At 66.0% G+C, this 114,185-nt stretch carries 118 protein-coding genes (2 of these 118 cut by a window edge); 78 read left to right on the forward strand and 40 right to left on the reverse strand.

Annotated elements, in window-relative coordinates:
• The 10 genes from EV191_RS17055 to EV191_RS17100 all read right to left on the reverse strand — a co-directional run.
• Positions 1–11: the beginning of a cytochrome P450 gene (locus EV191_RS17055; RefSeq protein ID WP_132878075.1), read on the reverse strand. Its footprint begins 1,306 nt before the window's first position; 11 of the gene's 1,317 nt are visible here — the first part of the coding sequence; it begins with the start codon at positions 9–11; the stop codon falls past the left edge of the window.
• Positions 12–135: 124 nt separating this feature from the next.
• On the reverse strand, positions 136–741 hold the full coding sequence (locus EV191_RS17060; RefSeq protein ID WP_132878076.1) for a TetR/AcrR family transcriptional regulator: 606 nt from the start codon (positions 739–741) through the stop codon (positions 136–138).
• A gap of 63 nt (positions 742–804) precedes the next feature.
• Complete coding sequence (locus EV191_RS17065) at positions 805–1,323, reverse strand: DUF3558 family protein (protein ID WP_132878077.1); 519 nt, start codon at positions 1,321–1,323, stop codon at positions 805–807.
• Positions 1,320–1,808 carry a hypothetical protein gene (locus EV191_RS17070; RefSeq protein ID WP_132878078.1) on the reverse strand — a complete coding sequence of 163 codons (489 nt, stop codon included), beginning with the start codon at positions 1,806–1,808 and terminating at the stop codon, positions 1,320–1,322. The genes EV191_RS17065 and EV191_RS17070 overlap by 4 nt, the downstream gene beginning before the upstream one ends.
• 14 nt (positions 1,809–1,822) lie before the next feature.
• On the reverse strand, positions 1,823–2,314 hold the full coding sequence (locus EV191_RS17075) for a hypothetical protein (RefSeq protein WP_132878079.1): 492 nt from the start codon (positions 2,312–2,314) through the stop codon (positions 1,823–1,825).
• Positions 2,286–2,738, reverse strand: coding sequence for a hypothetical protein (locus tag EV191_RS17080; protein WP_132878080.1), 453 nt, complete (start codon positions 2,736–2,738; stop codon positions 2,286–2,288). Before EV191_RS17080 ends, EV191_RS17075 begins: the two co-directional genes overlap by 29 nt.
• Before the next feature lie 4 nt (positions 2,739–2,742).
• On the reverse strand, positions 2,743–3,108 hold the full coding sequence (locus EV191_RS17085) for a hypothetical protein (protein WP_132878081.1): 366 nt from the start codon (positions 3,106–3,108) through the stop codon (positions 2,743–2,745).
• Between the two features lie 270 nt (positions 3,109–3,378).
• Positions 3,379–6,204, reverse strand: a complete 2,826-nt coding sequence (locus EV191_RS17090; RefSeq protein ID WP_132878082.1) for an aconitate hydratase — start codon at positions 6,202–6,204, stop codon at positions 3,379–3,381.
• Between the two features lie 265 nt (positions 6,205–6,469).
• On the reverse strand, positions 6,470–7,897 hold the full coding sequence (locus EV191_RS17095; RefSeq protein ID WP_132878083.1) for a flagellar basal body protein FliL: 1,428 nt from the start codon (positions 7,895–7,897) through the stop codon (positions 6,470–6,472).
• A complete protein-coding gene (locus EV191_RS17100) occupies positions 7,894–8,376 on the reverse strand; it encodes a hypothetical protein (RefSeq protein WP_132878084.1) in 483 nt (160 codons plus the stop codon). The genes EV191_RS17095 and EV191_RS17100 overlap by 4 nt, the downstream gene beginning before the upstream one ends.
• Positions 8,377–8,688: 312 nt before the next feature.
• Here EV191_RS17100 and EV191_RS17105 point away from each other — a divergent pair, with 312 nt between their 5' ends.
• From EV191_RS17105 to EV191_RS17140, 8 genes are all read left to right on the forward strand, one after another.
• Entirely contained in the window at positions 8,689–10,059 is a 1,371-nt protein-coding gene (locus EV191_RS17105) for an NlpC/P60 family protein (protein WP_132878085.1), read from the forward strand.
• Between the two features lie 55 nt (positions 10,060–10,114).
• Positions 10,115–10,708, forward strand: coding sequence for a molybdenum cofactor guanylyltransferase (gene mobA / locus EV191_RS17110; RefSeq protein WP_132878086.1), 594 nt, complete (start codon positions 10,115–10,117; stop codon positions 10,706–10,708).
• Between the two features lie 76 nt (positions 10,709–10,784).
• Complete coding sequence (locus EV191_RS17115; RefSeq protein WP_424565479.1) at positions 10,785–11,897, forward strand: AAA family ATPase; 1,113 nt, start codon at positions 10,785–10,787, stop codon at positions 11,895–11,897.
• Positions 11,898–11,903: 6 nt separating this feature from the next.
• The gene (locus EV191_RS17120; RefSeq protein ID WP_132878087.1) at positions 11,904–12,872 is read left to right on the forward strand and encodes a DUF58 domain-containing protein; all 969 of its coding nucleotides are present in this window, start codon (positions 11,904–11,906) and stop codon (positions 12,870–12,872) included.
• On the forward strand, positions 12,872–13,864 hold the full coding sequence (locus EV191_RS17125; RefSeq protein ID WP_132878088.1) for a VWA domain-containing protein: 993 nt from the start codon (positions 12,872–12,874) through the stop codon (positions 13,862–13,864). Before EV191_RS17120 ends, EV191_RS17125 begins: the two co-directional genes overlap by 1 nt.
• A gap of 97 nt (positions 13,865–13,961) precedes the next feature.
• Positions 13,962–14,666, forward strand: a complete 705-nt coding sequence (gene fabG, locus EV191_RS17130) for a 3-oxoacyl-ACP reductase FabG (RefSeq protein WP_132878089.1) — start codon at positions 13,962–13,964, stop codon at positions 14,664–14,666.
• Positions 14,667–14,720: 54 nt separating this feature from the next.
• Positions 14,721–15,488 carry an enoyl-ACP reductase FabI gene (fabI, locus tag EV191_RS17135; protein ID WP_132878090.1) on the forward strand — a complete coding sequence of 256 codons (768 nt, stop codon included), beginning with the start codon at positions 14,721–14,723 and terminating at the stop codon, positions 15,486–15,488.
• Complete coding sequence (locus tag EV191_RS17140; RefSeq protein ID WP_132878091.1) at positions 15,488–16,522, forward strand: ferrochelatase; 1,035 nt, start codon at positions 15,488–15,490, stop codon at positions 16,520–16,522. Before fabI ends, EV191_RS17140 begins: the two co-directional genes overlap by 1 nt.
• Before the next feature lie 25 nt (positions 16,523–16,547).
• On the opposite strand, the gene EV191_RS17145 is transcribed toward EV191_RS17140, so the two are convergent.
• On the reverse strand, positions 16,548–17,342 hold the full coding sequence (locus EV191_RS17145) for a hypothetical protein (protein ID WP_132878092.1): 795 nt from the start codon (positions 17,340–17,342) through the stop codon (positions 16,548–16,550).
• A 103-nt stretch (positions 17,343–17,445) separates the two neighbouring features.
• Here EV191_RS17145 and EV191_RS17150 point away from each other — a divergent pair, with 103 nt between their 5' ends.
• The 3 genes from EV191_RS17150 to mshC are packed head-to-tail and all read left to right on the forward strand — an operon-like array spanning position 17,446 to position 22,098.
• On the forward strand, positions 17,446–18,843 hold the full coding sequence (locus EV191_RS17150) for a sigma 54-interacting transcriptional regulator (RefSeq protein WP_243659019.1): 1,398 nt from the start codon (positions 17,446–17,448) through the stop codon (positions 18,841–18,843).
• A 17-nt stretch (positions 18,844–18,860) separates the two neighbouring features.
• The gene (locus EV191_RS17155) at positions 18,861–20,810 is read left to right on the forward strand and encodes a vWA domain-containing protein (RefSeq protein WP_132878094.1); all 1,950 of its coding nucleotides are present in this window, start codon (positions 18,861–18,863) and stop codon (positions 20,808–20,810) included.
• A 43-nt stretch (positions 20,811–20,853) separates the two neighbouring features.
• Positions 20,854–22,098 carry a cysteine--1-D-myo-inosityl 2-amino-2-deoxy-alpha-D-glucopyranoside ligase gene (mshC, locus tag EV191_RS17160; protein WP_132878095.1) on the forward strand — a complete coding sequence of 415 codons (1,245 nt, stop codon included), beginning with the start codon at positions 20,854–20,856 and terminating at the stop codon, positions 22,096–22,098.
• On the opposite strand, the gene EV191_RS17165 is transcribed toward mshC, so the two are convergent.
• Positions 22,084–23,226 (reverse strand): MFS transporter, encoded by a 1,143-nt coding sequence (locus EV191_RS17165; RefSeq protein ID WP_132878096.1) that lies wholly within the window; start codon positions 23,224–23,226, stop codon positions 22,084–22,086. The genes mshC and EV191_RS17165 overlap by 15 nt on opposite strands.
• Before the next feature lie 21 nt (positions 23,227–23,247).
• Entirely contained in the window at positions 23,248–24,135 is an 888-nt protein-coding gene (locus tag EV191_RS17170) for a PAC2 family protein (RefSeq protein WP_243659020.1), read from the reverse strand.
• 897 nt (positions 24,136–25,032) lie between these two features.
• On the opposite strand from EV191_RS17170, the gene EV191_RS17175 reads away from it, so the two are divergent.
• The 5 genes from EV191_RS17175 (at position 25,033) to hisG (ending at position 27,608) form a co-directional block, all read left to right on the forward strand.
• Complete coding sequence (locus EV191_RS17175) at positions 25,033–25,233, forward strand: cold-shock protein (RefSeq protein WP_132878098.1); 201 nt, start codon at positions 25,033–25,035, stop codon at positions 25,231–25,233.
• 23 nt (positions 25,234–25,256) lie between these two features.
• The gene (locus tag EV191_RS17180) at positions 25,257–25,481 is read left to right on the forward strand and encodes a cold-shock protein (protein ID WP_132878099.1); all 225 of its coding nucleotides are present in this window, start codon (positions 25,257–25,259) and stop codon (positions 25,479–25,481) included.
• Positions 25,482–25,720: 239 nt separating this feature from the next.
• Positions 25,721–26,425 (forward strand): HAD family hydrolase, encoded by a 705-nt coding sequence (locus tag EV191_RS17185; RefSeq protein WP_132878100.1) that lies wholly within the window; start codon positions 25,721–25,723, stop codon positions 26,423–26,425.
• 51 nt (positions 26,426–26,476) lie between these two features.
• Positions 26,477–26,740, forward strand: a complete 264-nt coding sequence (locus EV191_RS17190) for a phosphoribosyl-ATP diphosphatase (protein WP_132878101.1) — start codon at positions 26,477–26,479, stop codon at positions 26,738–26,740.
• Between the two features lie 22 nt (positions 26,741–26,762).
• Positions 26,763–27,608: an ATP phosphoribosyltransferase gene (hisG, locus tag EV191_RS17195; protein ID WP_132878102.1), complete on the forward strand. Its 846-nt coding sequence runs from the start codon at positions 26,763–26,765 to the stop codon at positions 27,606–27,608.
• A gap of 14 nt (positions 27,609–27,622) precedes the next feature.
• On the opposite strand, the gene EV191_RS17200 is transcribed toward hisG, so the two are convergent.
• Positions 27,623–28,423 carry a thioesterase family protein gene (locus EV191_RS17200; RefSeq protein WP_132878103.1) on the reverse strand — a complete coding sequence of 267 codons (801 nt, stop codon included), beginning with the start codon at positions 28,421–28,423 and terminating at the stop codon, positions 27,623–27,625.
• Between the two features lie 24 nt (positions 28,424–28,447).
• Positions 28,448–29,350 (reverse strand): RecB family exonuclease, encoded by a 903-nt coding sequence (locus EV191_RS17205; protein ID WP_132878104.1) that lies wholly within the window; start codon positions 29,348–29,350, stop codon positions 28,448–28,450.
• Between the two features lie 122 nt (positions 29,351–29,472).
• On the opposite strand from EV191_RS17205, the gene EV191_RS17210 reads away from it, so the two are divergent.
• Both EV191_RS17210 and EV191_RS17215 read left to right on the forward strand, forming a co-directional pair.
• Positions 29,473–30,609, forward strand: a complete 1,137-nt coding sequence (locus EV191_RS17210; protein ID WP_424565475.1) for a site-2 protease family protein — start codon at positions 29,473–29,475, stop codon at positions 30,607–30,609.
• 59 nt (positions 30,610–30,668) lie between these two features.
• Entirely contained in the window at positions 30,669–31,538 is an 870-nt protein-coding gene (locus EV191_RS17215; protein ID WP_132878106.1) for a tRNA (adenine-N1)-methyltransferase, read from the forward strand.
• A gap of 122 nt (positions 31,539–31,660) precedes the next feature.
• Here EV191_RS17215 and EV191_RS17220 read toward each other — a convergent pair whose 3' ends face one another.
• Positions 31,661–32,026: a hypothetical protein gene (locus EV191_RS17220; RefSeq protein ID WP_132878107.1), complete on the reverse strand. Its 366-nt coding sequence runs from the start codon at positions 32,024–32,026 to the stop codon at positions 31,661–31,663.
• 589 nt (positions 32,027–32,615) lie between these two features.
• On the opposite strand from EV191_RS17220, the gene arc reads away from it, so the two are divergent.
• From arc to EV191_RS17240, 3 genes are all read left to right on the forward strand, one after another.
• Entirely contained in the window at positions 32,616–34,535 is a 1,920-nt protein-coding gene (gene arc, locus EV191_RS17230; RefSeq protein WP_424565476.1) for a proteasome ATPase, read from the forward strand.
• Between the two features lie 149 nt (positions 34,536–34,684).
• Entirely contained in the window at positions 34,685–34,990 is a 306-nt protein-coding gene (locus EV191_RS17235) for a hypothetical protein (RefSeq protein WP_243659036.1), read from the forward strand.
• A gap of 222 nt (positions 34,991–35,212) precedes the next feature.
• Complete coding sequence (locus tag EV191_RS17240; protein ID WP_132878111.1) at positions 35,213–35,875, forward strand: hypothetical protein; 663 nt, start codon at positions 35,213–35,215, stop codon at positions 35,873–35,875.
• A gap of 21 nt (positions 35,876–35,896) precedes the next feature.
• Here the strand turns inward: EV191_RS17240 and EV191_RS17245 are convergent, their stop codons facing one another.
• A complete protein-coding gene (locus EV191_RS17245) occupies positions 35,897–36,409 on the reverse strand; it encodes an NUDIX hydrolase (protein ID WP_132878112.1) in 513 nt (170 codons plus the stop codon).
• 57 nt (positions 36,410–36,466) lie between these two features.
• Here EV191_RS17245 and dop point away from each other — a divergent pair, with 57 nt between their 5' ends.
• The 10 genes from dop (at position 36,467) to EV191_RS17295 (ending at position 47,522) form a co-directional block, all read left to right on the forward strand.
• Complete coding sequence (gene dop, locus EV191_RS17250; RefSeq protein ID WP_132878113.1) at positions 36,467–37,969, forward strand: depupylase/deamidase Dop; 1,503 nt, start codon at positions 36,467–36,469, stop codon at positions 37,967–37,969.
• Between the two features lie 129 nt (positions 37,970–38,098).
• Positions 38,099–38,293, forward strand: coding sequence for a ubiquitin-like protein Pup (locus EV191_RS17255; protein ID WP_132878114.1), 195 nt, complete (start codon positions 38,099–38,101; stop codon positions 38,291–38,293).
• 82 nt (positions 38,294–38,375) lie between these two features.
• Entirely contained in the window at positions 38,376–39,239 is an 864-nt protein-coding gene (gene prcB, locus EV191_RS17260; protein ID WP_132878115.1) for a proteasome subunit beta, read from the forward strand.
• Positions 39,240–39,315: 76 nt separating this feature from the next.
• A complete protein-coding gene (gene prcA / locus EV191_RS17265; protein WP_132878116.1) occupies positions 39,316–40,086 on the forward strand; it encodes a proteasome subunit alpha in 771 nt (256 codons plus the stop codon).
• A 119-nt stretch (positions 40,087–40,205) separates the two neighbouring features.
• Complete coding sequence (gene pafA / locus EV191_RS17270; RefSeq protein ID WP_132878117.1) at positions 40,206–41,564, forward strand: Pup--protein ligase; 1,359 nt, start codon at positions 40,206–40,208, stop codon at positions 41,562–41,564.
• A 326-nt stretch (positions 41,565–41,890) separates the two neighbouring features.
• Positions 41,891–42,544, forward strand: a complete 654-nt coding sequence (locus tag EV191_RS17275) for a VanZ family protein (RefSeq protein ID WP_165912987.1) — start codon at positions 41,891–41,893, stop codon at positions 42,542–42,544.
• Positions 42,545–42,648: 104 nt separating this feature from the next.
• The gene (locus EV191_RS17280) at positions 42,649–43,506 is read left to right on the forward strand and encodes an esterase/lipase family protein (protein WP_132878119.1); all 858 of its coding nucleotides are present in this window, start codon (positions 42,649–42,651) and stop codon (positions 43,504–43,506) included.
• Positions 43,507–43,542: 36 nt separating this feature from the next.
• Positions 43,543–44,904, forward strand: a complete 1,362-nt coding sequence (locus EV191_RS17285; protein ID WP_132878120.1) for an MFS transporter — start codon at positions 43,543–43,545, stop codon at positions 44,902–44,904.
• A gap of 50 nt (positions 44,905–44,954) precedes the next feature.
• Positions 44,955–46,091 carry a CaiB/BaiF CoA transferase family protein gene (locus tag EV191_RS17290; RefSeq protein WP_132878121.1) on the forward strand — a complete coding sequence of 379 codons (1,137 nt, stop codon included), beginning with the start codon at positions 44,955–44,957 and terminating at the stop codon, positions 46,089–46,091.
• 150 nt (positions 46,092–46,241) lie between these two features.
• Complete coding sequence (locus EV191_RS17295) at positions 46,242–47,522, forward strand: S8 family peptidase (protein WP_132878122.1); 1,281 nt, start codon at positions 46,242–46,244, stop codon at positions 47,520–47,522.
• A 15-nt stretch (positions 47,523–47,537) separates the two neighbouring features.
• Here EV191_RS17295 and EV191_RS17300 read toward each other — a convergent pair whose 3' ends face one another.
• On the reverse strand, positions 47,538–48,311 hold the full coding sequence (locus EV191_RS17300; protein WP_132878123.1) for a FadR/GntR family transcriptional regulator: 774 nt from the start codon (positions 48,309–48,311) through the stop codon (positions 47,538–47,540).
• 82 nt (positions 48,312–48,393) lie between these two features.
• On the opposite strand from EV191_RS17300, the gene EV191_RS17305 reads away from it, so the two are divergent.
• Genes EV191_RS17305 through EV191_RS17335 form a run of 7 tightly spaced genes read left to right on the forward strand, consistent with a single transcriptional unit; the run spans position 48,394 to position 55,605 of the window.
• Positions 48,394–49,893: an ABC transporter substrate-binding protein gene (locus EV191_RS17305; RefSeq protein ID WP_132878124.1), complete on the forward strand. Its 1,500-nt coding sequence runs from the start codon at positions 48,394–48,396 to the stop codon at positions 49,891–49,893.
• Positions 49,894–49,939: 46 nt separating this feature from the next.
• Positions 49,940–50,884, forward strand: coding sequence for an ABC transporter permease (locus EV191_RS17310; protein ID WP_132878125.1), 945 nt, complete (start codon positions 49,940–49,942; stop codon positions 50,882–50,884).
• Positions 50,885–51,718 carry an ABC transporter permease gene (locus tag EV191_RS17315; protein ID WP_132878126.1) on the forward strand — a complete coding sequence of 278 codons (834 nt, stop codon included), beginning with the start codon at positions 50,885–50,887 and terminating at the stop codon, positions 51,716–51,718.
• Positions 51,719–51,728: 10 nt separating this feature from the next.
• Positions 51,729–52,535 carry an ATP-binding cassette domain-containing protein gene (locus EV191_RS17320; RefSeq protein ID WP_132878127.1) on the forward strand — a complete coding sequence of 269 codons (807 nt, stop codon included), beginning with the start codon at positions 51,729–51,731 and terminating at the stop codon, positions 52,533–52,535.
• Positions 52,532–53,401 (forward strand): ABC transporter ATP-binding protein, encoded by an 870-nt coding sequence (locus EV191_RS17325; RefSeq protein ID WP_132878128.1) that lies wholly within the window; start codon positions 52,532–52,534, stop codon positions 53,399–53,401. The genes EV191_RS17320 and EV191_RS17325 overlap by 4 nt, the downstream gene beginning before the upstream one ends.
• Positions 53,402–53,408: 7 nt before the next feature.
• Positions 53,409–54,209 (forward strand): SDR family NAD(P)-dependent oxidoreductase, encoded by an 801-nt coding sequence (locus tag EV191_RS17330; protein WP_132878223.1) that lies wholly within the window; start codon positions 53,409–53,411, stop codon positions 54,207–54,209.
• A 10-nt stretch (positions 54,210–54,219) separates the two neighbouring features.
• Positions 54,220–55,605 (forward strand): amidase, encoded by a 1,386-nt coding sequence (locus EV191_RS17335; protein WP_132878129.1) that lies wholly within the window; start codon positions 54,220–54,222, stop codon positions 55,603–55,605.
• Positions 55,606–55,646: 41 nt separating this feature from the next.
• On the opposite strand, the gene EV191_RS17340 is transcribed toward EV191_RS17335, so the two are convergent.
• Entirely contained in the window at positions 55,647–56,039 is a 393-nt protein-coding gene (locus EV191_RS17340; RefSeq protein ID WP_132878130.1) for a DnaJ family domain-containing protein, read from the reverse strand.
• A gap of 220 nt (positions 56,040–56,259) precedes the next feature.
• On the opposite strand from EV191_RS17340, the gene EV191_RS17345 reads away from it, so the two are divergent.
• The 9 genes from EV191_RS17345 to EV191_RS17385 all read left to right on the forward strand — a co-directional run bounded on the left by EV191_RS17345 (position 56,260) and on the right by EV191_RS17385 (position 65,643).
• A complete protein-coding gene (locus EV191_RS17345) occupies positions 56,260–57,084 on the forward strand; it encodes a helix-turn-helix domain-containing protein (RefSeq protein WP_165912988.1) in 825 nt (274 codons plus the stop codon).
• 94 nt (positions 57,085–57,178) lie between these two features.
• On the forward strand, positions 57,179–58,168 hold the full coding sequence (locus EV191_RS17350; protein ID WP_132878132.1) for a helix-turn-helix transcriptional regulator: 990 nt from the start codon (positions 57,179–57,181) through the stop codon (positions 58,166–58,168).
• Positions 58,165–59,145, forward strand: coding sequence for a helix-turn-helix transcriptional regulator (locus EV191_RS17355; protein WP_132878133.1), 981 nt, complete (start codon positions 58,165–58,167; stop codon positions 59,143–59,145). Before EV191_RS17350 ends, EV191_RS17355 begins: the two co-directional genes overlap by 4 nt.
• A gap of 9 nt (positions 59,146–59,154) precedes the next feature.
• The gene (locus tag EV191_RS17360; protein ID WP_132878134.1) at positions 59,155–59,376 is read left to right on the forward strand and encodes a hypothetical protein; all 222 of its coding nucleotides are present in this window, start codon (positions 59,155–59,157) and stop codon (positions 59,374–59,376) included.
• 47 nt (positions 59,377–59,423) lie between these two features.
• Positions 59,424–59,729, forward strand: a complete 306-nt coding sequence (gene tatA, locus EV191_RS17365; protein WP_132878135.1) for a Sec-independent protein translocase subunit TatA — start codon at positions 59,424–59,426, stop codon at positions 59,727–59,729.
• Positions 59,730–59,797: 68 nt separating this feature from the next.
• On the forward strand, positions 59,798–60,715 hold the full coding sequence (locus tag EV191_RS17370) for a diacylglycerol/lipid kinase family protein (RefSeq protein ID WP_132878136.1): 918 nt from the start codon (positions 59,798–59,800) through the stop codon (positions 60,713–60,715).
• 4 nt (positions 60,716–60,719) lie between these two features.
• Positions 60,720–63,497: a DEAD/DEAH box helicase gene (locus EV191_RS17375; protein WP_132878137.1), complete on the forward strand. Its 2,778-nt coding sequence runs from the start codon at positions 60,720–60,722 to the stop codon at positions 63,495–63,497.
• Between the two features lie 170 nt (positions 63,498–63,667).
• A complete protein-coding gene (locus tag EV191_RS17380; protein ID WP_132878138.1) occupies positions 63,668–64,339 on the forward strand; it encodes a DUF4333 domain-containing protein in 672 nt (223 codons plus the stop codon).
• Positions 64,340–64,419: 80 nt separating this feature from the next.
• Positions 64,420–65,643 (forward strand): GNAT family N-acetyltransferase, encoded by a 1,224-nt coding sequence (locus EV191_RS17385; protein WP_165912989.1) that lies wholly within the window; start codon positions 64,420–64,422, stop codon positions 65,641–65,643.
• Positions 65,644–65,651: 8 nt separating this feature from the next.
• On the opposite strand, the gene EV191_RS17390 is transcribed toward EV191_RS17385, so the two are convergent.
• On the reverse strand, positions 65,652–66,527 hold the full coding sequence (locus EV191_RS17390; protein WP_132878140.1) for a metallophosphoesterase family protein: 876 nt from the start codon (positions 66,525–66,527) through the stop codon (positions 65,652–65,654).
• A 66-nt stretch (positions 66,528–66,593) separates the two neighbouring features.
• Between EV191_RS17390 and EV191_RS17395 the strand changes: the two genes are divergently transcribed.
• The 6 genes from EV191_RS17395 (at position 66,594) to EV191_RS17420 (ending at position 71,475) form a co-directional block, all read left to right on the forward strand.
• Positions 66,594–67,553 carry an MBL fold metallo-hydrolase gene (locus EV191_RS17395; RefSeq protein WP_132878141.1) on the forward strand — a complete coding sequence of 320 codons (960 nt, stop codon included), beginning with the start codon at positions 66,594–66,596 and terminating at the stop codon, positions 67,551–67,553.
• 10 nt (positions 67,554–67,563) lie between these two features.
• Entirely contained in the window at positions 67,564–68,316 is a 753-nt protein-coding gene (locus EV191_RS17400) for an aminoglycoside phosphotransferase family protein (RefSeq protein ID WP_132878142.1), read from the forward strand.
• A 104-nt stretch (positions 68,317–68,420) separates the two neighbouring features.
• Positions 68,421–69,233 carry a DUF3097 domain-containing protein gene (locus tag EV191_RS17405; protein WP_132878143.1) on the forward strand — a complete coding sequence of 271 codons (813 nt, stop codon included), beginning with the start codon at positions 68,421–68,423 and terminating at the stop codon, positions 69,231–69,233.
• A 79-nt stretch (positions 69,234–69,312) separates the two neighbouring features.
• Positions 69,313–69,741 (forward strand): NfeD family protein, encoded by a 429-nt coding sequence (locus tag EV191_RS17410; RefSeq protein WP_132878144.1) that lies wholly within the window; start codon positions 69,313–69,315, stop codon positions 69,739–69,741.
• Positions 69,742–70,266 (forward strand): SPFH domain-containing protein, encoded by a 525-nt coding sequence (locus tag EV191_RS17415; RefSeq protein ID WP_132878145.1) that lies wholly within the window; start codon positions 69,742–69,744, stop codon positions 70,264–70,266. It begins immediately after the preceding gene.
• 12 nt (positions 70,267–70,278) lie between these two features.
• The gene (locus tag EV191_RS17420; RefSeq protein ID WP_132878146.1) at positions 70,279–71,475 is read left to right on the forward strand and encodes an SPFH domain-containing protein; all 1,197 of its coding nucleotides are present in this window, start codon (positions 70,279–70,281) and stop codon (positions 71,473–71,475) included.
• 97 nt (positions 71,476–71,572) lie between these two features.
• Here EV191_RS17420 and EV191_RS17425 read toward each other — a convergent pair whose 3' ends face one another.
• A complete protein-coding gene (locus tag EV191_RS17425) occupies positions 71,573–72,082 on the reverse strand; it encodes a CGNR zinc finger domain-containing protein (RefSeq protein ID WP_132878147.1) in 510 nt (169 codons plus the stop codon).
• Between the two features lie 25 nt (positions 72,083–72,107).
• On the opposite strand from EV191_RS17425, the gene EV191_RS17430 reads away from it, so the two are divergent.
• From EV191_RS17430 to EV191_RS17445, 4 genes are all read left to right on the forward strand, one after another.
• Positions 72,108–72,293 carry a hypothetical protein gene (locus tag EV191_RS17430; protein WP_132878148.1) on the forward strand — a complete coding sequence of 62 codons (186 nt, stop codon included), beginning with the start codon at positions 72,108–72,110 and terminating at the stop codon, positions 72,291–72,293.
• A gap of 89 nt (positions 72,294–72,382) precedes the next feature.
• Positions 72,383–73,267 (forward strand): helix-turn-helix domain-containing protein, encoded by an 885-nt coding sequence (locus tag EV191_RS17435; protein ID WP_132878149.1) that lies wholly within the window; start codon positions 72,383–72,385, stop codon positions 73,265–73,267.
• Positions 73,264–73,695 carry a VOC family protein gene (locus EV191_RS17440; protein WP_132878150.1) on the forward strand — a complete coding sequence of 144 codons (432 nt, stop codon included), beginning with the start codon at positions 73,264–73,266 and terminating at the stop codon, positions 73,693–73,695. The genes EV191_RS17435 and EV191_RS17440 overlap by 4 nt, the downstream gene beginning before the upstream one ends.
• A 123-nt stretch (positions 73,696–73,818) precedes the next feature.
• The gene (locus EV191_RS17445) at positions 73,819–74,424 is read left to right on the forward strand and encodes a dihydrofolate reductase family protein (RefSeq protein ID WP_132878151.1); all 606 of its coding nucleotides are present in this window, start codon (positions 73,819–73,821) and stop codon (positions 74,422–74,424) included.
• A 138-nt stretch (positions 74,425–74,562) separates the two neighbouring features.
• Here the strand turns inward: EV191_RS17445 and EV191_RS17450 are convergent, their stop codons facing one another.
• Complete coding sequence (locus tag EV191_RS17450) at positions 74,563–75,735, reverse strand: coiled-coil domain-containing protein (protein ID WP_132878152.1); 1,173 nt, start codon at positions 75,733–75,735, stop codon at positions 74,563–74,565.
• A 167-nt stretch (positions 75,736–75,902) separates the two neighbouring features.
• On the opposite strand from EV191_RS17450, the gene EV191_RS17455 reads away from it, so the two are divergent.
• Positions 75,903–76,349, forward strand: coding sequence for a hypothetical protein (locus EV191_RS17455; RefSeq protein ID WP_132878153.1), 447 nt, complete (start codon positions 75,903–75,905; stop codon positions 76,347–76,349).
• Between the two features lie 38 nt (positions 76,350–76,387).
• Here the strand turns inward: EV191_RS17455 and EV191_RS17460 are convergent, their stop codons facing one another.
• Both EV191_RS17460 and EV191_RS17465 read right to left on the reverse strand, forming a co-directional pair.
• A complete protein-coding gene (locus EV191_RS17460) occupies positions 76,388–76,969 on the reverse strand; it encodes a dihydrofolate reductase family protein (protein WP_132878154.1) in 582 nt (193 codons plus the stop codon).
• A gap of 64 nt (positions 76,970–77,033) precedes the next feature.
• Positions 77,034–77,852, reverse strand: coding sequence for an AraC family transcriptional regulator (locus EV191_RS17465; protein WP_132878224.1), 819 nt, complete (start codon positions 77,850–77,852; stop codon positions 77,034–77,036).
• 120 nt (positions 77,853–77,972) lie between these two features.
• Here EV191_RS17465 and EV191_RS30830 point away from each other — a divergent pair, with 120 nt between their 5' ends.
• The 7 genes from EV191_RS30830 (at position 77,973) to EV191_RS17500 (ending at position 84,137) form a co-directional block, all read left to right on the forward strand.
• Positions 77,973–78,269 (forward strand): NAD(P)-binding domain-containing protein, encoded by a 297-nt coding sequence (locus tag EV191_RS30830; protein WP_132878155.1) that lies wholly within the window; start codon positions 77,973–77,975, stop codon positions 78,267–78,269.
• A complete protein-coding gene (locus EV191_RS17475; protein ID WP_132878156.1) occupies positions 78,266–79,513 on the forward strand; it encodes an NAD(P)-binding domain-containing protein in 1,248 nt (415 codons plus the stop codon). Before EV191_RS30830 ends, EV191_RS17475 begins: the two co-directional genes overlap by 4 nt.
• Position 79,514: 1 nt before the next feature.
• Entirely contained in the window at positions 79,515–80,891 is a 1,377-nt protein-coding gene (locus EV191_RS17480; RefSeq protein ID WP_132878157.1) for a tryptophanase, read from the forward strand.
• 59 nt (positions 80,892–80,950) lie between these two features.
• The gene (locus EV191_RS17485; RefSeq protein ID WP_132878158.1) at positions 80,951–81,490 is read left to right on the forward strand and encodes a DinB family protein; all 540 of its coding nucleotides are present in this window, start codon (positions 80,951–80,953) and stop codon (positions 81,488–81,490) included.
• Between the two features lie 8 nt (positions 81,491–81,498).
• Entirely contained in the window at positions 81,499–82,536 is a 1,038-nt protein-coding gene (locus tag EV191_RS17490; protein WP_243659021.1) for a site-specific integrase, read from the forward strand.
• A gap of 87 nt (positions 82,537–82,623) precedes the next feature.
• The gene (locus EV191_RS17495) at positions 82,624–83,238 is read left to right on the forward strand and encodes a TetR/AcrR family transcriptional regulator (RefSeq protein WP_132878159.1); all 615 of its coding nucleotides are present in this window, start codon (positions 82,624–82,626) and stop codon (positions 83,236–83,238) included.
• Entirely contained in the window at positions 83,235–84,137 is a 903-nt protein-coding gene (locus EV191_RS17500) for an SDR family oxidoreductase (RefSeq protein WP_132878160.1), read from the forward strand. Before EV191_RS17495 ends, EV191_RS17500 begins: the two co-directional genes overlap by 4 nt.
• 52 nt (positions 84,138–84,189) lie before the next feature.
• Here the strand turns inward: EV191_RS17500 and EV191_RS17505 are convergent, their stop codons facing one another.
• Positions 84,190–85,008, reverse strand: a complete 819-nt coding sequence (locus EV191_RS17505) for a TIGR03620 family F420-dependent LLM class oxidoreductase (protein WP_243659022.1) — start codon at positions 85,006–85,008, stop codon at positions 84,190–84,192.
• A gap of 143 nt (positions 85,009–85,151) precedes the next feature.
• On the opposite strand from EV191_RS17505, the gene EV191_RS17510 reads away from it, so the two are divergent.
• A complete protein-coding gene (locus tag EV191_RS17510) occupies positions 85,152–86,297 on the forward strand; it encodes a methyltransferase (protein WP_132878162.1) in 1,146 nt (381 codons plus the stop codon).
• Here the strand turns inward: EV191_RS17510 and EV191_RS17515 are convergent.
• Positions 86,294–89,443, reverse strand: a complete 3,150-nt coding sequence (locus tag EV191_RS17515) for a UvrD-helicase domain-containing protein (RefSeq protein WP_132878163.1) — start codon at positions 89,441–89,443, stop codon at positions 86,294–86,296. The two genes, EV191_RS17510 and EV191_RS17515, sit on opposite strands and share 4 nt — an antisense overlap.
• Before the next feature lie 148 nt (positions 89,444–89,591).
• On the opposite strand from EV191_RS17515, the gene EV191_RS17520 reads away from it, so the two are divergent.
• On the forward strand, positions 89,592–90,224 hold the full coding sequence (locus EV191_RS17520) for an SRPBCC domain-containing protein (protein ID WP_132878226.1): 633 nt from the start codon (positions 89,592–89,594) through the stop codon (positions 90,222–90,224).
• A 20-nt stretch (positions 90,225–90,244) separates the two neighbouring features.
• Here EV191_RS17520 and EV191_RS17525 read toward each other — a convergent pair whose 3' ends face one another.
• Positions 90,245–90,622, reverse strand: a complete 378-nt coding sequence (locus EV191_RS17525) for a VOC family protein (RefSeq protein ID WP_132878164.1) — start codon at positions 90,620–90,622, stop codon at positions 90,245–90,247.
• Between the two features lie 69 nt (positions 90,623–90,691).
• Positions 90,692–91,204: a helix-turn-helix domain-containing protein gene (locus EV191_RS30115; RefSeq protein WP_165912990.1), complete on the reverse strand. Its 513-nt coding sequence runs from the start codon at positions 91,202–91,204 to the stop codon at positions 90,692–90,694.
• Positions 91,205–91,646: 442 nt separating this feature from the next.
• Here EV191_RS30115 and EV191_RS17535 point away from each other — a divergent pair, with 442 nt between their 5' ends.
• The gene (locus tag EV191_RS17535; RefSeq protein ID WP_243659023.1) at positions 91,647–92,477 is read left to right on the forward strand and encodes a putative protein N(5)-glutamine methyltransferase; all 831 of its coding nucleotides are present in this window, start codon (positions 91,647–91,649) and stop codon (positions 92,475–92,477) included.
• On the opposite strand, the gene EV191_RS17540 is transcribed toward EV191_RS17535, so the two are convergent.
• Positions 92,474–93,361 (reverse strand): DUF2268 domain-containing putative Zn-dependent protease, encoded by an 888-nt coding sequence (locus EV191_RS17540; protein ID WP_132878167.1) that lies wholly within the window; start codon positions 93,359–93,361, stop codon positions 92,474–92,476. The genes EV191_RS17535 and EV191_RS17540 overlap by 4 nt on opposite strands.
• A gap of 34 nt (positions 93,362–93,395) precedes the next feature.
• Positions 93,396–94,325, reverse strand: coding sequence for a phosphotransferase (locus tag EV191_RS17545; protein ID WP_132878168.1), 930 nt, complete (start codon positions 94,323–94,325; stop codon positions 93,396–93,398).
• Positions 94,326–94,386: 61 nt separating this feature from the next.
• Here EV191_RS17545 and EV191_RS17550 point away from each other — a divergent pair, with 61 nt between their 5' ends.
• The 3 genes from EV191_RS17550 to EV191_RS17560 all read left to right on the forward strand — a co-directional run bounded on the left by EV191_RS17550 (position 94,387) and on the right by EV191_RS17560 (position 96,576).
• A complete protein-coding gene (locus EV191_RS17550) occupies positions 94,387–95,283 on the forward strand; it encodes an RCC1 domain-containing protein (RefSeq protein WP_132878169.1) in 897 nt (298 codons plus the stop codon).
• A complete protein-coding gene (locus EV191_RS17555) occupies positions 95,276–95,917 on the forward strand; it encodes a class I SAM-dependent methyltransferase (protein ID WP_132878170.1) in 642 nt (213 codons plus the stop codon). The genes EV191_RS17550 and EV191_RS17555 overlap by 8 nt, the downstream gene beginning before the upstream one ends.
• An 83-nt stretch (positions 95,918–96,000) precedes the next feature.
• On the forward strand, positions 96,001–96,576 hold the full coding sequence (locus tag EV191_RS17560; RefSeq protein WP_132878171.1) for a dihydrofolate reductase family protein: 576 nt from the start codon (positions 96,001–96,003) through the stop codon (positions 96,574–96,576).
• A gap of 92 nt (positions 96,577–96,668) precedes the next feature.
• Here EV191_RS17560 and EV191_RS17565 read toward each other — a convergent pair whose 3' ends face one another.
• The gene (locus EV191_RS17565; protein WP_132878172.1) at positions 96,669–97,544 is read right to left on the reverse strand and encodes an alpha/beta fold hydrolase; all 876 of its coding nucleotides are present in this window, start codon (positions 97,542–97,544) and stop codon (positions 96,669–96,671) included.
• Positions 97,545–97,670: 126 nt separating this feature from the next.
• Between EV191_RS17565 and EV191_RS17570 the strand changes: the two genes are divergently transcribed.
• Positions 97,671–98,507, forward strand: coding sequence for a helix-turn-helix domain-containing protein (locus EV191_RS17570; RefSeq protein WP_132878173.1), 837 nt, complete (start codon positions 97,671–97,673; stop codon positions 98,505–98,507).
• A gap of 31 nt (positions 98,508–98,538) precedes the next feature.
• Here the strand turns inward: EV191_RS17570 and EV191_RS17575 are convergent, their stop codons facing one another.
• A complete protein-coding gene (locus EV191_RS17575) occupies positions 98,539–98,904 on the reverse strand; it encodes a hypothetical protein (protein ID WP_132878174.1) in 366 nt (121 codons plus the stop codon).
• A gap of 66 nt (positions 98,905–98,970) precedes the next feature.
• On the opposite strand from EV191_RS17575, the gene EV191_RS17580 reads away from it, so the two are divergent.
• The gene (locus EV191_RS17580; protein WP_132878175.1) at positions 98,971–99,756 is read left to right on the forward strand and encodes a glycerophosphodiester phosphodiesterase family protein; all 786 of its coding nucleotides are present in this window, start codon (positions 98,971–98,973) and stop codon (positions 99,754–99,756) included.
• Positions 99,757–99,783: 27 nt separating this feature from the next.
• Here EV191_RS17580 and EV191_RS17585 read toward each other — a convergent pair whose 3' ends face one another.
• Entirely contained in the window at positions 99,784–100,503 is a 720-nt protein-coding gene (locus tag EV191_RS17585; RefSeq protein ID WP_132878176.1) for a transglycosylase family protein, read from the reverse strand.
• A 268-nt stretch (positions 100,504–100,771) separates the two neighbouring features.
• On the opposite strand from EV191_RS17585, the gene EV191_RS17590 reads away from it, so the two are divergent.
• The 3 genes from EV191_RS17590 (at position 100,772) to EV191_RS17600 (ending at position 103,751) form a co-directional block, all read left to right on the forward strand.
• Entirely contained in the window at positions 100,772–102,193 is a 1,422-nt protein-coding gene (locus EV191_RS17590) for an MFS transporter (RefSeq protein WP_132878227.1), read from the forward strand.
• Between the two features lie 63 nt (positions 102,194–102,256).
• Entirely contained in the window at positions 102,257–103,078 is an 822-nt protein-coding gene (locus EV191_RS17595; protein WP_424565477.1) for a thymidine kinase, read from the forward strand.
• A 328-nt stretch (positions 103,079–103,406) separates the two neighbouring features.
• Positions 103,407–103,751, forward strand: coding sequence for an RNA polymerase-binding protein RbpA (locus EV191_RS17600; protein ID WP_132878177.1), 345 nt, complete (start codon positions 103,407–103,409; stop codon positions 103,749–103,751).
• An 86-nt stretch (positions 103,752–103,837) separates the two neighbouring features.
• Here the strand turns inward: EV191_RS17600 and EV191_RS17605 are convergent, their stop codons facing one another.
• Together EV191_RS17605 and lnt are read right to left on the reverse strand one after the other, a co-directional pair.
• Positions 103,838–104,602: a polyprenol monophosphomannose synthase gene (locus EV191_RS17605; protein ID WP_132878178.1), complete on the reverse strand. Its 765-nt coding sequence runs from the start codon at positions 104,600–104,602 to the stop codon at positions 103,838–103,840.
• Positions 104,599–106,278, reverse strand: coding sequence for an apolipoprotein N-acyltransferase (lnt, locus tag EV191_RS17610; protein ID WP_132878179.1), 1,680 nt, complete (start codon positions 106,276–106,278; stop codon positions 104,599–104,601). The genes EV191_RS17605 and lnt overlap by 4 nt, the downstream gene beginning before the upstream one ends.
• 117 nt (positions 106,279–106,395) lie before the next feature.
• Here lnt and EV191_RS17615 point away from each other — a divergent pair, with 117 nt between their 5' ends.
• A complete protein-coding gene (locus tag EV191_RS17615; protein WP_243659024.1) occupies positions 106,396–107,253 on the forward strand; it encodes a putative RNA methyltransferase in 858 nt (285 codons plus the stop codon).
• Here EV191_RS17615 and kal read toward each other — a convergent pair.
• From kal to kdd, 5 genes are read right to left on the reverse strand one after another with little or no spacing between them, the layout of a single operon-like run.
• Positions 107,250–107,630 carry a 3-aminobutyryl-CoA ammonia lyase gene (gene kal / locus EV191_RS17620; RefSeq protein ID WP_243659025.1) on the reverse strand — a complete coding sequence of 127 codons (381 nt, stop codon included), beginning with the start codon at positions 107,628–107,630 and terminating at the stop codon, positions 107,250–107,252. The genes EV191_RS17615 and kal overlap by 4 nt on opposite strands.
• Before the next feature lie 19 nt (positions 107,631–107,649).
• On the reverse strand, positions 107,650–108,426 hold the full coding sequence (kamE, locus tag EV191_RS17625; protein ID WP_207894561.1) for a lysine 5,6-aminomutase subunit beta: 777 nt from the start codon (positions 108,424–108,426) through the stop codon (positions 107,650–107,652).
• Entirely contained in the window at positions 108,426–110,000 is a 1,575-nt protein-coding gene (gene kamD / locus EV191_RS17630) for a lysine 5,6-aminomutase subunit alpha (protein ID WP_132878181.1), read from the reverse strand. The genes kamE and kamD overlap by 1 nt, the downstream gene beginning before the upstream one ends.
• 42 nt (positions 110,001–110,042) lie before the next feature.
• Positions 110,043–111,656: an amidohydrolase gene (locus tag EV191_RS17635; RefSeq protein ID WP_132878182.1), complete on the reverse strand. Its 1,614-nt coding sequence runs from the start codon at positions 111,654–111,656 to the stop codon at positions 110,043–110,045.
• Positions 111,653–112,735: an L-erythro-3,5-diaminohexanoate dehydrogenase gene (gene kdd, locus EV191_RS17640; protein WP_132878183.1), complete on the reverse strand. Its 1,083-nt coding sequence runs from the start codon at positions 112,733–112,735 to the stop codon at positions 111,653–111,655. The genes EV191_RS17635 and kdd overlap by 4 nt, the downstream gene beginning before the upstream one ends.
• A 79-nt stretch (positions 112,736–112,814) precedes the next feature.
• Between kdd and EV191_RS17645 the strand changes: the two genes are divergently transcribed.
• On the forward strand, positions 112,815–114,185 hold the 5' portion of the coding sequence (locus tag EV191_RS17645; RefSeq protein ID WP_132878184.1) for a KamA family radical SAM protein. Its footprint extends 33 nt past the window's final position; only the first 1,371 of its 1,404 coding nucleotides appear in the window; it begins with the start codon at positions 112,815–112,817; its stop codon lies off the right edge, out of view.

Raw genomic sequence — 114,185 nt, forward strand, 5'->3', positions numbered from 1 at the left:
CGAGTTGACATCGCCGTGCACCCTTCCTCGCGCGTCACCCACTTCGATCGTGCAGCACATACCGACGGTATGGCAAGCGCCAGTGAACAGGGTTCACAGCTCGGCGTAACCGCAGGAGCTCGTGTCGGCGCCGGGCTAGCTGGCCTCTCTGCGGTGCCGGCGGACGCTTTCCTCGACGAGATCGAGCACGGGTTCCAGGTCGTCGGCCGGTAGTCCTTTGGCGAGGTAGGAGATCAGTCCTTCCAGGACAAGTTCCAGAAAGGACGTGAGCACGTCCACGTCGATATCGTCGCGGAGTTTGCCAGCTTCGCGTTGCCGAAGTAGCCGGTTGCGCGTGGCGATGGTGAGTTGCTGGGAACGCTCGGCCCAGCGGGCCTGGAAATCGGGATCGGTGCGCAGCCGGCGGGACACCTCGAGGCGGGTGCCCAGCCAGGCAGCGGGCGGCACCTCGCCCGCCGTGCGCTGTCCGGACGGACCAGTCAGTAGATCGCGCATCACCTGGACGAGTCCCTGCTCGGCGACCACAGCGGCCATTCGCTGCGCATCGTCCTCGGCGAGCGCGAGAAACAGCGACTCCTTGTCGCGGAAGTGGTGGAAGATCGCACCTCGGGAGAGTCCGATAGCGTCTTCCAACCGGCGTACCGTTGCTCCCTCGTAGCCGTGACGTGCGAAGCATGACCGGGCGCCGTCGAGGATCTGCTGGCGGCGCGCGTCGAGATGGTCCTGGCTGACCCGTGGCATCCGATGATCGTTGCAGCGGCGGCCGTTTGGTGCAATCAGTACGTACGTACTGCGTGTCGCGGGTTACTGGGTGAGCGCGCTCATCGCGGCGTTGCCGAACTGACGAGCTAGGTCGCAGGTGCGGGGCTCGTCGTCAGTGTTGGGTCCGGCGCTGATCTTGAGGGATTGGTCGTTGGCTGCATCGACGTACAAGGTGCACGGGTCGTGCGGCCCGCTCTCGAAGTAGGTCACCCGGATGGTGCGAAACCCGTCGACTGGATGGACGTCAGTCGACGTTGCGTTCTTTTGGGATCCGTCGGTCCAACGGTCAACTCCATGGTTCGTCACGACACTCACACTTACGACATTCGAGTTCGCTGGCGAGTAAATACAGGTGTTTCCTTCCATGTCCGCGCCTTCAACTACGTCGACCGAGCTTGGTTTTGCTGTGACCTGTAGTGTTGCCAGGTCTGCTTGGGGGATCAGGTCGCAGGCCTGCACGTCGTCGAGCGTGATGTCCTGTGGTCGGTCGGAGTCGCACGCTGCTGAGAGTGCAGCCACGCCTAGCACGGTGACGCCGGCCCATAAAGCACGTTTGATCATCCGTAGTACCGCCGCTTAATGTCGGTCACTTTGGCCCGGTAGTCCTCAATTAGTCGTGGCGCTGCTTCGGCGATGTTCGCGATGAAGCCGCGCTCGCTCAGTTCACGTACGGTACCGCGTTGAATCTCCGCCGAAAAACTTCGCATTCCTACGGTCGACAACGTGATCCGGCGATCGCTGGACTCTCCGCTGGCTTCGACGGCATCGGCTTCATCACGAAAGTTGAAGTCATGTTGATCGTTGGGATAGATATTAAGATTTGTCGTACTAATAGCCTCGCGATACTGTCTTAGCCACCCGGTATACAACAGTCGAGCCAGGCTTGCCAATGCCCGCTCGAGTGCGGCTTCATTAACGAATTCGTACACACTCTCACCGAAAGACAGTGTGATCTCGGTGCGATTACGTAGCTCGCCTTCGAGGTCGATGCCAGGCGCGGCGGCGTGGACTCGGATACCGTTCAGGCGTTCGGCCAACTGGCCCATCTCGTCACTCCCGCTTAGTTAGATCGCCCAAGGCCTTCGTCGCTGGTTAGGCTCTTGCCTGTCATGCCGGCCATCGTCGGTCGTTCAGACACGAAGGAGTCCTTGTACTTCTGGACCTCGTTTGTCGCACTTATCAACGCGTGGCTGACTTTCTGTCCAGAAGACCTTATTTCCTGGCTGAGTTCCTGGATCGCCTCCTTCATGGAATTGACGACCTGCTCGGTCGACCCGCCGGCCTTGTCTCTGCGGAGATCGTCAGCCGCTACGCCGGCACTGCCGACTGCTCCGGCCGCGCCCACGGCGGCAAGACCGGTCGATGCGCCCCCGCTAAGCGGAATGCCGCCAATGGCCACGACGGCACCGACTACGGTGAAGAGAAAAGATAGGTCGCTCTTTCCTGTGCTGGATACATTATCCAATCCAGCGAAATTTGTTTCGATTATTAGTGCGATATCTCGATGTGCTCGCGCCCAGCGTTCACGGTCTGCTTCGAGGGCGCCTTTCATGATTGCAAGAATGAGAAATTGATTGGTGGCGACGGCCGGAAATGGGTCGAGGAAGTTGCGTTTGAATGCATCGGCAGCTGCTCCGGTCCAGCCTAGAAGAGCATCCCCCGGCGGATCCGATCCGTTCCAGGTTTCGGTTGGCCCGGATCGGTTTGTCGCTCACTGGATCCTGCATATCGCCAGGTGACAGCTGCGTCATCGCGGCGGTGAGGTCCTCAATGGGCCCGTCGTACGAGCTGGGATCCGGCATGCGGCTGAACGCTTCGAAATGTGGGCCGATCGTGCCGCGGTACTGCTGTTCTACCATTTCGTACGTGTATGTTGCGCTGCGGCCGCCGGTCGCTTGCGCCATTTCCAGTTGGGCAGCTTTAATTGCTTCGTTTTCGATCTCTTGTGCCTGCTGCATCAGGTCGCCGGCGCTCATGGTTTCACTCCGGTTTCGGTTCGCCGCGGTCATCCAAGAGTCTGCGGAATTCGCTTGCGGCAGCACCATCATCTGCCGCGTAGAGCCTCACCGCTTCGGCCAGCGCTAGCGCAGTCTCGTCGAGAGCGCTTCTTGTCTCGCGCAACACGGCCAGGATGGCCTCATGCGTCGCGCCATACTTGTCGAGGACCGCGCCGTTATCGGGAACAAACTGGTCGGGAACCGCCGCGATGCCGTCCAGCGCCTGTTGTGCGCCGTTGCATTTGCCTATCGCACTGTCGTAGTCATCGGCCACGGTTGGCAGGTCTGACTTGGCAGCCTGCTCAAGGGCGTAAAGGTCGGCGCCAAGGTCCTTACCCGTGTTAGCCATGGTCGGCCCTCGACTTGATTACTGGCAGTGCCACGTACCTGTCCCTCCCTTGTCGATCAGTCGCCCGAATCGTAGGAGATATCGCAATACGAAGGGCACTGTTCGGGTCGGATTCACCCAGAGCGGGGGCGCTCGCCGAACCGCATTCTTTAGGCATCTTGCGGTGGCTGCGCGTGACCGCGTTCTTTAGGGTTAGCGTGGACAGATTGAAAAGGCCCTGCGCTCCATACCGTGTGGTACGGGCGCAGGGCCTTGATGGTTACTACTAAATCAGGCGTTGATCATCTTGCGCAGCACGTACTGCAGAATTCCGCCGTTGCGGTAGTAGTCCGCTTCGCCGGGCGTGTCAATCCGGACGGTGGCATCGAACTCCACGGTGGAGCCGTCCGCCTTTGTCGCGGTGACATGCACGGAGCGGGGGGTCGCGCCATTGTTCAATTCGGTGATCCCGGCGATATCGAAGGCCTCGGTTCCGTCCAGGCCGAGCGAGGACGCGGACTCACCATCGGGGAACTGCAGCGGGATAACCCCCATGCCGATCAGGTTCGACCGGTGGATCCGCTCGAAGGACTCCGTGATCACGGCGCGAACTCCGAGCAGCGAGGTGCCCTTGGCTGCCCAGTCCCTGGACGAGCCCGAACCGTACTCCTTGCCGCCCAGCACGACGAGCGGTGTACCTGCGGCCGCATAGTTCTGCGCGGCGTCATAGATATGCGCCTGCGGCCCACCATCCTGGGTGAAGTCGCGGGTGTAGCCACCCTGCACGCCACCATCGATGATCGCGTCCAGCAGGTGATTGCGCAGCCGGATGTTGGCGAAGGTGCCGCGGATCATCACCTCGTGGTTACCGCGCCGGGAACCGTACGAGTTGAAGTCCTTGCGCTCGATCCCGTGCTCGGTCAGGTACTTACCGGCGGGGGAGTCGGCCTTGATCGCGCCGGCGGGGGAGATGTGGTCAGTGGTGACCGAATCACCAAGCAGGGCAAGCACCCGCGCCCCGGCGATATCCGTGACCGGCGCCGGCTCCAAGCCCATGCCATCGAAGTACGGGGGCTTGCGCACGTACGTCGACTGCGCGTCCCATTCGAAGGTCTGTCCCTCCGGAGTGGGCAGCGAGCGCCACCGCTCGTCCCCAGTGAACACATCCGCGTAGTCGCTGGTGAACATCTCCTGGGTGATCGCCGAATCGATCGTGTCCTGAACTTCCCGCGGAGTCGGCCAGATATCCGCGAGGAACACATCCTTACCGTGCTCGTCCTGCCCGAGCGGATCCCGGTCGAAATCGAAGTCCATCGTGCCTGCGAGCCCGTATGCGATCACGAGCGGCGGGCTGGCCAGGTAGTTCATCTTGACGTCCGGGTTGATCCGGCCCTCGAAGTTCCGGTTCCCGGACAGGACCGAGACAACCGCGAGGTCGTTGTCGTTGACAGCCGCGGAAATCTCGTCGCTGAGCGGCCCGGAGTTACCGATGCAGGTCGTGCAGCCGTAACCAACCAGGTGATAGCCCAACTTCTCCAGATACGGCCACAGGCCAGCTCGGTCGTAGTAGTTGGTCACCACCTGCGAGCCAGGCGCCATGGACGTCTTCACCCATGGCTTCACGGACAAGCCGCGGTTCACCGCGTTGCGCGCGAGCAGCGCCGCACCGATCATCACCGAAGGGTTTGAGGTGTTGGTGCACGAGGTGATCGAGGAGATCACCACTGCCCCGTGGTCAAGGACGAACTCCCCACGATCCTCGGTCCGCACGGTCACCGGCGCGCTAGCCCTGCCGTTCGCACCCTGCGCGGCGGAGGCGACCTTCGGCTTGTCCGCGGCCGTATCGTGCCCGACCGCGATCGAGTCACTCGCCGGGAACGACTCGGACCCAGCTTCATCCAGCGCCCCGCCGTTGCCGTGGCCGTTGCCGACGTAGTCAGGCAGTGCCGAGCGGAAGGACGGTTTCGCCGCGGAGACCGCGATCCGGTCCTGCGGGCGCTTCGGGCCAGCAATAGACGGGACCACAGTGGACAAGTCCAGCTCGAGGTACTCCGAATAGTCCGGCTCGTGGCTGGGATCGTGCCAGAGACCCTGTTCCTTGGCGTAGCTTTCCACCAGCTCGAGCTGCTCGGGGGAGCGGCCGGTCAGTTTCAGGTACCGCAAGGTCTCCTCGTCGATCGGGAAGATCGCCGCGGTGGAGCCGAACTCGGGGCTCATATTGCCGATGGTCGCGCGGTTCGCCAGCGGCACCGAGGCGACGCCGGCACCGTAGAACTCCACGAACTTGCCGACGGCGCCGTGCTTGCGCAGCATCTCGGTAATGGTGAGCACCACGTCGGTGGCGGTCGCGCCGGACGGGATCTCGCCGGTCAGCTTGAACCCGACCACGCGTGGGATCAACATCGAGACCGGCTGGCCAAGCATCGCGGCCTCGGCCTCAATCCCGCCAACACCCCAGCCGAGTACGCCGAGGCCGTTCACCATCGTGGTGTGCGAGTCGGTACCGACCAGCGTGTCCGGATAGGCCTGACCGTTGCGGGCCATCACGGTGCGGGCCAGGTACTCGATGTTGACCTGGTGCACGATGCCGGTGCCGGGCGGGACGACCTTGAACTCGTCGAAGGCGGTCTGTCCCCAGCGAAGGAACTGGTAGCGCTCCTTGTTCCGGCCGTACTCGAAGTCGACATTGCGCTCGAAGGCATCCGGGCGCCCGAACACATCGATGATCACCGAGTGGTCGATGACCAGCTCGGCGGGCGCGAGCGGGTTGACCTTGGAGGTGTCGCCACCCAGATCGCGGACCGCCTCGCGCATGGTGGCCAGGTCGACCACACAGGGCACGCCGGTGAAGTCCTGCATGATCACCCGGGCTGGGGTGAACTGGATCTCGGTCGCGGGTTCGGCCTTGGCATCCCAGTTACCCAGCGCGCGGATGTGTTCCGCGGTGATGTTCTGCCCGTCTTCGGTGCGGAGCAGGTTCTCCAGCAGAATTTTGAGGCTGTACGGCAGGCGCCCAGCGCCTTCAACGGCATTGAGCCGGAAGATCTCGTACTCCTCGTTCGCTACCCGCAGTGTGTCGCGGGCGCCAAAGCTGTCCTTGCTCGCCGGTGCTGTCACGTTAACTCCATCTCGCGGCTGGTGTGCTCGCAACAAGTCAGTTCGGGGTTTCAGCTCCACGTTCACTGAGAACCCAGTGGGCGAGTCTCGCGCACCCGGCGCGGGAGCGCCGACTCAGCCCCCATCAACCTAAACAGTACGCTTGTCCTGTTTTGTGGGTCAAGCCGGCACGCGCAAAAGCGGCTCGACCCGGAAACCCAGGTCGAGCCGCTCAGTAGTGCTGCTATTCAGTTGTGCCAGCCAGTAGTGCCGGTTCGCCCAGCGGTCAGTTCACCGCGGTGATCAGCTCGCGAATGTCCGCCGGCTCGAAGGCGCGCAGCAGGGTGAGCACGCTCTCGCCCATCGAGCGCATCGGGCTCAGGTAGTGCTTGCCGTCAACCTCGGTGGTGACCACGCCCATGCCCTCGGACATGAGCTTGCCGAAAACCTGGCTCAGGGTGTCGGCGACCTGCGGCGGCAGCGTCTCGTCCTGCTGGATCTCGGCGGCGAGGTCGTCGCCACACATCTTGCCCTGCTGTCCGGGCATATTGATCTCGATGCAGTCACCCGCGTGCCGCGCTTGAATCTGCTGGCCGTTGACCGTGCCATCGAAGCTGGTCACGATGACCTTCGTGCCACCGGTGACCTCTTCGGTGCTGGTCTCCAGCGCGTTGACGTCGAGCTGCGGGCCCGCCGGGCCAGAGCCGATGGCATCGAGCAGGAGCGGGCCGACGTCGTGCAGCACCGCCATCTCGTCCGGCGGCAGTAGTTCGATGATGCGCTGTACGTCCGCGCTACCCGCCGCCTTGACCACTTCTTCAACGGCCTGCTCTGGCGAGTCCGCGCCCTTCGGCGCGATCTGGTCCTTGGGCCAGGACATGCCTTGTTCGGTGAGCGCGTAGTCCGCGACCGTGTAGAACAGACTCGGGTGCCATTCGTCATCGGTCTGCACGGTGGCGATCCGGATCGGTTCGCCACTGCTGCGCACCTGCTGCCCGATGTCGATCGTCTGGGTCTGCTGACCAGTCGGGAGCCCCTCGGGCGCGACCTGCTGCATGAACCCCTCGGCAAGCGGAATCTGGCTGAGATCGGCCGAGACGGTGAGCTTTCCATCGACCAGTTTGGTGATCGTGACCCGGTCGTTCACCTTCTCTTCGGCGCTCTCGTCGAACTTGAGGTTCTCCGACTTGAGCTCAATGCCACTGACGTTGCTCGGATCAGCCTGATCGGAGAGCACCTCGAGGCGCTTCAGCTCATCGACCGTGTCATTCATCATGTCGTTGGCCAACTCGGCTTCACCCGGCGTGAGCGAAGTGAGCATGCCGGCCACATCGCCATTGCCGACCGAGTTCACCAGATTCGTGGCGGCTTCGGTCGGGTTCGCCGCGCCGGCCGCCACATTGTTTGAGCTGTTCAGCGCCCATATGCCGGCGGTGATACCGCCCGCGGCCACCACAACGGCAACGATCACGCCGATGATCAGGCCGGTCCGCTTGCGCTTTGGTGGTTCGGGCGCGCCAGGCTGCGGGAAACCACCGGGGTCCTGCGGCGGAGGTGGGTTGGCGCCGAACTGTGCCGGCGGCTGGTACCCAGGCGGCGGCTGCTGTCCCGGTGGGGGGCCCTGCTGCCAGCCGGGCTGCTGTGGGTACTGCTGCTGCGGGTACTGGGGCGGCTGTTGCGGCTGCCACTGGCCGCCAGAACCGGGATATGTCACCTGTTCACTCCTGCTCTTGCCTTACGTGTGGCCATCGTCTGGCGTCGCAGCCGATGGCCGAGAAATATGCCGATCGCCCCCAGGAAGGCGACTATCGAACCAAGCACGGTGGTTACTGGGCCACTGTTGGCAAGGCCGATCAACGCTTCCTCGTTGGTGGGTTGGACGGTCGCGATGGCCGAGGGGGTTCCAGTCAGAATCGATAAAATCACCAGAAGCCCAGCGGCGGTTCGCCGTAGACGGAGTGCGAACAGCGCGATACACAGCGCGGCTACCGGGGCGATCGCGATCCATACGCCAAGGAACACGTCGAGCGGACCATTGTCGAATAACTCGAAATGCCGCAGTAAGCCAAGTGACTGGTAACTGTTGCGCAGCACATTGCCGGACCGTGACCAGGGCAGAAAGCAGCCGATCACCAGAGCAAGTAGGCCAATGCCGGCCATACACGCCGAGATCGGCAGGATTTTCCACCGCACGACAAACATCTTCGCAGGTAGTCCTACGCGGCGAACGCCCCCTATGTGACGAGGGCGAATTGGTCAATCTTTGTCCACGGGAATGTACTCAGATGAGGTATATGAGCTTGCCGATGCGCTAGTTTCTCCTGGTGCCACTGTTAACAGTGGGGCGTTTGTGGTGCAATGAGCGCAGCGTGGATCCGCTGTCCGGTCTAGCTGTCGGTCCTGGTTGCCGACGGTCGGCAGGTTGCGGATGGCTGGCAGGTAAGCCGGATACCGGCCGGTCGAGGGAGTGGGGCGGGTGACGAGCCCGTCACTTGGAGGTGTGGCGTGCGAGCGCGAAACGGGGAACAGGGGCCGGCTAGGTCCAGACGGACCAGCGGGTTTGGGCGGCTAGCCGTTCTCGGCGCCGCGAGTCTGGCTGTGCTGTTGGGAGCCACCGGGACCGCTTCGGCGGTGCCACCGCCGCCACCGAACCCCAGTGACTCCGAGCTGGAAGAGAGTCGGCAGGAAGCGAACACGCAGGCCAGCCGGGTCGGCCAGCTGACCAACCGGCTCGCCGAGGCCGAATCGCGACTGGTGAAGCTGCAGACCGAAGTCGCCGTCAAGCTGGAAGACGCGGAGAAGGCGCGGGTGGACCTGCAAACGGCGCGGTCCGAAGCGGAAGAGGCGAAGCGGCTCGCCGGTGTGGCCGACCGGGAAGCAAAGGCAGCCAACGCGAACATCCGGCGGGCGTACGACCAGGTCGACGAGTTCGTCGCGGGTAGTTATCAGCAGGGCAGTACGGTCGGTTCGGTCTCCGCGTATCTGTCCGCGGACAGCCCGAAGGACCTACTGGCACGCGCCGATATGCTCGAATCGGTCAGCAGCGACCAACTCAATGGCCTCGAGGCCATGGAACGGGCGCGCACCGAGAAGGCGAACAAGGATTCCACCGCGCGGGCCGCGCTGCAACGAGCAGAGCGGGCCCAAACCACGGCTGAACAAGCCAAGGTGACCGCCGATAACGCTCGGCAGACCGCGATCGAAGCGAGGGAGTCGCAGCGCGGGCGGACCAGCGAGGTCGAGGCGGAGAAGCGCGAGGTCGAGCAGCAGCTGCACCAGGCAAGGCTGCAGGCCGGGGGGCTCGAAGCGCAGCGGGCCCGGTACGAGGAATGGCAGGCGGCCAAGGCACAGGAGGAGGCCGAGGCGGCCGCGGCAGCGGCCCAACAGCAGGCCGCCGCACCGCAGGCGTCGTCGCAGCAGGCCGCGGCGCCCTCGGGTGGTTCGGGCAGTGCCCCTCCGCCGGCGGCGAGCGGCGGTATCGAGTCGGTGATCGCCAGAGGAATGTCGCAGCTCGGCGTGCCTTACTCCTGGGGCGGCGGCAACGCCAATGGGCCAACCATCGGTGTCCGGGACGGAGGCGTCGCCGACTCCTACGGCGACTACATGAAGGTCGGATTCGACTGTTCCGGACTGATGGTCTACGCCTTTGCCGCGGTGGGCGTGCCGCTGCCGAAGTACAGCGGTTATCAGTACACGGCAGGACAACAGGTGCCGGTTTCGCAGATGCAGCGTGGGGACATGATCTTCTGGCCGGGCCACGTGGCGCTGTATCTCGGCAACGGACAGATGCTCGAGGCGCCGTACTCGGGTTCGCAGGTGCGGGTCGCGCCGGTGCGCTACGGCGGGATGCGGCCCTACGCGGTCCGGATGCTCTGAGCCAGGTTGGGTCGCTCGTCCAACCGGTAGCCCCGGATATTGCTAGCTTCGCGCAATGGCGACCGAACGGGACTACGGGGCGATCGTGCTTGCCGGTGGTCGAGCCAGCCGGCTGTCCGGAGTGGATAAACCAGCCCTGCTACTGGCTGGTGAAACTTTGCTCGACAGGGTGTTAGCAGCCGTGCCCGACGCCGACCCGCTCGTGGTGGTCGGACCGGATCGGACACTGACGGCACCGGGCGGGCAACCGATCCACCAGGTGCGGGAGCAGCCGCCCGGTGGCGGCCCGGTGGCCGCGGCGGTCGCTGGTCTGGCGGCACTGACTACCGCCGGCACCTCCCCAACCATGGTTGCCCTGCTTGCTGGTGATCTGGCTGGGTTGCGACCGGACACCGTGTCGCGGCTGCGTGGTGAGTTGACCGCGGCCGAGGCCGGCGCGGTGCTCGTCGACCTGCGGGGTCGGCGGCAGTGGTTGATCGGCGTCTGGTGGTTGGCCGCGTTGCGCGCCGCCATCCCGGCTGATCCGGTGAACAAGGCCCTGCGTACGGTGCTTGGCGGGCTTTCGGTGCGGGAGGTGCCTGCCCGGGAAGGCGAGACGGACGACGTGGATACCGAAGCGGATCTGCGTCGGCTGGGAATCGAGCGCTGAGCAGCCTTCACAGCCGTGTTACCGATGATCCGGTTGCCTGTGGGTGAGCATCGCGATACAACGAGGGAGAATGGCAGTGACGGAGGCCGGGCAAGGGGAATCGGCGCAGCGGGAAGTCGCCCAGCGGGAGGTGGCGGCGAGTAGCGGCACGGCGCCTCAGGCGGGCACGCCGGCCAAGGACGCGCAGCTGCTCGAACGCACGGTTTTCGAGGTCAAACGTGTCATCGTCGGTCAGGATCGGCTAGTCGAGCGGATGCTGGTTGGCCTGCTCGCGAAGGGACACCTGCTGCTCGAAGGTGTGCCCGGTGTGGCCAAGACCCTCGCGGTGGAGACCTTCTCGCGGGTCGTTGGCGGGTCGTTCTCCCGCGTGCAGTTCACCCCGGACCTGGTGCCCGCGGATATTCTCGGTACCCGGATCTACCGGCAGGGCAGCGAATCCTTTGATGTCGAGCTCGGCCCCGTGGTCTCGAACTTCGTACTCGCCGATGAGATCAACAGGGCGCCGGCGAAGGTGCAGTCCGCGATGCTCGAGGTGATGGCCGAGCGGCATGTGTCGATCGGTGGCACGACTTTCCCCATGCCGGATCCGTTCCTGGTACTGGCCACGCAGAACCCGATCGAGAACGAGGGTGTCTATCCGCTGCCCGAGGCGCAGCGTGACCGCTTCCTCTTCAAGATCGTCGTGGAGTATCCCACCGCGGAGGAAGAGCGCGAGATCATCTACCGGATGGGTATCACGCCGCCGGAGGCGCAGCAGGTCCTCACTCCGGAAGAGCTGACCCGACTGCAGGGCGTCGCCGCGCAGGTGTTCGTGCATCACGCCCTTGTGGACTATGTCGTGCGACTGGTGCTTGCCACCCGTACCCCGAACGACCACGGTCTGTCCGATGTGGCCGGTTGGGTGTCCTATGGTGCCTCGCCGAGGGCAAGCCTGGGGATCATTTCCGCGGCGCGGGCGCTCGCGTTGGTACGTGGCAGGGACTATGTGCTGCCGCAGGACATTGTGGACGTCGTGCCGGACGTGATCCGGCATCGACTGGTGCTTTCCTATGACGCGCTCGCCGATGGCGTACCACTCGATCACATCATTTCCCGCGTACTGCAGACCGTGCCGCTGCCGCAGGTCTCCGCCAGGCCAGGGACCGGTCCCGCGCAGCAAACACCCGTCGGTGCGCCAACCGGAGCGTGAGTCGAGGTGACATCGCCGTTCGCCGGGAACGAACCCGCCGCCGACGCGGCCGCCCGGCCTTCCTGGGCTCCGCCGGTCCTACGCGGCGACAGGTTGGAGGCGGGACTGCGGACGCTGGAACTGGATGTGCGACGCCGCCTGGACGGCCTGCTTCAGGGTAACCACCTTGGACTGGTTCCGGGGCCGGGCTCGGAACCAGGGGAGGCCAGGCCGTACCAACCAGGTGACGATGTGCGCCGAATGGACTGGGCCGTCACGGCACGCACGACCGAGCCACATATCCGGGAAACGGTCGCGGACCGCGAGCTGGAGACCTGGATCGTCGCGGATCTGTCCGCCAGCCTCGATTTCGGCACCGCGTTGTGCGAGAAACGGGATCTGGTGGTGTGCGCGGTTGCCGCGATCGCACACCTCACCCGAGGCGGTGGTAACCGGATCGGTGCGCTGATCTCGACCGGCGAGCGGTTGGTGCGGGTGCCACCCCGAGGCGGTATCGCGCACACACGTGGGCTGGTCCGCAAGATCGCCGAGATGCCCAGGGCTCCCGAGGGAACCAGGGGCGATCTCGCGGCCGCGGTCGAGCAGCTCCGGCGGCCACCCCGCCGCAGAGGGCTGGCCGTGGTGCTCTCGGATTTTCTCGGAGACCCTGCCTGGCAACGCCCGCTGCGCGCGCTGTCCGCCCGGCATGAACTGATCGGCGTGGAAGTTGTTGATCCCCGGGACGTCGAGCTGCCGGACGTGGGCACCGTGGTACTCGCGGATCCGGAGAGTGGCAAGCAGCGGGAGGTGCACGCTTCCCCGTTGCTCCGCAAGGAATTCGCCGCCGCCGCGGCGGAGCACCGGTCGGTGGTCGCGGCCGGCCTGCGCCGTGCGGGTGCCGGTCATCTGGTCCTACGCACCGATGCCGACTGGATCGCGGACATCGTGCGGTTCGTCGTCCGCCGTAAGCGTCGTTGGTCTGGAGGAGTCGCCTGATGCTCGGACTCAGCCTGTCCGGCTTCACCGCGGCGTGGTGGCTTGTGCTGCTGGCCGTTGTGGTGGCACTTGCGGTCGGCTATGTGCTGGTCCAGCGACGGCGCCGGAAACGCGTCCTGCGGTTCAGCAATCTCGAACTGCTGGAGAAGGTCGCGCCAGCGCGGCCGCACTGGGTGCGGCATGTACCACCGGCCTTGCTGCTGGTCGCGTTGGTGTTTCTCACCGTGGCACTAGCTGGGCCGACCGCGGAGCAGAAGGTACCGCGGAACAGGGCCACGGTCATGCTCGCGATGGACGTTTCGCTGTCCATGGAGGCGACCGACGTCCAGCCGACGCGGCTCAGGGCAGCGCAGGCTTCCGCGAAGTCGTTCGCCGGCGGACTGACGTCTGGGGTCAACCTGGGGTTGATCTCGTTCGCTGGCACGGCGACCGTGGCGGTATCGCCGACTACCGACCGGGAGAGCGTGAAACAGGGGATTGACGGCTTGAAACTGACCGAGTCCACGGCGACCGGTGAGGCCATTTTCGCCGCCATTCAGACGATCCAGGGGTTCTCGCAGGTCGTTTCCGGCCCGGAAGGGCCACCGCCGGCACATATCGTGCTGATGACCGATGGTAAGCAAACGGTGCCGTCGTTCGACCAGAACGCGCCGCGTGGCGCGTTCACCGCAGCCAGGGCAGCCAAGGAAGAGGGCATTCCGGTGTCCACGATCTCCTTCGGCACGGTCGAGGGCGTGGTTGATATCCGCGGTAATCCGCAACCGGTTCCGGTGGATGACGCGTCCATGGAGGAGATCGCCCGGATCTCGGGCGGAGATTTCTACCGCGCGGAGACCGCGGGACAGCTTGACGCGGTCTATGACACCTTGGGTGAGCAGATCGGCTACGAGATGAAGGAAGCCGACGCGAGCAAACCGTGGTTGCTGTTCGGCACTGTGGCCGCGCTGATCGCGGCTGCCGGCGCGCTGACCGTGAACCAGCGCTTGCCGTGACGATTGCCGCGGGTGAGTTTGCGCGCCTGCGGCGAAGCGTGACCGAGTGGGGCGATAGCCTCAACGTCAAAGCGGCGTCGGCGTTGAGGAGCGGCAGGTGGCACGATCGGTATTGGTGACGGGCGGCAACAGGGGCATTGGCTTGGCGATTGCCCGCGCGTTCGCTGAAGCCGGTGACAAGGTAGCGGTGACCCATCGAGGCTCGGGTGCGCCGGCTGACCTACTCGGGGTGCGGTGCGATGTCACCGATGCCGACCAGATCGACGCGGCCTTCGCGGAAGTAGAGGCGGCGCACGGGCCAGTCGAGGTGCTGGTGTCCAACGCCGGGATGAACGATGACACGCTGCTGCTGCGGATGTCCGAGGACCAGTTCACCAAGGTCGTGGACGCCAATCTGACCGGCGCGTACCGGGTGACCAAGCGGGCGACGAAGGGGATGTTGCGGGCCCGCTGGGGGCGGGTGATCTTGATCTCCTCGGTGGTCGGGCTGACCGGCTCGGCCGGCCAGGTCAACTACGCGGCGAGCAAGGCGGGACTGGTTGGCCTGGCGCGGTCGGTGGCGCGTGAACTTGGTTCGCGGAACATCACCGCGAACGTCGTTGCCCCCGGATTCGTGGACACGGAGATGACCGCGCAGCTCTCGGCTGAGCGCAAGAAGGAGATTCTGGCGCAGGTCCCTGCCGGGCGTTACGCCAGCGCGGATGAGGTCGCCGCCGCCGTCCAGTTCCTCGCCTCGGATCAGGCTGGATACGTGACCGGCGCGGTTATCCCGGTGGATGGCGGGCTCGGGATGGGGCACTGATCAGGATTGCCACCCGCGGAAACTTCGGAAATCTCTGACAGGAAAGGATTCGGCGTGTCCGGACTGCTCGAAGGTAAACGACTGTTGATCACCGGAGTGATCACCGATTCCTCCATGGCCTTTCATGCGGCGAAGGTGGCCCAAGAGCAAGGCGCCCAGGTGGTGTTGACCGGCTTCGGTCGACTGAGCCTGGTTGAGCGCATCGCCAAGCGACTTCCCACGCCCGCGCCAGTGCTCGAACTGGACGTGCAGAACCAGGAGCACCTGGACACGCTCGCCGAGCGGGTCGGCGAACACCTCGACGGCCTCGATGGCGTGTTGCATTCGATCGCGTTCGCTCCGCAGTCCTGCCTCGGCGGCGAGTTCCTGGACGCGCCATGGGAGGACGTGGCCACCGCGTTCCAGGTCTCGACCTACTCGATGAAGTCGGTAGCGGTTGCCTGCCTGCCGCTGTTCGGTGGCGGCGGTTCCGTGGTGGGCATGGACTTCGACGCGCGGGTGGCGTGGCCGATCTACGACTGGATGGGCGTCGCCAAGGCGGGTCTGGAGTCGACCACCCGGTACCTCGCGCGGGAGCTTGGCCCGAAGGGAATTCGGGTCAACCTCGTTTCCGCGGGGCCGGTGCGCACCATGGCGGCGAAATCGATCCCCGGCTTCGAGGTGGTCGAGGACTCCTGGGGGGAGCGCGCCCCTCTTGGCTGGGACGTCAACGACCCGACTCCGGTCGCGAAGTCCGTCTGCGCACTGCTTTCCGATTGGCTGCCGGCGACAACGGGTTCCATGGTGATGGTCGACGGCGGCGTGCACGCGATGGGTATGTGATGAGCTACGACGCGCTGCTGTGGCTGTCCTTCGGCGGCCCGGAGGGGCCGGCCGACGTGCGGCCATTCCTGGAGAACGTGACCAGGGGGCGGGGCGTACCGCCGGAGCGGCTGGATGAGGTAGAGGAGCATTACCAGCACTTTGGTGGCGTCTCACCGATCAACGCGCTGAACCGCGCGGCGATCGAGGCCGTACGTGCGGAACTGACCAGGCGTGAGCTTGATCTGCCGGTGTACTTCGGGAACCGGAACTGGCATCCGCTTGCCGAAGACACCGTGGGGCAGATGGCCAGCGATGGCATCCAACGGGCACTCGTCTTTGCGACCAGCGCCTACGGCGGTTACTCCGCCTGCCGCCAGTATGACGAGGACATCGTCCGTGCCAGGGCGGCCTGCGGCCCAGCCGCGCCGGAACTGGTGAAGCTCCGCCAGTTCTTCGACCATCCGCTGTTCATCACGGCCTTCGCGGATGCCGTCCGGGCGGCCATGGCGACGTTGTCCGAACCATCGACGGCCCGGGTGGTGTTCACCGCACATTCGGTACCGGTGAGCGCCGACGCGGCCGCGGGGCCAGCGGAATCCGGTGGGCATCGCTATTCCGCGCAGGTCGCCGAGGCGGCTCGGCTGGTGGCCACCGAACTCGGCGTCGCGGACTATGACGTGGTGTGGCAGTCGCGCTCGGGTCCGGCTCACATTCCCTGGCTCGAACCGGACATCGTGGACCACCTCGACACCCTGCACGACAAGGGTGTTGCGGCGGTTGTGGTGTGCCCGATCGGGTTCGTCAGTGATCACCTCGAAGTGATCTGGGACCTGGATAGTGAAGCAAAGGACCGAGCGGGCGAACTGGGGATCGAGTTTGCCAGGGCAGCCACTCCGGGGACGGATCAGCGGTTCGCCGAGCTCGTCGTGGAACTGGTTGCCGAACACGTGTCTGATGTGCCCGCCAGAGCACTGTCGGCGTTTCCCAGCGCCGGCTGCACGGTTAACGGCGAGCCGTGTGCCACGGACTGTTGCGTCCAGCCACGGCGCTAGCGAGGGCGTTCGGACCCCGCTCGCGTCAGTAGTGATCGGCGCCCTCGGCAAGCACGCGAATCGCTTCGTGTACGGCAGCGGTCCGTGCGGCGCGGACCGCGGCGTCCAGCGGTCGTAGCGCGTCGGCACGCTGGTTCGCCGCTGCGGACGACAGCGCGGCGCCCGGTTCGTCTTCGGCGGCGAGCTGCAGAATCGTCGCTACCTCGTTCGCGCGCTGGAGTACCCGCAGGGCACGTTGTGGCATACCCGCCGGCCAATCCGGGTCCGGGCGGGTTGCCAAACGTCCGCGCAGTTCGTCCCGGACACCGGGGCGTCCCTTGGCGACATCAAGCGATTGCAGCGTCGCGGCGCTGCTGCGGAGTGCCTCGCTGAGGGCGTGTTCGGCTTCGCCGAGTCCAACGTGCTCGACTACCGCCGTGCTCGGCAGGGTATGCACCGTCCAGCTGAGCACCTGGTCGGCGGCGGGTACCGGGACAAGGCCGAATCGGGCGCCGGTAAGCACCACACCCTCCCGCGCGGTGAGCGCCGCGGTGGCGAAACTGGTCTGCCCGCCGAGGCCACGCACGTCCCCCGGTGCGGGAAGTACCAACCGGGTGCCCACCGTGCCAACCCTGCGCAGCGCGGCGAGCAGTTGGACTGGGCTCGCTGGATAACTTCCGCGCATCGGCAGGTCAAGCTCATCGGCGGCAGTGTGATCGGCCGCAACGACATCGTGGTGCTCGCGCCATACCGCGAGTGCGTCCAGGACGTCATCGGTCGCCGCGGCGCCGTGCAACCAGGCCGCGGTCCACACGGCGAAACTCGCACTTGGGCAGCTCACGCCGAAAAAGGGTACGGGGTGGCCCATGGGGAACGCGAGTTGCCTTGGCAACTGGCACGGGTGTGCGTCGCGCCGCGCGGCCGAGTTGCGTAGCGTCGGTGTGGTGACTATCGCACCCGCACAGCTACCCAGGACCGTCGGTGCGCTACGGGCCGCTGGCTATGCCCCGAAATCGGTCAAGGCGGAAATCGCGGATAATCTACTGAGCCGGTTGCGTGCTGGTGACCAGGTATGGCCAGGCATCGTCGGGTTCGATGACACCGTGCTGCCCCAGCTGGAGCGCGCGCTGCTCGCTCGCCACGACCTGGTGCTACTGGGTGAGCGTGGTCAGGGCAAGACCCGCCTGCTGCGCACTCTCGCTGGACTGCTTGACGAGTGGACCCCGGTGATCGACGGTTCCGAGCTTGGCGAGCATCCACTGGCCCCGATTGCCCCGGAATCCGTGCGCAGGGCGCGCGAGCTCGGCGACGAACTACCGGTCAACTGGAGACATCGCGAGGAGCGCTATACCGAGAAACTTGCTACGCCGGACACATCGGTCGGTGACCTGATCGGTGACGTAGATCCGGTGAAGGTGGCGGAAGGGCGCAGCCTCGGTGATCCCGAGACTATCCACTTCGGACTTGTGCCGCGTGCGCACCGTGGCATCGTGGCGATCAACGAGTTGCCGGACTTGGCCGAGCGGATCCAGGTGGCGTTGCTGAACGTCATGGAGGAAAGGGATATCCAGGTGCGCGGGTACCCCTTGCGGCTGCCGTTGGATGTGCTCCTCGTGGCGACCGCGAACCCCGAGGATTACACGAACCGGGGCCGGATCATCACCCCACTGAAGGACCGCTTCGGCGCCGAGATACAGACGCACTACCCACTCGACGTGGCCGCCGAGGCGGCACTGGTGCGCCAGGAAGCGGAGCTGGTCGCCGAAGTTGGCACACCGCTCGTCGAAGTACTCGCGCGGTTCGTTCGCGAGCTCCGCGAGGCACCGGTGATCGATCAGCGATCCGGCGTTTCCGCCAGATTCGCGGTGGCCGCCGCCGAGACGGTCGCCGCCGCGGCGTTGCGGCGATCCGCGCTGACCGGTGAAACCGAGGCCGTGGCACGGCCGATCGATCTGGAATCGGTGCCCGAGGCGCTACGCGGCAAGCTCGAGTTCGAATCCGGCGAACAGGGTCGGGAGCAGGAGCACCTGGGGTACTTCCTGCGCAGAGCGTTCGCCGAGACCGCGCGGGACAAGCTGGCCGGACTTGACCTGCGGCCGCTGATCGAAGTGGTCGCGGACGGGAACCTGGTCGCCACGGGGGAGCGGGTCGCCGCGGGCGAGTTGCTCCGAGCGTTGCCAGAACTGCCTGTTCTGCACGAGGTCGCCGCTCGGCTCGGGGTGAACTCCAGTGACCCGGACGGCCGGATCGCCGCCGCCGTGGAGTTCGCGTTGGAATCGCTGTACCTGCGTCGCAAGTTGGCCAAGGACACCGAGGGCGGTACCAGCGTCTACGGGCCGTAAAACCGCACGGAGGAACGATGAACAGTCGCCGTTACTCGTACGGGCCGTGGCATGACGGACCGGATCCGCTTGCGCCACCGTTCGACCTGCGGGCCGCGCTGGACGAGATCGGCGGTGACGTGATGGCTGGTGTTTCGCCCCGCGCCGCCCTGCGCGAGTTACTGCGCAGGGGGTTCGCCGACACCGCTGGGCTGGATGAGTTGGCAAGGAAGGTTTGGCAGCGCCGCAGGGACATCCAGCGCGGCCATCGACTGGATGGGACGCTGCAGGAGGTCCGCGAGCTGCTTGATCGTGCCGTCGCGGCCGAACGCGCCGCGTTGTTTCCCGATCCGGATGATGCCGCGCGGTTCGCCGAGGCCCGCCTGGACGCCCTGCCAAGCAGCACGGCCGCGGCGGTCGCCGAACTCGCGGATTACCCGTGGCGGTCCGAGACCGCGGCACGAGACTACGAACGGATCAAGGAACTGCTTGGCGCCGAACTGATGGACAGCCGGTTCGAAGGGATGCGGCAGGCGCTGCGGAACACCAGCTCGACGGACGCGGAGCGGATCGGCGAGATGCTACGCGCACTGAACGATCTGTTGCTCGCGCATCTACGTGGCGAGGACACTCGCGAGCGCTTCTCCGATTTCATGCGGGCGTACGGCGATTACTTCCCTGAACGGCCCCGAAACACCGATGAGCTGATCGATGTGCTCGCCAAGCGTTCGGCGGCCGCGCAGCGGGCGATGAACTCGATGACCGAGGAACAACGCGGCGAGCTCGGGGGGCTGATGAACCAAGCCTTCGGCGACCCTCGACTCGCGGAGCAGATCGCGACGCTGGACGCGAACCTGCGCGCACTGCGGCCGGGGGAGGACTGGCAATCGGCGGGACGGTTCGACGGCTCGGATCCGCTCGGCTTCGGTGCAGGTACGCAGGCGCTGGTTGATCTTGGTCAACTCGAGGAGCTCGCCGAACAGTTGGCGCAGTCCTATCCGGGCGCTCGGCTGGAGGACATTGACCTCGACGCGCTCGCCAATCAGATCGGCGACGAGTCCAGAGTGGATGCGCAGCGACTGGCGCGGCTGGAGCGGGAACTGCGCGGCCAGGGCATCTTCGAGCAAACCACGGACGGATCGCTTCGGTTGTCGCCCAAGGCCTTGCGCCGTCTCGGGGAGACCGCGCTACGCGATGTGCACGCCGGGATGGATACTCGCCTCGGGGAGCGGGAAGCGCATCGCGCGGGCGCCGCCGGCGAGCCGACCGGCGCGAGCAGGGCGTGGCGATTCGGTGATACGGAGCCATGGGACACCAGCCGAACCGTCCGCAATGCGATCCTGCGGGGTACTGCGGCTGGGCAGCGCGCGGTACGGCTCGACGTGTCCGATGTGGAGGTCATGGAGACCGAGCAACGTAGCCGAGCGGCGGTCGCGTTGTGCGTGGACACCTCGTGGTCAATGGTGGCCGAAGATCGATGGCTGCCGATGAAGCGAACGGCGCTCGCGCTGCATCAACTGATCAGCACCCGATACCGCAACGATGCGCTCCAGCTGATCACCTTTGGCCGGCACGCCTCCGTGGTCGATATCGGCGAGTTGACCGCTCTGGACGGGACCTGGGAGCAGGGTACGAATCTGCATCACGCGCTACTACTGGCCGGGCGGCATCTGCGTCGCCATTCGGACGCCCAGCCCGTGGTGCTCGTCGTGACGGATGGTGAGCCGACCGCGCACCTTGAGGCTGACGGCGAAGCGGTGTTCAGCTACCCACCGCTGCCGGAAACCGTGGCGCGCACGCTCGGTGAGGTGGATCGGCTCACCCGCTTGGACACCACGATCACCCTGTTCATGCTTGGCGAGGACGAACGGTTGGCCGCGTTCGTGGATCAGCTTGCCAGGCGAAACGGCGGCAGGGTGATTGCCCCGGACCCGGAAGGGCTGAGCGCGGCGGTGGTTGGGGATTACCTGAGTACCCGCCGGCGTTAGGGATCGGTGTCCGCTCGTTGTCGATATACATAGGGTCAGCCGCATGCAAACTTGGTCGTCGGTATCCGTTCCCAGCGTGCCTGGTACACCACCACCGCTCCGGCTCTACGACACGGCTACCGAGCAGACACGACCGGCCGCGCCCGGTGAGCAAGCACGGATGTATGTGTGCGGGATCACTCCCTATGACGCGACGCATCTCGGGCACGCCGCCACGTATCTCGCGTTCGACCTGGTCTACCGGCAATGGCTGGACGCCGGGACCGAGGTGCACTATGTGCAGAACGTCACCGATATTGACGACCCGCTGATCGAACGTGCCGAGCGGGACCAGGACGACTGGGTGGTCCTCGGGCTACGTGAGACGGCGTTGTTCCGGGAGGACATGGAGGCCTTGCGGGTACTCCCGCCGCGCGAGTTCGTCGGCGCGGTGGAAAGCATCCCGGAGATCGTCGCGGTCGTGGACAAGTTGCTGGCCAGCGGTGCGGCCTACCGGGCAGACGACCCGGAGTACCCGGATGTGTACTTCGATCACCGAGCGAGCGGCCATTTCGGTTACCAGTCGAACTATGACCTGGCGACGATGCGGCGGCTGTTCGCCGAACGCGGCGGCGATCCGGAACGGCAAGGGAAACGCCACGAGCTGGACGCCCTGCTGTGGCGATGTCAACGGCCAGGGGAGCCGTTCTGGGAATCCGATCTCGGACCGGGCCGGCCTGGCTGGCATATCGAATGCAGCGTGATTGCCCGCGAACGGCTCGGGCACGCCTTTGACATCCAGGGCGGCGGGTCTGATCTGATCTTCCCGCACCATGAGTTCAGCGCCGCGCACGCCGAAGCGCTGACCGGGCAGCACCCGTTCGCCCGGCACTACAGTCACGCGGGGATGATCGGCCTCGCCGGCGAGAAGATGTCAAAGTCCAAGGGCAACCTGGTGTTCGTCTCTCGGCTGCGTGCGGACGGCGTCGATATGGCCGCGGTCCGACTCGCGCTGCTGTCCGGGCACTACCGGCAGGACCGTTCGTGGACCGACGACCTGCTCTCCGACGCACATCAGCGACTGGCGCGGTGGCGCGCCGCGGCGGCCAAAGAGGCAGGGCCGGACGTGACGGCGACGCTGCGTCAGCTGCGCACGCATCTGGCCAATGACCTGGATACGTCGAGTGCGCTGAGCTCGGTGGACGCCTGGGTTGATGCCGCCATGCGCGGGGACGGTGCTGATCCGAGCGCGCCTGGGCTGCTGGCCGATGCGGTGGACGCGCTGCTCGGGGTGTCATTGCGCGGCTGAGGAGGAACCGGGTGGCCGGCGGGCAAGCACCGCCGGCCCGGTGATCGCGAGGAGTACAGCTGGCACCAGGAAGCCGACGATGGCACTGATCCCATAGAGCGGGAGAAAGGCCAGCGGTGAGGCGGCGGCGCCGATGAACCGGAAGGACTGCACAACCGAGACCGCGCCGCCGCGATTGGGTCCGTCCTCGACCAGCACCAGCGTGTTGAGCCCGACCATGATGAGCTGGCTGCCGACGCCCGCGAGTGTCCACAGCGCCACGGCCCCGGCCAGCCAGGGCACGGCGCCGAACAAGCCGATGGCGAGTGCGGCCGCCAGGCTGCCCACGAGCGCGCAGCTGCGCGCGCCCACGCGATCCACCGCGACACCAACCAGGCGAGAGGTCAGCAGGCCAGCGATGCCGAATCCAGTCAGCAGGACGCCACGGACGCCGGAGCTGAGCCCGAACGCGTCCGCGAAGTGGGTAGCGACCAGGAAGGACAACCCGCCAAGCGTGGCCCAGGCGACCATGGCCAGCAGCCCGGCCAGCACGACCTGGGTGCGCCATGCGGCACGTAGCCGCACCGGCTCCCGCCCAGCTGATTGGGCGGTTGTAGGCAGGGGTATCGCCGCGAGTATGGCTGCCACGCAGGCGACCGCGATGAAGGCATAACGCCAAGAGAACTCGGCGGCAAGGCCACCGAAAAGTGGCGCGAAGGACTGGCCAGCGGCTTGCATCGAGCCGTACATGCCCATCGCTCGGCCAAGCCGTTCCGGCGGGGTCGCCGTGGCGATGGCGGCCAGCAGCAGTGGAGTGGTGAACGCGTTGGCCGCCCCTTGGGTGATCCGACCGGTGAGGAACAGCGCGTAGTCATCGGCGAGGACGCAAAGCAGCGAAGCGCCGATGTAGGCGATATACGCGAACCGGATTACCCGGGCCCGTCCCCACCGCTCGCCGATGGTTCCGGAGACCAACATCAACGCCGCGAACGGGATCAGATACGCGGTGAGTGCGGCGCCAGCCGAGGACAGCGATATGTCGAAGTCGGCACTGAGTTCGGGCAACATCGGCGCGACGACGCCGCCGGCAAACGGGCCGATCAGGCCGCCGACGTAGAGAGCCGCGACGGCCAGCCGGGGGAACCGCACCGCGGTCGCCTCGCCGGTTGGTCAGCGGCCGCCGCGACCGCGGCGGCGAAGGTACCGTTCGAACTCGGCGGCGATGTCGTCACCGCTGGTCTCATGCAACGTCAGTTCGGCGTCACCGCGTTCCTCGAGGGCCCGGACGTAGCTGGCGATGTCCTCGTCCTCGTCGGCCATCTCGCTGACCGTCTGCTGCCACTCCTCCGCCTGTTCCGGCAGGGCGCCGAGGGGGACTTCGATATCCAGCACGTCTTCGACCTTGTGCAGCAGGGCGAGGGTCGCCTTCGGTGATGGTGGCTGGGAGACGTAGTGCGGTACCGCCGCCCAGAGGGAGACCGCCGGAACGCCGGCTCGTACGCAGGCGTCCTGGAATACACCGGTGATGCCGGAGGGGCCTTCGTAGCGTGAGCGGGTGAGACCGAACTTGTCCGCGGCCGAGTCGTCGTAGGCGGTGCCGGTGACTGGGATCGGACGGGTGTGCGGGGTGTCGGCGAGCAAGGCGCCCAGGGTGACGACGGTGGTGACCCCGAAGTTGTTCACGTGCTCGATTAGCTCAGCGCAGAACTGGCGCCAGCGCATATTGGGCTCGATGCCGTGCACGAGCACCACATCGCGATCGGAACCGGGTGGCCGGCACACCGAAAGGCGCGTGGTTGGCCACTCCATGCCCCTGGTCACTCCGTCGACCATCCGAACCTGCGGCCGGGTCACCTGGAAGTCGTAGTACTCATCAGGGTTGATCTCGGTAAGTGGGGTAGCGTCCCAGGTCAGGTGCAGATGTTCGATCGCGGTCGATGCCGCGTCACCCCCGTCGTTCCATCCTTCAAACGCCGCGAGCAGTACTGGTTCGGTCAGTTCTGCCTTGTCCTCGGCCGTGTCTGCGGAGTGCTCAGTTGCCTGGTCCTGGTCGGTCACCGGGACAGCGTACGACCCAGCGGGCGCTGAGGTGCACCGGCAGGTTCGCGAGTGTCGCCGACGGTTAGCACCCCGTGCTTCTGGGTGTACAACGCGGCGCAGTCCGGACAGCGTGGCGGTCGGTTCGCCCATAGCCCATCGCGGTCAAGGCCCCACCTCGTCGCCTACGTCCGGGCAGGTGCCACCTTCGATGGAGGCATACTCGTCGAACGACAAGGTTCCGAGGGCCGGGCCGAGGTGGTCTGAGGAGGGTGTGGCCATGCGGATCGAGTTCACCCTCGATTGCACTGATCTCTAGGCGCAGGAGCGTTTCTGGGCGGCCGCGCTGGGCGGCGATGTCGAGGGCGTGATCAACGGCAGATATATCGCGCCGAGCGGTCCGGGTATCAGCCTGACCCTGCAGCGTGTTCCCGAAGGCAAGACCGTCAAGGAAGGTAACGAGTTCCGCCTCGCCTCAGACTCGTCGACGAAACCTGCACACCCGGAATGAATGCGTAAATGCCGGACTTTGCGGCAACGCGACCGATCCACAGCCCCGGGCAGTTGCTCACTTCCCGTGTTCATGTGTTCACGTCTCGCGGTCGAAGCGCTAACCCACGACGAAACGTACGGGCAGGCGACAGCGCACGATGAGCGTGTTGGCATCTGGGCTGCCCGAGGAGCGAGCAGGTGACGTGCGACACCCTGCCGGGTTCAGGGGAACGAATCGGACGTCGGCTGGGTTGTACGTGGTGGTCGTAGAGTTTTGTGTTCGTGTCTCATCACGCTCGCGGAAACGTTGTTGCGGGCGCTTCTTTCTTCCCTTGCAGGACAAGCCGGAGAAGTCGCGGTCTGACACCCGGCCATGGGACCGCGGAGTGCGGTATCCATATCCAGTTTCAGGTAAGGGAAAAAGTTATGACACAGGGAACCGTGAAGTGGTTCAACTCGGAGAAGGGCTTCGGCTTCCTCTCCCGCGAAGATGGCCCTGACGTTTTCGTGCACTACTCGGAGATCGACGGCTACGGCTATCGCAGCCTGGAGGAGAACCAGCGCGTCGAGTTCGAGGTCAACCAAGGCCCCAAGGGCCCGCAGGCCACTGGCGTCCGCGCCGTCTGATTCAGACGGCAGCGGAAAACCTTATGGCACATGGCATTGTTACCTGGTTTGACCAGGGGCGAGGCTTCGGTTTCATCTCGCGCGCGGGCTTCGTTTCCCGTGACGACGGTGGCGCCGAAGTCTTCGTGCACCGCGGACAGATCAGCGGCGACGGTTCTCGTCGTCTCGGCAGAGGCGACCGGGTGAGCTTCACCCTGCGACCGCATGCTGCGGGCTTACGCGCGGCGGACGTCCGCCAGGTCGGCTGACCCAGCCCATATCGTGCTCCTATCAGCGCTCTGCTGACGGAGACACCAAGAAAACCGGTGCCCCTCAACCCACGTGGCTGAGGGGCACCGGTTTTGTTTCGAACAGCGGGCCCATGTCGTGTCCGGGCCGGCAGTTGGTTGGCGGCACCCGTAAGGTGGGTGTGAAACGTGTGGCCCGCCGGTGTGCCCACGGTCAATCCGGCATTTACAACCAACTGGACGACCTACGGATACGGAGCATGGTGGCTACACCGGACGAGGCAGTGGTGCGGGACCTTCCCTCGGCCGTCTTCTGGGATATGGACGGCACACTGCTGGACACCGAAAAGATCTGGGATGTGTCGCTGTCCGATCTGGCCGTATGGCTGGGCGGTGAGTTGACCGACGAGGTGCGTGAGTCGATGGTCGGCTCCAATCAGCGGAGCACCTTGCGGACCATCTTCGACCATCTGGACATCGAGCCGAGCGCTGAGCGGCTCGCCGAAGCCGATCGCTACCTGACCGAGCGCACCGCCGAGCTGTTCAGTGGGGCATTGCCCTGGCGGCCGGGCGCGTACGACACGCTGACCGGGTTGGCCACCGAAGGCGTGCCGATGGCGCTGGTCACCTCGACGACCAGGGAACTCACCGAACTCGCACTGCACACGATCGGGCGAAGCGTGTTCCAGGAGACGGTGTGTGGCGACGAGGTGGATGGCAAGAACAAGCCGCATCCGGAACCGTACGCGCGGGCCGCGCGGCTACTGGGAGTCGACGCGAGCAACTGCATCGCGGTTGAGGACTCGCCGACGGGCGTTCGCTCCGCGGTGGCTGCTGGCTGCACCGTTCTCGCCGTGCCATGCGAAGTGCCCGTGCCAGAAGGTGAACGCCGCGTGCTGCGCGATTCGCTTGCGGGGGTGGATCTGGCGCTGCTGCGCGGGTTGCTCCTCGACCCGGGGGCATAGCCAGCGGGGCCATCGGCGGCGGCATCTGCCGGGATGCAAGGATCGTTGCTCGTGAAGACGTTCGACGAGTTGTTCGCCGAGTTGCGGGACCGCGCTGAGCAGCGACCGGAAGGCTCCGGCACGGTTGCCGCGCTGGAATCCGGGGTGCACGCCCAGGGCAAGAAGGTGCTCGAGGAAGCCGGCGAGGTATGGATCGCCGCCGAGCACGAATCCGATGACCGGCTGGCCGAGGAGATCTCCCAGCTGCTCTATCGCGTGCAGGTGCTCATGCTCGGTCGCGGGCTGGACACCACGGACGTCTACCGATATCTGTAAGGCGAATCAGGAGAAACAGCACATGCTGCGTGTCGCGGTGCCGAACAAGGGCGCACTGGCCGGGCCCACCTCGGAAATGTTGCGGGAAGCCGGTTATCGACAGCGACATGAAACGCGCGAGTTGACCGTGCTGGATCCGACGAACGAGGTCGAGTTCTTCTTCCTACGCCCCAAGGACATCGCGATCTACGTCGGCGCGGGCGACGTAGATCTGGGGATCACCGGGCGAGATCTCGCCAGGGATTCGGGTGCCCCAGCGCGGGAACGCCTCGCCCTCGGTTTCGGCGGTTCGACCTTCCGCTACGCGGCGCCGCTTGACCGGGAATGGACCGTCCAGGATCTTGCCGGCAAGCGACTTGCCACGTCGTATCCCCGGCTCGTCAAGGACGACCTCGCCCAACACGGGGTCTCGGCCGAGGTGATCCGGTTGGACGGCGCCGTGGAGATCTCGGTACAGCTTGATGTGGCGGACGCGATCGCGGATGTGGTCGGGTCCGGGCGAACCCTTCGCCAGCACGGGCTGGCGCCGTTTGGCGAGCCGATCTGTGTTTCCGAGGCGGTGTTGCTCGACCAGGACGGCGCCGCGGAAACCGCGGCCAAGGCACAGTTGACGGCCAGGCTTCAGGGCGTCGTGTTCGCGCAGCACTACATGATGCTCGACTACGACTGCCCGAAAACGCTGTTGGCGGCCGCGACGGCGATCACCCCAGGGTTGGAATCGCCGACGGTCGCGCCGCTTGCGGATCCGGAGTGGGTGGCGGTGCGAGCGATGGTGCCGCGCAAGGACGTGAACCACACGATGGACGAACTCGCGGCGATCGGCGCCCGCGCGGTGCTCGCTTCGGATATTCGTTCCTGCCGCCTGTGAACCGTCCCGTTGGGCTAGCGGGGGCGAATCAGCAAGCTCTGCGCGCCATTGGCGACTTGCCCGTGGTGGTCGTGTAGCACCGAAACGGCGGTACCCACACCGTTCGGCCCGATGATCGTGTTCGCGTCCAGCCCGATCCACTCCCCGGTGGGTTCGCGCTGGATGTGCACGGTCAACTCGGTATTGATGAAGTACCACTCGGTGGGTTTCAGTCGGCTGGACGCGCCGTTGCCGGAGTCGGCGACGGCGAGTAGCCGCTGCAGCCCACTGGGCTGCTCGCCGGTCACCAAGGGCACCCGCTGCCGTAGCCAGATCTTGGCCGGTCCGGGAACATCCAGTGCGCCATCGATGCTGCGCCATTCCATCGCGTCGAGATACCCACCGAGCCAGCCGGCTGGCCGTGGGAGCTGCTGGCCGAACTCGGCTGAGGGCGTGAGGGGTTCGACCGCGCCAGCCAGCTGAGCGGTCGTGTCCCCGCTCAGCATCCGCCAAGCGCTGGCCGTGGCCACCACACCACGCTCGGACTCCAGGCTCGCGGTGAGCTGCTCGACCGACTTCCCCGGGCGCGCGATCTGCGCACGCACGTGCAGCGGCGCAACCGGCACCGGCCCGAGGATCTCGATCGTGATCCGGGACAGCTGCATCTCCCGATCCGCGGGACAGTGCTCCAGCGCTCTGGCGAGCAGTGCCGAGGGCGGACCGAGATGTTGGTGGCCCACTGACCATGGGCCTGCCGTATGTGGCGTGGCGGCGAACCAGTCATCGCCACGTGGCTCGAAGAAGGCAGACTGGTCAGCGGGCCCGTCGGGGGTCATGGGGGTTATCGGTTCCATCGCGGCTCAGTCTGCCCGGTCCAGCGCGGACTCGTCGCCGGGATTGGGCTCTGGCCACCCGGGGTACTCCGGGGGGACCCCGCCGAACGCGGGGCACCGCGCCTTGTGATCGCAGTAGTTGCACAGTTTGCTCGGGCTGGGCCGAAAGTCTCCGGACTTTCCCGCTCGCAGGATCGCGTCCCAGATCGCTTCCAGGGTTCGTTCGAACCGGCGCAGTTCAGCTTCATCGGGAGCGTAGGCGAGTGCCTGCTTGTCCGAGAGATACATCAGCCGTAGCTGACGCGGCACTTCGCCGCGAAGCCGCCACAACACGACGGCGTAGAACTTCATCTGGAACATTGCCTTGGCCTCGCCGATTTCCCTCGGCGCCGCACCGGATTTGTAGTCGACCACCCGGATCTCGCCGGTTGGGGCGACATCGAGCCGGTCGATATAGCCGCGTAGCAGCATCCCGGAAGCCAGTTCGGCTTCTACCCTGAGTTCGCATGCCTCGGGCTCGATCCTGGTTGGGTCTTCCAGTTCGAAATAGCCATCGATCAACGCTTCCGCACTGGCCAGCCAGCTTTCCGTAGCAGTGGGCTCGTCGTTTGCTCCGGCAAAGAGCTCCAGCCAATCCGCATGTTCGGCCGACAGACGCTGCCAGGTCGGTCCGAGCAACGCGCGCGCTCGTTCCGGACCGCGCTCGGCCGTGGGCAGCGCGAACAGCTGCTCGAGCACCGAATGCACCAGAATGCCGCGCACCTGCGCCTTAGTTGGTTGCTCCGGTAACCGGTCCACGGCGCGGAATCGGTACAGCAGTGGACACTGTTTGAAATCGCTCGCCCTGGACGGGGAGAGCGCCGGGCGGCGTACCTCGTCTGGAGCCGTGTTCGCCGTAGCGGCGTCCAGTTGACTCGTCGTGTCCTGCATGGCCGGCACCCTATGCTAGGCCACTGACAGCGCAGCGCTGCCCGGTGGGGACACCCAGTAGTGCGAGGTCCCGCCGAATATGTCACGGCATTCCCACACGACAAGCCCTACGCTGATTGGCCGTGACGACCATCAGGATTGGACGACGTCAATCCGGACTGGACGGCGGGTTGCTGCTGTTCCGGGTGAGCGGCGTGCCGGTGTTGCTCGCGCCATCCTGGTGGATCGGGTCACTCGTCGTCACCGTGCTCTACGCGCCGCTGGTCGGCCGGCTGCTGCCGGAGGCCAGTTCGACGCTGTCCTGGACCCTCTCGGCCACCTTCGCGGTGCTGCTCGGCCTGTCGGTACTCGCCCACGAACTGGGCCACTGCGTGGTCGCGCTGCGCCTCGGGCTGCCGGTGCGCCGATTGCGGTTGTTCCTGCTCGGCGGCATCGCGGAGATCGGCCGGACACCCAAGCGCCCCGGACACGAGGGTCTGGTCGCGGTCGCCGGCCCAGCGGTTTCGGCGGTGCTGGCCGCCATTGGTACCGGACTGCTGTTGATCGTGCCGCTGGAAGGCGCGCTGTGGCTGCTGGTACTCGAGTTCGCGGTCGCCAATATCGCGGTCACGGTATTCAACATGCTGCCGGGGCTGCCGCTGGACGGCGGACGGCTGTTGCGTGCCGGGGTCTGGGCGTTGACCGGTAAGCGTGCCCAGGGCACCAGGGCGGCCGTGGTTGGCGGTGCCGCGGTCGCGGTTGTGCTGCTTGGCTGGGCGCTCTGGGGGGTAGCCACGGGCAGCCCGGACCGGTGGCTACGGCTTGGGGTATGCGTGCTCACGGCGTGGTTCGTGGTGATGGGCGCGAGCGGTGAGTTGAGCGCGGAGCAGCGCAGGGGAGTGTCGGACAACCTACGAGTGGGCGACGTGGTGCGTCCCGTGTTGCAGTTGCCGGCGGAAAGTCCGGTCGCGGACGCGCTGAGTGCCTCGGCGGGTAGGGGAGTGGTGCTGGTTCGGGCAGACGGCGTGGCCGCCGGGCTGCTTGATCAGGCCAGAGCCGAGCGATTGGCCGAGGTATCCCCGCTCGCGCCGGCCGAGCAGGCCGCCGAGGCGATCCGGCCGGAAACCGTGCTGCTCGATTCGGAGTCCGGCGAGGACGTGGTCGAACGCGTGCAGGAAGTGGCTGCCTGGCAGTTCCTGGTCGTCGACGAGAACGGTCGCCCAGCCGGAGTGCTCCGCAGGGAGGACCTGCGTGCCGCCTTGCGTTCCGGGCACCGTTAACCAAGGCGGACGTGGCGCGTTGCCCACCCGTCACCGGTGCGCAGGGGTCTGCGATCATCATGCGGCGATTTCGGGTATCCGCACAGGAGGTAGTGGCGCGCGTGGGCAGGGCGAGTGGGCCGTTTCAGGTCGGTGATCGGGTACAGCTGACCGATCCAAAAGGGCGCCACTACACGATAGTGCTGAGTGAAGGCGGGGAATACCACACGCATCGTGGCGCGCTGGCGCACGACGACGTGTTGGGTAGCCCGGAGGGATCGGTCGTCACCTCGGCGGGCGGCACCGCGTACCTGGCGATGCGCCCGTTGCTTGCCGACTACGTGCTGTCCATGCCGCGCGGTGCGCAGGTCATCTACCCGAAGGACGCCGCGCAGATCCTGATGTGGGGCGATATCTTCCCCGGCGCGCGGGTACTGGAAGCCGGTGCGGGTTCGGGCGCGTTGTCATGTTCGCTGCTTCGTGCCGTGGGCTCGCAAGGCAGTGTGACCTCTTACGAAGCGCGGGAGGATCACGCCGAACACGCCGAGCGAAACGTCACGCGGTTCTTTGGTGCCGCACCGGAGAACTGGTCGTTGGTCGTGGCTGACGTCGCGGAGCATCGTGGCGAAGTGGACCGGGTCGTACTCGACATGCTCGCGCCGTGGGAGGCGCTGCCGACCGTGGCTAAGCAGCTGATTCCCGGTGGCGTGCTGGTCGTCTACGTGGCGACCACGACACAGCTGTCCAGGGTGACTGAGGCGCTGCGCGAACAGCAGTTCTGGACCGAGCCACAGTCCTGGGAGACGCTACTGCGACCGTGGCACGCGGTCGGGCTGGCGGTGCGGCCAGAACACCGCATGGTCGCGCATACGGCGTTCCTGCTGGTCGCCCGACGATTGGCGGACGGGGTGACTCCGCCCCGAGTGCAGCGCCGGCCAAGTCGTGGCTAAACTGGACAACTAAGACATAGCGTTCATCGGCTGAGGCGTCGTTCCGGCGTCCGGGCTCGGATACAACTGTGGCCCCGGCGGATCAACGCCGAGGCCACAATCAATTCGCGTCGAGCAACGCGCTACATGTTTGGTTGCTCAGGCTCGAAGTTCGAGGCGCACCAGTCGCCGCCTTCGTTCTTGAAGGTCATAGGTCCCTTGAGTTCCAGCTCTTGGCCCTGCATGCTGACTTTGACCGAAATGGTCGCGGTGGCCGTGTCGCCGTTTTCCTCGGCATCACTTTCGAGGCTTGCGTCGATTTGGGCATTCTCGAGTTCCGGTGGAACGGCCAGCATGCTGCCGTCGGAGTTATCGCCGCACTCGAGTTCGGCCGCGGCCTTTGCGTCCTTGTCGTTGATCGCGGCGACAACCTTCTCCGCGGTTGCCTGAGCGCCGCCACCGCCGAGCACGAGGATCAGCGTGACCGCGATACCGGCGGCGACCAGCACGGCCGCACCGGTGAGAATCCAGGGCAGGGGGCTCTTCTTGCGACCCTGCGGCGGTGGCGGAAACCCGCCATCCGGCGGCGGACCGCCGGGGAAGGTGCCACCGGGGCCGCCAGGTCCCCCGGGACCGCCGGGTCCACCGGGTCCGGGTGGACCACCGAAGCCGGGTGCTCCTGGTGGTGGTCCACCGGGCGCTCCCGGTGGCGGAGGACCGTAACCGGGCTGGGGCTGCGGCCCACTAGGTGGGAAGCCGCCACCTGGCTGTCCACCATATGGACCGGGCGGGGGGCCCTGTGGTCCAGGCTGCCCGAATGGACCAGGCTGCTGCGGCGGTTGGGACATTACGTTCTCCTCTTTCAGCGCCAGCCGGGTGGCGCTTGAGTTCCCCGACACGTTTGGCCGGATTTGTGGGGCTACTTACTTGACGCACGGTAGCTGGTGCTCGGTTCCACCTGACAGCGACTTGACCGAATCCGCGATCTCCGCGTCGTAAATTGGCTGTGACGACACGTCCTGCAATGCGGACAATCCCTTTGCTTGACGGTGATCGCCGGTACCGTTGGGAGCAGGACGCACGGGAGGAGGTGCCGACATGCAGCACGACCGCCCCGGAAGTCGGCCGGAAGGATCCGACCCCGATTACATCGACCCCAACCCTATGAACTATTCGGACCGGTCGGCCGAGGGCCAGCCGGAAGCCAGCGCGACACCCGATCGCTCGGATGACGGTCGTTCGGATTACCACGCCGCGGCCCAGCGGGCAGCCGACGAAGGCGATCGGCAAGCACAGGTTCGTTACCTGGAAGAGGAGATTGCCCTCCTACGGAGCAAGCTCAATGAGTCGCCTCGGCACAATCGGCTACTCGAGCAACGGCTCGCGGAGGCCTCGGAGCGGGTAAGTCAGCTCACCGAGCGGAACAACAAGTTGGTCGAAACACTCCGGGAGGCGCGCAGTCAGCTGCTCGCGCTTCGCGAGGAGGTCGACCGGTTAGCGCAGCCGCCGAGTGGTTATGGCGTGTTCGTGCGAGCGTACGAGGACGGCACGATCGACGTGTACACCTCGGGCCGGCGGATGCGCGTCGCGGTATCTCCCAACGTGGAAATCGAGTCATTGCGTCGCGGTCAATCGCTGCGGCTCAATGAAGCCCTGACCGTGGTGGAAGCCGGTGACTTCGAGCGCACTGGTGAGGTCTGCGCGCTACGCGAGGTGCTTGCGCCAGCCGGGTCGCATGAGCAGTCCAGGGCGCTGGTCGTAGGGCACGCGGATGAGGAGCGGATCGTCTGGCTTGCGGACCCGCTCGTTGACGACAGCGCCAACCCGCTCAAGTCCGGCGATTCGTTGCTCGTGGACAGCAAGGCTGGTTACGCCTACGAGCGGGTACCCAAGGCTGAGGTAGAAGACCTCGTACTCGAAGAGGTTCCGGACGTCCGCTACGAGGACATCGGCGGGTTGTTCCGGCAGATCGAGCAGATCAGGGACGCGGTTGAACTGCCATTCCTGCACGCGGATCTGTTCAACCAGTACGAGTTGCGGCCGCCGAAGGGTGTATTGCTGTACGGCCCGCCTGGCTGCGGTAAAACACTGATCGCGAAGGCGGTGGCGAACTCACTGGCCAAGCAGGTGACGGCCGCGCGGGGCGACGATGACTCGCATGCGAAGTCGTACTTCCTCAACATCAAGGGCCCTGAGCTGCTGAACAAGTTCGTTGGGGAAACCGAGCGGCATATCCGGCTGATCTTCCAGCGGGCCAGGGAAAAGGCTTCGGAAGGTACGCCGGTGATCGTCTTCTTCGACGAGATGGACTCCATCTTCCGCACTCGCGGCAGCGGTGTGTCCTCGGACGTGGAAACCACGATCGTGCCGCAGTTGCTTTCGGAGATCGACGGTGTCGAGGGCTTGGAGAACGTGATCGTGATCGGCGCCTCCAACCGGGAGGACATGATCGATCCGGCGATCCTGCGTCCTGGCCGGCTGGACGTCAAGATCAAGATCGAGCGGCCGGACGCCGAAGCGGCGAAGGACATCTTCTCCAAGTATCTGACCACGAATTTGCCAATCCACGCCGACGATCTGAGCGAGTTCGGCGGCGATGGCAAGGCATGCATCGACGCGATGATTCAGCACACCGTTGAACGCATGTACGCGGAGAGTGACGAGAACCGGTTCCTCGAGGTCACGTACGCGAATGGAGACAAGGAAGTGCTGTACTTCCGGGACTTCAACTCGGGTGCGATGATCCAGAACATCGTGGACCGGTCGAAGAAGGCCGCGATCAAGTCGGTCCTGGACACGAAGCAACCAGGCTTGCGGGTGCAGCACCTGCTGGATGCGATCGTGGACGAGTTCGCCGAGAACGAGGATCTGCCCAATACGACCAACCCGGACGATTGGGCGCGTATCTCCGGCAAGAAGGGGGAGCGGATCGTCTACATCCGCACCCTGGTGACAGGCAAGAACCAGGATTCCGGAAGGGCGATCGACACGGCAACGAACACCGGCCAGTACCTCTAGAGCGAACGACATATGGGCGCACGGCACGCCGTGCGCCCATATGTGTGCCGGTCGGTGTATAACGCCTTATCCTGCGAAGCGTGAGTGATCATGAACAGGATGGCGAGGCGTTCGCCACGCATCCCCGGGTGCCGGTAACCGCGCGGGAGATGACGGAATGGCTGGGGGAGATGGCCGAACTTGCCCGGGCTGGCGAGGTATCCGCGGATGAGCTGATCAGAGTTCTGGGTGAACTGCGTGCTGCGGCGACGGCGTGCGCGAACGCCTCCGACTGGGCTCTCATGGCCGCCCGCGAGGCAGGTGCGAGCCTGCGCCAGGTGGCCACGGTATTTGGCAAAGGCTACGTTCGGTCGCCGGCCGCGCGCCTGGAAAAACTGCACCGCGAGGCGTTGACCTCGGACGAGTTTCTCGAACTGATTCGTGCTCGCGGCCACGACGCCTCGACTGGCGTATAACGACCTATACGGCCGGGCTTTGTGTGGACCCCTCGCCTCGTCACGTCGACCACACGCGTCACCACCAGAAACATGCAACGACTCCAGAGACACGATCGGTGTCCTGGGGCGGACTTCTCCCTCGGATGTGGGAGTCGGTTACGCGCTGAAACCGATGCAGTAGGTTGCGGCGTGTGCCCGGCCGTTGCCGAGCGGTCATTCCGGACTGGGGAAGGAAACCTAGTGCGCCTCGTGTCTGTCGAGCGGGTTGCCGCGAGCCTGGCGGTAGTCGGCATGATCACCCTTACCGCATGCGCGGACCAGCCACGGGAACTGCGGTCCGCTGTGGATGGCGGCGAATCCGGCGCCGCCACGTCGACGACACGTCTGGCGCCTGAACCGGCGCCGCCGAGCAACGCCGGCGACCCCGAGCGGCAGCCGGCTGCTGAGGTCGGATCTGCCCTGTTCACGGCTGCTGACGTGGCCGACGAGGAGGTAGCTCCGGACCCTGCGGATACCGAACCGGTCGCCGCGATTCAGGACTGCGTGAGTCCGGCTCAGCCGGCGCTGGCCGAGGAGGGCACGTACTGGCGGTATCCAACGGGGTCTCGGCTACAGCAGGTCGTGACCGGGTATCCGGCTGGTGAGGCAGTTCGCCTTGCGGAACAAGCCAGGGACTGCGGTACTCGACCACTGGATCTGGCTGCCGTATTGGCGCCAGCCGCCGCGCAGGGCGGAGGCTGGTGTGTTGCCGAGCCGGAGCCAACGTGTGCCGCACTGTTGGCCGATGGTCAGCGGTTGGCGGCCATCGCGGTCTATGGCACCACTGAGGAACGGGCAGCCGAAGCCGTGCTGCGGCTCGCGCCTGTGACGGCCGAGGCGCTGCGTCGCGGCGAGCCGGGCTGACCTAGCTCGGGGACTGGGAGCTCAGCTGCTGGTTAGGTCCAGCCACCGGAGGGCGAACTGGCGCCCATCGGGCACAAACGGCCATTCGCCGGTCAACCGAGCACGTAGTTCGGTGACCGGTAGCCATTCGCCGGCGACGATCTCGGCTTCCTGGTGCACGATGGGGCCGTCCCAGCGCGCTTCGAAGCAATACGCATGTACGCGTACCGGTGGCTGGTCGTAAACGTCGGTGAACAGATGGCGTAGAACTGTGCCCGAAACGCCCAGTTCCTCGGCGAGTTCGCGATAGGCCGCCTGTTCTGGTGTCTCGCCCGCCGCGACGACGCCGCCCGCCCAGCAGTCATACATGCTCGGGAAGACATCCTTGCTTGCGCTGCGCAGATGGACGTAGACCCGCTCGCCGTCGCCGGAGCGGACGAGTATCCCACTGCTCGCGTGCCACAGCCCCTCGGCACGTACCGCGCTGCGCTGGGCCGAACCGATGACGTCGCCGTTTTCGTCGTACCGCGCTACGAGCTCGTCACCACCGGTCACTCGACGATCCTGTCACGCCGGCGGCGAAGACGGCAGCCGAGGCCGTAGGCTTCGAGTATGCGGCGGATCATGGGAACCGAGGTGGAGTACGGCATCGCGGTGCCGGGCGACCCCACCGCCAATCCGGTACTGACCTCGACACAAGTAGTACTCGCGTATGCGGCTGCCGCGGATATTCCGCGAGCCCGTCGAGCGCGCTGGGATTATGAGGTCGAATCACCATTGCGTGACGCGCGCGGCTTTGACCTGGCTGGCCCGGGCAACCAGCCTCAGGACCCGGAGGTGGAAGACCTCGGCGCGGCGAATGTGATCCTGACAAATGGTGCCCGGCTATACGTTGACCACGCGCATCCCGAGTACTCCGCGCCGGAGGTCACCAACGCGCGGGACGCGGTGCTGTGGGACAAGGCTGGCGAACGCGTCATGGAGGAGGCCGCGCTCAAGGCGGCCACGGTGCCCGGTCAGCCACGTCTGCAGCTGTACAAGAACAACGTGGATGGCAAGGGCGCGAGCTACGGCACGCACGAGAACTACCTGATGAGTAGGGCGACCCCGTTCACCGCGGCGATTGCCGGACTGACGCCGTTCTTCGTGTCCCGACAGGTGGTGTGCGGTTCGGGCCGGGTGGGTCTTGGCGCGACCGGAGATGACGCTGGCTTCCAGCTGACCCAGCGGGCCGACTACGTCGAGGTCGAGGTCGGGCTGGAGACCACGCTCAAGCGCGGGATCATCAACACCCGTGATGAGCCGCATGCGGATGCGGACAAGTACCGCCGGTTGCATGTGATCATCGGGGACGCGAACCTCGCCGAGTACTCGACCTACCTGAAGATCGGCAGTACCGCGCTGGTGATCGAGATGATCGAAGCGGGGGTGCGGTTCGATCATCTGAAGCTGGCCGAGCCGGTGCGCGCGGTGCACACGATCAGCCACGACCCCACGTTGAAGGCCACCGTCGAATTGGCCAGTGGTCGCAAGTTCACCGGTCTGGACCTGCAGTTCGCCTACCACGAGTTGGCGAGTGAGTACGCCGAGCAGCATGAGCTCGATCATGACTCGCGCGAGGTTCTGCGGCTGTGGGGCGAGGTACTCGACGCGCTAGCCAGGGACCCGGATGAATGCGCGGATCGGCTGGACTGGCCCGCGAAGTTGCGGTTGCTCGAGGGCTACCGGGCACGTGACGGCCTTGGCTGGGCTTCACCCCGGCTGCACATGATCGACCTGCAGTATTCGGATGTGCGCTTGGACAAGGGCCTGTACAACCGGTTGGTCGCGCGCGGGTCGATGCGCCGCTTGGTGAGCGAGGAACAAGTGCAGCAGGCGATGACCACGCCACCGGATGACACCAGGGCGTATTTCCGCGGTCGCTGCCTTGAGCGCTACCCGGAGGCGATCGCGGCCGCATCGTGGGATTCGGTGATCTTCGATGTCGGCAGGGAATCGTTGGTGCGGATTCCGACACTGGAACCGCTTCGGGGCACGAAGGCGCACGTTGGCGAGCTGCTGACCGCCGCGCAGACGGCTGAAGAGCTTGTCGACGCCCTGACCAAGCGAGACTGAGCAGCGGGTCGCTGGCCGCGCTGGCACGGCTGTCTGGTCGATCCCGGGCGAGTTGGCTAGCGACGATGACGGTGCTACTAGGTAATGTTGACGTGACGGGGTTAGTACGAGCCACACCGGGAGGCGATGATGGCTCAGGACAAGGTCCAGAAGCATGGTGGCGGAGACGAGGACGAGGAGTTCTCCGACGGTGGCCCCGCGGGGCAGGAACGCCGCGAGAAGCTTGATGAGGACGTGGACACGATCCTGGACGAGATCGACGACGTGCTCGAGGAAAACGCCGAGGACTTCGTGCGCGCCTATGTGCAGAAAGGCGGCCAGTAGTCGCGCGGCGGGGCGTACTACCCTTGCCCGCCGGAACAGCCAAGCCATCACTCGTTGATTGGGACAGGAACCACAGGCACGTATGGACAACACCGCAGCTGGCCAGTCATCGTCCGCGCCGTTCGGTGGCCGCCTGCCGGCCGCCTACTTCGCGCCGGGCACGTCGTCGTTCACCGAGTTTCTTCGTTCGCAGGCACCGGAACTGCTACCCGGGCGACGGGTAAGTAGTTCCGCGGAAGACCTCGCGCTGCCGCATGGCACCACGATCGTCGCGTTGACCTTCGCGGGCGGAGTACTCATCGCTGGCGACCGCCGGGCGACTGCCGGCAATCTGATCGCGCAACGGGATATCGAGAAGGTCTACGTCACCGACGATTACTCCGCGGTGGGTATCGCCGGCACCGCGGGTATCGCGATCGAGCTCGTCCGGCTGTACGGCGTGGAACTCGCGCATTACGAGAAGATCGAAGGCGTATCACTCTCGCTGGATGGGAAGACGAACAAGCTGGCGGCGATGGTGCGATCGAACCTGGACGCCGCCCTCGCCGGGCTGGCGGTATTGCCGCTGTTCGTCGGTTATGACCAGGAAGCCAGTGATCCGACCAAGGCTGGGCGAATCGTCACCTTTGATGCGACCGGCGGGCGTTACGAGGAAAACGCCGGCTATCACGCCATTGGGTCGGGTTCGCTGTTCGCGAAGTCCGCGTTGAAGAAGCTCTACGACCCCGCGGCTGACGAGGAGGCCGCGCTGCGGACCGTCGTAGAAGCGCTGTATGACGCGGCCGATGACGATACCGCGACTGGTGGCGCGGACCTGGTGCGCCGAATCTTCCCCACGGTGATCTCGATTACCGGTGAACACGGTGCGGTGCAGATCGAGGAAGAGCGGACCAGTGCGGTCGCCGAGACATTGATCGCGGAGCGTAGCGCCACTTCCACCGGCTGAGTCAGCACCGGCGCCACGACGGTTGCGCCGGTGCCAGAACCCCGAACACGACGATTTAAGAGCTGGAGTCCATACCGTGTCGATGCCGCTGTACGCCTCGCCCGAGCAGTTGATGCGCGAGCGCTCGGAGCTTGCGCGAAAAGGTATTGCCAGGGGACGCAGTGTCGTCGCGTTGAAATACGCGGGCGGGATCCTGTTCGTAGGGGAGAACCCCTCGACGACGCTGCACAAGATGTCCGAGATCTACGACCGGATCGGGTTTGCGGCCGCTGGCCGGTACCCGGAGTTCGAGAGCCTGCGCAGGGCCGGGATCAAGCACGTGGATCTGTGGGGTTATTCGTACGACCGCAGGGACGTGTCCGCGCGTCAGCTGGCGAACGTGTACGCGACCACCCTGGGCTCGATCTTTACCGAGCAGGTCAAACCGTTTGAGGTGGAGATCTGTGTGGCCGAGGTTGGTGCTACCGCAGAGCAGGATCAGCTGTACCGCCTCACTTATGACGGCTCCATCGTGGACGAGCCCCAGTACGTGGTGATGGGCGGGCAAACCGAGTCGGTGGTTTCCGTGCTCAAGGACACCTACTCGGATTCGCTCGAGCTGGCTGACGCGCTGGCGTTGGCCCACCGGGCGCTCGCCGCGCCACCGAGTGCCGGTGGCGGGAATGGAAATGGGCAGCGCGAGCTCGGCAAACTGGAGGTGGCCGTGCTCGAGCGGGGCCGGCCACGTCGTGCCTTCCGCCGGATCAGCGGGGCCGCGTTGGACGCCTTGCTGCCCAGCGAGGGTGACGGCGCCGACGGCAAGGGCGAAGCCGGTGGCGACGAGACGGAATCGTCGAAGGACAGTTGAGTGGTTGCCGGTGGGCGGCAGTCGCGCAGTGTGTCGGTAACGGCACGCAATCGATTCGATTCACAACGATAGCGCGTTTGGCGCACCGGTTTTCCGCTTCTAGGACCTAGTGTGGAGTAATGCAGCGGCGGATCTTCGGCATCGAAACCGAGTTCGGTGTGACATGCACGTTTCATGGCCAGCGCAGGCTGTCTCCGGACGAGGTCGCGCGATATCTGTTCCGGCGGGTGGTGTCCTGGGGTCGATCGTCGAACGTCTTCCTGCGCAACGGTTCCCGGTTGTACCTGGACGTGGGTTCGCATCCGGAGTACGCGACGGCCGAATGCGACGATCTGACCCAGTTGGTCACGCACGACAAAGCGGGCGAACGGATCCTGGAAGATCTGCTGGTGGACGCCGAGCGGCGACTGGCCGACGAGGGCATCGGCGGCGATATCTATCTGTTCAAGAACAACACCGATTCCGCGGGAAATTCCTACGGTTGCCATGAGAACTACCTGGTGACACGGGCGGGGGAGTTCTCCCGAATAGCCGATGTGCTGCTGCCATTCCTGGTCACCAGACAGCTGATCTGCGGGGCCGGCAAGGTGCTGCAGACGCCGAGAGGCGCCGTTTATTGCCTTTCTCAGCGGGCAGAGCACATCTGGGAGGGCGTTTCCAGCGCAACCACGCGGTCGCGGCCGATCATCAACACCCGGGATGAGCCGCATGCGGACGCGGAGCGCTATCGACGTCTGCACGTGATCGTCGGTGATTCCAACATGGCTGAGCCGACGACCCTGCTGAAGGTGGGAACCGCCAACCTGGTGCTGGAGATGGTGGAGCGGGGCGTGCAGTTCAGGGACTTCAGTCTGGACAACCCGATCAGGGCGATCCGCGAGATCAGTCACGACCTGACCGGTCGTCGGCAGGTACGGCTCGCGGGTGGCCGTGAAGCCTCGGCGTTGGAGATCCAACGGGAGTACTACGCGCAGGCCGTCGAACATGTGGAACACCACTCGCCGGACCCCGTTTCCCGGCGGGTCGTTGAGCTGTGGGGCCGTGCGCTGGACGCCGTGGAGCAGCACGATCTGTCGTTGATCGACAGGGAGATTGACTGGGCGATCAAGTATCGGCTGGTCGAGCAGTACCGGGCGAAGAACGGGCTGGAGTTGTCCAGTCCTCGGGTCGCGCAGCTGGACCTGGCTTATCACGATATTCGACGAGGCAGGGGGATCTTTGATCTGCTGCAGCGCAAGGGCGCGGTGGATCGGGTCACTGATGACGGTGAGATCGAACTTGCGAAGGACACGCCGCCGCAGACGACGCGGGCGAAGCTACGCGGGGACTTCATCGCTGCCGCGCAGGATGCTGGGCGGGACTTCACGGTGGACTGGGTGCACCTGAAGTTGAACGATCAGGCACAGCGGACCGTGTTGTGCAAGGACCCGTTCCGCGCTGTCGATGAGCGAGTGGAGCGACTGATCTCCTCGCTCTAACGCTCCTGGTCTTGGCCTGGCCAAACTTTACCTAGACCGCCCGCTCGGCGACGGTCGTTTCAGCCGGTACGTCGGGTTCGTGTGGCCACCCCATCGGGTGCAGCTGCCAGGCGACACAGGCCGTTGAGGTGATCGTCGACCTGCGGATAAGCCTGGCGGCTGCGCCGGATTGCTGAGTCCGGCTGATCGACAACCGCGATCTTGTCGTAGTGGCTGTAAGCCCGCTACCTGCACAGTTGGCCCCGGCAAGCATCACTCGGGACGCCATCACAGCATTTCGTGATGTTTACATGCAGTTTGCGTGCATTACCGAATGCGCTGAGAGAGTGCCGGGTAGTCGGGGACGAAAGGCGCTGGTCGGGGTGCAGCCACTGCTGCGAGCGGTTGATGACGTGGTACGTACATGGATAGCTGCCGGCCCACTGATCATGGCACTGAGCCTGACGTTGGCTTGGTGGCGGGCACGGCATGGGCACCGACGACGTGCGGTGCTCACGGCTGCGGTGGACATCGCTGTGGTGGTTGCCGCCCTGTCCGCGTTGTACCTGGTGATGGTGCCGATACCGGATGTGCCGCCGGGGATGATGAATCTGACTCCGGGTTCGGAAGTGGTTGCCGGGGTGTTTGGCCGTGAACCGCTGTGGCAGGTCGTGGGGAATGTGCTGTTGCTATTGCCGCTCGGTGCTTTACTGCCGCTGCGGATCGGTTGGCTACGCGGGATTGGCCGGGTGGCGATCGCGGGGTTCTGCTGCGCGGTGTTGATCGAGTCGATGCAGTATGCCCTGAATACTGGACGGATCTGCACGGCTGATGACGTGCTGCTGAACTGCGCCGGTGCCGCGCTCGGTGCGTTGGCGACGCGACGGTGGTGGACGCGGCGAATCCGGCCGGTGGCGCGGCTGGCAGGACCCTACTCGCCGGTGTGGATTACGCCGGCCTTACCCGAGCCGCTATTGGATGGGCAGCGTTCTGCGGCCTGATCGCTTGCGGGTGGAACCAGGGGATCGGCTGCGGCGTCGAAGCACAGCGGTCGAAACGCAGCGTCCGTCGGCAGGTTCCGGCGGACCGGTGAGGAGATTCGGGTATGCGTCGGTTGGCCACCTGTGGTCGCGTGCTTGCCACGGTGGTCATCGCGGTGCTCGCCTTCGGGTTGCTTGGCGGGCCGGCCGCGGCCCGTCCGTGGCCCCTACAGCTGAATGAGGCCGGCTGCACGGATGCTTCACGGGCGAACCCGGTAGTGCTGGTGCACGGCACCGCGGACACCGCGCGGGCGTGGCAACCAGCGATGGTGCCGGAGTTGGTCGCACGTGGGTTTTGCGTGTACAGCTACGACTACGGCGCGATGCTCACCACGTTCGGACAGGTGAATGGCGTCGCGCCGGTTCGCGAGTCGGTGAGCACGCTGAAGGACGTGGTTGATCGCGTATTGCGGGCTACGGGGGCTGCTGAGGTCGATCTGGTTGGCCACTCGCAAGGCGGCATGCTGGGACTGAACTATCTGAAGTTCCGAGGTGGCGCGGACAAAGTCCGGAATTTCGTCGGGCTCGCGCCCGTGACGCATGGCACGGACCTGAACGGTTGGGTCAAGTTGACCAACGCTTCAGTGGTCGGCCGGCCGCTGACAGAGTTCCTGCTCAACGGGTTCTGCGCCTCGTGTACCGAAATGCAGGCCGATTCGGATTCGGTACGTCGGCTGAACACTGGACCGATCGCACAGGCTGGTGTGCGGTACACGGTGATCGCGACCCGGTCCGATCAGACCGCTACGCCGGCGGGCAAGGCCTCGTTCATCGACGAGCCTGGCGTGCGGAACAGCTATGTGCAGGACGAGTGTTCGGGTAAGCGGCTACGGCACGAGCAGCTGCCCGCCGATCCTGCGGTGGTCCGGATGGTGTCGAATACGCTAGCGCCGGGCGCCAGCGGCCCGCTGGACTGCGGATAGCCGGCCTCCGGTGCAGTGGGCGGGCAGGTCGCGGAGATGACCAACCGCCGGTACCGGACTCTGGGAGTGTGTTCGGTCGCGCAGTTCACCACCACGCTCGAGTTTTCGGTCAGCTATCTCGCGTTGCCGGGCATCGCCGCTGATCTGCGGATGTCCGCCGCGTTCGGGCAGTGGGTGATCAGCGCCTATGCGGTGTTGTTTGCTGGGTGCCTGCTGTTCGGCGGCCGGCTGGCGGACCGGTTCGGCGCGCGCCGGATGTTCCTGCTGGCCATCCTCGGCTTTGGGGTCACCAGCGCGTTCGCCAGTATCGCGTGGTCTGCCTGGCTGCTTGTCGCTGCTCGTGCTGGTCAGGGTGTGGCTGCCGCCTTGTTGCAACCGGCGGTGTTGCGGCTACTGGCTGTCGCGTTTCCGGTTGGGCCGGCCCGTGGGCGAGCGCTCGGTGTGTGGAGCTCTGCGGGTGCGCTCGGGTTGGCCGTGGGTACGGTGCTTGGTGGGGTGCTGACCGAGCAGTCCTGGCGGCTGGTGTTCGCGATCAGTGTTCCACTCTGCGCTGGCTGTGCGCTTGGGGTCTGGCTTGGGCTCGGGCGCGGTGACCGTGGGCGCGATGGTCGGCCGATCCCGGTGGTCGCCGCGGTACTCGGCACCGTGTCGGCGGTCGCGGTGGCCCTGGTATTCACCCTGGGTGAGACGGTGGGTTTCGGCACGCCGGTCACGGCAAGCGTGGTTGGCGTCGCGGGGCTGGCACTGCTTGGGTTTGTCGGGCATGAGCGCGCCGCCGATGTGGGTCTGATCGATCGGAGTCTGCGTCGGGTCCGGTCGTTGCGGGTCGGTGCGAGCGCCGCGGCGTTGTACATGGCGAGCGCGGGCACTACGTATTACCTGCTCACGCTGTCGCTGCAAGTGGGCAAGGGCTATCAGCCGGTGGCTGCGGGGTTGGCGTTCCTGCCGATGGCCGTGTTGGTGACGGTGGGCAGTATGGTCGCCGGGCGGGCGGTCCGGTGCTACCGGGCGGAGACGGTGCTGCTGGCCGGGTTCGGCTGTACGGCGGTTGGTCTCGGTCTGGTTGCTTGGTTGTTGTCCGGCGACAGCTACGTGCTGCACCTGTTGCCGGGACTGGCGTTGACCGGCTTGGGTAACGGGCTGGTGTTCACTGCGATGTTCCTGGTCGGGATTCGGGAGGTGCCCGAGGGTGCGCAGGGTGTTGCTGGTTCGGTGTTGACCACCGCGCAGTATCTGGCGAGGGCGCTTGCGATCGCGGTACTGACCATCGTGCTCGGTGACAATCCCGGTGATTCGGCGTTTCGGAGCGCATTTCTGCTTACCGCGATAGCGGCCACGGCTGGTTGCCTCGTCGCCGTGCGGGCGCGGGTTGGTGGTGAACCGATCAACCGCGGTTAGCGCGTATCGGTTTGTCCGCTCCTGGTCGACGTAATGACAGGATTGCCGGCATGCTTCCTCTCGAAGGTGTAACCGTCGTTGCCTTGGAACAGGCCGTCGCGGTGCCGTTCGCGACCAGGCAGCTCGCGGACCTGGGCGCCCGAGTGATCAAGATCGAGCGACCTTCCGGCGATTTCGCGCGCGCATATGACGCCACGGTCAAGGGTTTGTCGAGCCATTTCGTGTGGCTGAACCGAAGCAAGGAGAGCGTCGTGCTCGACCTCAAGACGAGTGCCGACCAGCGGCGGCTGGACGCCTTGCTTGGTAAGGCCGATGTGTTCGTGCAGAACCTGGCGCCGGGTGCGGCGGAGCGGCTGGGTTTTGGATCCGAGCGGCTGATCGAGGAGTATCCCCGGCTGATCGTCGGGGATCTGTCCGGCTATGGCGGTTCCGGGCCTTACCAGCAGAAGAAGGCTTACGACCTGCTTGTTCAGTGCGAGGCGGGCGTGGTGTCGATTACCGGTACGGAAGCTGAGCAGGCCAAAGCGGGGATTCCGGTCGCGGATATCGCGGGCGGAATGTATGTGTACAGCGGGATCCTCGCGGCGTTGTACGAGCGGGAGCGAACCGGCAGGGGCAGTAGGTTCGAGGTGTCCTTGTTTGACGCGCTCGGTGAGTGGATGGGGTACCCGTACTACTACGGCAACTATGGCGGTAGCCCGCCAGCCCGGACTGGCGCGCGGCATCCGGCGATCGCGCCTTACGGTCCGTTCACGACCGGGGATGGCGCCCAGGTGTTTCTCGCGGTGCAGAACGAGCGGGAGTGGGCGACGTTGTGCGAGGGAGTCCTGGGCAGGGGTGAGCTGGTCGACGATGAGCGGTTCGCGGATAACCCTCGGCGGGTTGCGCATCAGGATCAGCTAGCGGAGGTAATCGAATCGGCCTTTGCTTCGCGAACCGCCGAGGAGGTGCTTGCGCGGCTGGATGAAGCGGGGATCGCGAACGCTCAGTTGCGCGATGTGGCTGGTTTCGCGGCGCATCCACAGTTGGCGGCGCGGGACCGTTGGCGCACCGTTGATTCCGAAGCTGGCCCGTTGCGTGCGCTGCGGCCGCCAGTGACCATGCCGGGTCGGGAACCCCGGATGGGTGCCATACCTCGACTTGGCGAACACACCGAGGCCGTGTTGGCCGAGGTGGCGGACGACTGATTCGCCGCGATCCGCGCGGTTCACCCTTCCGTTTCACCCGACCGTGGCGTAACTTACTAGCACGTAGGGAAGATGGTTAGTTACCCAGCGTGCTAGTTCGGCGAGCCTCGCCGCGGGCGTGGTGGCGCGGTTTGCGAAGGGAAGGTCAGCATGCCGCACACGGATCAACCCAGAAACCAGCCCGAACACCAATCCGGGAACCGACGTACGACTTGGCGCCGACTCGGCGCGCTTGCGGCGGGAGTGGCGGTCACGTTCGGGGTGCTGTCCGCGAGTCCGGCACAAGCAACCGAAGGCACCGTGCAACTGGCCGATTCCGAGCGGGCGGTGCCGGGAAGTTATATCGTCAAACTCGCCGACGACTCGCTCGGCGGCGCGATCCAGGGCACGCTTCGCCAGCTTTCTAGCGCGGTGTTGGCCACGGCGACCGGCCTGGTCACGGAGTACGGCGGCGAGGTCAGCCGCACGTTCGCCGCGGCACTACCGGGATTTGCGGTGCGGCTGTCGGAGGAGCAAGCGGCGCGCTTGGCTGCCGATCCTGCCGTCGAGTACGTCCAGCAGAACCAACGGTTCCAGGTGTCCGACGTCCAGGAGAACCCGCCTTCCTGGGGCCTGGACCGTACTGACCAGCGGGACCTACCGCTTGACCAGTCCTATACCTATCCAGGTAGCGCCAATGTGGACGCCTACGTGATCGATACCGGGGTACGCACGACGCACGCTGATTTCCAGGGCAGGGCGGCACACGGCTACGACGCCGTGGACAACGACAACGATGCCAGCGATGAGCACGGGCATGGCACCCACGTCGCGGGCACGATCGCGGGCAGCGCGCACGGCGTCGCGAAGGACGCCAACGTGATCGGCGTCCGGGTGCTCGATGAGCAGGGCTCCGGCACGACCGAGCAGATCGTAGCCGGAATCGACTGGGTCACCGCGAACAAGGACGGCCCCTCGGTGGCCAATATGAGCCTCGGCGGCGCCACCGACCAGGCCTTGGACGACGCGGTTAGGGCCTCGATCGAATCGGGCGTGACCTACACGGTGGCGGCGGGAAACGGGAACATCATCGGGCTGCCCGAGGATGCGGGTAATACGTCACCGGCGCGGGTGCCCGAGGCATTGACCGTTTCGGCTACGGACAGCTCGGATACGCGTGCGAGCTGGGCAAACTACGGCTCGGTTGTCGATCTGTTCGCGCCAGGGGTGGACATCACGTCGGCGTGGTACGACGGCGACGACGCCACCAACACGATCAGCGGCACCTCGATGGCCGCACCGCATGTCGCCGGCGTGGCCGCGCAGTATCTCGCGGCGAACCCAGACGCGAATCCCGCGCAAGTGGCCGAAGCGCTGGTGGCGAACGCGAGCGTGGACAAGGTAGGCAATCCACTCGGTACGGCGAACCGGCTACTGTACGCGGGCAGCTAAGTCAGCGTGGTCAGGTCAGTTCGGCTGGGTGCGGTCGTTGTCCAGTAACGGAGTGAGCAGCGAGCGCTGTTCGGTCGGTACGTACTCGGCGTAGTAGTCGTACAGTGCTCGCCGGCCAAGCCGGCAGGCGAGTTCTCCTTCGCCGGCGCTGATCGCCTCGAATACCTCCGTATGGTGCGCCAATGATCTGTGCATCAGCGCGAGCCGGTCGGCGGCGTTCGCGAGTTTGTCGGTGATCAGCTCGAGCACGACGTCACGCACGACCTCGCTGCATACGACGATGAGCGGATTCGCGGTGGAGCGCGCGACGGAGTCGTGGAAGGCAATATCGGCCTGGCTGAACTGTCGATAGTCGGGTGCGTCCTCGTCGAGTACCACGGACATCTCGTGCAAGGCGTCGGACATCTCGGTCAGCTGCTGAGCGGTCCGCAGCTGGGCGGCGAGCAGATAGGCTGAGCCTTCGAGCAGCATGCGGAACTGCAACAGCTCCGCGAGGCCCAACTCGCCGGCACGGGTCAACCGGCGCATGGATTTGTGCAATCCGCCAGGGGAGGCGGGCAGCACCTCGGGCCCACGCGGGTCGCCGGGACGGGAACGGACCAGTTCGCTCGACTGCAACACGCGGAGCGCCTCGCGCACCGTGGACCTGCTGACACCGAACTGGCTCATCAGGTCACGTTCGCTCGGCAGCCGCTGGCCAGGCGAGAGTTCGCCGGAGAGCACCGCGTGCTCGATCTGCTCGACCACCCGCTCATAGGCGCGGATCGGTGATACCGGTTCGAACTTCACGAGTGACAACCCCCTTGACGGTTGGGACGCCTCCTGAAAACCTACTGGTCCGACCAGCATACTGGCCTAATGGAGGCGCCATATGCGAGCGAGAGTCCGGCCTGTCGCGGCCCTGCTCGCGCTGCTCATGGTGCTAGTCGGCTGCTCAGCAGGCTCCACCGCGACCGTCTCGGGTGACGAGGACACGCTGGCCGTGGGGTTCACGGCAGAGCCGGAGAACTTCGATTTCACCACCAGTGACGGAACCGCGATTCCGCAGGCGCTGCTCTACAACGTGTACGAGAACCTGGTGAAGGTCGGCCCGGACGGCGAGCTGGAACCGTTACTCGCGAAGTCCTGGTCGATCAGTGCCGACCGCACCGTCTACGACTTCAGGCTGCAACCGGATGCGCGATTCAGCAATGGCGCCCGATTCACCGCGGCGGACGTGAAGTTCTCCATCGAACGGGTGCCGACCGAATGGGCAATCTCGCTGAAATCGAAGATGGACGTCGTGGACCGGGTCGAGGTCATCGCGCCGGACCACGCGCGGGTCGTGCTCAAACAACCCAGCAACGCCTGGCTGTTCGATATGGCCAGCAGAGTGGGCGCGATGTTCAGCCGAACCGGCGTCAGTGACCTGGCCAACAACCCCATCGGCACCGGACCGTACACGGTCGCCGAGCGACGGCGCGGCGACTCGATCGTGCTGCGCGCCAATCCGGACTACTGGGGCACCCAGCCTGGCTACCGCACCGTGGTGCTGAAGTACATCGCGGACCCGACGTCACTGAACAACGCGCTGCTCAGCAACGAGATCGATGTGATCGCGCAGATCGCAGCGCCGGATTCGGTGCCCCAGTTCGAGGCCGACGAGCGGTTCCGCGTCATTCAGGGCACGACCAACGGTGAGGTGGTCCTCGCCTACAACAACGCACGACCGCCCTTGGATGACGCTCGGGTGCGTCGCGCGCTGACCATGGCCGTGGACCGGCAGGCTCTGCTGGAGACGGCATGGGCCGGGCGAGGCGAACTGATCGGCAGTATGGTGCCGCCCACCGATCCCTGGTACGAAGATCTGTCCACCGCCTATCCGCACGATCCGTCGAAAGCCAGAGAGCTACTTGCCCGGGCGGGGGTGCGTGACCTGTCCCTGCGGCTGCGGATCGCGAACCTGCCCTACGCCACGGCCGCCGCCCAAGTAGTCGCCTCGGACCTCGCCCAGATCGGCGTTCAGGTGACGATCGACCCACTGGACTTTCCCGCGGTGTGGTTGGACGAGGTCTTCACCAAACACGACTACGACATGTCAATTGTCCAGCACGTGGAGCCCTACGACATCGTGACCTTTGGCGACCCGGACTTCTACTGGGGCTACGACAGTCCTCGGGTGCAGCGGCTGCTCGCGCAAGCCGATAGTGGATCGCTACAGGCCAGGAACGACAAGATGCGCGAGGCTGCCCGCGTGCTCGCCGAGGACGCGGCCGCGAACTGGCTGTTCCTGTTCCCGAACGTCATCGCGGCCAAGTCGGAGGTCACGGGATTGGTGCCGAATCAGGTGAGCGAATCGTTCGACCTCACCGGTATCCGGGCGGCGCGATGAGCACCGGACGCGCGGCGATCGGCTGTAGGCCGAGGCGGGTGATCGGATGGCCGTAGCCGTACTGCGCCGCCTCGCGATCCTGCTGGTCAGCGTCTTCGTCGCGTCGATCGTGGTGTTCCTGTTCATGGCGGTACTGCCAGGCGATCCCGCGCAGGTCGCACTGGGGATCAACGCCACTCCCGACCTCGTCGCCCAGCTGCGCCAGGAGTTCGGGCTGGACAGGCCGCTCATCGTGCAGTACCTGGACTGGATCGCGGGTATTGGCACTGGCGACTTCGGCGTTTCCTACGTCACCAGGGAGCCCATCGGGCCGCAGCTGGTCGACCGACTCGGCGTGACACTCTGGCTGGTCGGTGCCGGGATCACGGTCGCGGTCGCGATAGCGCTACCCCTCGGCACGCTGGCCGCGGTCCGCCATCGCAAGCCGAGCGGCGTGGCGATCTCCGGGCTGTCCCAGATCGGACTCGCGGTACCCGCCTTCCTTGCCGGCATGGTGTTGGTGCAGCTGTTCGCGGTGCGGCTGGGCTGGTTGCCCTCCGGCGGTTGGACGCCGCCAAACCAGGACGTGGGTGAGTTCCTGCGGGGTCTGATTCTGCCCGCGCTCTCGCTTGGGCTCGTACAAGGCGCGGTGCTGACCCGCTACGTACGTTCGTCCGTGCTCGACACCCTCGGGCAGGACTATCTGCGGACCGCCCGCTCGAAAGGACTGCGCCCGTACCAGGCGTTGGTTCGGCACGGGCTGCGCAACGCGGCGCTGCCGGTGGTGACCGTGCTCGGCCTGCAGCTGGCGACCCTGCTCATCGGCGCGGTCGTGGTCGAACGAGTCTTCGTACTCCCCGGTTTGGGCAGCATGCTGCTGGACTCGGTCGCCTCGCGGGATCTGCTCGCGGTGCAAGGCATCGTGCTTGTACTGGTCGTTGGGGTGCTGCTGATCAACTTCGTGGTGGATCTGCTGTATGTCGTGCTCAACCCAAGGCTGCGGGGGGCGTAGATGACGACAGCGGCAGGGCGTACCAGGAACGCGAGTTTGCTCGCCGGAGCCGTGCTTGTCGGTCTGGTTGTGCTGATCGCGCTGGTGTCGTTTCTGTGGACGCCGCATGACCCGCTGCTCGTGGACGCGAGCTCCCGACTGCTTGGACCGACCGGGGAACATCTGCTCGGTACCGACAAGTTCGGCAGGGATGTGTTCAGCCAGATCATGGTGGGTGGGCGTACCACGCTCTATGTGGGGATCGTCGCGGTCGGGCTGGCCGCGCTGGTGGGCACCCCGCTGGGCATCATGGCCGGAATGTCCCGAGGGTGGCTGGGTGAATTCGTGATGCGCGCCAGCGATCTGGTGCTGGCTTTTCCCGCCCTGCTGCTCGCGATCATGTTCGGCGCGGTCTTCGGCGCAAGCACGCTCACCGCGATGATCGCGATTGGCATCGCCACCGTGCCCTCGTTCGCGCGGATGGCGCGTTCCGGCACGTTGCAGGTGATGAGCAGCGAGTACATCCTGGCCGCGCGTACCGCCGGCCGATCAGGCTGGTTCATCGCGCGCCGGCATGTCTGGCCGAATATCTCGCCGTTGATCATTGTGCAGTCCTCGGTGTCCTTCGCGATCGCCGTACTGGCGGAGGCGGCGCTGTCCTTCCTTGGCTTTGGTACGCGCCCGCCAACCCCGTCTTGGGGGCGGATGCTGCAGGAATCGCAGGAACTGCTCGCCGTGGAACCGCGCCTGGTCCTGGTTCCCGGCATCGCGATCGCACTGGCGGTACTGGGTTTCAACCTGCTTGGCGATGGCCTGCGGGACAGGTTCGATCCACGGTTGGAGGTCCGCCGATGAGGTCGTGGCGATGAACGAAGGTAGTGCGGTCGGCGCCGCGGAAACGCTGCTGGCGGTGCGCGGGCTGACCGTGACCGTCGGCAGCGAAAACCTGGTCCGAGACGTCTCCTTCGAGATCGGTCGGGGCCAGCGGCTCGGTCTGATCGGCGAGTCCGGCTCGGGTAAATCACTCACCGCGTCATCCGTCATCGGCCTGCTCCCGGAAGGGCTGCGGGCGGTGGGCTCGGTCGAGCTCGCCGGCCAGGAACTGCTCAACGCCAATGAGCGATACCTGTCCACGCTGCGCGGCAGCGAACTCGCGATGGTCTTCCAGGAGCCGATGACGGCGCTCAACCCCGCGATGCGCGTCGGCCGGCAGGTCGCCGAGACGATCCTGTTGCACAACACGCGCCCGAACCGGAAGGCCGCGATGGATACGGCGGTCGAACTGCTGGACACCGTGCGCCTACCGGACCCGAAGGCGAGCGCGCGGGCTTACCCGCACCAGCTTTCCGGTGGTCAGCGGCAACGCGTGATGCTGGCCATCGCGCTGGCGAATGAGCCCAGCCTGCTGATCTGCGATGAACCGACGACGGCGCTCGACGTCACCGTGCAAGCACAAATGGTCGAGCTGATCAGCGACGCGACACGGCGGCTGGGCACCGCCCTGCTGTTCATCACGCACGACCTCGCGGTGATGGCCGGGCTCTGCGAGCGGGTGCTGGTGATGCTGGACGGATCCGTCATCGAAGCCGGCGACACCCGAACGGTGCTCACCGAACCGCGGCACGAATACACCCAGCGGCTGCTGGCCGCCTCGGACCTGGAGGCTCGATGACCGAGCAAACCCAGCCGGCTGGCACCGAAGCCACTCCGACACAGGTCCCGGCAAACGACGTACCCGCTGGTGATGTCCCTGCTATCGAGGTCAGGGACCTGCGCCGGACCTACACGCGGTCCCGCACGAACTCGGTGCCGGCGCTGCGCGGCGTATCGTTCGCCGTACCGACCGGTGGGCGCTTCGGCATCGTCGGCGAATCCGGGTCCGGGAAATCCACCCTGGTCCGACTGCTGGCGGCCTTGGACAAGCCCTCCTCGGGCTCGATCTGGTTTCGGGGACGTCAGATCGACGGGCGCGCCGAGCGCGAACTGGCCTTCCTACGTCGCGAACTACAGGTCGTTTTCCAGGACCCAATGGGTTCACTAGACCCACGGATGCGGGTGCGCGATATCGTCGCCGAACCATTGGACCGGCGAACCAGCCGCGCTGATCGTGCTGACCGGGTGGCCGAACTGCTGGCCGCGGTGGGCCTCGCCGCTGAGGCCGCGGATCGCTATCCACACCAGTTCTCCGGTGGGCAGCGACAGCGCATCTCGATCGCGAGGGCACTGGCACCAGCTCCACGGGTGTTGATCGCGGACGAGCCAGTGAGCGCATTGGACGTATCCATCCGCGCGCAGATCCTTGATCTGCTGCTTGACCTCGTCGCGCGCTTCGACCTCACGTTGCTGCTGGTCTCTCACGACCTCGGGGTGATCCGCTACGTCTGCGACACGGTTGCGGTGATGCGGCGCGGCGAGATCGTCGAACACGGCGCGGTGCACACCGTTTACCAGGCACCTGAGCACCCGTATACCGAAGAGCTCATCACGGCGGCGCCGAGCCTGCGCGCCGTACTCGACCAGCTGCGGAAGGGATCATGACGTGACCATGGGCGAGGACCCGAAAGGGCCACGGACGGCCTACCGTGACCTGTTCCGGCTGCACGGTCGCCGGACGCTCGTATTGGGCGCGGGTAGCGGTATCGGTCGGGAAGCGGCCCACGGGCTCGCGGCGCACGGGGCCGAGGTGGTGTGTGCCGACCTGGACGGCGATGCGGCCGCGAGCACCGCGAACGCGATCGGCGCGGGCGCCGAACCCTACGAAATCGACCTGCTCGAGCCAGGCGCGGCCGAGCAAATGGCCAGCCGCTACGCCGAGACACATGCCGTGGTCATCACCGCGGCCACGAACGTCAGGAAACGCCTCGCCGACTACACCAGAGACGAGTTCGACCGAGTACTCACGCTCAACCTCGGCGCCACCTTCGAGGTCATCCGTGCCTTCGGGCCGCGGATGGAACACAACGGGGGAGGCAGCATCATCGCGTTCTCCTCGATCCGTGCCAGCACCGTGGAGCCAGGCCAAGGACCATACGCGGCGAGCAAAGCCGGTCTGGTGCAGCTACTGCGGACCGCGGCCGCGGAGTTCGGCCATGCGGGAGTGCGCGCGAACGCGATCGCCCCTGGCGTGGTGGAAACACCGCTCACCGCACAGATCAAGAGTTCCCCCGAGTGGTATCAGGCCTACGCCGCCAAGAGTGCGCTCGGCAGGTGGGCGAGGCCAGCGGAAATGGTTGGGGCGGTGGTCTACCTCGCCTCCGACGCGTCCAGCTTCGTCACCGGGGCGGTGCTCGCGGTGGACGGCGGTTGGACGGCCGTGGACGGCAGGTTCGAGCCACCCGCATCGTGAAGGAGCGCCCATGACGGATCTGACCTGGCTCTCGGCCGGCGAGCTGGTTGAGCAGTACCGAACCAAGGAAATCTCCCCGGTCGAGGTGACCGAGGCGGTCCTCGCCAAGATCGAACGGCTGGAGCCAAGCCTGCACGCGTTGTACGCAGCGGATCATGCGCGGGCGCTGGATGCCGCTCGCGCATCCGAACGGCGCTGGCACGCAGGCCAGCCCGGCACGCTCGATGGCATACCGCTGACGCTCAAGGAGAACATCGCCACCGAAGGAACGCCGATACCGCTCGGTACGGCCGCGACCGATCTGGTGCCGGCCGACGCGGACGGGCCAGCGGCCGCACGCTCCCGCGAGGAGGGCGGGGTACTGCTGGCGAAAACCACGATGCCTGACTACGGGATGCTTACTTCGGGGCTGTCCAGCTTTCACCTGGCTAGCCGTAACCCGTGGGAGACCAGCCGCACACCGGGCGGATCCAGCGCGGGTGCGGGCGCGGCGGCCGCGGCTGGCTACGGACCACTGCACGTCGGCACGGATATCGGCGGCTCGATCCGGCTGCCGGCGGGGTGGTGCGGACTGGTCGGGCTCAAACCGAGTTTCGGCCGGGTACCCGTCGACCCGCCGTACCTCGGTCGCGCGGTCGGACCGATGACCAGAACGGTTGCCGACGCCGCCCTGTACATGAGCGTGCTGGCACGCCCGGACAAACGGGACCACCTGAGCCTGCCGCCCGAGCGAATCACCTGGGATCCGAGGCCGCTCGAACCGGCTACGGTGCGCATTGGGCTGCAGCTGGACGCCGGAGTAGGGCTTGCCGTCGAACCGGAGATCCGTGCGGCGGTAGCGGCTGTCGCCAGCAAGCTCGAACAAGCCGGGGCGATCGTCGAACCCGTGGCACCGTTCCTGACTCGCGAGATGCTGGACGGGCTCGACCGGTTCTGGCGGGTGCGCTTCGGCGTGGACTTCGCCGCGCTGCCCGCCGAGCGCAAGGCGAAGATCCTGCCCTATATCGCCGAATGGGTGGCCGGTGGTGACGGGACCTCTGGAACGGACGCCTACCGAGGTTTCGCGCAGATCGACGCGATGAGCGTGGCCGCAATTCGCGCGACCGAGCCGTATGACTTCGTACTGTCACCCACCTGCCCGGTATCGGCTCCGGCCGCCGAATCCGCATCACCGACGGATGATCCACGGCTTCCGTTCGAACACATCGGGTTCACCGTGCCGTACAACATGTCCGGGCAACCCGCCGTGTCGGTGAACTGTGGCTATACGAGTGCTGGGATGCCGGTTGGGCTGCAGATCGCCGGTGCACGGTTCGCTGACCTCGCGGTCCTGCGCATGGCGGCGACCATCGAACAGCTGAGCCAACCAGGGCGGCGCCCGGCGCTGGTGGAGTAGGGTGCTGAGCCTTTCCTGCGCTGGCCTTGAGTGCCGGTGACCTATCCGGCCCGCCATTCGGCCACGATCTCGTCCACGTCATAGGGCGCCATGTTCAGTGGAGGGCCAGCCGGCGGGATACGGATCGCCGTGCGGATCCTGTCGTTGATGTCGGCGAGGATACGGCGGACCTCGGACTCCGTACTCGCCTGCCTGGCCGCTGTGAGCGCCAGTTCAGCTTCCTTGCGTAGCGCGAGCGTCGGCGGCAGGTAGGCCAAATCCTCGTCGCGCAGTTTCTGCTTCACCCACCACATCTCCTCGAGCGGACGGCCAGTGTCGGGGAGTGGTTGTCCAGCGCCCGGCAGATTGTCGAACTCGCCGCGTTCCTGTGCCTCGCGAATCTGACGCTCAACCCATGACTCGAAATCAACGCCGGGCGGTTTGCGTTCGGTCACCGTTCCCCCTCGGGTAGGCGCCATCCTGAATGATACGAACGTATCATATCCAGTCTGCTGGCCGGAGAGTTCGACAGGCTGTAGGGGATAAGCCCAGATGCGCAAGAAGCATCGAACGCTTTAAATGTGCGGCCCGCATATGCGAATAGATAATTCGATCTCGTGACCTGGCCGGACCCTGAATCCGCATGTGTACATCGTGTTTGACAATATGCACGATATGAGTTCTCCAGTGATCGCGAAGATCCAACTCGGCCGGGCCATGCGCAGACTGCGCGACGATGCGGGCAAATCCCGGGATGAGGCGGCCAGCGCGCTGGACTGCGACGTCTCCAAAATCTCCCGGATCGAACAGGGCAAGGGCAGTCTCAAGACGCTCGAGGTCGAGGCGCTGCTGTGGCTGTACGAGGCGCCCGACCTCCGCGATCAACTGGTCGAGACGGCACGACTGGCACGTAAACGCACCGCCTATCAGGTGCCGCCCTGGCAGCGGGACTTTGTCGGCATGGAGGCCGAGGCGCGGACGATCCTGGAGTATCAGCCGGAGGTGGTGCCGGCCCTGCTGCAAACCGAGCGGTACGCACGGGCGGTGCTCGCCGCGGATCCCCGCCGTGCGCCCGCTGAGGTCGACCGATATGTCGGCGGGCGGCTGGCCCGGCAACAACGCCTCGCCGAGGAGGTCCCGCCGCGACTGCGCATGGTGCTCAGCGAAGGGGCGATCCGCCGCTCGGTCGGCGGCCCCGCCGTGCATCGTGAGCAGTTACTGTGGCTTCGGAAGTTCGCCGAGCGCCCGTCCGTTGATCTGCGTGTGCTGCCGTTCAGCGCCGGCGCGCACGCGGCTATGGGTATCGGCTTCGTCGTGCTCGAACTGCCCGACCCAGAGGTGCGTATCGGCTATGTCGAGACGCTCGACTCCGCCGACTACCTCACTGAGCCAGCCCAACTCGACCGGTACGCGGAGCTGTTCGAGCGGCTGTTCGACTCCGCGGCCGACGCGGAACAGACTGCGGCGCTCTGCGCGGAGGTCATTGGCCAGTTGGACTGACGCCCCGCGGTGCGCCGCGGCCAATGGCCCATCGAGCGCGCACCGTACGGGGTTTCGGCAACGATCACAGCGGGTCGCGCGCTAGGGTTTGGGTGTGTCCACCGCACGCGCCGAACGACTCGTCAACCTGGTGCTGTGCCTGCTTTCGACCCGTCAGTACCTGACCGCGGAGCGTATTCGCGGGATCGTGCCCGGCTATGCGGACGCGGCCAGCGACGAAGCCTTCTTTCGCATGTTCGAGCGGGATAAGACCGAACTGCGCGAACTCGGCATCCCGCTGGAAACGGGTAAGAACTCGACCTTCGACGCGATCGATGGCTACCGGATCGCCCGTCGCGATTACGAACTGGGCGAAGTCGACCTGGAACCGGACGAGACGGCGGCCGTCGCGCTGGCTGTGCGGCTCTGGGATTCCCCCGAGTTCACCGGCCAGGCACGTGGTGCGCTGCTCAAACTGCGGGCGGCCGGGGTGGAGGTGGACCAGTCGGCACCAGCGGCCAGTGTCCAACCCCGCGTTCGTGTGGAACCGGCGTTCGCGCCGCTGCTCGCCGCCGCGCAGAACGGGATGTCCGTCCGGTTCGATTACCGCAAACCGAACAGCTCGGCCGCACAGGGACAGACGGCCAGAAACGTCGAGCCATGGGGCGTCGTTTCGTGGCGTGGACGCTGGTATGTCGTCGGCTACGACCGGGATCGCACGGCCCCGCGCTGTTTCCGACTGTCCCGGATCGTTGGCCAGGTCAGCACCGACACGGCCGCGCGGACCAATCGCCCCGACGGGGTGAACCTGCTGGAAATGGTCGCGGGTACCGGGGACACCGAACCCACGCCGAGCAGCACCGCCACCGTATGGGTCGCCGATGGGCGTGCCGCCGGTGTCCGACGCAGCGGTCAGGTTGTGGAACGTCGCGAGGTGGCTGGCACGCCCGGAGATATCGTGCACCTCGAGTTTCGACATGTGGAACGGCTCGCCGGCTGGCTCACCGGATTCGGCCCAGACGTGCTGGTGTTGGACCCGGACGTGCTCGCCAAAACGGTGCATGAACGACTGCTCGTCGCCGCCGGCCTCGGAGATCAGCGATGAGCGGCGCGGACCGCCGGCTGCCCCGGTTGCTCGCTCTCGTGCCATACCTGCTGGCCAGGCCAGGTATCCCGATCGCGGAGGCGGCGCGTGATTTCGGGGTCACCGCCAAACAGCTACGCAAGGACCTCGAGCTGCTCTGGATGTGCGGTCTACCCGGCTACGGGCCCGGCGATCTGATCGACCTGTCCTTCGACAGTGACACCGTCACGGTCACTTACGATGCGGGCATGCGGCGGCCACTGCGGCTGACCGGTGGCGAGGCAACCGCCTTGCTGATCGCGCTCCGCGCGCTCGCGAATACCCCCGGCGTGTTCGACGCCGACGCCGTACACCGGGCGATCGCGAAGATCGAGTCCGCCGCCGGCGCGGCTGAACCGGCTGGCGTCGTGGTCGGGCCCGGCATCAGCGAAGCGGAGACCACGGCACGAATCAGGGAGAGCGTGCAGCACGGGCTGGCTCGCGGCCGAGCACTGTGGCTGCGCTACTACACAGCCTCCCGCGATGAGGTCAGTGAACGCACGGTCGACCCCATGCGGCTGCTGGTCGTCGAAGGCCAGGCCTACCTTGAGGCATGGTGCCGCAATGCCGAGGGAGTCCGGCTGTTCCGCCTCGACCGGATCGATGGCGTTGACGTGCTCGACGAGCCGGCCGACCCGCCGCCACACGCCGCACCAACCGACGTATCCGCGGGCGTGTTCCAGCCAGGAGCGCATTCGGCCGCCGTTGAGCTGCGGCTGCGGCCAGAGGCCCGGTGGATGGCCGAGTACTACCCGATGGAGGAGACCGAGGAGCTCGCCGACGGCTTGCTGCGCGTGCGGATGCGTTATTCGGACGAATCGTGGATCGTCCGGCTGCTACTCGGCCAAGGCGGGGATGTGCTGATCGATGGCCCGCCGGAACTCGCCGACCGTGTTCGTCAACGTGCCGTCGACGCGTTGCGACGGGCAAGTCATCTCGTTGACACCTCTACGGGTTAACGTGTGCAGGTGCCTTATGTGCCGACGATCGTCGTGCTCGTTGTCGGATTGCTCGCGCTGCTCGCCGTACTGGTCCGCGCTATCAGTGCGTACCGGCGCACCAGTACCGTGTACACGATGGTTCAGGGCGGGTTTCGGCGCGACCTTGACCGGCTTCGTGCGCGCGGTGCCGCGCTGCGGGTCGCGCTGGCACGACGCACGAAGCGTAAGAATGCGGATGCAACACACTGATCGTGGCGTATCCTCTGGATGACTGGGGGAGACGGGAGGCGAAGACCGTGGGAAACCTGGGAGCGCTTGAGATCGGTCTGATCTTGCTCGCGCTTGTACTGCTGTTCGGCGCAAAGAAGCTTCCGGCCATGGCGCGCTCGGTGGGACAGTCCATGCGCATCTTCAAGGCCGAAACCAAGGGTATGCGCAAGGACAAGGACGAGGAGTCGAACGCGACGGCGGCCGAGTCGACCGAAGCCGACGCCACGTCGAACAAAACGTCCAGCGATCCGCAGCAGCTGCCGCCGGCTCAGGAGTCGAAGCCGGTCGCGGAGGCAGTCGACAACCAGCAGAAGCAGAACAACCCGAGCTGACCGTGCCACGGTGACCGCCGCGGCGAGATCGGCACCGATGCGGTGCGGCCGCTGGCAGGATGTCCGACATGCGTGGCGTACTCCTGGTCTGCCCTGGCTCCGGTGACGGAACCGTCCTTCGAACCGCCGGCAGCGTTGCCGCCCAGTTGCGGAGCACGCTGAGTCAGCTCGACACCGTCGTCCCGAGCACCGCCGCCGAGACCAGGGAACACGCGCGAGCCGCAGTGAGCGAAGCCGTTGACGTGCTGGTCGTTCTTGGTGGCGATGGCGCGGCGCACTGCGCGCTACAGGAGTGCGCCGGCACCTCGACCGCACTGGCCGTGCTCCCCGCCGGCAGCGGCAATGATCTTGCGCGTGCGCTGGGCATGCCCGCGGAACCGCTCGCCGCCGCGGACCTGCTGACCAGGTTGTTCCGCATCAGCGCGCCCACGCGCTGGGATCTCGGCGAGGCCGCTGGTCACTGGTTCGCCACCGTGCTCTGCGCTGGATTCGACTCTCAAGTCAACGCACGCGTGAACCGAATGCGCTGGCCGCAGGGTCGACGGCGTTATGACCTGGCGATCATCGCGGAACTAGCGAGCCTGCGGGCGCAAACCGTGCGGATCCACGGCGCGAATGGCGACCGCGCGCTACCGGCGACGCTCGTCGCCGTCGGTAATACCGCCTGGTACGGCGGCGGGATCCCGATCTGTCCAACGGCCGACCCTCGCGACGGCCTACTCGACGTTACCGTGATCGGACAGGTCAGACGCCGAGAACTGCTCCGTATCCTGCCCAGATTGCGCACCGGCGGTCATATCGGACACCCAGCGGTACAGAGCTTTCGGGCCAGCCGGATCCGGCTCGGCGGCGACAACGACTGGCTGGCATACGCGGACGGCGAACGGTTCGGGCCATTACCCGTGGATATTCAGGCACATCCAGCGGCACTTCGGGTCTACTCGGCATGGCCGCTGCGCGTGGCCGGCCGGGATATGACACCCTGACAGCGTGGCCGAGAGCCTTTCGAGTACCCCGGCTGCGGCCTACGCGGCATCGCGGCACCGGGAGTCGCAGCCGCGACTGACCGAGTTCGCTGGCGAGCTGTCCTTCGAGCTAGACCCGTTCCAGCGACAGGCCTGCGCGGCGCTCGAGGCCGACCACGGTGTGCTGCTCTGCGCCCCCACCGGCGCCGGCAAGACCGTCGTCGGTGAGTTCGCCGTCCATCTTGCTCTCGCGACAGGCCGCAAATGCTTCTATACGACACCGATCAAGGCGCTGTCCAACCAGAAGTACGCGGACCTGTGCGCGCGGTACGGCACCGAGTCGATCGGGCTGCTCACCGGGGACACCTCAATCAATTCGCATGCGCAGATCGTCGTGATGACCACCGAAGTGCTGCGCAACATGCTCTACGCCGGCTCGAGCACCCTCGATGGGCTCGGCTACGTGGTCATGGACGAGATCCACTACCTCGCGGACCGGTTCCGCGGCGCGGTGTGGGAAGAAGTGATCCTGCACCTGCCCCGGTACGTGCGGGTCGTCGGCCTGTCCGCGACGGTGAGCAACGCGGAGGAATTCGGCGAATGGCTGGTCGCGGTGCGTGGGGATACCACCGTCGTGGTCGACGAGCATCGCCCGGTTCCACTGTGGCAACAGATGCTGGTGGGAAACCGTCTCCTCGACCTGTTCGGACAGGACCAGACGGCTTCGGACAGCAACACTGACCTGAAGATCAACCCGTTGCTGCTGCGGCGTACTCAGGAGATCACCCGCACGCACGCACCGGCCTATGGGCCGCGCGCCCGTGGTCGACGGCGCGGTAGGCCGCCACCTCGGGCTTCTCGTTTTCGGCCACCGTCGCGCGTTGACGTGGTGGACCGGTTGGATTCGGCTGGGTTGTTGCCGGCGATCGTATTCGTGTTCAGCCGAATCGGCTGCGACGCCGCGGTCGGCCAGTGCGTGCGCTCCGGCCTGCGGCTGAACACGCCGGAAGAAGTCGACCAGGTACGGCAGATCGTCGATGAGCGGACCAGGGATCTACCGGAGGGTGACCTCGGTGTACTCGGGTTCTGGGAGTGGCGCGAGGCGCTGGAGCGGGGCGTTGCCGCACACCACGCTGGTCTGCTGCCCGCGTTCAAGGAGACCGTCGAGGAACTGTTCGTCCGCGGCCTGGTCAAGGTGGTATTCGCGACCGAAACACTCGCGTTGGGTATCAATATGCCGGCCCGCACCGTGGTGCTCGAGCGGCTGGTGAAATACAACGGCGAAGCCCACGTCGACCTCACGCCAGGCGAGTACACCCAGTTGACCGGGCGAGCTGGCCGGAGGGGCATCGACGTCGAGGGTTACGCGGTTGTCGTCTGGCAGCCAGGTATGGACCCGAAACAGGTCGCCGGCCTGGCCTCGACCAGAACCTATCCACTGCGCTCGTCGTTTCGGCCGGGTTACAACATGGCCGTCAACCTGGTGGATCGGGTCGGTGCGCAGCAAGCCCGCGACCTGCTCGAACAATCCTTCGCGCAGTTCCAGGCGGACCGCTCAGTGGTGGGCGTCGCCAAGCGCATCAAACGCAATGACGAGGCGCTTGCCGGCTACCAGGACGCGATGACCTGCCACCTCGGCGATTTCGCGGAATACGCGGACCTGCGTAAGAAGATCAGCGAGCGAGAGAAGGTACTCGCCAAGCAGAACAACCGGTCGCGACGGGCCGAAGCGGCCGAGTCACTGCGGAACCTACGTAAGGGCGATGTGATCGCGGTGCCGTCCGGCCGGCGAGCGGGACTGGCCGTGGTGATCGACCCTGGGCTGGATGCCACGGATGACCCGCGCCCCCTGGTGGTGACCGAAGACCGGTGGTCCGGCAGGCTCACCGTCGCGGACTTCCCGGCCCCGGTGACCTCGCTCGGCAAGGTGAAACTGCCCAAGCAGGTTGACACGCGTTCCCCGAAGTCCCGCAGGGACCTGGCATCCAGCCTGCGCAATACCGGCATCACCGCGCCGGGCCGGGGTGGCGGTCGCCGCGGGCGGGCCAGCGATCCGCATGACGATCCGGAACTCGCGACGCTGCGCAGGGCGTTGCGGGCGCATCCCTGTCATGGCTGCGCGGACCGGGAAAGCCACGCCCGCTGGGCCGAGCGATACCAGCGGTTGCGCGCCGAAACCAACCAGCTGGAACGCAAGGTCGCCAGCACCACGCATTCACTCGCTCGTTCATTCGACCGAATCCGCCGACTACTGGCCGAACGTGGGTACCTGGACGAATCGGGCGACCAGGTGACCGCGCACGGGCGCACCCTGACCCGGCTGTACAGCGAATCCGACCTGCTCGCTGCCGAATGCATCCAGCGGGGTCATTGGGCCGACCTGCGCCCACCGGAACTGGCGGCGGTGGTGTCCACCCTGGTGTTCGAAGCTCGCCGGGATAGCCCGTCCGAACCACGGATACCCGAACCAATTACCCAAGCATGGCTGGCTACCTCGGCGCTGTGGTCCGAGCTGGAGGCCGACGAGCGCCGGCACAAACTGGAACGTAGCCGCGAACCAGACGCCGGATTCGCCTGGCCGGTGTATCGCTGGGCTCGTGGCGAATCACTGGAACGCGTGTTGACCTCGGCCGAGGCGAACGGACAGGAGATCTCGGCCGGAGACTTCGTGCGGTGGTGCCGCCAAGTGATCGACCTCCTCGACCAGCTCCGTGATGTGCTGGCTGGTGAGGAGCTTGGCGAAACCGCGGCCGCCGCCGTTCGCGCGTTGCGCCGGGGCGTCGTCGCGCTGGGGGCCACCTGATGGGGAGTGCTCTCCTACACATTTCGCCGATCCGTGCCGTAGCGGTCACCTCGGGTGACGGCCGACAGCGTCATATGGTTTTATCGCGCCGAAGCGTGGTTCGGAAGCATCCGGCGGCTTTCTCGATTCAATCCGATCCGACAGTTCAGCGTTAACCAGCGGAGGAACCCATGAGCAGCCCGTACGGCCCGCCCGGCTGGAACGACCCGCAACAGCAGTGGGGACAGCAGCCCTACGGCGGCGCTCCTGGTACCCCGGCTGGTGGCTTCCCGGACCAGACTGGGGGCTACCCGCAACAGCAGGGCGGAATGCCTCCCGGTGGTTACCCGCAACAGGGCGGCTACCCCCAGCAACCGCAACAACCCCAGCAACCGGGGCAGCCCGGTCAACAGCAGCAGCCCGGGTATCCACCGCAGGGTTACCCGATGCAGGGCCAGCAACAGGGTTATCCTGGCCAGCCAGGTCCTTATGGGCCCGGCCAGCAAGGCGGATATCCAGGCCAGCCGCCGCAGCCCACCCAGAAGAAGTCCGGCGCGTTGCTGTGGATCAGCATTAGCGTGGTGGTGCTCGCGCTGGCCGCGGTTGGCGTCCTCGGGTTCGTCACGCCTGGCTGGTTCAACAAAACCGTGTTGGACAACCAAGCCGTACAGGAAGACGTCAAGCGAGTACTTGAACAGGCACACGGCCAGGTCGGTGTCGAATCGGTGACCTGCCCCGCGGACCAGGAAGTGCAGGCGGACGCGAAGTTCGAGTGCACCGCGACGATCAGCGGCGAGGAAAAGACGGTCGAGATCACCATCCAGAACGACGATGGCCAGTACGAGGTGGCCAGGCCCCAATAGTCAGGCCCAGTAGGCAGGCGTCGGCAGCGACGGCGGAAACTCGGTGGCGCGATACGGGCGAGGCCGATAAAGATCGGTGCGTGACTGATATCCATGTACGCGTCTTGCGTGCCGACGAACACCGGCAGGCTCTCGACCTTGTCTATCGCGCGCTGCACCACAGCCGCAGTACGGACGAGGAGTGGACTCTTCGCGCGAAAGGCCACCAAGAAGGACGGATACTCGGCGCCTTTCTCGCGGATGAGTTGATCGGAACCGCGGCCGCGCTCACCTCCGATACGACCGTTCCCGGTGGTGCCCGCCTACCGACGGCGGCGGTAACGGGTGTCGGGGTTCGGGCGGACCGGCGTCGACGCGGCGCGTTGCGCGCGCTGATGCACGACCAGCTTCGCGACGCCGCCCAACGCGGTGAGGCAATGGCGGCGCTGCACGCGAGCGAAACCTCGATCTACGGGCGCTTCGGCTACGGCATCGGTACGCACGCCCGTGGCGTGCGTGTGCACGCGCGACACGCCGCGGTCCGCCCGGACATCCCGAGCAGCGGCGAGATCCGGCAACTCGGCGGCGTTACCGAAGTTCTCGCCACGATGCCCGAGGTCTACCGGCGAATCGGCCGGCCCCGCGTGGGCATGATGGAACGTCCCGAAGGCTGGTGGGCGATCAAGTACGGCCGCTGGTTCGGCGCCGGGGACAGCCACGAAGTTGCCGTGCACGAAGGCACCGATGGCGCCAGCGGCTTTGTCTGCTACCGAACCCAGGAGATCTCGGACTACGCGGGACCGAACTTCGCGGCCCACCTCGAAGTGGTGGACCTGCACGCGAATTCGCTCAGCGCGCTGGCCGACCTGTGGCGGCACCTCCTCGCCGTTGATCTCGTCGCGACGATCGAGACGCATCCGCGCCCGCTCGACGAACCGTATCCGCTGCTGTTCACCGATCCACGGGTGTGCACCGCCGTGCCGGAGTCGGACGACGAGATCTGGTATCGCCTGCTCGACGTGCCCCGGGCGCTGGCGAGCAGGTCATACCAGGACGCCGAGCCCGTGGTTATCGAGGTACGTGACGAGCTGTTCCCGGACAACGCCGGCCGCTACCGACTCAGCGCGGCGGGAGCCGACCGGACCGACGCGGCCGCGGATCTGCACTGCGACGTGCAGACGCTCGCGATGCTGTATTTCGGCAGCTACCGCGCGAGCGACCTCGCCGAACTCGGTCGGATCACCATCGCCGAGCAGGGCGCGGCGGTGCGCGCGGACCAGCTACTGCGCACCGAGCAGGCGAGTTGGTGCGGTACGGGTTACTAACGCGGTCGTCAACCGCGAGCCGCGCTGGCCTCCTCGTTCCAGATCCGGCGGGTCTCATCCACCGGCAGAATCCGGCGAACCGGTTCCGGCTGGTCGGTGCGATGGCGCCATTCCCGTGGGTATCCGAGCGAGACCTCGTCGAAGCGCACCCCGTCATAGCGCAGGGTCACCGGGATATGTAGATGCCCGTACACCACGGCGGCCGCCGCGAACCGGGTGTGCCAATCCGCGGTCCGCTCGGTGCCACACCACATGGCGAGGTGTTTGTGTCGCATCATCCTCGGTGGCCCCGGATGCAGCGGCCAATGCGAGACGAGCACCGTGCGCCGGCCAGCGCGTTCGGCGGTGAGCCGGCGCTCGGTCTCCGCGACCCGGGCCCAACACCACTGCTGCCGGGATTCGTACGGGTCGGGATGCAACAAGTACTCGTCACTGAACACCAGGCCCACTTCGTGCGCGTAGTCCAGCGCGGTGTCCAGACTGGTGCCGGGGTCGCGGAAGCTGTAGTCGTAGAGCTGGAAGATCGGCGCGATGAGGAATTCCTCGGTGTCGGTGCGCCAGATCGGGTACGGGTCTTCCGGGGTCAGCACATCGATCGACCGGCAGCGCTGCACCAGGTGCTCGTACCTGGCCACGCCCCGCAGCCCGGTCGATTCACCCGGTGTGGTCCATAGTTCGTGGTTGCCTGGCACCCAGATGACCTGGTCGAACCGCGAGCGCAGCTCGGCGAGCGTGTCGTAGATCAGGTCCTCGCGTTCGGCGACATCACCGGCGACGATCAACCAGTCGCCGGGCGCGCGCGGGCGGATGCGATCGACGATCTCCCGGTTGCCCTGATGTGAGACGTGTAGGTCGCTGGTGGCGAGGAGGGATGGCGAAACCACCCCGACAGGTTAACGGTGTGTCTTGCCGGGCCCGTCGTGCACGCCGAGGTGGTGTGGAAACCTGGCATGCTGGAGTTCATGATCGCCACCTTGCTGCGTAAGCCCAGCACTCCGCGGTCGTATCGGGATCGCCTGACCGCTCCGCTGCCTGGACCGCGCGATCTCTACCGGATACTGCGTGAGGGTGGGTTTCGCGGAGCGGCCGAGGACGCGGACCGGATCCCGGTGCTGCGTCGTGGGCTGCCCGAGCTCGCGCCGGGCGCCACGAGTTGGACCTGGATCGGGCACGCCACCTATCTGGTTCGCATCGGCGGCCGCGCCGTGCTGATCGATCCGGTTTGGTCGCGCAAGTTGCCCGGCGTGCCAGCCAGGGTGACTCCACCGGGGCTCGCCTGGTCCGAACTGCCGCCCATCGACGCCGTGCTGATCAGTCACAACCATTACGACCACCTGGACGCGCCGACCATCAACCGGTTGCCGAAACAGGTGCCGATGCTGGTGCCGGCCGGGCTCGGTCGTTGGTTTCGCCGCCGCCAGTTCACCCAGGTGACCGAACTCGACTGGTGGCAGTCGGTCGAGATCTCCGGCGTGCGGGTCGACTTCGTGCCGGCGCATCACTGGAGCCGTAGAGGACCGTTCGACGCCTGCCGGAGCCTGTGGGGCGGCTGGGTGCTGACGGCGCCGGACGGCACCCGCACCTATCACGCGGGGGACACCGGATACGGCCACTGGTTCACCGAGATCGGTCAGCGCTACCCCGGGATCGATGTCGCGATGCTGCCCATCGGTGCCTACGCGCCGCGCTGGTTCATGCGGCCGGTCCACATGGACCCGGACGAAGCCGTGTCCGCGCTGAGCGACCTTGGCGCTCGGCGGTTGGCCGCGATGCACTGGGGCACGTTCGTGCTCACCCAGGAACCCGTGCTCGAACCGTACGAGCGCATCCAGCGCGCGTGGTCGGCGCAGGGGAGGGACGCAGGTGACCTGTGGGCGTTGGCGGTAGGGGAGAGCCGGATCCTGCCGTGACGATTCCCCGTTGTCGACGGCGATCCGCGACCGGCTGCGCGATCGGTTCGGCCCTGCCGTGGATGACTGGTGCGCCAGCCTGCCGACCCGAGTAGCGCGGCTCGCCCGTCGCTGGCGGCTTGCCTGCGATGATGTGCTCGCCGGCGGCACGAGTTGTGTTTACCGTTGCGTGAGTCCCGCTGGCCCGGCGATCCTGAAGATCAGCCCAGACCACGCCATCGCTCGTGCCAAAGCCATCGCGCTGACGGCATGGCGGGACCAGCGGCGCGTCGTCCGGTTACTGGACGCCGATCTGGACAGCGCGGCACTGTTACTCGAGCGACTGGTGCCCGGTCAATCGGTCGCCGAACGCGGCCTGGCCGAACCACCCATCGACGAGGTCACCGAGGTGTTGTCGGCACTGCATGGCGTGCCCGTGCCCGACGGACTGCCACGGCTCGCGGACGGGTTGGCCCGATCGTGGCCGGACCGATTCGAACGGCGCCGGGCAGCCTCGGGGATCGGTACGGTCATCACCGCCCCGCTACTCACCGAAGCCATTACACGTGCGGTGGCGCTCGCCGAGCAGGAAGTGCAGCGGCGATGCCACCTTCGATGCCGTGGACTGGGCCCTCCACGGCATCACGAGCCACGCAGGACTGCGGCGACGAATCGAGGCGCTGGCGCGCGGCGCGACACACCTGCGCCTCGAACGGTTGCTGAGCTGGTGTCGCGCGGTGGCACCCATGGTCGCGATCGCCAAGCACCGTGCCGGCCGTGCTGATCCGGCACGGATCCGGTTCCTCGCCGAACTCGCGGAAACCGGCTGACCATGCCCGGCGTGGCGGTCGAGTGTGCCGCGACGCTAGCCGGCTAGCGTAAAACGCCGTGCGTGCCCACTCTTACGGAAACGATGTGCTCTCCACACCACGGCGTCGCCGTGTCCGGGAGATCCCCGCCGAACCCGATCTCGTCGTGGAGGACGCGAGCAGCGGCTTCTGCGGCGCGGTAGTCCGGATGGCCGAAGGTGGCGTGGTGCTCGCGGACCGGCATGGCGCCGAGCGGGTGTTCCCACTGAGCCCGGCCGGTTTCCTGATCGACGGTAAACCGGTGACACTGACCCGTCCGGCGACCGCTACGGCTACTTCCTCGACCCGTTCCGCATCCGGTTCGGTGCAGGTCAAGGGCCTTCGCGCACGTACCGCGCGAAACAGTCGGATCTGGGTGGAGGGCAAACACGACGCCGAGTTGGTCGAACGGATCTGGGGACATGATCTTCGGGTCGAAGGTGTGGTGGTGGAACCCCTCGATGGCATCGACCACCTGGACGCGCATATCGACGAGTTCGGTACCGGGCCCGGCCGTCGACTCGGTGTTCTAGTCGACCATCTGGTCACGGGGAGCAAGGAGAGCCGGCTGGTCGCAGCCATCGACGACGAGAACGTGCTGGTTACCGGCCATCCCTACGTGGACATCTGGCAGGCCGTCAAGCCCGGAGTGCTTGGCATCGCACGGTGGCCGGAGGTGCCGAAACACGTCCCGTGGAAGGACGGCATATGCGCCGCACTGGGTTGGGGCGAGCCATATGAGGGCTGGCAACGGGTGCTTGGTGCCGTGCGGGATTTCCGCGACGTGGAAACACCGCTGATTGGCGCCGTGGAACGATTGATCGATTTTGTGACCGACACGGGTGACGGCTAGGTAGCGAACAAAGGTCACGCCTAGATCACGGCGTACGACTACACCCACGCGCTGCGTGACGATCTGAGATCATTACGCAATGGTCGCCTTAATCTGGCTCATCGGAGGAGTCGTCCTGATCGCGACCGAAGTGCTCTCCGGAGACTTCGTGTTGCTGATGCTGGGGCTCGGCGCGCTAGGCGCGGCTGGCGCGGGCGCGATCGGTGCCAACTTGGTTGTGACGCTGGTCGTCTTCGCGGCTGTATCGATTGGGCTAATCACGGTGGCCAGACCGGCGTTGAAGCGGCGAATGCATGCCGGTGATGAGGTAAAAACCAATGTGCAGGCATTGGTAGGCAGCAAGGCAGTGGTGGTCGCTCAAGTGGATGCGGTGCGCGGTCAGGTCAAGATCGGCGGTGACACGTGGTCGGCGCGGGCCTATGACGACACGCAGGTCATCGAGCCAGGGCAAATGGTGACCGTCATGGACATCTCCGGTGCTACCGCGGTTGTGTGGTCGGAGTCCTAAGTGACAGCTGGGCCAACAGCCATCATTCTGATCGCGGTCGTCGTGGTCGTTCTGCTGCTTATCCGACTGGCGATCGTCATTGTTCGACCAAACAGCAACGCGGTCGTTGAACGGGTCGGACGTTTTCGCGGGGTACTCGAACCAGGTACGCATCTGATCCTTCCGGTAGTGGATCGGGTGCGGGCACGGGTGGACCGCAGGGAACAGGTAGCCCAACTGTCCGAACTGCATGTCACCACATCGGACAACAAAAACGCGGCGGTATCGATGGCGATCTACTTCGCTGTCAGCGACCCGCGCCTAGCGGTATACGAGAGTTCCAACTATGCGGCCGCGGTAGCGGAACTCGCGAACACCACGATTCGCAATCTGTTGGGCGGCATGACGATGACGCAGGCCCGCGAGTCATATCACCCAATCCGTGGCCAACTGGAATCGCTCCTGCGTGCGGAGGTTTCGCGGTGGGGCGTTATGGTCAGCCGCATTGAGCTGGTCTCGATTGATCAAGCGGTATCTAATGCATGAGTGGAGGCTCCGTTGACCACCACGGTTATCGTTGTCATAGTCATTGCACTGCTGATCATCACGGTCGTAGTCAAATCGGTCCTGGTGGTCCCGCAAGCACAGTCAGCCGTCATCGAACGGCTAGGTCGATTCCGAAAGGTCGGCCAACCAGGTTTGAACTTCCTGGTCCCATTCTTCGATCGGGTACGCGCCCGAATCGATCTGCGGGAACAGGTCGTCTCCTTCCCCCCGCAGCCCGTGATCACGCAGGACAACCTGACCGTCTCGATTGACACGGTGGTCTACTTCCAGGTCACGGACTCGCGCTCCGCGGTGTACGAGATCTCCAACTACATCGCCGCGGTTGAGCAGCTGACCACCACGACACTGCGAAACGTGGTCGGTGGCATGAGTCTGGAGGAGACACTGACCTCCCGAGACTCGATCAACAGCCAACTGCGCGGCACGCTGGATGAGGAAACCGGACGCTGGGGTATCCGGGTGGCCCGCGTCGAGCTGAAGGCGATTGACCCGCCGCCGTCCATTCAGGACTCGATGGAGAAGCAGATGCGCGCCGACCGGGAGAAGCGCGCGATGATCCTGACCGCCGAAGGTGAGCGGGAATCGGCGATCAAAACCGCGGAAGGTCACAAGCAGAGCCAGATCCTGGCGGCCGAGGGTTCCAAGCAGGCCGCGATCCTGGCAGCCGAAGGTGAGCGGCAATCGCGGATTCTGACCTCGCAGGGTGAACGTGCCGCCCGCTACCTGCAAGCGCAGGGGCAGGCCAAGGCCATCGAGAAGGTGTTCGCCGCGATCAAGCAGGGGCGTCCGACGCCGGAGGTGCTCGCGTACCAGTACCTGCAGACGCTGCCACAGATGGCACAGGGCGATGCGAACAAGGTCTGGATGGTGCCAAGCGACTACGGCAAGGCGCTGGAAGGGTTCGCCAGGATGCTGGGCGCGCCCGGCGACGACGGCGTGTTCCGGTACGAGCCACCGGAGCCGGAGGAAGACTTCAAGCGGCCGGAGGACTCCGACGAGGGCATCGACGAATGGTTCGATATGCGGACCGACCCGAAGGTCGAGGAGGCCGTGCGGGAGGCGGAAAAGGTGGCACGCCAGGAGGTTCCTGGACCGCTGAACACACCACGTGCCGCGCCGACGGCACCGGCGGTACCGCCGATCGGTGGCCCCGCGGCGCCGCCAGCTGAGCCAGGCGGCGGTCAATAGTAGCCGTCTGCTGACCTGATTGTGGGGCGTGTCCGTTCGCGGGCACGCCCCACGAGTGTTTCTGGGGTCGGTTTCTCAGGTTCGCCACGTCCGCTCGCTACGGCGAGAGGCGTTGCCGGTGGCGGTGTTCGGCGACCCGGGTCTGATTAGCGCAGCGTGTCGAGCAGTACCGGCGCCGACCGTTTCGCGACGTGTCCACATAGACCACGTCACAACCATCCCGTCCACAGTGGCCAAATCGGTCCGGAGCCTCACACATCAGGTGGGCCAATCCGGAAGCGGTAAACGCGCATGCCCGCGTGAGCACGTCATCACGCTCGCTGGCGTAGTGCAGATGCGGCGGTTTGCCTTCGTGTCGCGAGATATACGGCTTGCTGGCCGTCTCGGCCAGTAGTTCATTGATGAGGTCGACCCTGGTGTCCGTATCGGTGGCCGCGAAAACCGCCCGCAGCCGTACGGTCCAGGCCGCGAGCAGGTCTTGGTCCTTGCGGCTGAGACGTTCCGCGCCAAGGTAGCGTCGCCGCACCAGCTCATCGGCGTCCTCGACCCCGTTGACCAGCCATACGGCGAGCTCGGCTCCGGAGCCGCCGTAATGGTTGAAATGCATAAAGCCATTACAGCACGATGGTCGGGTGAACGAAAGCGAGTCAGTCGCGGGCGGTAGCTGCCCGAGATGTGGGTGGCCAGTCGCGGAGCAGCAGATCGTCTCCAGCCACGCTTCCTCATTGGGGCAACTGCGGTATCAGACCTGTGTCTGCGGGATCACGCTGGTGGTCCTCGCCGGCGATGTGGTCGCCGCGGTGTCCGCCACCGCTTAACCGAGCCATATCGTTGGGACGCGATTGGACAGACAGATGGCCTTCGGTCGAGCTCGCTCCACTGTGGCGTCCGTCCTTATAGTGGGGTCATGGACGGGCCGGACCAGGGCGATGGGTGGGAGTTCGCACATGCCAAAGCCCTGGTGCCGGACGCGGTGGTGTCCGCTGTCGGATACCGCTCCGACTTGCCAGCGCCGGCGGTGCACCTTGGCGCGCCGTCGCCAGCCGTGACGCTGGTGCTCACGCTGGATGAGCCGATCGCGGCTGGTTCTGCTCCGGAGGATGCGTTCGGGCCAGCGGCGCAGTCAACCCACGTGGCGCTCGGGGGATTGCATACTCAGCCGGTTTATCTGGCACAACCGCGGGTGCAAACCGGCGTACAACTGGCCGTCCGGCCGCTGGCCGTGCGGGCGTTGTTCGGTATCAGTACCGCGGAGCTACGACAGCGGCAAGTGGACGGTCGCGACGTACTCGGTATCGGCGCCGAGCTGGTGCGAGAACGGATGAGCGAGGCAGGCAGCTGGTCGGAACGATTCGCGGTACTCGACGGCTATCTGCGTGGGCTACTGGACCGGGCGTCGACGCGGTGCTGGCCGCGTCCTGAGGTGGCCGAGGCTTGGCAATGGATCGCCCACCATCGCGGCACCGGGTCGATTGGCGGCCTCGCCCGGCACGTGCGGTTAAGCGAGCGGCAGCTCTCCGCCGTGTTCACCGCCGAGTTCGGCTTGTCACCGAAGGCGGTATCCCGGCTCATGCGATTCGAGCATGCCCGTCAACGCGTCGCCGGCGCGGTGCGAGCTGGTGGCCCGTTGAATATCGCGGACACCGCCTACGCCTGCGGCTATGCCGACCATTCCCATCTGGTGCGCGACTTTCACCAGTACCTGGGAATCGCACCGAGCGAGTGGGTGGCGCATGAGCGCCGAAATATCCAAGCGGGAGCTGCCCAGCCGGCGCAAGAATTCTGGTCATGAACACAACAAACGAATCCGCGACAGCGGGTACCCGCCCTGCTCCTACCGTCTGGCCCACGTTGCAAGCCAGGGACGCGAACGCGCTGATCGACTTCCTCGTCGACACCGTTGGTTTCCTGCGGACTGCCGTCTATGCCGACGGGGATCAGGTCGCTCACGCCCAGCTTGATTGGCCCGAGGGTGGCGGGGTCATGCTCGGAACGCACCAGCCCGGCAGTGACTGGTCACGAGAACCCGGCACCGCCGGTATCTACGTCGTCACTGACGACCCGGACGGCTTGCACGCGCGACTGCGCGCGGCAGGGGTCGAGATGGTCCGCGACGTCGCGGACCAGGAATACGGCAACCGCGAACTGTCCATTCGCGATCCAGAAGGCAACCTCTGGTCGTTTGGCTACTACCGGGGTGAGCCCCGGCAGTGTGCCTAGTAGTTCCGGTTTAGGCGGTGGCGGCGTGCGGCAGCGCCTCCTTCCGGTTGTGAGTAAGCGCGGCCGATGAGTTCGTGACTCCCGGCGCGTCTCCATTCATGACTCCCAGGAAAGGACACCGTCATGTCAGAGCTTCTCGTCGACTTCATCACTTCTCTCGACGGCTACGCATCGGGAGAGGGCTGGCCCGGCTTCTGGGGCCTCGAGGGCCCGGAGTACCTCGCGTGGCTTGGCGAGCAACCCGAGGTCACCCATCTCATGGGCGCGAACACCTACCGACAGATGTCCGGCTTCGCGGCCGGCCAGGTCCCGAACGGTCAGGATGAGTTCCGGGCCGAAGAGGAAGCGTCCATCGATGAGCTGACGCAAGCTTCGAAGGTCGTGTTCTCCGCATCTCTCGAGGATCCGCTGACATGGGCGAATTCCACACTCGTCCGCGACGACGCCGTCGAGGCGGTCCGCGCCATGAAGAAGAACGGCACGGGGATCCTCAGCACAATCGGTAGCCTCAGCCTGAGCCGATCCCTGCTCAACGCTGGACTCGTCGACCGCTTCCGAGTCGTGATGTTCCCGGTGATCACCGGGGCCACGGGCGCAGAACGCATCTACGACGGCTACCCGGACGTCGCCCTCGAGATGCTTGAACACCGCACCTTCGACGGCCGCATCCAGCTGGTCGAGTACAAGCCACGGGTGCTCGAGCATCCGCCGCTCGGCGCCCCCGCGTGACGGCCGTGGCCAAGGCACCGGGCCACGGTCTACCGCACGCTGCAACGGGACCAGAGGTCAGCCAAAATCAGAATCTGATGTCCAACGCCCCGACTACTTCGTTCAGCTTCAGGAGTCCAGGGCCTACGACGTGGCACATCAGGTGTCCTGGTCAGCTCGGCCTGCCGCAAGTTCAGCCAGTCGCTGCCGAAGGTCCGCCGTAGCGTCCACGTCCACGTTCGCTGCCTCGCCTGGTGTCAGCGCGAGTTCCTGCAGTTGGCTCCGTAGTGAGCCGAGTGCCTGCTCGCTGCATTCGTGTCGACTGCTGGTCTCGGTCAGCTGATGCTCCAGCCGGCCGATCCTGCGCTGCAGTTCACCAAGCTCCCTGGCATGCGCGGTTGTGGCCGTCTCGATTGCCTCGTCGTGTGCCGTTCGGGCGCGGGCCACGGCCTCGTTCAGCGCGTCCGCGGCTCGCGCGCGTTCCTCGGCCAGCTGGGTGTCGTAGCGGTTGCGGAGCGCGTCCAGCGCGTTCGCCTGCTCGGCGATCAACGCCTCGGACCGTTGCCGCTCCTGCTCGACCCTTGCCCGTTCGTGGTCGACCTGATCGCGCAGGGTAGTGAGGTCACTGTTGGCGACCGCGAGTCGTTCGGACAACGTGGTCAGCCGTTCCGCCGCTGATTTCGCTGTCTCCTCACTGCGCGCGGCGTCCGCTCGCGCGGTGTCGCGCTGGGTTTCCGCGCGAAGCTGGGCACGTTCGGCTGCATCCATGGCCTGTAGCGCTCGGTCGCGATCCTGCTCGGCCTGCCGCTTGACCTGCTCGGCCACGGTTTCTCGCTCGGTCGCTTCCGCCGCTGTCTGCCGCGCCTGGTCGGCTCGATCGTCTGCGGCCGCTCGCAGGCCTTGCTCGTCCGCCGCGGCACGAATGGCCGCGTCCTTGGCCCGTTGAGCCTCGACGACCTCATCCGCGAGTTGCCGTTCGAGTTGTTCGAGCAATCCGGCGAGTTGCCGCGTCGGTCCGAGGGCGCGGGACACCTGCTCGGACAGCTCCGTGACAGGCAGCGGAGGCGCGTCGGTATCGACACGGATAGAGCCAAGGATGTCCTCGGCATTGCCGGCCTGTTTACAACTGACGCCCTTACTTCCCCAGGTCTTGCCGTCCTGGCAGTAACGAGGGCGATTGCCGGGGCCGGAGTTCAGCGGCAGGGGAGCGCGGCAGCCCGAGAACGCGCATCGGCGGCGCTGTGCTCCGGCTGAATCTTCCGACGCCGGATCGGCATCGGAACCGGTCGTCTCCTCGGCCATCAGTTGCGAAAACCCCTGCTCAGCTCCCATCAGGCTATCCTATCAAACCAATTACGCAATCATAATCAGCAGTTATATTTGCGTAATTGGTTATAGAGATGCTCAGTCAACCTGCGATAAGGTCTCATATCGTGGGTCAGATTGGCGGATTGATCGAGCCGGCGGCTGGCTTGTGTCTGCCGACTACACTGCCGCGAATGAGCGCGGGCACGGACAACGATGATGCCCAGGCCCCATGGTCGGGAGGTGCGGCGATTGGCTCGGCCGGGTGGTCGGCGACGACACTCGGCTTCGGCGTCTTTACCCTGCTGACGGCGCTGATGGGCTGGGCCGCATGGCTACTGGTCGTCGCGCCGGTAACCCTGACCTCCGGAGGCGGCTGGTTCGCCTACGCCCCAGCTACCGTGGGCGACTCGGCGGTCCCTTACTCCTTTGGGGGTGCCGGCATACTGACGACTCTGGTCGGCGGGGTGTGGCTGGCGCTGGTGCCCGTGGCCGGGGTTGGCCTGGTGGTCGCCAGGCATGCGCGTGGCCGCGTGCCCGCCTTACGAGTGCGGGCAGGCACGATCACCTGTGTAGTGGGGTTGCTGCTGGCCGTGGCCGGGGCCTTCTGGTGGTTCATGGTCAGCACTGGCGCGCCCTGAGCCGCCGTGCGCACGCTGCCGGGATAATGCGAGGGCGCTCACCGACGCACCCGATAGCGCAGGTGCAGCACCCGCTCGCCCTGAATCACCACGTCCGGATCTTCCAGCAGGTGCTGCGCGTGGACCGATCCGAAGAACCGCTTGCCGGACCCGAACACGACCGGAACGACGTCCATCCGCACCTCGTCGACCAGGCCCGCGGCGAGTAGCTGGCCACCGACGTCGCCGGCGGCCACCTCGACCACGCGGTCACCCGCAAGCTTCTGTGCCCTGGCCATGGCTTCCTCGACGCCGCCGACGAAGTAATACGGCGCCTCGGGGTCCCAGCCCTGGGGCGCCGGCCGGTGCGTCACGACGACCACGTGGTCGACCCCGCCCGGCGGCTTCCCGCCCCAGCCGTCCGTCAGATCGAAGACGTGGCGGCCGACGATTGTCGCGCCGATCTGGTCCCAGTATGGCCGGGTGTAGTCGTAGGACGTCCGCGACACTGTCATCTCGCCGCTCTCGTCCAATGGGACGTCACCGTTGGTGTACCAGTCGAACAGCGGTCCGGGTTGGTCGTGCTCGTCCGCGACGAAACCGTCTACTGACACCACGTTGTACATGACTACCGTGCCCACGGGGCCCTCCTTTGCTTCGGGGTGCCCAAATTAGCGAGTCATGAGCCGCGGCTCTTGTAAGAAATCAATCGGCCGGCAGTGGCCAGCTGTCCAGCGTATGACCGGGGTGCTCACGCAGGAACCGCCGCCGGACCTCGATGTAGCGGGTCGGTGTGAGCCCGGTGAACGCGCGGAACTCGTGGCCAAAGTGGGCTTGGTCGAAATAGCCAGCGCCACCGGCGAGGTCGGCCCAGTCGATCGGTTCGGCGAAGTTGATCGAGAACACGGTGGCGGCGAAGCGGTGGGTGCGGGCCAGCCGCTTCGGCGTGACGCCGACGAGCTCCTTGAATCGCTGTGCCAGATGAGTGCTGCTGACGCCTGTTGCCGCGCCCAGCTCGCCGATCGCAACCGCCCCGCCGGTCGCGGCGATGAGGCTGCTCGTATGGCGGACCAGCCCCAGGCCCGAGGGCGCGCACAGCCGACGCATGAGCTCCGCTTCGAGCAGGGTCAGCATCTCGTGTGGTCCGTCCGCCGTGGTAAGCCGGTCGCGCAGCTCGGTAACGGCGGGACGGCCCCACACGTGCTCGACCGTCACCGGCCGGTCGCGCAGCTCGGCCGCAGGCATCGGCAGGAATGGTGCCAGCCCCCATGGCTTGAAGTGCACGCCGACGGACCGGGTCCAGGGCGGATAGCCGAACTCCCAAGCGCGGGTGGGCATGGTGACCACACAGCCATCGGCGTAGTCGGCCGCCTCGACATCGGCGCCGCCGCGGATGCGAAACGGCGCCCCGAGGTTGACGATCAGCAGCACCGCCGGCGGCGGCAGCGTCAGCCGGGCATACGGCGGTTCACCCGCCAGGTAGTACAGATCGTCGATCAACCCGTCCAGCGGTGGTCGTGGCACTCTGGACACGTACTCCACGCTCACAGCATCGCCTGCTTCCTGCCACGTGGTTGCGGCCGGGGGTTTTGCTTTGCCACATACGTCCCGATCACCGAACCGTGGCAAAGAGGGGTGGTCCAGATGACAGGTGAGGCCGTTACCGATGTACTCATCATTGGTGCAGGGCCCGGCGGACTGCAGCTCGCCCATGACCTACACCAGGCGGGCAGCGACTACCTGGTAGTCGACCGGGCAGACCACCCCGGCAGCTTCTTCAGCCACTATCCGCGGCACCGGCAGCTCATTTCGGTGAACAAGGTCGCTGTCGATGAGCGAGACAACCCGCTTCGCTTTGACTGGAACTCGCTGCTCAGCGCGGACGAAGCGATGCGGTTCGGTAAGTACACGGCGGAGTACTTCCGCCGGCCGCGGAGATGACCCGCTACCTCGCCGATTTCGTCGACCGGCATGAACTACGGGTCCGCTACCAGTCCAGAGCAACCGGTATCAGCGCAGATCCCATCGGGTATGCGGTGTCGTTTTCCGACGCGCCGCCGGTGCGGGCACGGCGGGTCGTGATCGCGACCGGCGTCGAACCGTATCGGCCTGACATTCCCGGAATTGACCTCGTCGAGCGCTACGCGGACCTCGCCACCGATCCAAGCGAGTTCCACGCCGCCCGCGTGTTGATCATCGGCAAAGGCAACTCGGCCTTCGAGACAGCCTCGGCGCTGATACCCGTGGCCGCGACGGTGCACCTGGCGAGCCCGAGCCCGGTACGGCTTGCCTGGAACACCCACTATGTCGGACACGTTCGCGCGGTCAACTGCAACGCCATCGACACCTACCAGCTCAAGATCGGCAACGCCCTGCTTGACGCCGAAGTGACCGGTATCCGCCGAGACGGAACCGGGTTCCACGTGGACCTCGCCTACACGCACGCCGGCGGGCAGCGGGTCACCTACCAATACGACCGGGTGATCGCGGCGACCGGTTTCCGGTTCGGGGCGCATGACCTGCTGACCGGGCTGGGCGGTCAGACCTGCCACGACGGCCGTTATCCAGCCATGACGCCCGACTACGAGTGTCCCGACCGGCCGGGGCTGTACTTCGCCGGAACGTTGACGCACGCCAGGGACTACCGCAAGGCGATGTCCGGGTTCATCCACGGCTTCCGGTACAACTCTCGATTTCTTGCTCGACTGTTGACGGCTGCCGGCGACCTCGCCCCGCAGTGCAGGATCGACGTCGACGCGGCGACGCTCGCGCAATGGGTACTTGATCGGCTCAACACCTCGGACGCGCTGTACCTGCAGCCCGGCTACTTCGCCGACGTGGCCGCGGCCACCGATCCCGACCAAACCGACCTCGGAGTGTACGAAGCGGTACCGCTGGACTGGGTGCGCGACGGCGGGTTGGGCAGTGGTTGGCAGCTCGCCGTCACACTCGCGTACGGCCCACCGGCGGCGGATCCACTGAATGTCGACCGGCGCGATGATCCGTCCTATGCGGACGTGACGCCATACCTGCACCCGGTGATCCGGCTCCGGCACGCTGGCGTGGATACCGCCGAGCTGCATCTTCTCGAGGAGCTGGAGAACCGGTATCGCCCCGAGGAACACCTACCTCGGTTGACGTCCTTCCTGCGGTCCGCCCTTCCTGTCGAGTCGGTGGTGAGCTGAGATGTCCAACTATCAGGCCGAGCCCTGGAAGATCAAGATGGTCGAGCCGATTCGCCAGCTGAGTCGACCTGAACGCGAAGCGGCCATCGTCCAAGCCGGATACAACACCTGCCTGCTCGATTCCCGAGACGTCTACATTGACCTGTTCAGCGACTCCGGCGTGAACGCGATGTCGGATCGGCAGTGGGCCGCAATGATGGTCGGCGACGAGGCTTATGCCGGCTCGGCAAGCTTTACCCGACTGGCCGACACCGTGCGCGCCTACTATGGCTATCCGGAAGTCATCCCCACCCATCAAGGCAGGGGAGCCGAGCACATCCTCAACCGGATGCTGGTCCGGCCCGGCCAGCACTGCCCGGGCAACATGTACTTCCCGTCCACCAGGGTCCACCAGGAACTCAACGGTGGCGCCTTTCACGACGTGATCATCGACGAAGCGCACGACCCGTCCACGGTCCTACCGTTCAAGGGCAATGTGGACTGCGACAAGCTGGAAAAACTCATCGCCGAGGTCGGCGCGAACAACATTCCGTACCTCGCGCTCGGTGCTCCCGTAAATATGGCTGGCGGACAACCCGTGTCGATGGCCAATATCGACGACCTACGGGCGTTGACGAGCGAACACGGTATTCCGTTGATCCTCGACGCCGCCCGTGCGGTGGAGAACGCCTGGTTCATCCAGCAACGCGAAGCGGGCTGGGCAAACGCCAGCATCGCGGAGATCCTGCGCGCGATGTGTGACCGCACCGACGGCGCCACGATGTCCGCGAAGAAGGACTCCTATGCCAACATCGGCGGCTGGCTGGGGCTACGCGATGCTGAGCTGGCAACGCAGGCGCGGGGACTGGTGGTGCTGTTCGAAGGCTTGCATACCTACGGCGGGATGGCCGGTCGGGATATGGAAGCCGTCGCGCAGGGCATCGAGGAATCCGTAGCCGAGGACAATATTCGCGCCAGGATCCAGCAGGTTGGTTACCTCGGCGACCGGCTGGCCGCCGCGGGTGTGCCGGTCATGCAACCCATCGGCGGCCACTGCGTATGCATTGACGCGGCGGCCTTCCTGCCGCATATTCCGCGCGAGCGGTTCCCCGCGCAGGCACTGGCTGCGGCGCTCTACGTCGAGGGCGGCGTCCGAGGCGTGGAACGGGGCATGATTTCCGCCGGTCGCGATCCGGACACGGGGGAGAACCGAACACCGAACCTGGAGCTTGTTCGGCTGGCGATCCCGCGCCGGGTCTACACCCAGGCACACCTCGATGTGGTCGCCGAAGCGGTCATCTCGCTGTGGCACAACCGGGACAGTGTGCGCGGTCTGCGGTTCGTGCACGAACCGCGATACCTCAGGTTCTTTCAAGCTCACTTCGCGCCGGTCGACTAGGCGCCCCCAGTGGAGCGAGGTTCAGCAATCGTCGGTGCGGGCTTCTAGACTGCGTGCTCATGACCCAGCTGGACGAACAGGGGCGACTCGAACCGCCCGTTGCGGGTGACGAACTGGACACCCTGATGGGGTTCCTGAACTTCCAACGGGAAACCTTCGCCTGGAAATGCCGCGGGCTGACCAGCGAGCAGCTGGCGACGACCGCGGCGTCCTCGACGATGACACTCGGTGGGATGCTGCGGCACCTCAGCTTCGTCGAGGACATCTGGTTCTCTTTCCGACTACACGCCAACCCACCGCAGGAGCCGTGGGACAGTGTCGATTGGACGGCCGATCCGGACTGGGACTGGCACAGCGCGGCTGCGCACACGCCGCAGGAACTGCTCGCCCAATGGGAACTGGCCTGCGCGCGCTCACGTGAGCTCACGGCGGACGCGGTCGCCGACGGCGGACTGGCACGGCTCGCGTATCGGCCATGGCCAGACGGCAGAACCCCGAACCTGCGGTGGATTCTCTGCCACATGATCGAGGAGTACGCTCGGCACAACGGCCACGCCGACCTGATCCGCGAGTCGTTGGACGGGGAGACGGGCGAGTAACCGAACCCGTGACAGCACAGCACGACAATTCACGTGAGCCAGCCGTTCCGGATGCCCCGACATCGATCGTCAACACGTCGGGCGAACGCCCGCTGTCCCCACACGACCGGCTGGCCGCGCTCGACAGCGTTGCGGCCGCGTACGTCGCGGAACAACGACCGGCGAATACCCGCAAGGCATATGCCGACGCGTGGCGAATCTGGCAGGACTACACCCGCGACGCCGGAATCCCCGTGCTCTCCAGCACCGTCGGCGCACTTGTCGGCTTTGTGCGCTGGCTGGAGACGACCAAGGCGGCCTCGGTAGCCACCATCGACGCGCGATTGACCGGCGCCGTGGTCGGCCTGCGCGGTTACGGCATCCCGGTCGATCAGGAGGCGAGCCGGGCCGCCTGGAACGCCTTGAAAGGCTACGAGCGACGGCTGGCCGAAGCCGGCATTGTGCGGGGGAGAGGTAAGGCGCAACCGGTGACGCTCGCGCACCTGCGGGCGATGTCGCGGGCGTGTCCGTCCAGCGTGGCCGGCCTACGGGATCGGGCGGTGTTGCTACTCGGCTTTACGATCGCCGCACGCCGCAGCGAACTCGCCGGGCTGCGCGTCACTGACCTTGTCTCAGCAGGTAGTGACGGACTGCTCGCACGGCTTGGCTACACGAAAACCGGGCCGGACGAGCGCGCCGTGCCCTACGGCGTGCACAGGGACACCTGCCCGGTCAGTGCCTGGCACGCGTGGCGGCAGGCGGCGGGGATGACCGAGGGCCCCGCATTTCGCCGCGTCGACCGCCACGATCACGTGTTCGCCGCTGGCCTGTCCGCGCAGGCGATCGGCGAGGTCATTGCCCGTTGCGGGAAACGGGCCGAACTGCCCTTTCGGATAACCGGGCACTCCTTGCGTGCCGGATTGGCCACCGAGGCGCGTCGTAACGGTGCTGACCACAAGGCCGTATGTGACCAGGGTGGTTGGTCGTACGGGTCGAAGGCGGTCCATGGCTACTTCCACACCGTCGACCGATGGTCGGACAACGCCGTGCGGGATATCGGACTGTAGCAACGCGCACACCAGGTGAGCCGCACCGCCACCAGGCCGTCGTGTACATTAATAAATGAACAGACATTTAATAATAAAAGGAGCAGCATGGCAGGACGTCCGCGGGAGGTGACCGACGCCGCGATCTTGCGGGCAGCGGCGGAGGTGATCGGACGGCTCGGACCAGCGGGGCTGACCTTGGCCGCGGTGGCCAAGGACGTGGGTGTGGTCCCCGGCACGCTGGTCCAACGGTTCGGCTCCAAACACGGTCTGCTGGTGGCCCTCGCCAAGCAGGCGGCCAATGATGCCCAGGCGCCACCAGAGCGGGCCGGGCACGTCAACGGCAGCCCGATCGACACGTTGTACTCGCTGGTTATCGAGTCGATGGCGACCATGGCCACGCCCGAACGCTTCGCGAATCATCTGGCATTCCTCTGCCTCGACCTGACCGACCCGGAGCTGTATGCCCCGGCACATGCGATGCATACAGCGCAGCGAGCCGTGATCGAAGGCTTGCTTGTCGAGGCCGTCGAGTCAGCCGAGCTCGCCACCGGGACCGATACGACCGCCCTTGCCGGCTCGGTGCAGGCGATCACTACCGGCGCGGGCCTTTCCTGGGCACTCGATCGCCACGGCACGCTCGCTGAGCGGCTTCGGCAGGAGCTGGACACGCTGCTGCGTCCGTACCGCACCACGCATGGTGCCGAACTGGAGGAAACATGACGAAAGAGCTCGCCGGATCAGTCGCGCTGGTCGCCGGCGGCACCAGGGGCGGCGGGCGGGGTATCGCCGTCGAACTCGGAGCCAGCGGTGCCACCGTATACGTCACGGGGCGCAGCAGCGCTTCGGGCGAGTCCGGGATGGACCGGCCAGAAACGATCGAAGAGACCGCTGAGCAGGTGACGGCCGCGGGAGGGCACGGCATCCCGGTCCGCGTTGACCACAGTGACGCCGAGGAGGTGCGCGAGCTGGTTGCCAGGATCAGCCGCGAGCAGCATGGCCAGCTGGACATCCTGGTCAACTCCGTATGGGGCGGCGATCCGCTGACCGACTGGGCACACCCGCTATGGGAGCAGGATCTCGACGTCGGACTTCGGCTGCTGCGACAAGCCGTGGAAACCCATGTGATCACCAGCAGGTTCGCCCTGCCACTGCTGGTCGCCCGCAAGAGCGGACTCGTCGTGGAAGTCACTGACGGCAACACCGCCCGCTATCGCGAATCGTTCTTCTACGACCTGGCGAAATCAACGGTCATCCGGCTGGCCGTCGCGCAAGCCGCGGAGCTGAAACCGCATGGCGTCACGGCGGTAGCGATCACGCCAGGGTTCCTCCGCTCGGAAGCCATGCTGGACCACTTTGGCGTCACCGAGAAGAACTGGCGCGATGGGGTGGCCACCGATCCGCATTTCGCCGAATCGGAAACGCCCGCGTATCTCGGACGAGCGGTCGCCGCGCTCGCGGCTGACCCGCACAAGATGCGCAAAACCGGGCGAGCGTTGGCTACCTGGAGCCTGTACCAGGAGTACGGATTCACCGATGTCGACGGAACCCAGCCGGATTTTGCCGCGTACTGGGCGAAGAGCCTCGAGGAGCAGTTCGGCCCGCTCGGCGAACCGCTGTGACCATGCGTTTGTCAACCTCGGTCGGCCTCGCCTTGGTGCTGAACAACACGGGTCATTGGTCGATCAGCGCTTCGGCGAGTGCCCGCCATTGCTCATGTGGCACGGCAGCCGCGTCCGTGGGGCGCACGACGAGAACAACCTGATCCGCGCCGGCGTCGAGGTGCTGGCGCACCCTGGCCGCGACCATGTCGACGTCGCCCCAGGCAACCAGACCATCGAGCAGCCGGTCGCTCGTTCCGGCTATGTCGTCGTCGGTGAACCCCATCCGCCGCAGATTCGCCGGGTAGCCACTGACCTGAACGAGGAAGCTGATCGGGTCGCGTACGGTGGCCCGCGCCAGGTGCGGATCGCTTTCCAGCACGACGTATTCCATGATGGCCAGGGTTGCCTGATCGCCGAGAGTCTGCCGAGCGTGCGCGGTGAACTCCGGTGTGACCAGCAGTGGAATGGCACCCGCCGCGCGATCCCTGGACAGCTCCAGCATTCGTGGGCCGAGGGCGGAAAGAATTCGTGTGCTGGGCGGGATTGCTGGGTCCGCGTTGTCCAGCTGGTCGAGGTAGGCGTTCATGGTGTGCAGCGGGTATCGACCGGGTGCCCCGCCCAGCCCGGTGATCAGCCGACCCGGATTCTTCGCTTCGATCTCCTGCCGGAAGGCGAGCACATCGTCTGGGGAGTGCACTCGTGCTGGGATGATCGCGCTTCCGACGGGGATCAGCTCGGTTGCCTGGATGACATCGCGCAGCGGATCCAGCGTCGTGAGTTCACCGCCGGGAATCCAGATCGTCGAGTAACCGAGCTTCTCCACAAGAACCGCGTCGTCTAGATGGCCTGCTCCCGACCGTATGTCCAGGCTTACGCCGATGGGACCCACCGTGCCTTTCCCGCGCGTTCCGAGATCTAGTCGCGCCATTGGCCAGCCTCTCGACAACGTATGATTCCTGGCATGGAGACGACGCTATTAGCTGGACTTAACTTGAGGTCAAGCCATGGCGTCGCGAACGGCACGGAACACGGATGGTAGACATCCACTGGACTGAATCCGGTGGTTCGCGGTCAGCGGTCTGGCACTCGGCGACCGGGCAACTGCCGCCACGGCGGATCGAGCTGGCTGACGACCGCACGCGGGCCAACGACGCCTACCGGCTGGCTCGGGCGGGTACCGGGTTGTTGTGGCGCGGTGACTACCACAATGGACGTCAGCTGCTGCAGGCCGTGCGTCGCCGAATCGACCGAAGCGATTCCAGTGCCGATGCCACGAACTCGATCGCCGAGGCGTTCCGCCGCCAGCGCCAGACGCGACAGCGGCAAGCAGAACTGCTGAACAAGGTACTGCTCGAACTGACCGCTGATTACCGGATACCACTACGCAGGGCCCCGGATGTACGCCAGGCCTGCCGGTGGGCGTACGGCACATCGTCGCAAGCCACGGTACTGCCACTGCGCGAACTGCTCGGTGTGCTCGGTGCGTGGCAATGGCACGAGAAAGGCGTGCCGATCCCCGCACTGAACTCCCGAATCCATCCTCACTATGGCGTGTTCTCACCGACCCGAAACGAATACATCGACCTGGTGGCCGAGGCACCGTTACCGCCCGGCGCCCACCCGCCGGATCTGGTATTCGATATCGGCACCGGAACCGGCGTCCTCGCCGCGGTCCTCGCCAACCGCGGCATCGGTCGGATCGTTGCCACCGACAGCAGCCCCAGCGCGGTCGCCTGCGCAACCGCGAACATCGCCCGGCTCGGCTTCGCCGGACAGGTCGACGTGGTCCAGGGCGATATGTTCCCGCGCGGGCGGGCGGGACTGATCGTGTGCAATCCGCCCTGGCTGCCTGGCCAGCCCAACTCGCTACTCGAACAAGGCGTCTACGACCCGCAAAGCCAGATGCTGCGCGGCTTCCTCGACCAGCTCCGTGACCACCTCGAACCGCACGGACAGGGCTGGCTCATCCTCTCCGACCTCGCCGAGCGGCTCGGACTGCGCACGCGAACCGAGTTACTCGACATGATCACCGCCGCTGGGCTACGGGTGCTTGGCCGACTCGACACCGCACCACGGCATCCACGCAGCACCGAGACCACCGACCCAGTGCACGCCGCACGCGCCGCCGAAGTGGTATCGCTGTGGCGACTGTCGCCGGCAGACGATCGGCCCGGCTAGAGCAGACTCAGCTGCCGCGCCCGCGGCCGCCTCGCGACCCCGGCAGTGTCTTGCCGGACCGCGCTCGGCACATCGCGCAAGAACCGCGTCGGAACCGTCGCGCGAGGTGAACTGCCCGGCCGGTGGCGCCGCGCGGCGTGGCTCAGGAACAGCCGATCCTGCGCCCTGGTCATGCCAACGAAGAACAGCCGCCGCTCTTCGGCGATCAGCGCGTCTTCGGGTTCGCTTCCTGGCCAACGAAGCGGCAGCAGTCCATCCTCGCAGCCAACCAGGAACACGACCGGGTACTCGAGTCCCTTCGCGGCGTGCAGCGTCAGTAACGAGATCGCATCTGCGCGTGGGTCGAGCGTATCCGTCTCGGCGCCGAGCACCAGTTCCCGCTCGAACAGCGTGAGGTCCCTGCCACAGCGTTCGGCCAGCGGCATCAGTAGGTCCAGCGCGGTATGTACCTCGGGCAACTGCTGCTCGGCCAGGTTCCTGCGCGCCGCCGCCGCGGCCGTTCGTACCAGGTCGGCGACTGACCGCTGCCCGGGGTCCGTGCGGGCGTGCGTCAATTCGCGCACGATATGGTCCACGCCGGCCCGCGCGGTAAGCGGATCATGCGAACGTTTCTGTACCGGGAAGCCACGGCGGCCGAGTTCAGTCAGCAACACGCTGGACTGCGCGTCGGTCCGGTACAACACCGCGATATCGGCGAAGCCGACGCCGTTTTCGGTCGTATGACCTGGCACGAGCCCACTGTCTAGCGAGTGAAACGAAGCGCCGCCAAGTAGCTGGTCGATGGTGTCCGCGACGAAACTCGCCTCGGCGCGCTCGTCGGCCGCGCGATGCACCGTGATCGGGTGATCTGGCGTACTGCGCGCCGCATGCAGCGCACGATCGGCGACCAGGGTGCTTGGCCGTACGGCCTGTAGGGAACCATCCACAATGGAGGCGCCACTCCGGTAGTTCCTGGTCAGCTGGGTCACTGGCGCGCCCGGGTAGTCCTGGGTAAACCGCAGGAAGAACCCGACATCGGCGCCCCGGAACGAGTAGATCGCCTGGTCCGGATCGCCGATCGCGGTCAGGTTGGCCTCAGGCGGGGCGAGCTGGCGCAACAATCGGTACTGCATCTCGTCGATGTCCTGGTATTCATCGACGGTGATCCACCGATAGCGGTGCTGGTAGTCCTCCCGTAGCCGAGCGTCGTCCTCGAGCAAGTGCACCGTGAGGAGTACCAGCTCGTCGAAGTCCACCAGATCACGGGCCCGTAGCTCGGCGGTGTATCTAGCGAGCAGCTCGCCGGTCTCGGAGGTCGGGTCGTCTGCTCGACGAATTCGGCTGAACTCGGCCAGCGCCTTGCGGGCGGCACCCGCGTCACCGGTGATGTCGGTGAGTACGGCGCGCTGGGTCGCCGCGTCGGCGACCCCGAACGACGCTGGCAGGCCGGCTCGTGCGTGCTGCTCGCGTAGCAGGCGAAGCCCCAACGAGTGAAAGGTCGCGACGGTAATCAGCTCGGCGGCCGGACCGATCAGGGTGTGCAGTCGGTCAGCCAGTTCAGCGGCGGCACGCCGGGTGAAGGTGATCGCCAGGAAGTTGTCCGGGGACAGCCCGTGATCCACTACGTGATGCGCGATTCGGTGCGTCACCGTGCGGGTTTTGCCTGTTCCCGGTCCTGCCACGATCAGCGACGGCCCGCTTGCCAGGGTCGCCGCCCGGCGCTGGTCTTCGTCTAGTCCCTCGAGCAACGAGGACACTGGGGATGCGGGTGGTTCCGGTGGCGGTGCGGACGGAGCCGCGTCAACTGTCGGCGCCGGCACGGACCGTGGTTCGGGTGTCGCTGGCGCGGCGTCGGTGACCAGGGAGCTTTCGAACAGGGAGTCCTCGAACAGTGCGGGGGCGTTGTTGGTGCGCAATCGGCGAAGCTCGCCTTGCTCGAAGAGTCGAATCGTCCCGTACTCGCCGTCGTAGCCGGCTTCCCGGATCACCTCGCCGGAACGCAGCCGGCGAACGGCTTCGGCGATCGGTTCGGAGCTGCGCGAAAGCTCGTCGATGGCGATGTCTTCCAGGATGGCGAGTTCCGGACCATGCGCGGCGGTCAGCGCGTCGATCTCGGTACGGACCGTCTTGCTCTTCGGGCCGACGCCGAGGACCTCACCGACGATCTCCGGAAGCGGGATCAGATTGCGGAAACCGGCCGCCGCCGGCGGGCGGAAACCCGCCGGGCGATCGGCCAGTTCGGCAACCCGGTTGAGTACGCCCACGGTCAACGGTCGCGCGCAGCTGGGGCATTGTCCATTGTGGGCGCGCGTCTGCGCGGGGCCGAAGCGGATCCCGCATTTACGGTGGCCGTCCGCGTGATACTTGCCTTCTTCGGGAAAGAACTCGACCGTGCCGTCGAAACCGTCACCGGTGCGTAGCGCGTCCCTGATCGCGAAGTAGTCGACGGCGGTATCAAAGACGGTGGCCTCGCGCCCGAGCATCGGTGGTGAATGCGCGTCTGAGTGGCTGACCAGCGAGTAGCGATCCAACATGGAGATTCGCCAGTTCATCTCCGGATCGCTGGACAACCCGGTTTCCACGGCAAAGATGTGATCGGCCAAGTCGCGGTAGCAATCGTCGATCGCGTTGAAGCCAGCCTTGGAGCCCAGTACCGCGAACCAGGGTGTCCAGATATGCGCGGGAACCAGATAGGCGCCGTCGCCACTTTCCAGGGTGATCTCAAGCAGATCGCGGGAGTCCAGCCCGAGGATGGGTCGACCGTCCGAACCGAGGTTGCCGATCCGTCCGAGCCTGCGGTTGAACTCGGCCGCCGCGGCGAAGTCCGGCATGTAGCAAAGGTGGTGGACCTTACGGGTGTAGTCGCCGTACTTGTAGATCGTGGAAATCTCCACCGAGAGCATGAAGCGCACCTGTCCAGCGCAGCTCGGCGGCAGGGTGCGATCGATATCGCGAGCAAGGTCCGCCCGGAGCTGGAACAGTCCCGGTTCGGCTGGTTCGAGCACCTCGCGCAGATGGTCGAACCAGGCAGGGTGGGTGAAATCGCCCGTTCCTACCACGGTGATGCCCTTACGCCGAGCCCACCACGTCAGATGCTCGATATCGCAGTCCTTGCTGCATGCCCTCGAGTACTTGGAGTGAATGTGCAGATCAGCGTAGTAGCGCACCCGGATGATCTTGCCAGCCTCGTTGACGTGCCCCGCAGCTGGGGACCACGACTTTAACGGTTGTGACTTATATAAGTATATGATGTAATAGTTGGGTAAGCAAAACAAGTCCAGGTCAGCGAACCTGGCCAGAAAGCGGGGGATGGCCGTGATCAACGTCTTCGAGCAGATCGGCGCGGTGGGGCGCGCGGTGGTCAGCGAAACCCGCGAAGCGGGCACCGCGCGGGTGCTGACCATCAGCCAGCGCTATGAAGCCGAAATCCACGACGTATGGGACGCCTGCACCAATGCGGAGCGGCTGCCGCGCTGGTTCCTACCCGTCTCCGGCGATCTCGAACTCGGCGGCCGGTACCAGTTGGAGGGCAACGCGGGCGGCACCGTGCAACGCTGCGACCCACCCAAGAGCTTCCGGGCTACCTGGGAATACGGCGGTGAGACCAGCTGGATCGAGCTGCGGCTGAGCACGGAGCCCGGCGGCGGAACCCTGTTCGAACTGGAACACAGCTCGTATGAGGACGACGAGCGCTGGAGCGAGTACGGCCCCGGCGCCGGCGGAGTCGGTTGGGATCTCGGGCTGCTCGGACTTGCGCTGCACCTGGGCACGACAACTGGCCTCGATCCGGAGGCCGTTATGGAATGGGTAGCCTCAGCCGACGGCAAGGAGTTCATGACTCGATCCAGCGAAAGCTGGTACGAAGCAAACCTGGCAAGTGGCGCCGATACCGAAGCGGCTCGCGCCGCCGCGGATCGCACGACCGCCGCCTATACCGCCGAAGGCTGAACCAGGGCTGGGTCGAGCCGTTAGTCGAGCGAAGGCCGGTAGGTGCCGAAACACCAGATGTTGTTGCCCTCGGGGTCGAGCGCCGCGTACTCCCGCGAACCGTACGGTTGATCAGTGAGACCGGCATGGATCTCGGCGCCCGCCGCGAGCGCGCGCTCGTGATGGGCGTCCACATCGTCGACAGGCAGGTAGAGAACCGCCCGTCCAGTGTCGAACTGGTCTGGCGGATTCGTTCGGGTACCCACCATGACGATGCCATCGCCCCAGGACAGTTCCGCGTGCCCGACCGTGCCGTCTTCGGTGGTGCTGACATGCTGCTCGGTCATACCAAAAGCGCCGCGCAGAAACGCGAGTGCCGCCGTGGCATCGGTATAGCGAAGCGTCGGATAAATGCTCATGCCCACGGACATTACGGCGGGCGGCCGCCGCTGGCTTGAACAAATGAGAACTCGGTTAGCCCACCTCAACTAGCTCAGGGCCGCACGCAGCTCGTTCAGGTACTCGGTCGGCGGACATCCGGCCAGCGCGTGAAACTCCCGGACCAGATGGCTGTGATCGGCGTAGCCGCATCGCGCGGCAATCTCGGCGAGGTTGCCCGCACCATCGCCAACCTGTGGACTCCCGCCCGGGGCGAGCAGTGCCACGGTTCGACGGAATCGCAGCACCCGCGCCAGCGTCTTGGGCGGCAGACCGAGCTGTTCGTGAAACTTAGTCAGTAGGTGCCGGCGGCTCCATCCGATCTCGCTGGCCAGTGCGGCTACGGGCATACCACCCGCGGTCCGGGTCAACTGTAGCCAAGCCCAGTCCACTGCCGGGTCCGGTTGCAGCAACGGATCGCGAAAGAGCCGGCACAGCACCGCATCGACGAGGGCGAAGCGGTTTGCCCAGGTAGCTTCCTCCGCCAGCCGCTCGGGTAGCGCGGCCAACGCCGGGATATCCAGCTCGGGCAGCGACGGAAGCCGGTTGGTCAGTTCCGACATCGGCCGGGCCAGCAGGATAAACGCGCCAAGCGGGGTGAGATCGACCTGAATGCCGGCCTGCGCACCGGTGAACTTGGTCGAACACCGCGGCGTCGTGCATGTCCACGAAAAAGGCATGTGGCACGGACGGGCCAGCCGGACCATACAGTCGAAGAGGACCGCCGAACCCGAGAATGAGCGTGCACGAACCAGTGGGGGCTTCACGACGACACAGTGGCCGTAGCGACAACTCACGGTACCCGGAATAACGCAGCACGTAATTGGCCGGGCGGGGTGCGGGCAGCGGTGTAGGTACTCGCCGGTTGGCCCGGACTCCGACGTGTCGGTTATGGACGGTTCGGCCACCGTCCCAGACTGCCCGATGCGACGCCGGCAGTACACCACGGGACGAAGCGGCCGCGGCTGGCTAGGCTGGGCAAACCGACGTCGCGAAAGGGGAGAGGTGACCGCTGCCGAGTTCACCCAGGAGTCGATCGTCGCCAGACTGCGGGCCGCCGGCTGCGTGTTCGCCGAGGACGAAGCCCGCTTGCTGACCGAAACCGCGACCGATTCGCGGGAACTGGCCAGCATGATCGCGCGCCGCGAATCGGGAACTCCGCTAGAGCAGGTGCTCGGCTGGGCAGAGTTCTGCGGCACCCGGATCATTGTCGAACCGGACGTGTTCGTGCCACGCAGGCGGACCGAGCTACTCGTACGCGAAGCGGTGGGCATCGCGACCAGCGCGCCAAGCTCGGTGCTGGTCGTGGTCGAGCTGTGCTGCGGTAGCGGCGCTGTCGGCGCCATGGTGCACCGCGGCATCGCTGAAGCAGGGAGACAACCGGCCGGTGTCGAGCTACATGTAGCCGACAACCATCCAGCCGCCGTGCATTGCGCGCGGCGCAATATCCCTGCCGATGCCCATTGCTATCTCGGCGATCTGTTCGCGCCACTGCCGGCAACGTTGCGCGGCAACGTCGATCTGATCGTTGCCAACGCGCCCTACGTGCCTTCCTCCGCGATCGAGACGATGCCGCCGGAGGCGCGCCACTACGAGCCGCGTGACGCACTCGACGGCGGGACCGACGGCCTTGAGGTCCAACGGCGGATCATTGCCGACGCGCCGGACTGGCTCGCGAGTCCGGGTCACGTGTTGGTGGAGACCAGCCGCGCACAGGCAGCGGGGACCGCCCAAGCAATGCACGCGGCGGGACTTCGGCCGCGGACGGTGTCCGCGGCCGACCTGGACGCGACCGTGCTGATCGGACAGTTACCGGCAGCGGAGACCGTCAGCTAGCCGAGTGCACGCAAGGCAGTGGCGATGATCTCGGAACTTGGCGTGTGCAGGACCTGCGGCGCCTGCTGACCGGTGGCCTCCAGATAGGCGTCGACAAGCCGGTTACCAACGGCGTAGCCAGCTCCGGTCGGCAGACCAACCGGGGTCGCGCCAAAACGTTCCGCGATCACGTCACCGTGGACCCACGCCGCGAAATTCTGCATCCCCGTCACGTCCAAACCGGACACGACCTTGGCGAACACCTGATCGTTCGCCAAATGCGGTACACCGATCCGCGCATAGCCGAGCTCATCGCCGTAGCGGTGCCGAGCGAACGCATCGGCCAGCCCTTCGGACACGACTTGTTCGCCCACGGTCACGGTCGTCGGGTCCCATACGATGCCGCCAGGGCTGTAGCGCAGGTTGTGGTTCAACTCGTGCACCACGGTCGCCTCGAGCCGCGCGAGGTTCTCCGGGGACGGCCAGAGCGTGATCACGATGTAGCCGGAGATGCCACCCATACCGGTCATTCCCAACGCGACATCCATGAAGTGACTGTCCGAGGGGTCGCCAAGTACGAACAGCACGGTGATATCCGGGGCGTGCAGGTCCGGTGTAGCAGCAAGCTGTACCGCTAGGGCGTCGTCCAGCGCCCGCTGCATCCGGTTCCAGGCATCGGCGTGGGCAAGCGTCTCCAGCGCATCGAGGCACTGCTGCTCGTCGCGGTCGATCGGGAAACCGGCGGCCTGCTGATGTTGCTCTACCAGATCGACCTCGCCGGGGAAATAACGGTACAAGCCACGTACCGATTCGAGCATCGCGCGCAGCAGTTCGGGTCGTTGGGCTGGCGTCGCCCGCAGAATCCGTGTCATATCGGTGTACGTGTCCAGCACGGTGATCGTCATGAGCGCAACGTTAGACATTGACGCTGCGGGAGAGTCAAGCCGGTTCCGCGCGGCGAAGCCGTTCAGCCACCTGTGCTCGGAAGTCCTTAGCCGTGGTGGCGGGGTAGCCGTGGAGCGCTTCCCACCGGAGGTCGTGCGCCGCTGGCCATACACTCGCTGCCCAGGCCAGCTGCCACTCGTCGGCGGTGAACCAGCGGCCACGCGCCTCCTGGTAGGTGGCCAGGAACGCCTCGGTGCTTTCGATCGGTGGCAGGGTAGCCGGACCCATCTTGGGGAATACCGCACTCGCGGCTCCCACGAGCGCGGCCTCCGGCTGCCACGCCAAGCTGTCCCAGTCGTGCACTACGCGCACGCGGTCCTGATCCCAGCGAAGGTTGTGTGCCTCGAAATCCGCGTGGCCAAGCACCCGGGGCAGATTCGCGGCTAGGGCAAGCATGCGCTCCCGTGACCCATGAGCGGCGGAGGTGACGTAGCTCGGTACTCGCTTCTGATCCTTTTTGTCGAGCGACTCGATCGCCGGCCACAGCCCTGGCTCCGTGTGGTCCCAGCGCACCCAGCGCGGATTCGGCAAGGGTGGCGCGAGCGTGAGTTTCGCCAGCCCAGCCATGAGCTGGGCGAATACCGCTGCGTAGCGCGCTGCCACGGCGGGCGAGTCGCCGCGTAGTAGCGTGCCTCCGGCGCGGTACTCCTCGGCGTGTACGGCGAGAGGGCCGACACCGTGGACCGGAGTCAGTGGTTGGGCACAGGGGAGTCCCTGGTCCGCCAACCGTGCCTGCGCCAGCACACACGACACCGCCCGGTTCTCGTCTGGGCGGGCCTTGACCACGACATCCCGAGCGTCGGTCAACCGAATACCCAGCACCGTGGACATCGATTTGTGGTGGAACAGTACGGCCGATGGCCGGCTCCCGAGATGGTCCAGACACCACGCGGGTAACCAATACGGTAGACCTGCCAACGACATGGTGAATACTGTCCCACCGGTACACCCACACGCGCGGTCGGTGACGCACCGAGGAGGCCGGATGTCGCAGAATGGGTCGGCGCTGGCAGCGGGTAGACGACACTCGGTTGGTCGGCGCTCGGACGGGACCGTGGTGGCCGTGGGAAATGGCGCCGCCGGCGAGTGCCAAGTTGCCCAATGGGACGACATCGTCGCGGTGGCCGCCGGCAATGTGCACACCGCCAGCAACACCGGAAAATCCCATACGGTCGGACTTCGCTCGGACGGGACCGTACTGGCAACTGGGTGGAACGGCGACGGCCAATGCGATGTCACCACATGGCTGGACGTCACGGCGGTGGCCGCCGGTTGGCGAAGCACGCTCGGGCTATTGGCGAACGGCACCGTGCTGGCAGCCGGCCGCGCCACGGAAGGGCAGTGCGAAGTGCGATCCTGGCGTGAGACCGTGGCGATGTCCTGTGGCGATTGGCATTCGGTAGGAGTGCGGGCGGACGGTTCGGCGTTGGCCGTGGGTAACAATCGTCGACGGCAGTGTGCCGTGGACGACTGGCGCGACCTCATCGCGGTGGCGGCCGGGTACCTCCACACCGCCGGTCTCCGCGCAGACGGCCGTGTCCTGGCGACCGGAAATCGCCGGACTGGGGCCTGCGACGTCGACGAGTGGACAGACGTGGTGACGCTGGCAGCGGGCAGTTATCACACCGTCGCCGCTACGGCGTTCGGCCGGGTTCTCGCGACCGGCGACAACAGCCACGGGCAGTGCGAGGTCACCGGCTGGCGGGACATCGTTGGGGTAGCGGCGGGTTCCACACACACCCTCGGGCTGCGTGCTGATGGCACGGTCGTCGGCACCGGGAACAACGCAGACGGGCAAGGCGACGTCGATTCCTGGTCGGGAATTCAGCCGCGACAAGACTCGGGCTCGTCAGGATCGAGGTTGCATGCCGCCGATGACTGACAACTGGCTATCCGACACCCGCATGTCGTATGACATCGACGCTTCCGGGTACGCCGAGAAGGTACGCGGGTTACTCGACAGGATGCCGTACCTCCGCGCGAGCCTCGCGGCGTTCGCCGAAGCGGTGCACCAAGCCGGCGGTGGGGCAGTCGCGGACATCGGCTGCGGGCCGGGCTACGTCACCGCGCACCTCAACGAGGTTGGCGTGGACGCGTTCGGCATCGATCTGGCCCCCGAGATGATCGCCATCGCTCGCCGCGACCATCCACAGCTACGTTTCGAGGTCGGCACGATGACCGCCCTCGACCTCGCGGATGACTCCATCGCGGGCGTAGTGGCGTTCTGGTCCCTCATTCACGTGCCCGACGCGGCCATTCCCGGTGTGCTCGACGAGTTCCGCCGGGTGTTGCGCGCACAGGGTTCGCTACTGGTCGGCTTCCACGTCGGTGACGAGACACGGCATACCTCCGAGGGCTATACCGGCCGCCCGATCAACGTCGACAGTCACCATCGTCGGCCCAGTCAGGTCGTTGACTGGCTGCGCGCCGCAGGGTTCACGATCGAGGCAGAACTGGTCATCGGGCCAGGGGAGGACGTCCCGGGAGCCGTTGTTTTCGCGCGTAACGAGTCCTGAGGCGATGATTTTCTCGGGTGGTGCTGGTCTATACGCCCAGTACCTGGTCAACGGGACGGTACCGACTCACGGAGGTTGCCGCCGTGCGGAAACTGACGTTCGCCATGAATGTGAGCCTGGACGGCTACATCGCCGCTCCCGGCGACGAGCTTGGCTGGAGCGTGCCGAGTGATGAGCTGTTCCAGTGGTGGTCGGACCGGGTGGCTGCGACGGGTCTGGCGTTGTACGGGCGCAGGCTGTGGGAGGCGATGAACTCGCATTGGCCGACAGCCGACCAGCAGCCTGGTGTCACACCCGCGGAGATCGAGTACGCCCGCCGCTGGCGAGACATGCCGAAAGTGGTGTTTTCGGCGACGACCAGCGCGGTCGACTGGAACACGCGGCTGGTCAGCAGTGACGCGGTCGACGAGATCACCCGGCTCAAGGCCGAGAAGGCAGCCAATGCCGGCCCGATGGACATCGGTGGTGCCACATTGGCCGCGGCGGCCATGCGGGCGGGGCTGATCGACGAGTACCTGCTGCTCACCGCGCCAGTCCTGGTCGGCACTGGAACGCCGTTCTTCGCGACTCTGGACAACTGGGTGAACCTGGACCTGGTGGAGACCCGAACGTTTCCCGACTGCGGCGTGGTCCTGACCAGGTACGAGACCAGACGTTGAGTGTCCAATGTCGGGTATCGGGGGAAGTGGCACCAGATCAACTACTTAACATAATGTAGCTTATCGGCGCTAACCCGCGAGATGTGAGAGCGCTAGCGGTACCTGGTTTCGTTGCGGCGCGCCTCGCCGAGCCAGTCGGTCAGTGTGGCGACCACGCGCGCCGGTTGACGGGCCCATCGCAGGTGGTCAGTCTCGCGGGCGTCATCGGTCCGGCCGAGGTGGATTCGGGTCAACGGTGCTCGCGGAAGCAGCGCGGCAAGTCCATCCACGCTTCTGGGTGGCGCGAGCCTGTCGCCGGCGAGTGAGACCGCGAGCAGCGGCAGGTCCACCGCAGCGAGTTCCGCGGTGAAGTCATGGCGTGGCCGGCCGAGTTCAAGCCGGCCGGTACGTGCGAACCTGGCCCAGTCGCGCATTTGGGTGCGCGCCTCGTCGCCGCCGAACCCGATCCGGCCCCCGGGCAGATGTCCCATGAGCGCGGCCAACAGCGCCACGCTCTGAGTGAGCGCCAGGTGCCGCAAAGACCACAGGCGCCAGTACACCGACCCTGCCGCCACCGCGGCCAGGCCGGATACCGCGGCCGGTCTGCGGGCGGCGCACACGAGGGCCAGGTGTGCGCCCAGGCTGTGCCCGAGCAGGTATGGCGCAGGCAGCTGATGCTCGCCGAGCACGGTCACCGCCGCGTCGAGGTCGTGGGCCAGGTCGAGGTAACCCCAGTCGGTTCGCCATCCTGGTCTGTGTGCGCCCTCGGCCTCGTGTCCACGCAGTTCCGTGACCGCGGCGTGGTAGCCAGCGTCGTTCAGCTCGGCCAACAGGCGGTCGTACCAGCGCGCCTGTACCCCCATCGCGGGAATTACCAGGACCGTGGGCGCGGCGAGTTCGGTGGCTCGATGGACGATGAGTTGTGCCGTGCTGCCGTCGGCGCGGTCGACCACCAGCGTCTCGGTGCCAGAGTTCATGCGGCTGCTCACGCTGCTTCCTTCCTACCGGCCAGGCGTTGCGCCCAGCTCGGAGTACCACGTTCGCCGCGAGCCCGCCGTTACGCCATGACCTCGGAGGTCATCGTGACGCACGCGAATCGGGCCTAAGATCGTCCCATGACCAGCACCGGCACGGTCATCGACGCGACCGCCTACCCCGCCGTCGGTGGACTGCTACGCAGCTGGCGTGCACAACGCCGGCTCAGCCAACTCGAACTGTCCCACCGCGCCGAGGTCAGCGCGCGCCACCTGAGCTGCCTTGAGACCGGTCGGAGTAGGCCGACCGCGGAGATGATCCTGCGACTGGCCGAACACCTCGATGTCCCGCTCGGTGACCGGAACCAGCTGCTGTTGGCCGGCGGGTTCGCCCCGCGCTACAGCGCCCGCACCATTGACGACGACACGCTGGCCCCGGTGATGGCTGGGCTCCGCCGCCTTCTCGACGCGCACCTTCCCTATCCGGCATTGCTGCTCGATGAGCGCTGGGATGTCGTCGACACCAATGCCGCAGTCGACGTGCTCCTCGCCGGGTGTCAGCCAGCGCTCCTGGAGCCTCCGGTCAACGCGGTTCGGCTCAGTGTCCATCCAGGCGGCCTCGCGCCCCGGATTCGTAACCTCGCCACATGGGCCGGCCACCTTCGTCGCCAAGTCCTCCATCGCGCCGAGCGCAGTCGAGATCCCGCCTTGCTCGACCTTGCCGCCGAGATCAGCACGTTTGTCGACCTCACGGACAGACCCTCGCCCAGCCCCGGCCCCGTGCTTGCTCTTGAGCTGGAGAGTGACCGTGGCCCGCTCAGCTTCTTCAGCGTCGCGGCGCGACTGGAGACCGCCACCGACAGCACCCTGGAAGGGTTACATCTCGAGACGTTCCTGCCAGCCGATGCCGCCACTACCGCCGTTCTCACGTCGAGCTCGGGCCCGAGCCCGGACTACCCCACCAAAACGTCACCGTGACGTTTCTGGGCGGTGTAACCGGATGTGAAACTCAGCGGATGCGTTCGAGATCTTGGGCCGCTCGAGCGAGTTCGCCCGCGAGCTGGCGAAGTTCGACCGTGCTGGCGCCGTCATCCACGGCGGTCACCATGTCTTCGGCGGAACAGCGCACCTGAAACAGTCGATCTTGCAAATCGGCCAGTTCCGCATCGGACAGTACGACCGCATCATCCGGCAGTCCGCCGCGCTGCACCTGGCTGCGTCGTTCGTACGCACGCTGCCGGCACGCTTGGCCGCAGTACCGACGCCGCCTGCCAACCTTGCCGTCCGCAGTGGACAGATGACGACCGCACCAACCACAGTGCTGTTGAGCGCGGGATCGTCGCGGCGACGTGGACTCCGGTGTGGGCGTTCCCATACCGGAGACGCTAACTCGCCGGCAACGAGCCACCCAGAAGCCACGCCGGCGAGGCACACTTGACTAGTGACTAGCAGATCGGCGTATCTGACAGGACCTCGCCCCCGCGCTTTCGCGCACCGGGGGTGGCATCTCGGCGACCTCGACGGCATGGAAAACTCGCTCGCCGCCTTTCAGCGTGCGGCGGCGGAAGGCTATCTGTATCTCGAAACGGATGTGCACGCGACCGCGGATGGCGTTGTGGTCGTCCAGCATGACAGCGAGTTGGATCGAACAACCGATGGCGTGGGTCCCATTGCCGACCAGCCGTGGTCGGCCGTTCGCCGCGCGAAGATCGGCGGCCGGGAATCGATCTCCCGGCTGGAGGACTTGCTCGAGGCTCTCCCCCATGCATTGATCAACATCGATGTGAAGGCGGAGAGCGCGCTGGACCCGACCCTTGCGGTACTCCGGCGTACCGGCGCGCTTTCCAGAGTTTGCTTGGCATCGTTCGACGAGAGTCGGCTGCGGCGAGCGCGTGAGCGCGCTGGGCCGCAGTTGCTGACGTCGATGGGCCCTCGATCAGTTGGCCTGCTGTGGGCGGCGAGCTGGCTGCCCTTTCGGATTCCTGGACTGCCGGTGCATGGACGTTTCGCGCAGATCCCACCGGAATATGGATGGCTGCGGGTAGTGGACCGTGCTCTCCTGCGGTCCGCGCATCGGCGCGATCTTGAGGTTCACGTGTGGACGATCAACGAAGAACCCAAGATGAACGAGCTGCTTGATCTCGGGGTAGACGGTCTGGTCACCGATCGGCCGGATCTGCTGCGAGATATCTTGGAAGCTCGTGGCCTGTGGGTTCAGCAGGGTTAGACGCCCACAGGCCACGAGCGGCCCTCGCTACCGTGGCGCCTCGCCTTCCCAGCCGGCTTTCCACGTTTTCGGCCCCAGTCGGCCAGAATCCCTGATGTCGTTCGCGCGCTGAACGTCGAGCACGGCTTCCTTGGTCTCGTCGTAGTAGCAACCGGTGCCCTCGAAGTCATACCCGTAATCGTTCATCTTGAGCTGGAACTTGCGGAGCTCGGGTGAACAGTCTCCGTAGGCGTAGACCAGACCGGGCCATTCCGGCATCGCGCCGGAGTCCTCGTCGGGCTTCGGCTGTGGTTTGGGTGCCGGCTCTGGTTTTGGCTTCGGCGCGGGCGAGCCCGAGCCACCGATGTATGCCGAGTCGTCGTAGCTTGGCACCACTTTGGACCGACCATCGCCATCGTCGGCCAGGCCGAGCATGCCCGCGCATTCCCACGGCTGCCAGCCGCGCATCCGGTACAGGTACAGCGCCCGATAGTCCTGCTCGGCGGGGCTCGCCTCGCTCGGGTATCCGGTACCGCCGACGCTCTGCCAAGTCGGCAGGTCGAACTGGTAAGCGCCGTAGTAACCGTTCCCCGTGTTGATCGAGTAGTTGCCGCTCGACTCACACATCCGGACCGCTTCCCAGGAGCTGGAAGGCGGGTCCGCCGCGGCGACGCCGCTGAGGGTCAGTTGCGCGCCCCCGGCTACCAACGCGATGAGCGCAATGCGGGTGATCGTCCGCAGTACGCGGCCTGGCTGCCTCTTGGTCATGCCCGAACAGTAAGCAACAGACTCAGAAACCACAAGAGTCACACAGAACCCACCAGTATCACATGCAACACCGAGTAGAACAGTCTCCGACACGCCGCCATTCGGGTGAGGGTTTTCGTGGGGGTGTTCAATGCTGCCGGTAGACACGTCTACCGGGTTCGCTGCCAACGGCTCGTTCGAGCCCAGTACAGTCGCCGCCAGCGCACCGAACACTTCCCCACCATCTGCTCGCATGCTGAGGAGCCATGATGATCAGCTGGCGTCACCCATGACCGAGGCCGCCGCGCCGACGCCCGCGCGTGATCCGGCAGCCCGCCGTAAGGAACAGCGCGGCTGGTATTGGTACGACTGGGCGAATCAAACCTTCAACACTTCGGTCACCACGGTTTTTGGAGCGCTGTACCTCACCGCAGTAGCGAAAGCCGACGCCAGCGCGGACACGGTCCGTAATGGCCCAACGCCCTGCACGGATGACCGGGGTATCGAGAACGCCCTACAGAACTGCGATATCGGGGTGTTCGGCCTGCACTTCCCCGCAGGATCGTTGTGGGGGTATTTGCTGTCCGTGGCCACCGTGGTCCAGGTCGTCATCGTGCCGGTGTTGGGAGCCATCGCGGACCGCACCCAACACAAGAAGGGCATGCTCGCGTTCTTCGCCTTCGTTGGCGCCACCGCGGTGATGTTCATGGTGTTCGCCTCCGGGACGAACTGGCAGCTCGGCGCGGCCCTCTTTATCGTGGCAGAGATATGTTGGGGCTCGTCGATCGTGCTCTACTACGCGTTCCTGCCGGAAATTGCCGGACCGGACGAGCGCGACCGGGTATCGGCTCGTGGATGGGCCATCGGTTATCTCGGCGGCGGCGTCGCTCTTGCCCTGCAGCTCGCCTTCTATCTGAATTACGACGCCTTCGGGATGACCGAAGAACTCGCCGTCCGGATCTGTTTCTTCACCTCCGGCCTGTGGTGGGCGGTGTTCACCGTCATTCCGATGCGTCGGCTCCGCCAGCACCAACCGGCCACCGGTACCGAGCGTGGCCCCTCTGTCGTGTCCGCTGGGTTTCGTGAGCTTGCCAGCACCGTGAAACAGGCTCGTGGCTTTCCGCTCACCCTCGCCTTCCTGGGCGCCTACCTCATCTATACCGACGGTATCTCCACGGTGGCCAACGTTTCGGCGCAGTACGGGAGCGAGGAGCTCCGGTTCGACAACGAAGTGCTGATCGTCACAATCCTTGTCATCCAGTTCGTCGCCTATGGCGGCGCGATGTTGCACAGTTTCGTCGCGCGGTACTTCGGCGCCAAACGCACCATCCTGGGCAGCCTGCTGGCCTGGATTGGAGTGTTGATCTTTGCCTATTTCATCGAGGCTGGCCAGCAGTTGCAGTTCTATCTCGTCGCGGTCGGGATTGGCCTGGTACTCGGTGGGACAAATGCGCTGTCACGTTCGCTCTACAGCCAGATGATTCCGGCAGGCAAAGAGGCGCAGTACTTCTCGCTTTACCAGATCAGCGAGAAGGGCACCTCGTGGTTGGGGCCGCTGCTGTTCGCCGGGATTGGCCAGGCGACCGGCTCGTTCCGGTACGCGATCATCGCACTGGCCGTGTTCTTCATCGTCGGGTTCGTACTGCTGACCTTTATCCCGGTACGTAAGGCCATCAAGGCAGCGGGTAATCCTGAACCACGTGTGCTCTGACGGTGCGTCCTTCGAGTGCGTCATTGGCGGGCCCGGTAGCCGCTGTCGCATAGGGTCTGCGTCGTGACTGTGTCCGAGCAGAACGTGCCGGCCGAGCAGGGCCTACCCGAGCAGAACCTGCCAGATTCGGCGGTAGCCAGCGATCCAACCGACGCATTGTCCCCGGTGCCTGGGCATACCGCGCAGAACCGGGCACCATCCACGGGTCGGCTCCGCTACTGCTACGGCCCGATGGACTGTGGAAAATCCACTCTCGCGCTGCAGATCGACCACAATCACGCCAGGCAGGGGCGACGCGGACTGCTGCTGGTCCGGCATGACCGATCAGGGCAGCCGCGGATCTCGAGCCGGATCGGGATCACCCGCCAGGCCTATGAGGTGGGCGCGGACACCGATATCCGGGAGCTGGTCCGAGCACAGTGGGCCGCCGGTCACCGGCTGGACTATCTGATCGTCGACGAAGCCCAGTTCCTGTCGACCGAACAGGTCGAGCAGCTGGCTGAGCTCGCCGACGACGTCCAGCTGGACGTGTACTGCTTTGGGATCGCCACGGATTTCCGGAGTCGGCTGTTTCCTGGTTCCCAGCGGCTGTTCGAACTGGCCGATGAACTCCAGCCGGTCCAGGTCGACGTGCTGTGCTGGTGTGGCGCAGCTGGCCGGTTCAACGCACGGGTGCAGCATGAGCGGGTGCTCCGCGCCGGCGATACGGTGCTCGTCGCGGACACGGAACCAGGACAGTCAACCCCCGGTGGCGCCAAGCAAGCGGGGACCGAGCCCGCCGCCGAGGAGCCGCAGAACGTGCGCTACCAGGTGTTGTGCCGCCGGCATTACCGCCAAGGTGATCTCGGTGCGACGGCACCCCACGGCCAATTGCGCCTAGCGTAACCGCAACGAGACTTGCCAAGTGGAGATACGGTGCAAGTAGCGGCGCCCCGAGCCTGGTTGGCCAGCCGGCTACCAGCAGTCCCCCGAGCGGGCGTAAATCACAAAGTTCCCCCGAAAGGCGGCGTCATATTCGACCCGTCACAGTCTCTCTCCAGGGAAAGGCAGTCGCGTCCAACAGAAGAACTCACCCGCAGAAATTTGTAGTTGAGCGGTGAATCATGTCACGGTATGCAACTGCGGCCGGTACCGGGAATCCTGCGGTACCGTCGCGCGTTGCATACCGTGAGCATCACCCGGGCTCAGCTTGAGCCGATGGAAAGGAAGCACCATGGCCGACCGTGTTCTCCGTGGAAGCCGACTCGGGGCGGTCAGCTACGAGACCGACCGAAACCATGACTTGGCGCCCCGTCGCACCGTCCGGTACGCGTGCCCAAAGGACCACGACTTCGAAGTGCCGTTCTCGGATGACGCCGAGATCCCTTCGGTGTGGGAGTGCCGCCTACACGGCAGCGAGTCCAAGATCATCGACGGTAGCCAGCAAGAGGAGAAGAAGGGCAAACCGCCGAGGACGCACTGGGACATGCTCCTGGAGCGTCGGTCGATTCCCGAGCTGGAAGACCTGCTCACGGAACGTCTCGAAGAGCTGAAGGGACGGCGCAGCCGCTCCGCCTAGCACGATCACGAGGACAGAACCCACGACGGCGGTGTGCGCGGTCGTGGGTTCTGTCTTTTCTGGTTCGTGCGTGATCGCCAGCTGCGTCAGTGCCAGTACAGGCGTTTGAGCTGGCCGAACCGATGCCGTAGACCCCAGCCGGTGAGCTTCAGCAATGCCTCCCGGACGACCGCGAGGTCCATCTTCGACTCCCCCGTCTCGCGTTCGGTGAAGGTAATGGGCACCTCGACGACCTCGAAGTCCGCGCGGACCGTTCGCCAGGCAAGGTCGATCTGGAAGCAGTAGCCGTGCGAGGTGACCTCGTCCAATGCGAGCGTTTCCAACACCGTGCGGCGATAGGCGCGAAAACCGGCGGTCACGTCGTTGATCTCGACGCCGAGCATGATCTTGGCGAAGATGTTCGCGCCAACGGAAAGTAGCTCACGGCGGCGCGGCCAGTTCACCACTTTGCCGCCAGGGACATAACGAGAACCGATCACCAGGTCGGCGTCGGTCAACGCGTCCAGCAGCCTGGGCAGGTCTTCCGGCGCGTGCGAGCCGTCCGCGTCCATCTCCACGATCGTCGCGTAGTCCCGCTCAAGGCCCCACCGGAAGCCGGCGATATACGCCGCGCCGAGTCCGGCCTTTTCCGTGCGGTGCAGGATATGAATTCGTTGGTCCTTCGCGGCGAGCTTGTCCACGAACTCGCCGGTGCCGTCCGGGCTGCCGTCGTCGACGACCAGCACATGTGCATCCGGTAGGGCGGTGTGCAGCCGCTCGAGGGCCACGCCGATGTTGTCCCGCTCGTTGTACGTCGGGATTACCACCAGCACCGGGTCGACCTCACTACGGTCCCTCGGCTGGTCTGTCATTCCTGCCCTCCTCGCCGGCGCGCCGAACGCGTGCCGGTGTTCGATTCATCGTCCTGCCCGCGATCATGCTGATCCGACGTGCGCCGCGCATGCCAACGGGTGCGTAGCCAGCCTCCAAGAACGCCGCCGAGCGCGAGCAGGCCGCCACCGGTGAGAGCCAGCTCCGGTGCTTTCCCCAACCGATCGGAAAGCGTAACTTGCGAGCGCAGCGGCACGTCGGCCGCCAGTGTCGTAGCGGTGTACAACTCAGTCTGGCTGGCCACCGAACCGTCCGGTCGAACAAAGGCGCTGACCCCGCTCGTCGCCGCGTTGATCACCGCTCGGTCGTGTTCGACGGCGCGTACCCGCGACATGGCGAGCTGCTGGTAGCTCATTTCGGTATCGCCGAACCACGCGTTGTTCGTAGGTACCAGCAGCAGTTTCGCACCCGCCTCGACCGCCTCGGCTGGTATCGCGTCGTAGGCGATCTCGTAGCAGATGGCGAGGCCGAGTTCGGTGCCCGCGGTGCGTACCAGGCCAGGTTCGGTGCCGGGTGTCATATCGGTGTCGCGGTCCAGAAACGGGGTGAACCAGCCGGCGATGTTCCGGAACGGGATGTACTCGGAGAACGGCACGAGCTCCTGTTTGGCGTAGCTCGCGACTTGGCCAGCACCGGGCTCGACGGCCACCACGGTATTGCGCACGCTGCCGTCCGCGCCGTAGGCCAATGCGCCACTCAGCAATGGGGCGCCGAGTCGATCGGCGTAATCCGCCAGCTGTGCCGCTGTGTTGCCACCAGGGTGGAGGCGAGCACTGCTCTCAGGAAGGAGCACCAGATCCGGCTGCGGTTGTGCGCCGGTGCGGATGTCGCGCAGCAGCCGTTCCAAGCCGGCTTGGTGATTGGCCCAGATGGTGTCGCCCTCAGCTAGCAGGTCAATGCCCACGTTCGGGGCGTTGCCCTGGACCACGGCGACGCGTAGGCCACCGTCGGTGGCTCCGGCGTTCAGGCTTGGCAGGAGCAGCCCGCCCGCGAGCAGCGGGGTGATGAGCATGATGCCGGCAGGTATGTCCGAGCGGCGTGGTCGGATACCGGGGCGCGGGCGACCTCGCCACACGAGCGCCGCCGCGGCCGCGCCGAGGAGCACGACGGTAAAGCCAAGTAGGGCGGTGCCACCGATCGAGACAAGTGGCAGCAGTACGCCGTCGGCTTGGCTGTAGGCGAGTTCACTCCACGGGAACCCGTTCAGCGGGAATCGGGCGCGCAGTGCTTCGCCAGCCACGAAGATCATCGCCATCCACAACGGCGCGAGCGGCAGTTTGCTCACGGCCGCCATGGCGGCGACCGCCACGGCGATCAGCAGCGCACAGATCAGGCTCAGCGCCAGCCACGGTCCGATCCCGAACCGCACGGACAGAAAATCATCGAGCCATTTCAGCAGTAGTAGCTGCCAGACGCTAGCGAACACCAGCCCATACCCGAACCCAGCACGAGCCTTTCTGCCCCAGATGACCGCGCATAATCCGAGGAAGGCGATGGGCGCCAACCACCACAGGGTGCGTGGGGGGAACGCAAGGTAGAGCACTGCTCCGCTGACAAGCGCGATAGCGCTGCGGATGAGCACTGCCGTGGACAGCCGGAATCTGGTTCGTGTGCCGGACCGGGTGCTGAGCGGCGCGCTGGTATCGGCTGTGGGCACGGCGGACAGCCTAGGCGTGGGTCTGCTAGCTGGCTGTGTGGTGTCCACGGCCGTGTCGCGAGCGCTGTTCAAGGATATAGCGGAGGCACCAGCTCGGCGTGCTTCTACGATGGAGCGATGACCACCGCCGCTGGATCAGCGCTTCCCGTGCGGGTGCGTGCTGCGCTGCGCTGTCCGCTGTGCGCCGAGTCGCTCGCGGCGGAGTCTGGCGCTGTCAGGTGTACTCATGGTCACGCGTTCGATATCGCCAAGCAGGGTTACGTGAACCTGCTGACTGGTAAGGGTGCGCCGGGTAGCTCGGACGGCATGGAGATGGTGCGCGCCAGGCAGACCTTCCTGGCATCCGGCCATTACGCTCCTCTGGCCCGGATGCTGGTCGAACAGCTGCCCGAGCTGGGCGATGGTCTGGTGCTCGATGCTGGCTGTGGTACTGGCTACTACCTGCGCGCGGTGCTGGACGCGAATCCGGACGCGGTGGGACTCGCTGGGGACGCGGCCAAGAACGCGGTGCGCTCGGCGACCAGTGGCGCGCCACGCATCGGCGGTGCGGTTTTTGATATCTGGCAGGGCTTGCCGGTCCAGTCCGGCTCGGTGGCCGCCGTGTTGAACGTGTTTGCCCCGCGTAATCCGCGCGAGTTCCATCGGGTCCTCACCGTGGGTGGGGCGCTGCTCGTGCTCACGCCGACCTCGGCGCATCTCGCCGAACTCGTCGATCGGCTCGGACTGCTCTCCGTTGAACAGGGCAAGCTACGGCGTGCGGATGCCGAGCTGACTCCCCTGCTGTATCCGGCCGGACGGGAACAGCTGCGGTTCACCATGCGGCTGACGCATGCGGAGATCGCGGCGCTGGTCGGTATGGGGCCCACGGCGAGGCATCTGCCTGAGGACACCATGCGAGGGCGGATCGCCGATCTGGCCGAGCCGGTCGAGGTCGCCGCGGAGGTCGTGCTCTCGGTGTACCGCCGTCGCGGCTAGGGCGCCACGACGGTACCGGTTGCCCTGGTGACCAGCAGTGGTTCGGCGAGTACCCGTGCGGCGGAGCTGCCGCGATCCGGCTCCGCCCGGCACACGACGCGAGCCTCGAACCGCAGTTCGCGGGAGCGGTTTCCGATTCGAACGAGCGTCGCGGTTGCTTCGAGGACATCGCCAGCCTGGATCGGTGCGAGGAACTCGACCGAGGAGTAGCCGGCGAAAAGGCCCTCGTCACCGTCGGTTCGGATGCTGAGCTCGGTCGCGACGTCGCCAAACACGCCGAGCCCGTAAGCACCGTCAACCAGATTGCCGCCGTAATGTGCATGTGCGTATGGCACATACCGTTTGTGGGTGACGGCGAATCCTTCCACCAAGCTCACGGTGGGCTCCTCTCGCTGGTTACTGCTCGCTGTCCGTGGATATCGCATGGACCAGGTAGCTGGCTACCTCGCCGGGGGTGGTGCCTTTCGCGAACACCCGATCCACGCCAAGGTCGGCCGCCATTAGCGGATCGAATCGCGGGCCGCCCGCGACAAGGAGTGGTCGACGTTGCCCCATGGCCTCGGCGAAGGCGGCGGACATCTCTCTGGTGTTCAACAGGTGCGCGTCGCGTTGGGTGACGACCTGGGATACGAGGACCGCGTCGGCCCGCTCCACTCGCGCGCGTTTCACCAACTGCGGAACGGATACCTGGGCGCCAAGGTTGATAACCCGCAGCTCGCGGTAGTACTCGAGGCCCTTGTCGCCCGCGAATCCCTTGATGTTCAGGATCGCGTCGATGCCCACGGTATGCGCGTCGGTGCCGATGCAGCCGCCAACCACGACGAGCTTGCGGCGCAGTAGGTTACGCACCGCACTGTTCACCTCAGCGGGGCTGAGTAGCGGGAACTCCCGTTCCACCACACGCACGGCGTCCATATCGACGATATGACTCACCTTGCCGTACACCACGAAGAACGTGTACTGCGCGCCCATCGCCTTGGCGTGCACCACCATGGCTGGGTCCATCCCCATCTTGTTCGCCAGCTGGAGTGCGGCTGCCTCGGCACGCGGGCCATGGGACAGTGGCAAGGTGAACGACGTCTGCACCATCCCGTCGCCGGTGGTGTCGCCGTAGGGACGAACGTGCCGCGGCTCGTTGGGCCGCTCCCCGATCGCGTCCTGTTCGTTCGTCATTACGCCGCCCCCGATTCGAAGAAGTCGATCGCCGGGTTGTGATAGCCATCGTCCTTAGCGACGACTCCCCCTGCTCCCTTACCGCCATCGGCTGGGCGTTTCATCAACCCGAAAGTGCCGTTGCCGATCGCGTCAAGCAGGCCATCTTCGGTGATCCGCCCGAGCAGGTCGACCGCCTCGCCGAGGACCTGCTGAGCCCGTTTGGCAATGAAGCCATCGGGTGCCGGCCGGAAATCCTCGCGCAGATTGCCGGCGGCATTGCGCACGTAGTGCACATTGGTCAGCGCCAGGTCACGATCGGACAGCCATGGGGTCACCACCGCCTCGGTCATCATGCCGACCAGCAGGATCGACTGCTCGGAAAGTACCCCCGCCAGGTTGAAGAACCCGTCGAGCAGGTAGCCCTGGAAGATGTCGCCCGTCATATGTTTCGTCGGCGGCATCCATTTCAGCGGGGCGTCCGGGAACAACTCCCTGGCGAGTAGCGCGTGGGCCAGTTCGAGGCGGAACGAGTCGGGTATGGCTGGATTGATCTCGAAGGCGTGCCCGAGTCCGAGTAGCTCGTCCGGCAACCCGGCTTCATGCGCGAACCGTTCGTTGAGCAACTGCGAGACGGTCACCGTGTGTGCCTCGTCGACCGCGTCAGCGGTGGTGAGGTAGTTGTCCTCACCCGTATTGATGAGAATGCCGGCGCGCGCGTGTACCTGGCGGGAGAACCGCTGGTCGACAAAGGTCCGGATCGGGTTGATATCGCGGAACAGGATGCCGTACATGCAGTCGTTGAGCATCATGTCGAGGCGCTCCAGCCCGGCGAGTACGGCCATTTCCGGCATACACAGGCCCGACGCGTAGTTGGTCAGCCGGATGTACCTGCCGACCTCTTTGGACACCTCGTCCAGCGCCGCGCGCATGATCCGGAAGTTCTCCTGGGTGGCGAACGTTCCCGCGAAACCGTGGTGGGTGGCGCCTTCCGGCACGTAGTCCAGTAGCGACTGGCCGGTGGATCGGATGACGGCGATGATGTCGGCGCCGGCGCGGGCGGCGTTGGTGGCCTGTACGACGTCCTCGTCGATATCGCCGGTGGCCACGATGAGGTACACCCACGGCCGTTGCGGTGGATCACCGATCTTGCGGATCATACGGTCTCGCTCGGCCCGATTGCGGTCCAACCGCCGGATCCCCGCGCGGACGAGCTTGCGACTGAGGCTCACCGCGCCGCGGCGGGCGTTGCCGCTCGGGATGGAGTACCGCACCTGGCCAGCCGCCGTGGCCTCAGCGAGTTCCGTCAGGTCCGTATACGAGCCTTCTCGCATCGCGTGACTGACCGGAAGGAGGACGCCCTGCGCAAGGCCGCAGTGTTCCTGGACGGTGTCCACGACCCGGTTGACCCAGGGCACGTCGCCGGCGCGGTGCGTGGTGTCCGCGCCGACCATTCCGGCTAACCGCAGGCTAGCCCGCTCGACGGCGACCGTGGTGTGTGCCGTGGCCAGGTCGATGACCGGTTCGGCGGCACGGGCGGCCAGCTCGCGGGCCTTGCGTGTCACCTCCGGGTCCAAACCGAGTGTGCTCGTCACCTGGTTATCCCTTCGCTCGCCGTGGGGCGCGGGCGTCGGCGCCTACGCCCCTTCCTGATAAATCGTCTCGCCGCGCAACAGCGTGCGCAGGCAGCGCGGTAGTTCGTCCTCGGGCCCGAGTGGCGGCAGCCCGGGCACGCCGGATCGTGGATCGGTCGACCAGCGCTGTGTCCGCATATCCGGTGCGGCCACCACGAGCTCGGCCGCATCCCAGATGGCGAGGTTCGCCGGCGCGCCCGGCTGCAGGGTGCCGACGAGTGGATCGCGCAGGCCCGCCGCTCGATACCCGCCCCTGGTGTGCGCCAGAAACGCCGCGCGTGGCGAAAGTCCGGCGCCGCTGGTCCGGTGGTTGACCGCCGCGCGCACGGTTGCCCACGGGGCGGCCGGGGTCACCGGCGCGTCCGACCCGAACGCGAGCGGTACGCCTGCGGAAGCGAGCTGGGCGAAGGGGTTGAGCCGCGTTCCCCTTGGCAGCCCCAGCCGCTGTGCGTACAGCCGGTCGGTGCCGCCCCAGGCCTCGTCGAACAGCGGCTGCACGGAGGCGATCACACCCCAGGACGCGAGTGCGGCAGCCTGCTGCGCGTCGACCATCTCGGCATGCTCGAGGCGGTGTCCCCGTGAAGCCAGGGCGGGTGTGCCGACGACGGCGGCCGCGCGTTCGAAGCCCGCGATCGTCTCGGCAACCGCGCCGTCGCCGATCACGTGGAAGCCGGCCTGGACGCCGGCCCGCGTGCAGGCGATCAGGTGGTTGGCGATCGTTTCGGCGTCCAGATAGCGGGCGCCGTGATTACCGGGGTCATCGGTATAGGGCTCGCGGAGCAAGGCGGTGCGCGAGCCGAGCGCGCCGTCCACGAACAGATCACCGGCCACTCCGGTGGCGCCGATCTGGCGCGCCTGTTCGAGGCCGCCGGCCTCGCCCCAGTACCCGACGACCTCCGGCACACCCCCGTGCGCGGCTAGCTCAAGCAGGGCGCGCAGGTCCGCCGCGCCAGAGATATCCGGGCCGGCGCATTCGTGGACGGCCGTCACTCCGACGGAGGCAGCGTGCCGGAGGAACGCGCGCTGCGCCGCGTCGCGTTGCGCCAAGGGCAGCGCGTCGAGCGCGGCCCTGCGGAGGTGATGGTGTGCCTGCTTGCGCAGTGGTTCGGTATCCGACCAGCCGTCCGCGGTACGGGCGGCCGGCGCCCTGTCGAGCAGCGCTGTCGAGGCGAGCGCCGAGTGCGCGTCGATCCGGGACAGATACGCCGGTCTGTTACCGACCGCGGCATCGAGCTCGGTGCGGCTGGGTGCACGACCTTCCGGCCAGACGGATTCCTGCCAGCCGTGTCCCCAGACCAGGCCATCCGGGTGGCACTGTGCGTACCTTCGGATGGTGTCCAGGCATTCCGTGAGCGAGGTCGTCTGACTCAGGTCAAGGCCGTGCAGGGCGAGGCCTGCCGTGGTGGCATGGACGTGCGCGTCGACGAACGACGGCGCGACGAATGCTCCGTTCAGGGTGATGACCTCGTCGGCATCGGCATACAGCGCACGAGCCGGGGCGTCCTGGCCGAGCCAGACGATGGTGTCCCCGGTGATAGCCAGTGCGGTCGCGTCCGGGGCGTGTGCGGTGTAGATCCGCCCGCCGAGCAGCAGGGTCGTCTTCGCGGTGGTGTTCACGAGCGATGAGTGTGCCCTTCGCGCCGCTCGAAGAGCGTGCGGACCCCGTCGTGCCGGCGTACCAGGTCCAGTGCGAAATCCGCGTGGCCCGGCGCGTAGCCGTTCCCTACCAGCATGCGGACATCGGCGGCGAGGGCCTCGGCGCCGAGCGCGGCGGCGGTGAAGGACGTGGCCATGGAGAAGAACACCACTGTCCCGCCGTCCGCGGTCGCCAGGATCGCGCCGTGTTCGCAGCCGGGTACGTCGACGCACACCACGGTGATATCGGCGGATCGCCCCAGCGTGGCTGTGATCGCCTCTGAGGTGGCAACCGGGTCGCGCGCGTCCGCGATGGCCACGGCGTCGGCCAGCCCCGCTTGTCGCAGCGCAGCCGCTTCTGCCTCGGTCGGCACGAGCGCCAGTACGGCGTCCGCGCCGGCGTCACGTGCCGCGGCCAGGGACAGCGATCCGGATTTGCCCGCGCCACCGAGCACACAGACCCGCGCGCCCGTGCCGTACTGCCGAACGACCCGGTCGGTAAGCGCGGGAGCGCCACACACGTCGAATACGGACAAGGCGAGCTGGTCGGCCAGATCAGTGGGGAGTTTCGCCGCGACCGACCGACGAAACAGCACTGCCGTACCGCTACACGGAATCTGTTCGGTGCTGCCGTCCCATCCGCTGAGCTCGTCGGTTACCCGCAGTGGCGTGCAGGTAAGCGATACGAGGGTGGCGATCCGGTCGCCCACGTGCAGATTCAGCTCGGCCTCTGGACCGCGCGCGCGTACCTTCCCGATCAGCATCCCGCCGGACCCGGTCACTGGATTATGCATCTTGCCGCTGCCGCGGATGATCTCCAGCACCGCCGCGCGGAGCTTCGCTGGTTCCGGATGGGCTTCGCGGAGCTGCCGGAACGAGGCGGCATCGAGGTTCAGGCGTTCGACATCGACGATGATCTCGTCCGGCCACGGCTCCGGGGCCGCGTTCAGCAGGGTCGCCTGCTGGGGCAACACCCCAGCGGGTTCGAGTACCCGATGCAGGCCATACGACGACGACTCGCCGAGCTGACCGCTGGTCTGCCCAGTTTCTACCTGAGTCATTGCCCACCTCGAAAAGATTTACGTTATATTCTGATTCAAGCAGCATATCTTCACGCATAACACAGGTCGAGGAGAATGAATGACTGCGATCCGAGTGTCTGAGCCGGCTACCGCGACAGCCGAGCTATTGGCCCAGCCATACCCGTATCGCCGACAGGAACTGGTCGAACCGGACTGGCGGCGCTTCCCCGGCTGGCGGGACGTCACCGAGGCACAGTGGGGCGACGCGCAATGGCAGCGCGTGCACTGTGTTCGCAACATCAAACAGTTGCGTGCCGTCATCGGGGACACCGTGGCCGAGGAGTTCTTCACCGACCTTCAGGCGGACCAGGAACGGACCGCCACCATGTCCATGCTGTTGCCGCCGCAGATGCTCAACACGATGGCGCCGACCATGGACGGGAGTTCGACCGCGGAGTTCACCGCCGCGCTCTACGCCGACCCGATCCGCCGCTACATGCTTCCCGTGCACAGTGACCGGGATCCGAGCTGGCCGAACCATCCGCATTCCAGCAGGGACTCGCTACACGAAGCGGAGATGTGGGTCGTCGAGGGGTTGACCCACCGCTACCCGACCAAGGTGCTCGCTGAGCTGCTGGCCACCTGCCCCCAGTACTGCGGGCACTGCACCCGGATGGACCTCGTCGGCAACTCCACAGCCACCATCGACAAACACAAGCTCGAGCTCAAACCGGTAGATCGCCAGGACGCGATGATCACGTACCTGGAGAACAACCCGGGAGTCCGCGATGTGGTGGTCTCGGGCGGCGACGTGGCAAACGTGCCGTGGCATCAACTGGAAGCCTTCCTGATGCGGCTGCTCGGCATCTCGACCATCCGCGATATCCGACTTGCCACCAAGGCATTGGCTGGTCTGCCGCAACACTGGCTACAGCCCAAGGTTGTGGAAGGTATTGAGCGAGTGGCACGTACCGCCCGTCGTCGGGGGGTGAACCTGGCCATTCATACGCACGTCAACCACGCGCAATCGGTGACACCCCTGGTTGCCGAGGCCGCGCACACCATGCTCGAGGCAGGGGTACGGGACGTACGCAACCAGGGCGTGCTGATGCGTGGGGTCAATGCCACCCCGAACGATCTGCTCGACCTCTGTTTCGCGCTGCAGGACGACGGCGGAATCCTGCCCTACTACTTCTACATGTGCGACATGATCCCGAACGCCGAGCACTGGCGGCTCGCGGTACACGAAGCGCAGGACCTACAACACGCCATCATGGGCTATCTGCCCGGCTACGCCACGCCACGAATCGTGTGCGATGTGCCGTACGTCGGCAAGCGCTGGGTCCACCAGCTCGCCGACTACGACCGGGAGCGCGGAATCTCGTACTGGACCAAGAACTATCGAACCAGCATCGAACTCGACGACACCGATCCTGACACGCTGACCAGGACCTATCCCTACTACGACCCGATATCGACGCTGCCCGAA

Source organism: Tamaricihabitans halophyticus (genome assembly GCF_004340875.1).
Taxonomy (GTDB): domain Bacteria; phylum Actinomycetota; class Actinomycetes; order Mycobacteriales; family Pseudonocardiaceae; genus Tamaricihabitans; species Tamaricihabitans halophyticus.

What these genes read in the sequence shown, in the direction of transcription:
- EV191_RS17235 (WP_243659036.1), top strand. Translation starts at nt 34,685, where the DNA reads ATGACGGAATGGCTGGGGGAGATGGCCGAACTTGCCCGGGCTGGCGAG.
- EV191_RS17600 (WP_132878177.1), top strand. Translation starts at nt 103,407, where the DNA reads ATGGCCGACCGTGTTCTCCGTGGAAGCCGACTCGGGGCGGTCAGCTAC.
- EV191_RS17495 (WP_132878159.1), top strand. Translation starts at nt 82,624, where the DNA reads ATGGCAGGACGTCCGCGGGAGGTGACCGACGCCGCGATCTTGCGGGCA.
- dop (WP_132878113.1), top strand. Translation starts at nt 36,467, where the DNA reads ATGCGGCGGATCATGGGAACCGAGGTGGAGTACGGCATCGCGGTGCCG.
- EV191_RS17325 (WP_132878128.1), top strand. Translation starts at nt 52,532, where the DNA reads ATGACCGAGCAAACCCAGCCGGCTGGCACCGAAGCCACTCCGACACAG.
- EV191_RS17380 (WP_132878138.1), top strand. Translation starts at nt 63,668, where the DNA reads ATGAGCAGCCCGTACGGCCCGCCCGGCTGGAACGACCCGCAACAGCAG.
- prcB (WP_132878115.1), top strand. Translation starts at nt 38,376, where the DNA reads ATGGACAACACCGCAGCTGGCCAGTCATCGTCCGCGCCGTTCGGTGGC.
- EV191_RS17605 (WP_132878178.1), bottom strand. Translation starts at nt 104,602, where the DNA reads ATGACAGACCAGCCGAGGGACCGTAGTGAGGTCGACCCGGTGCTGGTG.
- EV191_RS17290 (WP_132878121.1), top strand. Translation starts at nt 44,955, where the DNA reads ATGCTTCCTCTCGAAGGTGTAACCGTCGTTGCCTTGGAACAGGCCGTC.
- EV191_RS17200 (WP_132878103.1), bottom strand. Translation starts at nt 28,423, where the DNA reads ATGACCCCCGACGGGCCCGCTGACCAGTCTGCCTTCTTCGAGCCACGT.
- EV191_RS30115 (WP_165912990.1), bottom strand. Translation starts at nt 91,204, where the DNA reads ATGTCGGAACTGACCAACCGGCTTCCGTCGCTGCCCGAGCTGGATATC.
- EV191_RS17485 (WP_132878158.1), top strand. Translation starts at nt 80,951, where the DNA reads ATGACCCAGCTGGACGAACAGGGGCGACTCGAACCGCCCGTTGCGGGT.
- EV191_RS17615 (WP_243659024.1), top strand. Translation starts at nt 106,396, where the DNA reads ATGACCACCGCCGCTGGATCAGCGCTTCCCGTGCGGGTGCGTGCTGCG.
- EV191_RS17065 (WP_132878077.1), bottom strand. Translation starts at nt 1,323, where the DNA reads ATGATCAAACGTGCTTTATGGGCCGGCGTCACCGTGCTAGGCGTGGCT.
- EV191_RS17320 (WP_132878127.1), top strand. Translation starts at nt 51,729, where the DNA reads ATGAACGAAGGTAGTGCGGTCGGCGCCGCGGAAACGCTGCTGGCGGTG.
- EV191_RS17440 (WP_132878150.1), top strand. Translation starts at nt 73,264, where the DNA reads ATGAACACAACAAACGAATCCGCGACAGCGGGTACCCGCCCTGCTCCT.
- EV191_RS17510 (WP_132878162.1), top strand. Translation starts at nt 85,152, where the DNA reads ATGGTAGACATCCACTGGACTGAATCCGGTGGTTCGCGGTCAGCGGTC.
- EV191_RS17445 (WP_132878151.1), top strand. Translation starts at nt 73,819, where the DNA reads ATGTCAGAGCTTCTCGTCGACTTCATCACTTCTCTCGACGGCTACGCA.
- EV191_RS17310 (WP_132878125.1), top strand. Translation starts at nt 49,940, where the DNA reads ATGGCCGTAGCCGTACTGCGCCGCCTCGCGATCCTGCTGGTCAGCGTC.
- EV191_RS17435 (WP_132878149.1), top strand. Translation starts at nt 72,383, where the DNA reads ATGGACGGGCCGGACCAGGGCGATGGGTGGGAGTTCGCACATGCCAAA.
- EV191_RS17295 (WP_132878122.1), top strand. Translation starts at nt 46,242, where the DNA reads ATGCCGCACACGGATCAACCCAGAAACCAGCCCGAACACCAATCCGGG.
- EV191_RS17215 (WP_132878106.1), top strand. Translation starts at nt 30,669, where the DNA reads ATGCGGCGATTTCGGGTATCCGCACAGGAGGTAGTGGCGCGCGTGGGC.
- EV191_RS17060 (WP_132878076.1), bottom strand. Translation starts at nt 741, where the DNA reads ATGCCACGGGTCAGCCAGGACCATCTCGACGCGCGCCGCCAGCAGATC.
- EV191_RS17540 (WP_132878167.1), bottom strand. Translation starts at nt 93,361, where the DNA reads ATGACGATCACCGTGCTGGACACGTACACCGATATGACACGGATTCTG.
- EV191_RS17570 (WP_132878173.1), top strand. Translation starts at nt 97,671, where the DNA reads ATGACCAGCACCGGCACGGTCATCGACGCGACCGCCTACCCCGCCGTC.
- EV191_RS17085 (WP_132878081.1), bottom strand. Translation starts at nt 3,108, where the DNA reads ATGGCTAACACGGGTAAGGACCTTGGCGCCGACCTTTACGCCCTTGAG.
- EV191_RS17185 (WP_132878100.1), top strand. Translation starts at nt 25,721, where the DNA reads ATGGTGGCTACACCGGACGAGGCAGTGGTGCGGGACCTTCCCTCGGCC.
- EV191_RS17285 (WP_132878120.1), top strand. Translation starts at nt 43,543, where the DNA reads ATGACCAACCGCCGGTACCGGACTCTGGGAGTGTGTTCGGTCGCGCAG.
- EV191_RS17555 (WP_132878170.1), top strand. Translation starts at nt 95,276, where the DNA reads ATGACTGACAACTGGCTATCCGACACCCGCATGTCGTATGACATCGAC.
- EV191_RS17305 (WP_132878124.1), top strand. Translation starts at nt 48,394, where the DNA reads ATGCGAGCGAGAGTCCGGCCTGTCGCGGCCCTGCTCGCGCTGCTCATG.
- EV191_RS30830 (WP_132878155.1), top strand. Translation starts at nt 77,973, where the DNA reads ATGACAGGTGAGGCCGTTACCGATGTACTCATCATTGGTGCAGGGCCC.
- EV191_RS17575 (WP_132878174.1), bottom strand. Translation starts at nt 98,904, where the DNA reads ATGGGAACGCCCACACCGGAGTCCACGTCGCCGCGACGATCCCGCGCT.
- EV191_RS17550 (WP_132878169.1), top strand. Translation starts at nt 94,387, where the DNA reads ATGTCGCAGAATGGGTCGGCGCTGGCAGCGGGTAGACGACACTCGGTT.
- EV191_RS17545 (WP_132878168.1), bottom strand. Translation starts at nt 94,325, where the DNA reads ATGTCGTTGGCAGGTCTACCGTATTGGTTACCCGCGTGGTGTCTGGAC.
- arc (WP_424565476.1), top strand. Translation starts at nt 32,616, where the DNA reads ATGCAGCACGACCGCCCCGGAAGTCGGCCGGAAGGATCCGACCCCGAT.
- EV191_RS17315 (WP_132878126.1), top strand. Translation starts at nt 50,885, where the DNA reads ATGACGACAGCGGCAGGGCGTACCAGGAACGCGAGTTTGCTCGCCGGA.
- EV191_RS17180 (WP_132878099.1), top strand. Translation starts at nt 25,257, where the DNA reads ATGGCACATGGCATTGTTACCTGGTTTGACCAGGGGCGAGGCTTCGGT.
- EV191_RS17175 (WP_132878098.1), top strand. Translation starts at nt 25,033, where the DNA reads ATGACACAGGGAACCGTGAAGTGGTTCAACTCGGAGAAGGGCTTCGGC.
- EV191_RS17345 (WP_165912988.1), top strand. Translation starts at nt 56,260, where the DNA reads ATGAGTTCTCCAGTGATCGCGAAGATCCAACTCGGCCGGGCCATGCGC.
- EV191_RS17410 (WP_132878144.1), top strand. Translation starts at nt 69,313, where the DNA reads ATGGTCGCCTTAATCTGGCTCATCGGAGGAGTCGTCCTGATCGCGACC.
- EV191_RS17070 (WP_132878078.1), bottom strand. Translation starts at nt 1,808, where the DNA reads ATGGGCCAGTTGGCCGAACGCCTGAACGGTATCCGAGTCCACGCCGCC.
- pafA (WP_132878117.1), top strand. Translation starts at nt 40,206, where the DNA reads ATGCAGCGGCGGATCTTCGGCATCGAAACCGAGTTCGGTGTGACATGC.
- kamE (WP_207894561.1), bottom strand. Translation starts at nt 108,426, where the DNA reads ATGACGAACGAACAGGACGCGATCGGGGAGCGGCCCAACGAGCCGCGG.
- EV191_RS17280 (WP_132878119.1), top strand. Translation starts at nt 42,649, where the DNA reads ATGCGTCGGTTGGCCACCTGTGGTCGCGTGCTTGCCACGGTGGTCATC.
- EV191_RS17370 (WP_132878136.1), top strand. Translation starts at nt 59,798, where the DNA reads ATGCGTGGCGTACTCCTGGTCTGCCCTGGCTCCGGTGACGGAACCGTC.
- EV191_RS17590 (WP_132878227.1), top strand. Translation starts at nt 100,772, where the DNA reads ATGACCGAGGCCGCCGCGCCGACGCCCGCGCGTGATCCGGCAGCCCGC.
- kdd (WP_132878183.1), bottom strand. Translation starts at nt 112,735, where the DNA reads ATGACTCAGGTAGAAACTGGGCAGACCAGCGGTCAGCTCGGCGAGTCG.
- EV191_RS17500 (WP_132878160.1), top strand. Translation starts at nt 83,235, where the DNA reads ATGACGAAAGAGCTCGCCGGATCAGTCGCGCTGGTCGCCGGCGGCACC.
- EV191_RS17205 (WP_132878104.1), bottom strand. Translation starts at nt 29,350, where the DNA reads ATGCAGGACACGACGAGTCAACTGGACGCCGCTACGGCGAACACGGCT.
- hisG (WP_132878102.1), top strand. Translation starts at nt 26,763, where the DNA reads ATGCTGCGTGTCGCGGTGCCGAACAAGGGCGCACTGGCCGGGCCCACC.
- EV191_RS17125 (WP_132878088.1), top strand. Translation starts at nt 12,872, where the DNA reads ATGCTCGGACTCAGCCTGTCCGGCTTCACCGCGGCGTGGTGGCTTGTG.
- EV191_RS17455 (WP_132878153.1), top strand. Translation starts at nt 75,903, where the DNA reads ATGAGCGCGGGCACGGACAACGATGATGCCCAGGCCCCATGGTCGGGA.
- mobA (WP_132878086.1), top strand. Translation starts at nt 10,115, where the DNA reads ATGGCGACCGAACGGGACTACGGGGCGATCGTGCTTGCCGGTGGTCGA.
- EV191_RS17155 (WP_132878094.1), top strand. Translation starts at nt 18,861, where the DNA reads ATGAACAGTCGCCGTTACTCGTACGGGCCGTGGCATGACGGACCGGAT.
- EV191_RS17140 (WP_132878091.1), top strand. Translation starts at nt 15,488, where the DNA reads ATGAGCTACGACGCGCTGCTGTGGCTGTCCTTCGGCGGCCCGGAGGGG.
- EV191_RS17475 (WP_132878156.1), top strand. Translation starts at nt 78,266, where the DNA reads ATGACCCGCTACCTCGCCGATTTCGTCGACCGGCATGAACTACGGGTC.
- EV191_RS17395 (WP_132878141.1), top strand. Translation starts at nt 66,594, where the DNA reads ATGCTGGAGTTCATGATCGCCACCTTGCTGCGTAAGCCCAGCACTCCG.
- EV191_RS17075 (WP_132878079.1), bottom strand. Translation starts at nt 2,314, where the DNA reads ATGAAAGGCGCCCTCGAAGCAGACCGTGAACGCTGGGCGCGAGCACAT.
- EV191_RS17080 (WP_132878080.1), bottom strand. Translation starts at nt 2,738, where the DNA reads ATGAGCGCCGGCGACCTGATGCAGCAGGCACAAGAGATCGAAAACGAA.
- EV191_RS17255 (WP_132878114.1), top strand. Translation starts at nt 38,099, where the DNA reads ATGGCTCAGGACAAGGTCCAGAAGCATGGTGGCGGAGACGAGGACGAG.
- EV191_RS17480 (WP_132878157.1), top strand. Translation starts at nt 79,515, where the DNA reads ATGTCCAACTATCAGGCCGAGCCCTGGAAGATCAAGATGGTCGAGCCG.
- EV191_RS17335 (WP_132878129.1), top strand. Translation starts at nt 54,220, where the DNA reads ATGACGGATCTGACCTGGCTCTCGGCCGGCGAGCTGGTTGAGCAGTAC.
- mshC (WP_132878095.1), top strand. Translation starts at nt 20,854, where the DNA reads ATGCAAACTTGGTCGTCGGTATCCGTTCCCAGCGTGCCTGGTACACCA.
- EV191_RS17355 (WP_132878133.1), top strand. Translation starts at nt 58,165, where the DNA reads ATGAGCGGCGCGGACCGCCGGCTGCCCCGGTTGCTCGCTCTCGTGCCA.
- EV191_RS17425 (WP_132878147.1), bottom strand. Translation starts at nt 72,082, where the DNA reads ATGCATTTCAACCATTACGGCGGCTCCGGAGCCGAGCTCGCCGTATGG.
- EV191_RS17585 (WP_132878176.1), bottom strand. Translation starts at nt 100,503, where the DNA reads ATGACCAAGAGGCAGCCAGGCCGCGTACTGCGGACGATCACCCGCATT.
- EV191_RS17450 (WP_132878152.1), bottom strand. Translation starts at nt 75,735, where the DNA reads ATGGGAGCTGAGCAGGGGTTTTCGCAACTGATGGCCGAGGAGACGACC.
- EV191_RS17330 (WP_132878223.1), top strand. Translation starts at nt 53,409, where the DNA reads ATGGGCGAGGACCCGAAAGGGCCACGGACGGCCTACCGTGACCTGTTC.
- EV191_RS17525 (WP_132878164.1), bottom strand. Translation starts at nt 90,622, where the DNA reads ATGAGCATTTATCCGACGCTTCGCTATACCGATGCCACGGCGGCACTC.